Below are 110,587 nucleotides of genomic sequence, written 5' to 3'. Positions count from 1 at the left end.
GGCGCCAAGGAAGACGGCCTGCGCCCCGGCGACGTAGAAGTGCGCAGCGACGACGACCGCAAGAAGGTCGAGCTCTACCGCCTCTACGAAGAACAATGCCAGCGCGAGGGCGTGGTCGACTTCGGCGAGCTCATGCTGCGCAGCTACGAACTGCTGCGCGACAACGACCCGGTGCGCGAGCACTACCAGCGGCGCTTCCGCCACATCCTGATCGACGAGTTCCAGGACACCAACCGCCTGCAGTACGCGTGGATCAAGATGCTCACCGGCAACACCGTCGCGGGCCAGTTCACACCGAGCGAGAACAGCAGCGTGATCGCCGTGGGCGACGACGACCAGAGCATCTACGCCTTCCGCGGCGCGCGCGTGGGCAACATGACCGACTTCGTGCGCGAGTTCGACGTGCGCCACCAGATCAAGCTGGAGCAGAACTACCGCAGCTACAGCAACATCCTCGACTCGGCCAACGAGCTCATCAGTCACAACAAGAAGCGCCTGGGCAAGAACCTGCGCACCGACCAGGGTCCGGGCGAGCCGGTGCGCGTGTACGAGTCGCCCACCGACCTCGCCGAAGCCCAGTGGATGGTCGAGGAAATGCGCCAGCTCGCGCGCGACGGCTACGAGCGCAAGGAAATGGCCGTGCTCTACCGCAGCAACGCGCAGAGCCGGGTGATCGAAACGGCGCTCTTCAATGCCTCGGTGCCGTACCGCGTGTACGGCGGCCTGCGCTTCTTCGAGCGCGCCGAAATCAAGCACGCGCTGGCCTATCTGCGCCTGCTGGAGAACAAGGACGACGACACCAGCTTCCTGCGCGTCGTCAACTTCCCGCCGCGCGGCATCGGTGCGCGCACGCTCGAAACCCTGCAGGACGCGGCGCGCGCGGCCGGGCGTTCGCTGCACGATGCGGTGAGCGTCGTCGGCGGCAAGGCCGGCGCCAACCTCACGGGTTTCGTTGCCAAGATCGACGTGCTGCGCGAGCAGACCCAAGGCGTGAGCCTGCGCGAGATCATCGAGCTGGTGCTCGACCACAGCGGCCTCGTCGAGCACTACAAAGCCGACCGCGAAGGCGCCGACCGCCTCGAGAACTTGGACGAACTCGTGAACGCGGCCGAGAGCTTTGTTACGCAGGAAGGCTTCGGCCGCGACGCCGTTGCGCTGCCGGTCGACGAGTTGCGCCAGTCGCCTGCGAGCCAGGGTATCGACCCGAGCCGTCCGGTGCTCGACGAGCCGCTCGCGCCCGACGCCGAAACCGGCGAAACGCTGAGCCCGCTGGCCGCTTTCCTCACGCACGCCGCGCTCGAATCGGGCGACAACCAGGCGCAAGCCGGGCAGGACGCGGTGCAACTGATGACCGTGCATGCCGCCAAGGGCCTGGAGTTCGACTGCGTGTTCATCACCGGCATGGAAGAGGGCCTGTTTCCGCACGAGAACTCGATGAGCGATTTCGAGAGCCTCGAGGAAGAACGCCGCCTGATGTACGTGGCGATCACGCGTGCCCGCAAGCGCCTGTACCTGAGCCATTCGCAGACGCGCATGCTGCACGGCCAGACGCGCTACAACGTCAAGAGCCGCTTCTTCGACGAGTTGCCCGAAGGCGCGCTGAAGTGGCTCACGCCCAAGAACCAGGGCTTCACTCCATCGGCCTTCGGCTATGGCGGAGGCTACGCGAGCACGCGCGGCGGTGGAGGCGGCTACAGCGGTGGTGGCTATGGAGGCGGCGGCAGCAGCCGCGACAAGGACACCTTCGCCAGCCCACCCGTGCCGCCGCAGAAGACAGCGCCTTCACACGGCCTGCGCTCGGGCATGCAGGTGTTCCACAACAAGTTCGGCGAAGGCACGGTGACCGCGCTCGAAGGTACGGGCGACGACGCACGCGCACAGGTCAAGTTCGCGCGGCATGGCGTGAAGTGGCTGGCGTTGTCGGTGGCCAAGCTCACGCCGATCTGAGCTTTGCGGCGCCGCTTGCAGCGGCGGCGCTCAGTCCGGATTGAAAGTGTCGCGGAAGGTGAACCAGTTCGACGCCTGCGCCATGGCGGCGAGCGTCAGCACCGTGCCGACCATCAGGATGTTGCCGATGGCCATTGCGCCGGTGTCCGAGCCCAGAGAGCCCACGCCGATCACGATGGTGCCGACCAGCGCCGCCGCCAGCAGGCCAAGCACCAGCACGCCGCACCACGCGAGCCAGTACAGCGCATAGGCGCCGAAATTCCTGAACATCGCCACCAGGCTGAAGAAAATGCTCTTCACCGGCTCCACCCGGTGCCAGTGGACCAGCGCGGGGGCATGCCACATCGCCGCGACCAGCGGCAGCGCGAGGCACATCTGAAGCAGATTCGCCATCTGGAAGCGGCTGCTTTCCAGCACTTCCTTGGTCGGGGTTTCGCCTAGCAGGTAGCTGCGCATGAACTGGCCGCCATCGACCAGTGCCGTCAGGAACACGGTCAGGAAGCAATACACCGCCGAGATCACGCCAAGTACAGCCAGAGCGCGCCATTCCGTTCGCATGGCACGGGCCACCGACAGGAACATGAGCGCGCCGGTCGGCTTCTTCACGCCGCCCGCTTCCCCAGGAAGATCGGTGTTGGTCGCCGAGGCGTCGGCCACCGACGCCGCGACCATGAAGCCCAGCGTGGAGAACGGCAGCAGCACGAACGGAATGAATCTGCCGATCAGCGGCAGCTGCGAAATGCTCGTGATCAGCGCCATGAACATCAGGAACAGCGAGACAAAGGCCAGCGGCTGCCGCCAGAAGTTCTTGAGTCCGAGGCGGACCCATTCGACGCCGGTTCGCGCCGGCACGAGGTTGAGTTTCATGTGTAGAGGTCAGGCAGCCAGCAGCGGCTCGAGGGCCTGTGCCATGGCATGCGGGTGGGTGGCGCGGTCGCGCAGCACGCGTTCGAAGTGCGTGGGGTCATGGGGCTTGAGCATGCTCGCCTCGCGCGGCAGATGGAAGTCCCAGAGCCGGGAAATCCAGAAGCGCAGCGCCGCGGCTCGCAGCATCGCGGGCAGCAGGGCGCGCTCGGCGGCGTTCAGCGGTCGCACGGTTTCGTAGGCCGACAGCAGTGCGTCAGCGCGTTCGGCATCGTGCCGGCCGGTCGGTAGGTCGATGGCCCAGTCGTTCAGGCACACGGCCAGGTCGAACAGCCAGGTGTCGGTGCCGGCGAAGTAGAAGTCGAACACGCCGGTCAGGCGGGGCGCAGCGCCGGCCTCGCCACCGGTCGCGAACATCACGTTGTCGCGGAACATGTCGGCATGCACCGGGCCGCGCGGCAGGGCCGCATAGGCCGAAGACTCGGCGACGTGGTTCTGGTAGGCCAGTTCGGCACGAAGCAGGGCGGCTTGCGATTCCTCGATGTACGGCAGCACCACCGGCACCGTCTCGTTCCACCAGTGCAGGCCGCGCAGGTTCGGCTGGATGCGGGGGTAGTCGCGCCCCGCGAGGTGCATGCGTGCCAGCATCGCGCCCAGTTCGGCGCAATGTGCCGTGCCGGGGGCCAGTTCGCTGTGGCCCGAGAGCTTCTGCACCACCGCAGCAGGCTTGCCGGCCACGATGTGCAACAGGTCGCACGCGGCTTCGGCGGGCACGGGGGGCTGGTTCTTCCTGGGCTTCTCGGCGGCGGCGGGCTCGGCTGCCGCCACGGGCGCGGGAACAGGCAGGCCGGCAGCCGCCAGGTGCTTCATCAGACAAAGGTAGTACGGGAGCTGCTCGGCACTCAGGCGCTCGAACAGCGTCAACACGAACTCGCCGGACTCGGTGGTCGCGAAGTAGTTGGTGTTCTCGATGCCGCCCTCGATGCCGCGCAGTTCGCGCAGCGGGCCCAGGCCCAGGCGTTGGACGAGCGCGTCTGCCTCGCCGAAACTGACTTCGGTGAAAACTGCCATCGCGGTACTCAGCGCCGCGTTGCCGCTGCAAAAACTAGGACGAAAGAACGCACGGTCAGAACTTCATCACGTTCCAGACGCGGGGGCCGTTGGCGCCCGTTTCGGACGAACCCTGGCGTCCCGTGTACGCGTCGGCGGGCAGCACTTCGTAGCCCGGCACGTTGGCCTTGGGCGTGACGTTGATGCTCTGCGTGCGGCCGCCGTAGCGGACTTCGTCGACCGAGGCACCGCTGTCCTCGGTATGGATGTTCTCGACCTTCTGGTTGCGTCGGCCTTCGGCTTTGTCCTGCTCCTGATTTGGTAGCGATGCGGCGGGGGCCGCCGCGGGGGAGGCTGCGGGCTGCTGCGCCTGTACGGCGGCAAAGGGGGCTGCGAAAGCCAGCGCCAGCAGGATGCGGCGGGCGACCAGGAGTGTGGAGCTAGGCATGTCTTGATTGTAGGCTCGCCCCCGGTTCCGGGGCGTCGGTTGACACCTCGTGCCGTCGTGGCTTCGGACGCCGTCGCGGGCACGGCAAAATGGCCCGATGACCGACAAGAAAACGCTGCTGCTCGTCGATGGCTCGAGCTACCTCTACCGCGCCTTCCACGCGATGCCCGATCTGCGGGCCGTGCCCGGCGACCCCAAGAGCCCGGCGACCGGCGCGATCCGGGGAATGATCAACATGATGACCGCGCTGCGGCGCGAGGTGCGCGCCGACTACGCAGCCTGCATCTTCGACGCTCCCGGCAAGACCTTCCGCGACGACTGGTACCCCGAGTACAAGGCCAACCGCTCGCCGATGCCCGATGACCTGCGCAGCCAGATCGACCCCATCCACGAAGTGGTGAAGCTGCTCGGCTGGCCCGTGCTCAGCGTGCCCGACGTGGAAGCCGACGACGTCATCGGCACGCTCGCAAAAGTCGCCGCCGCTCAGGGCGTCGAGGTGATCGTGTCCAGCGGCGACAAGGACCTGAGCCAGCTGGTCGACGAGCACATCACCATCATCGACACGATGAACGGCAAGAAGCGCGACGTGGCGGGTGTGACGTCCGAGTTTGGCGTACCGCCGAACCTGATGATCGACTACCAGACGCTGGTCGGCGACACGGTCGACAACGTGCCAGGCGTCCCGAAGGTCGGCCCCAAGACTGCCGCCAAATGGCTGCTCGAATACGGCTCGCTCGACGCATTGATCGAACGCGCCGCCGAAGTGAAGGGCGCCGCGGGCGAGAACCTGCGCCAGGCCATCGACAAGCTGCCGTTGAGCAAACGCCTCGTCACCATTCGCACCGACTGCGACCTCGACGGCCACGTTACCGGCCTGCCGTCGCTCGAAGGCCTGCCCGTCGGCGCGCCGCAGACGGCCGAGCTGAAACCCTTCTACGAGAAGTTCGGCTTCAAGAGCCTGGTCAAGTCGCTCGAAGCGCAGGAAGTGCCGCCCGAGCTGATCGAAGAGAGCATCAAGAAGAAGGCTGCCTCCAAGGCCGACAGCGACCAGGGCGGCCTGTTCGACGAGCCCTCCGAGCTCGAAGCGCAGGAGGCCGCCGCGCCCGCGAGCAATCTCAAGTACGACACGATCACGAACTGGGCGCAGTTCGACGCCTGGCTCGCAAAGCTCGAAGCTGCCGACCTCGCGGCCATCGACACCGAGACCACCTCGCTCGACGAGATGGTCGCGCAGATCGTCGGCGTGAGCTTCAGCGTCACGCCCGGCGAAGCGGCCTACATCCCGCTTACGCACAACTACCCCGATGCGCCCGAGCAGTTGCCCATCGACGAGGTGCTGGCGAAGCTCAAGCCCTGGCTGGAGAACGGTGCCAAGAAAAAGCTCGGCCAGCACATCAAGTACGACCGCCACGTGTTCGCCAACCATGGCATCGAGGTGCAGGGCTACGCGCACGACACCATGCTGCAGAGCTACGTGCTCGAAGTGCACAAGCCACACGGTCTTTCCAGCCTGGCCGAGCGCCATCTGGGACGCAGCGGCATCTCGTACGAAGACCTGTGCGGCAAGGGCGCGCACCAGATCCCGTTCAGCCAGGTCGACATCGCCAAGGCGGCGGAGTATTCGTGCGAGGACAGCGACCAGACGCTCGACGTGCACAACACGCTGTGGCCGCGCCTCGAAGCCGACGAAAAACTGCGCTTCATCTACCAGCTCGAAATGGATTCGAGCGAGGCGCTCTACCGCGTCGAGCGCAACGGCGTGCTGATCGACGCCCCTACGCTTGCCACGCAGAGCCACGAACTCGGCAAGCGCATCATGGAACTGGAGCAGGAGGCCTACGACATCGCCGGCCAGCCCTTCAACCTCGGTTCGCCCAAGCAGATCGGCGAAATCTTCTTCACCAAGCTGGGCCTGCCCGTGGTCAAGAAGACGCCGAGCGGCGCACCCAGCACCGACGAAGAGGTGCTCGAAAAACTGGCCGAAGACTATCCGCTGCCGGCCAAGATCCTCGAACACCGCGGCCTGTCGAAGCTCAAGGGCACCTACACCGACAAGCTCGGCCAGCTCGCCAACCCGCGCACCGGCCGCGTGCACACGCACTATGCGCAGGCCGTGGCAGTCACGGGGCGCCTGAGCAGCAACGACCCCAACCTGCAGAACATCCCGATCCGAACGCCAGAAGGCCGCCGCGTACGCGAGGCCTTCGTGGCACCGGCGGGCAGCGTGATCGCCAGTGCCGACTACTCGCAGATCGAGCTGCGCATCATGGCCCACATCAGCGGCGACGAATCGCTGCTGCGCGCGTTCACCGAAGGCATCGACGTGCACCGCGCCACGGCCGCCGAGGTGTTCGGCTCCACGCCCGACCAGGTGTCGAGCGAGCAGCGCCGCTATGCCAAGGTCATCAACTTCGGCCTGATCTACGGCATGAGCAGCTTCGGCCTTGCGCGCAACCTCGGCATCGAGACCAAGGCCGCGGCCTCGTACATCGAGCGCTACTTCGCGCGCTACCCGGGCGTGAAGGCCTACATGGACGAGACCAAGGCGCTCGCCAAGGAGCAGGGCTACGTCGAGACCGTGTTCGGCCGCCGCCTCTACCTGCCCGAGATCAATTCGCCCAACGGCCCGCGACGCGGCGGCGCCGAGCGCGCGGCCATCAACGCGCCGATGCAGGGCACGGCCGCCGACCTGATCAAGCTCAGCATGGTCAAGGTACAGAACGTGCTTGACGAGGAGAAGCGCGGCACCCGGATGATCATGCAGGTGCACGACGAACTGGTGTTCGAAGTGCCCGAGGCCGAGATCGAATGGGTACGCACCGAAATCCCTCGTCTCATGGCCGGCGTGGCCGCGCTGAAGGTGCCGCTGCTGGCCGAGATCGGTGTCGGTCCCAATTGGGACAAGGCGCATTGATGAATAAAAAGACGAGACAACCAACCGAGAAGAACGCACGAACATGACTCAATTTCCGCACCGCAAACTTCTGCTCGCCGCTGTCTGCGCGGCCTGCTTCGGCACCGCCTTCGCCGCACCCGACGCGCAAGTCGCTTCGCTCGCCGCCAAGGAAAAGCCGGCTCTGCTCGACACGCTGAAGGAGCTGGTCTCCATCGAATCGGGCAGCCGCGACCTCGACGGACTCGAGAAAATCTCCGACCTCATCGCCGCGAAGTTCAAGGCGCTGGGCGGCCAGGTCGAGCTGATCGACCCGAGCGCCGAGGCCTACCGCATGGAAGACACGCCCGAGAAAATGGGCCGCGTGGTGCGCGCGACCTTCAAGGGCACGGGCAAGAAGAAGATCTTGCTGATCGCGCACATGGACACGGTCTACACCGTGGGCATGCTCAACAAGCAGCCGTTCCGCATCGACGGCGACAAAGCCTACGGCCTGGGCATCGCCGACGACAAGCAGGGCGTGGCCGTCATCACGCACATCGTGTCGATGCTGCAGGCAATGAAGTTCAAGGAATACGGCACGCTCACCGTGCTGATCAACGGCGACGAGGAAATCAGCTCGCCCGGCGCACGCGCGCTCATCACGCGCATGGGCAGCGAGCACGATGCGGTGCTGTCCTTCGAAGGCGCCTACGTCAAGGAAGACAAGCTCTCGCTCGCCACGGCGGGCATTGCCTCGGTCACGCTGCATGTCACGGGCAAGGCCTCGCATGCGGGCTCGGCGCCCGAGCTGGGCGTGAACGCGCTGTACGAGCTTTCGCACCAGATCCTGCAGATGCGCGACCTGTCCGACCCGGCCACCGGCCTGAAGATGAACTGGACCATCTCCAAGTCGGGCAGCAACCGCAACGTGATTCCGGCCAGCGCCACCGCGGGCGCCGACGTGCGCGTGCTGAAGGTCAGCGACTACGACCGCATCGAGCAGCAGGTGAACGAGCGCGTGAAGAAACAGCTGATTCCCGAGGCCAAGGTCGAGATGAATTTCGAGCGCCGCCGTCCGCCGCTCGAGGCCACCGACGCTTCGCGCGCCATGGCCCGCCATGCGCAGCAGATCTACAAGGACGAGCTCGGCCTGCCGCTGGGCGCCGACGACAAGGCCGCCGGCGGCGGTACCGACGCGGCCTTTGCCGCGCTGAAGACCAAGGCGCCCGTCATCGAGCGCTTCGGCCTGCAGGGCTTCGGCGCGCACTCGGCCGATGCCGAGTACGTGCTGGTCAACTCCATCGAACCGCGCCTGTACCTCGGCACCCGCATGGTCATGGACATCGCACGAGGCAAGACCGCTTCGGGCAACTGACCCGCCGTTCGCGATGCGCCTTCGCCACATCGAGGTCTTCAACGCGATCATGCTCACTGGAAGCGTGAGCGCGGCGGCGCGGCTCATCAACATCACGCAGCCAGCGGTGAGCCGCACGCTGCAGCATGCCGAGCTGCAGCTGGGCTTTCCGCTGTTCCAGCGCGCCAAGGGCCGGCTCACGCCGACCACAGAAGCGCTCACGCTGTATCCGCACATCGAGCGGCTGTTCGCGCAGCTCGACGAGGTGCAGCGGCTTGCTTCCAACCTGCGCACCGCGGGCGACACGGGCGAGCTGCGCATCCTCAGCGTGCTGGCGTTGAGCTACGACATCCTGCCGCGCGCGCTCAAGGCCTTTCGCGAAAAGCATCCGGGCTATGCGATCACCGTCGAGTCGCTGCACTCGCCACAGATCATGTCGGCGCTGCTGCTGCAGGAAGCCGACGTGGGCTTTGCCTTCAGCCCCGCGGTGCATCCCTCGCTCACGCAGGAGACGCTGGCCGACAGCCGCATGGTGTGCATCGCGCCCAAGGGCATGCTGCCGCGCGCGCTGGTGCGCAACGGTTCGGTGGCGCTGCACGATCTCGTCAACCGCCCGGTGATTGGCCTCGACAGCCGCGACCCCGTCGGCACCAGCCTGAGCCAGGCCTGCCGGCAGGCGGGCGTGGGCTTCCAGCAGGCGGTGGTCACGGTGCAGACCTATCACGCGGCACTGGCCATGGCGCACCACGGCATCGGCGTGGCGCTGGTCGACGGTTGCACGGCGCGATCGGCGGACCGCGCGAAGGTCGAGGTGCTGACGCTGGAGCCGCACATTCCGGTGCCGATTCGCGCGCTGCGTTTTGCGGCGCGGCCCGATTCGGTGGCGGTGCGCGGCATCACGCGCTGCATGCAGCAGGCGATCCAAGAGGCGCTCTAAGAGAAATACGCCTGCAGCGCCAGGTCGGTCGTGGCCCTGGCGTGCGCGACGACATCCGGGCCGAGGCCCGTGCCCTGGATTGAGAAGAAGTTCAGGTCCTTCAGCCCGATGGTGCCCAGGATGGTCGTCAGGTATGGCGTCAGGAAATCCGGCTGCCGTGCATGTTCCCCGGAAAATCTCCCGCCCGAAGCCACGGCGATGAAGACCGGGCGGTCGCGCAGCGTGCCCACCTTGCCCGCAGCGCCCACATTGAACGTACGGCGTGCTCGAACGACATGATCGATCCAGGCCTTCAGCGCAGAGGGCACGCTCAGGTTGTGCATGGGCGTTCCGATGACCACGACGTCCGAGTTCTCCAGTTCCCGGATCAATTCTTCGGATGTGGAAATCGAGCCTTCCTGATTTATTTCTGCCGTGGACGAATGCTGGGCGAGCGCGTAATTCGCGTCGATATGCCTCAGGGCGCCGCCGCCAATTTCTCGTTTGACCAATACGGCATCGGGCGACTTCTTCAGCAGAAGATCGACGATTTTTCGGGAAAGCTTGAAGCTCTCCGAGGCTTGCCCGCGGGAGCTGCAATTGACGTGCAGGATTTTCATGATTGATATGGCCGCAAGGGAGAAGCGTCAATCCTAGAATTTGCATGGCCTACACTCCAGAGCCAAGAATGGAGCTTGTGATTGATCCATGATCGCCGAGAAGACCAGCCCCGTATCGCCCCTGGACCCCGCAGCGGCCGAGCCCTACTACCGGCAGATCTACGAGCGGTTTCGCAATGCCATCTCCAGCGGATTGCTCAAGCCCGGCGACCGGATACCCGCCGCACGCGCACTGGCCAAGGAATTGGGCCTGGCAAGAGGAACGATCGAAGCCGCGTACTCCTTGCTGGTCGCCGAGGGATACATCCAGGCACGTGGCCAGGCCGGGACCATCGTGGCGCCGGGCCTCAAGCCGCAAACGCCAGTGGCAATTCCGGAGCCTCCGCTCGACAAGAGAATTTCTTCGATCGGTTTCCGGCCGGATTCGATTCTTCCGTTTCAAATGGGGCTGCCCGCCCTCGACGAATTCCCTCGAAAGATATGGGCCCGCCTGGGTGCGCGCTGCGTGCGTGCCATGCAGCCATCCGACATGGCGCATCCTTCCATCTACGGGTTGCCAAAGCTGCGTGCGGAAATTGCCGCGTATCTGCAGGTGTCGCGTGGCATCAACTGCGCTGCATCGCAGGTGTTCGTGACCTCGGGATACCGCCACACCATCGAGCTGATCGGCCTCGCCTTGCTGAAGGCGGGAGACCGCGTCTGGCTCGAAGACCCCGGCTACCCGCCCACGCGGGAGCTGCTCGCGCACATGCAAATCGCGGCTGTCCCGGTGCGTGTAGACCAGGAGGGCATGGTCGTTTCCGAGGGCATCAAGTCGGCGCCACGCGCGCGTGCAGCCGTGGTTACGCCGGCGCACCAGAGTCCGCTGGGCGTGTCGTTGTCCTTGCCCCGGCGCCAGGCGCTGCTCGACTGGGCCGGACGGCACAACGCGTGGATCGTCGAGGACGACTACGACGGCGAATACCGCTATGTCAGCCGCCCTTTGCCTGCGCTGAAGAGCCTGGACCGCGACGGACGCGTGCTCTATGCGGGCACCTTCAGCAAGGTGCTTTTCCCGAGCATCCGGCTGGCCTATCTCGTCGTGCCGGAGTCGCAGGTCGAGCGCTTCGAGCAGATCATCCAGACCTTCGCCGGGGGCAGCCCCGAACTGACGCAAGCCATCGTCACCGCCTTCATCACGGAGGGGCACTTCGCGCGACATATCCAGCGGATGCGCAGGCTCTATGCCGAGCGTCGCGAGGCGACCAGCGCGGGCTTGCAGAGCGTGCTCGGGCAGCACGTGCGAATCGACGCGCAACCCGGTGGCATGCATCTCATCTTGCGGTTGCAAGGCCGGCAATCGGATCGCGAGCTCGTGGCGCGCATGCGGGAAGAGGGCCTGTACGCGGAGGCATTGTCAGACTGGACGAAGGAGGGCGAGGGCGCTTCGGCCCTGCTCGTCAACTTCACGAACATCGATTCCCGGCGCACCGCCGAGAAGCTCGGAAAGCGCATCCTGAGCCTGATGTGATCTGGAAGATCATGGCCCAGTATCAAATGCCATTCATGGATCTTCTGGGCTAGACCAAGATTCGACACCATGGAGTCCTTTCCAACCAGCACGCACACAAGGACTCTTCATGAGCAATCGCATCGACTACGCAAAGATTTCGCCCGAGGTCTACAAGGCTTTCGGAGGGGTGTACATGGCCGTCCAGAAAAGCGGCCTGCCCAAGCAACTGGTCGATCTCGTCTACCTGCGGGTTTCGCAGATCAATGGCTGCGCCTATTGCATCGACATGCATTCGCGCGACCTGCTCAAGTCCGGCCTGGCGGTCGACAAGCTCGTGCTGGTTCCGGTGTGGCACGACGCGGGCGAAGTCTTCAGCCGCCGCGAACAGGTCGCGCTCGCCTGGGCAGAAACCGTGACGCGCGTCGCTGAAACCGGCATTCCCGATGCTGACTACGAAGCCGCTGCCGCCGAGTTCAGCGACAAGGAACTGGCCGACCTCACCTACGCGATCGGCCTGATGAACGCCTTCAACCGCTTCGGCATCACGTTCCGCTCGACGCCCGCTGCCACTGCCGCCGCTGCCAAGGCCTGAACGCCATGGCATGGGCATTGCTCGGCGTTGCCGGCGTTCTTGAAATCGTCTTCGCCTTTGCGATGAAGTCGTCCGAGGGTTTCACGCGGCTGGTGCCCGCGCTGTTCACGGTCGCTGCCGGCCTGTCGAGCGTGGTGCTTCTTTCGCTCTCGCTGCGGACATTGCCGATGGGGACGGGCTACGCGGTGTGGACCGGCATCGGCGCCGCGGGCACCGCGATCGTGGGCATGGTGGTGCTGGGCGATTCGGCCGCGCCGATGCGGCTGCTGTGCATTGCGCTCATCCTGGCCGGCGTGATCGGGCTCAAGCTGGTCACCACCAGCTGAGAAGGAAGCAGGTTGCGCTCAGGCCTGCAAGGCCTGCCCGATCTGCAGCGCCGAGCCGAAGGCCAGCGTGAAGCCCAGTGCGCCGTGGCCCGTGTTGAACAGCATGTTCGACGGCGCGCTCTCCAGACGGCCGATGATCGGCAATCCTTTCGGCGTGGCGGGCCGCATGCCTGTCCACGGGTGCAGTTCCTCGAGCCGGCTTGCATGCGGGAAGAGGGCACGCGTCGCCGTTGCCAGCGTCTCGATGCGCGTCGCAGGAATGCTTGCATCGTGCCCCACCAGCTCGGCCATGCCCGCCACGCGCAGGCGCGAGCCGATGCGCGCGAACACCACCTTGCGTGCGCTGTCGGTCACGTTCACGTGCGGCGCGGCGCCGGGCGACGGATCGACCTCCACGGTAATGCTGTAGCCCTTGAGCGGATACACCGGTAGATAGGCCCCCAGTGCTCGGCCCAGCTTGTGCGAGGCAGAGCCCAGCGCCATCACGAAAGCATCGGCTTCCACGTCGCCTTCGCTGGTGTGCACGGCCGCGATGCGGTTCTCGCTGCGCGCAAAGCCATGCACGTCGGCGCCGAGCATGAAGCGCACGCCGCGCGCGCTCAATGCCCGCATGAGCTCGGTGCACACCTTGAGGCAGTCGGCCGCGCACTCGCTCGGCGTGTGCACGGCGCCCGCCATCTGGCCGCGGTAGCTGGCAAGCGCGGGCTCGATGGCGATGCATTCGTCAGGCGTTACCAGGCGCTGCTCGCTACCCATGGCGCGCTGCAGTTCGAGCTGCGCGCGCGCACCTTCGAGCGAAGCCGAGCTGGCATACAGCACCAGCTTGCCGGTGGCCGAGAAATCGCAATCGGGTGCGATATCGGCGCGCATCGCCTCGAACTCTGTACGGCTCGATGCGGCCAGCGCCAGCAGCCCAGCCGTCGTGTCGCGCGAAGTCTGCGCGTTGCAGGCCGCGAGAAAGGCCATGCCCCAGCGCCATTGCAGCGGGTCGAGTTGCGGGCGCAGCTTGAGCGGCGATGTGGGCGACAGCAACAGCTTGGGCAACTGCTTCCAGATCGACGGGTCGGCCAGCGGCTGCACGTACGAGTAGCTGAGCTGCGCGCCATTGCCGCCGCTTGCGCCCGCGCCAGGGGCGGCGCGGTCGATCACGGTGACCTGATGGCCCTGGCGTTCGAGCTGCCAGGCGGTGGCCAGGCCCACGATGCCGGCACCGAGCACACACACATGCATGGAGGCAACTTTCCGGAGATTGAGAACTTGAGCCGTGACTGTAGGCGCGCACGGCTCCGGCCGGAAATGCCAAAAGAACCCCCGCCCATAACCTTTGGGCATGGGTCGGCTTTCAATTGGAATTGTTGTTTTGTTTCGCTGCTTCTTAAACTGGCCGCATGTTCAGTTCAACCGAATGAAGGCTCGCATGAAACTCCCCGTCCTCATGGCTTCCATGGCCGCAACGGTGCTCTTCAGCGCCACTGGCGCGCAGGCTGCCGACACGCTGGCCAAGATCGCCGAGTCCGGCAAGATCACGCTCTCTTATCGCGAGTCGTCGGTGCCCTTCAGCTATCTCGACGGCCCCAACAAGCCGATCGGGTTCTCGGTCGAACTCTCCAACGCCGTGGTCGAGGCGGTGAAGAAAAAACTGAACAAGCCCAACCTGCAGGTCGCGCTCATGCCCGTCACCTCGCAGAACCGTATTCCGCTGATCACCAACGGCACGGTTGACCTGGAGTGCGGCTCCACCACCAACAACACCGCGCGCGGCAAGGACGTGGCCTTTGCCATCAACCACTTCTACACCGGCACGCGCCTGCTGGTGAAGAAGTCTTCGAAGATCAGGAACTACGCCGACCTCGCGAAGAAGACCGTGGCCAGCACCACCGGCACCACCAATGCATTGGTAATGCGCAAGTACAACACCGAGAAGAATCTCGGCATGGACATCGTGCTCGGCAAGGACCACGCCGATTCGTTCCTGCTGGTCGAGAGCGACCGCGCCGTGGCCTTCGCCATGGACGACATCCTGCTGTTCGGCCTGATCGCCAACGCCAAGACGCCGGCCGACTTCGAGGTGGTGGGCGATTCCCTGCAGGTCGAGCCCTATGCCTGCATGCTGCCCAAGGACGACCCGGCCTTCAAGAAGCTGGTCGACGACACCTTCGCCGGCCTGATGAAGAGCGGCGAGTTCGAGAAGCTCTACAACAAGTGGTTCATGCAGCCGATCCCGCCGAAGAACGTGCCGCTGAACCTGCCGATGAGCCCGCAGCTGAAAGAGAACCTGAAAGCTCTCAGCGACAAGCCCGCGACCTGATCCAGGCGCGACGAGAAGATAAGAAAAGGACATGGCAGTGACGCAGGTGGTCGGCATTCTTGGAGGCATGGGCCCCGCGGCGGGCGCCGACTTCGTACGGCTCTTCGTGCTGGCCTGCGCGCAGCAGATGCGTGCGCGTGGCGAGCCGGTGCGCGACCAGTCCTTTCCCGAACACTGGCTCGCGCAGGTGCCGGTGCCCGACCGTACCGACGCACTGGCTTCGGCAGAACAGGGCGCACACCAGCCGCTGGAGCCGATGCTGCAGGCGCTGGGCCGGCTGGCCGCGCTCGGCAGCCGGGCCGTGGCCATCGCATGCAACACCGCGCATGCCTGGCATGCCAACCTGCAGGAGCGCTTTCCGCAGGTCGAGCTGCTGCACATGGCGCGCGAAACCGCGCAACAGCTGGCCGGGCAGGGCACGACCAGCGTCGCGCTGATGGCTACCGAGGGCACCTACCGCGTGCGCCTCTACGAACAGGCGCTGGCCGAAGCGGGCCTGGGCTGCCACGTGCCGACGCCGGCGGAGCGCCACACCATCACGCGCGGCATCTTCGACGGCGTGAAGGCCGGCAACATGCAGCTCGCCGAGCAATGCTTTTCCGATGTGGCACTGCGGCTGGCCGAGCGCCATGGCCCCGTCACCATCATCATGGGCTGTACCGAAGTGCCGCTGGGTCTGCAGGGTTCGGCCGCGGTGGCGGGCCTCGACCTCGTCGACCCCGCGCAGGTGCTGGCTGCGGCGCTGGCCCGGCGGGCCTACCAACCCCACTGAAACCAGGGGACATAGAGGCAGGAGTCGATTTCGCCTACATTGCGGCGTGCGTTTTTGATAGCGCAACGCCCCTTGTCCGACGATCCAACTGGAGCCCTTCCCATGCCCCTCGACGACAGCCGTTCCGACTTCGATTCGCTTCGCCCCGGCGAGAGCACCGAGCAGGGCGCCACGCGCCGCACTGCACTCAAGGCCGCCATCGGCGTGGGCTATGCCGCCGCCGTGCTGCCGGTGGCCGCGCAGACTGCCATCAGCACCTCGGCCGAAGGCCTGAAGGCCGGCCCGATCAAGTACACCGTCAACGGCTTCGATGTGCCCGCCTACGCTGCGGCACCCGCCGGCAAGACCGGCCTGCCGGTGATTCTGGTGATCCAGGAAATCTTCGGCGTGCACGAGTACATCGCCGACACCTGCCGCCGCTTCGCCCAGCTCGGCTACCTGGCCATCGCGCCGGAGCTGTATGCGCGCCAGGGTGACCCGCGCGGCTACACCGACATTCCCAAGCTGCAGGCCGACATCGTCAGCAAGGTGCCCGACGCACAGGTGCTGGGCGACCTCGACGGTGCGCTGGCATATGCCAAGGCCAACGGCGGCGACACCAGCAAGGCCGGCATCACCGGCTTCTGCTGGGGCGGGCGTATCGTGTGGCTGTATGCCGCCACCGGCAAGGTCAAGGCGGGCGTGGCGTGGTACGGCCGGCTGGTCGGGCAGCCCAGCGAACTGACGCCGAAGCACCCCATCGACATCGCCGCCAGCCTGCAGGCGCCGGTGCTTGGCCTGTACGGCGGAAAAGACCAGGGGATCCCCCTTGACACGGTTGATAAGATGAAAGCAGCTCTGGCCACTGGAACCCCGGCGGCCAAGGCGTCGAGCTTCGTCGTGTACCCCGAAGCAGGCCACGCATTCCATGCCGACTACCGCCCCAGCTATGTCAAGAGCGCGGCGGACGACGGCTGGCAACGTGCCACGGCCTGGTTCAAAGCCAATGGCGTCGCCTGAACGCGGCGCCCTGTAGCCACCCCCGCCGAAGGCCGTCGAATGACGGCCTTTTCTCTTTTTATGAACGGACAACGGCCTTGTTGAAACAGTTTCAGCGGCCGCTCCTCTTGCGCAAGCAGCTATGAATTTGATAGTCATCATCGCGGCGACCCTGGTTGCCGGTATCGGAAGCGTCTGGCTCGCGGCCCTCCTGCTGAAGGTGGGCGTGCGCAGCGGCTCGGGCGGCGTGAACCCGCAGCATCTGCTGAGCCTGGCAGCTGGCGCGCTGCTTGCCACGGCGTTCATGCATCTGCTGCCCGAGGCGTTCGAGAGCCGCATCGAGCCCGCGCTGCTGTTCGCGGTGCTGTTGTTCGGGCTGGTGTTCTTCTTCCTGCTCGACAAGGCCGAGTTGTGGCACCACGGGCACGAACATCACCATGGCGACGAGAAGAGCGTGCACGAGGGGCACGACCATGACCACGGGCACTCGCATGGCCACACGCACGACCACGGCCCCCGAACCGGCGGCTGGGCCGTGCTCACAGGCGACAGCGTGCATTGCTTCGGCGACGGCATCCTGATCGCCTCGGCCTTCACCGCCGACCTGCGCCTGGGCCTGGTTGCCGCCATCGCGGTGCTGGCGCACGAAATTCCGCACCACATCGGCGACCTCGTCGTGCTGCGCCAGAGCTCCGCCAACCAGCGCGCGGCGCTGGTGAAGGTGTCGCTCGCCGGCACCATGACCGCGCTGGGCGGCATCGCGGGCTGGTGGCTGGTCGACCAGTTGCACAGCTGGCTGCCGTACTTCCTGGTGCTGGCCGGCAGCAGTTTTGTCTACGTGGCGTTGGCCGACCTGATTCCGCAGCTGCAGAAGCGCCTGCCGGCACGCCAGACCGCCGCGCAGATCCTGTGGCTGGCCGCGGGCATCGTGCTGGTCACGCTAGTGAGCCGGCTGGCGCATGGCGAGCATGGGCACGACCACGGCCACGACGACCCGGGCCACGGGGAGCACGGCCACGTGCACAAGGACTGACGGTCGGTCAGCCGGTTAGCGAATCCCGCGGGAAACTTTCCGACACCGACGCTGCGCGCCGGATGAACCGGAACGGCCGAAACAGGCGCACCATAGGGGGTCTGTCAGAAATCAGCCGAGGAACCGATCATGAATACCATCGACGCCACCGCGCGATCCGCCTCGCCCGCCGAAGACGATGAGGACGACACGCCCGCCGATGACTTCGAGGAGCAGGACAGCGACGTGTCCGACGACCTGTCGGAGGAAACGGGCATCGATCTCACCGATGCGAGCGAACTCGATGCCGACAACGTGCCGGCCGACGAAGAGTTCGACCGCGTGATGAACGCTCCGGACTGAGCCTGCTCAAGCCATTCAGGCAGTCTCGCGCCGCGTGATCACCTGTCCGTTGCGCACCCCGCAGTGCGACCCATCGCGCCAGGTCACGGCGCCATTCACGATCACCGCATCGATGCCCTCTGCCGGCTGCATCGGCGTTTCGTAGTTCGCGGTGTCGCGCACCGTCGCGGCGTTGAAGATCACCACGTCGGCATGGTGGCCCGGCTTCAGCGTGCCGCGCTCGTGCAGGCCGAAGTTGCGCGCCGTGAGCCCCGTCATCTTCCACACCGCCGTCTCCAGAGGGAACAGGCCGATGTCGCGGCTGTAGTGGCCCAGCACGCGCGGAAAGGTGCCCCACAGGCGCGGATGCGGCTTCTCGCCCAGCGGAATGCCGTCCGAGCCGATCATGGTCTCGTCGAACGCGAGGATGCGCTGCACGTCGTCCTCGTCCATCATGAAATAGATCGCGCTGCCGGGCTGCAGCCGCCTGGCCGCCTCTTCGCCGGACACGCCCCATCCGGCTGCAATGTCTTTCAGGTCGCGGCCTGCGCATTCAGGGTGCGGCACGCTCGATGCGATGAGCACGCGGCCTTCCATCATTCCGCGGTCGGTGCGGATCATGGTGGAGCCGGCCGTGTAGGGGTAGCAGTCGAGCCCGATGCACTGGTGCTGCATCGCTTCCTTGATGAAAGGCAGCGTGACTTTCGTCTTGCCGAAGTTCTGCGTGTTCTGCACCTTGTGGTGCGACACCACGACCGGAATGTCGAGCGTGCGGCCGATGTGGAAGGTTTCTTCCAGCGACTCCATCACGCGGTCGCTCTCGTCGCGCATGTGGGTCACGTACAGCGCTTTGCGCGAGCTGAGCGGGCGGCCGACTTCGATGATCTCCTCGGTCGTCGCCTTCACGGCCGGCGGATAGAAAGTGCCGGTCGACAGGCCGATGGCGCCGGCCTGCATCGCCTCTTCGACCAGCGCTTGCATGGCCGCGATCTCGATGTCGTTCGCGGGCCGGTCGAGGTCGGCCATGACCACGGCGCGCAAGGTCGAATGGCCCACCATCGCCGCCACGTTCACCGATGAGGGCGTGGCGCGCAGCGCATCGAGGTACGCCGCGAAGGTGGTGAAGCGGCCTTCCGCCGGCGAGTCGAGCAGGCTCAGCGGCATCGGCAGGTCCATGTCGGCGCGCAGCGGTGCGGCGCTGATGCCGCAGTTGCCCGCCACCACCGTGGTCACGCCCTGCGACACCTTGAACGGCATCTGCGCCTGCGACAGCACGGCCTGGTCGTCGTGCGTGTGCGAGTCGATGAAGCCAGGCGCGACGATGCGGCCGGTGGCGTCGAGCGTCTGTTCGGCCGTGTGGCCCGCGAGCTTGCCGATGGCGGCGATGCGGCCGTTCACGATGCCGACGTCGGCATCGAAACGCGGCGCCTTGGTGCCGTCGATGACGGTGCCGCCGCGGATCAGCAGGTCGTAGTGGGGAGGTTTTTCGGACACGGAAAGATCCTTTCTTTCTTCTTCAGCGGAAATGGCAGGCAACCCAGTGGCTGCCGTTCGCGGACGACGGCCGCTCGGTCAGCTCGGGCGTCTTCTCCTTGCACACAGCCTGCGCCATCGGGCAACGCGTGTGGAAGCGGCAGCCCGAAGGCGGGTTGGCGGGGCTCGGCGGATCGCCCTGCAGCAGCATGCGGCGTGCGGGCGTGCGTGGATTGGGCACGGGCACGGCCGACAGAAGAATCTCGGTGTACGGATGCAGCGGCGAAGAGAACAGCGTGTCGCGGTCGGCAATCTCCACAATGTGCCCGAGGTACATCACTGCCACGCGATGGCTGATGTGGCGCACCACCGCAAGGTCGTGCGCCACGAAGAGATACGCGATACCGAACTCGGCCTGCAGGTCCATCAGCAGGTTGACCACCTGCGCCTGCACCGACACGTCGAGCGCCGACACCGGCTCGTCGCACACGATCAGCTTCGGGTTCAGCGCCAATGCACGCGCAATGCCCAGCCGTTGCCGCTGTCCGCCCGAGAACTCGTGCGGAAACTTCTTCGCCGCCTCGGGCCGCAGCCCGACGCGCGAGAACAGCCACTGCACGCGCTCGCGCCGTTCCGCTGCCATGCCCATGCCGAAGTTTCGCAGCGGCTCGGCCACGATGTCTCCGGCTGTGAGGCGCGGGTTCAGCGAGGCATACGGGTCCTGAAAAATAATCTGCAGCTGCCGCCGGCGCATGCGCATGTCTTCGGCGGACAGCGTCAGCAGCTCTTCGCCTTCGAGCTCCACCGAGCCCGAGGTCGGCTCGACCAGCCGCATGACCGACTTGGTCGTGGTCGTCTTGCCGCAGCCCGATTCGCCGACCAGCGACAGCGTTTCGCCGCGCGCAACAGAGAACGACACGCCATCGACCGCCTGGATCGAAGGCCTGGCCGGCCGCAGCCAGCGCTTGGGCGAGATGTAGTGCTTGCGCAGGTTGCGCACCTGCAGCAGTGGCGTTGCAGCGGTCGTCGTCATGCAGCCATCTCCTCGGTACCTGCCCAGTGTTCTTCGACTGCAAAGCACGCCACCACATGGTCGCCGCCTTGCTGCACGAGCTGCGGCATCTCGGCGCGGCAGCGTTCGCGCGCATGGCTGCAGCGCGCCGCAAAGGCGCAGCCGCGCCCCAGTTCGTGTGCGGCCGGCACCAGCCCCGGAATCTCGGTGAGCCGCGTGCTCGCAGTGTTCATCGCGGGCATCGAGGCCATCAGAGCACGCGTGTAGGGGTGCAGCGGGCGGTCGAACAGGTCGATCACGTCGGCCTCCTCGACCTTCTTGCCGGCATACATCACGACCACGCGATCGCAGCTTTCGGCCACCACGCCCAGGTCGTGCGTGATCATCACCACGCCCATGCCCAGCTCCTTCTGCAGGCGCCTGATGAGGTCGAGGATCTGCGCCTGGATCGTCACGTCGAGCGCCGTCGTCGGCTCGTCGGCGATCAGCACTTCGGGGTTGCAGGCCAGGGCCAGCGCGATCATCACGCGCTGGCGCATGCCGCCCGAGAGCTGGTGCGGGTACTCGTTCACGCGCCGCTCGGGCTCGGGGATCTGCACCACGCGCAGCATTTCGACCGCGCGCTTCATCGCATCGGCGCGGCTGGCCTTCTGGTGCAACTGCACCGTCTCTGCGATCTGCCGGCCCACGGTGAGCACCGGGTTCAGCGATGTCATCGGCTCCTGGAAGATCATCGAGATGCGGTTGCCGCGAATCTGCCGCATCTCGCGTTCGCTGAGCTGCATCAGGTCGGTGCCGCGCAGCCGCACCGCGCCCATGTGGCGTCCGGGCGGTGTAGGCACCAGCCGCAGGATCGACAGCGCCGTCACGCTCTTGCCGCAGCCCGATTCGCCGACCACGCCGAGCGTGCGGCCTGCGCGCACCGTGTACGAAACCCCGTCGACCGAGCGCACCACGCCCGCCAGCGTGTGGAAGTGCGTGCGCAGGTTGTCGACTTCGAGCAGAGGCTCGCCGGGGGCGAGGGCGGTGTGGGACATGGTGATCGTCATGACATGTCCTTCACAGCTGCCGTGCCAGGCGTGGGTCCAGCGCATCGCGCAGGCCGTCGCCCAGCAGGTTGATCGCCAGCACCGTCGCCGCCAGCAGCAGCCCCGGGTACAGGATGATGTGGAACGCCACCGTCACGAAGTTGCGCCCCTCGGCCATCATGTTGCCCCAGCTCGGCGTCTGCGAAGGCACGCCCACGCCGAGGAATGAGAGTGCGGCCTCGGTCAGCACGGCGGCCGCCGCCACGAAGGTGGCCTGCACCACCAACGGCGCCACGATGTTCGGCAGCACGTGGCGCACCAGGATCACCGGCAGCCGCGTGCCTACCGCGTGTGCTGCCTCCACGAACAACTGCTCGCGCAGCGTGAGCGCGAGCGATCGCACCAGCCGCACCACGCGCGGAATCTCGGGCACTGTGATGGCGATGATCACCGTCGCGAGGCTGGCGCGCGTCACCGCCATGAGCGCGATGGCCAGCAGGATGCCGGGAATGGCCATGAGCCCGTCCATCACTCGCATGATCGGCCCGTCCGCCCAGCGCACGAAGCCCGACACCAGTCCGAGCGCGATGCCGGAGAAGGTGGCCAGCACCGCGACCGCGGCGCCCACGATCATCGACACGCGCCCGCCCCACACGGCGCGGCTGAATACGTCGCGGCCCAGCGCATCGGTGCCGAACCAGTGCTCGCCGGAGGGCGGCTGCATGCGCGCGAGCGGGTCGATGTCCTGCGGATCGTGCGTGGCGATCCACGGCGCGGCAATGGAGAGAATGGCCACCGCAATCAGCAGCAGCGCACCGATGATCAGCGTCGGGTGCTTGCGCACCCAGCGCCAGCGCGGCGGCACGAAAGGGGCTTCGTCGTCGGCCGCGGCGTCGGGTGTCTGGATGGTGTTCAAGGGAAGGACCGTGGACATTGCGTGGGGTTCTTCTTCATCAGTACTGGATGCGCGGGTCGAACAGGCGGTAGCTCAGGTCGATCAGCAGGTTGATCAGCACATACACCCCCGCCGAGAGCAGCAGCACGCTCTGGATCACCGGGTAGTCGTGCCGCTGCACCGAATCGATCACGAGCCGGCCCACGCCCGGAATGGCGAACACCGTTTCGGTGACGACCACGCCGCCGATCAGCAGCGCGATGCCCGCGCCGACGGTGGTGGCGATGGGGATGGCCGCGTTGCGCAGCGCATGCCCCAGTACCGGCAGCACGCCCAGGCCCTTGGCGCGCGCGGTGCGGATGTAGTCCTCGTGCAGCACTTCGAGCACGGTGGCGCGCGTCATGCGCGTCACCAGAGCGATGTACACCAGCGCCAGGTTCACGCAGGGCAGCACCAGCGACCGCAGCCACTCGCCCGGGCCCTCGGCAAAGTGCACATAGCCCTGCACCGGAAACCACGGCAGCTGGACCGCGAAGCTGTAGACCAGCAGGTAGCCCACCAGGAACACCGGCACCGAGAAGGCCAGCACCGCGAACAGCATCACCAGCCGGTCGATCCAGCTGCCCGCGCGATGCGCTGCGAGCGTGCCCAGCGGCACCGACACCACCAGCGTGATGAGCATGGTCAGCGCGGCGATCGACACCGTCGGCTCCAGCCGCTGCCCCAGCAGCTGCGCCACCGGCATCTGCGTGAAGATCGAGGTGCCGAGGTCGCCGGTGAAGAGCTTGCCGATCCACAGCGCGAACTGCTGCCACAGCGGCAGGTTCAGGCCGAGCGCGGCGCGCAGCTTCTCGATGTCCTCGGTGGTTGCAAGGTCGCCCGCGATGAGCGCGGCCGGGTCGCCGGGCGACAGGTGGATCAGCAGGAACACCACCACGGCCACCACCGCCATGACGGGGAGCGTCGAGAGAAAGCGTCGAACGATGTAGCCCATGGCGATGCCTTGTGCTGGCGCTTCGTCTTACTTGTCGAGTACCCAGACCGTCGGCAGGCCGGCCCAGAGTTTGTCCAGCCCCTTGAGGCTGGCGCGCGCGGCGAACGCGGCCGAATACTGGCCCGCGTTGATGTACGGCACGGCCTCGTAGGCGCGGCGCTGGAAGGCGTCGAGCAGCTCCTTGCGCTTGGCCGGCACGGTCTCTTTCAGCCATGCGGTTCGCAGCTCGTCGAGCGGCTTGTCGCAGGGCCAGCCGGGCAGCGTGTTGCCGCATGCTGCGCCCAGGTAGGCGTTGGCGATTGGCGAGTTGGCGTCGAATTCGCCGGCCACGGTGACGTACATGTTCCAGCCGCCCGCGTCGGCCGCGTCGCGCTTGGCACGGCGCGCGCCGATGGAGGCCCAGTCCATGCTCTGCGCATCGACGTTCAGGCCGATGCTCTTCATGGTCTGCGCGGCCATCAGCGCCTCGGCGTTGAGGTAGGGCACGTCGCTGGGCACCATCAGCACCACCTTCTCGCCCTTGTAGCCGGAGGCTGCGAGCAGCTGCTTGGCCTTGGCCACGTCGGCCTTGCGGTAGGGGTCGGCGCCGGCGGCCGTGTCGTTGGGGCTGCCGCAGATGAAGTAGGTGGCGCAGTAGGCCATGCGCATGTCCAGCGGGAAGCCCATGGCCGCCACGAAGCGTTCCTGGCTCACCGCCTGCAGCAGTGCCTGGCGCACCTTCGGGTTGTCGAAGGGCGGATGCAGCTGGTTCATCACCAGGAAGCCCTGGTAGGTGCCGAAGGCGCCGATCTTCACGCTGGTGTCGGTGCGCAGCGGCGCGATGTAGTCGGGAGGCAGTTGTTCGATGAGGTCGACCTCGCCGCGCTTCAGGGCGGCCACCGCGCTGTTGGCGTCGGGCAGGTAGAGCCATTCGACGCGATCGAAACTGCTCTTCTTGCTGCCCGACAGGCCGCTCGGCGGTTCGCTGCGCGCCACATAGTTGGGGTTGCGCACGAACACCGTCTTGTTGCCCGGCACCCACTCGTCGCGCTTGAAGATGAAGGGGCCGGAGCCCAGCACCTCGGTCAGCGGCGCGGTGGCCGGCATCCTGGCCAGCCGCTCGGGCAGGATCACCGGCGGAAAGCCCGAGGGCTTGGCCAGTGCCTCGAGCACCATGCCGAAGGGCTCGTTGAGCGTGAGCGTGAAGCTGCGCGCATCGGTTGCCTTCCACTCGGCGCCGCTCGCCACCATCGCGCGGCCCAGGCTGTCGCGTGCGGCCCAGCGCTGCAGCGAGGCGATGGCGTCAGCCGAAGTCACGGCGCTGCCGTCGGAGAACTTGAGGCCCGGGCGCAGCGTGAAGCTCCACTGCTTGCCGTCTTTCGAGGTCGTGTACTTGTCGACCATCTGCGGCTGGGGCTTGCCGCTCGCATCCTGCGCGAACAGCGTGTCGTAGACCATGTAGCCGAAGTTGCGCGAGATGTACGCCGTGGTGAAGGTCGGGTCGAGGATCTTCAGGTCGGCGTGCGCCACCACCTTCAGCGTCTTGGGAGGCGGCGTCTGGGCGAACGCCGGGAGAGAAAGCACCAGGGCAGCGAGGGCGGCAAGCGTTCGTCGTTTCATCGTCGGTTCTCCGGTCGGGGGCGAAGGAAAGAAAAAGAGGAGGTCAGGCGGCGACGCCGATCGGCCACTTGGGCAGGCGGGCCTTGCGGTACGGCAGCGTGTTCAGGTCGAGCGTCACGGCGCCCGGTGCGCCCGCGTAGATGACGTGCTTCGCCACCTTGGAGTACGACGCATAGAAGTGCTGCGACGACTTCACGACGATGATCTTCTTCGCGGCGAGGTCGCAGCCCAGCTGGGTGAACAGGTCGGTGCCCATCGCCTGGTTGCGCAGCGTGATCAGCACGATCTCGATGCCGTTCGCCTCGATCAGCGCGCTGTCGCCCATCAGCGTGGGCGTGCCTGCCAGGCCCGTCATCACCAGGTCGTGCTTCAGCGCCTTCACGGTGCAGTCGAGGTCCAGCGGATCGCCAGAGAGCGGGCTGATCTTGCCGCCGATGCGCATCTGCAGCCTGGCGCCCACTCCTGCGTCGAATGCGATGCGCACCGCGATCGGGTCCCACAGCGGGCCCAGCGCCGCGTTGTTGATGCCGCGCTCGACCATGCGGCGCAGGATGAAGGTGGAGTCGCTTGCCGCGCCGCCGCCGGGGTTGTCCGCACCGTCGGACAGCACCACCGGGCCGCCATCGAAGGCCAGTGCTTCGTCGAGCGAGGCATCGATGCTCGGGTAGTTCACCGTGAGGCCGTCGCGCATGGCGATGACTTCGTCGGCGAGCTGGCGCGCAAGAGCGTCGGCCTGGGCCTGGTTGCCGTCTGTGTAGACCAGCACCTTGGTGCCCATCTCGGGCACGTCGCCCCAAGAGAAGCCATGCGTGAGCGAGACCGACAGCACGCCGTTCTTTCCCTCGAGCGACTGCATGCGCTCGACGAAGCCGCGCGCCGGCTGGCGCGAGGTATGGACCGTGACGATCATGTCGCAGTCGACCACCGCGGTCACCGGCTTGACCTTGCCCTCGACCATGGCGGCGCAGATGTCCACCAGCTCCAGCCCGCGCTCGAGCACGTCGGTGTGCGGGTACTCCTTGAACGAGATCATGAGGTCGGAGTTCTGGACCATCGCGGGCGTGAGGTGGTTGTGCGGGTCGAGCTCCGCGCCGATCACCACGCCGGGCCCGACGATCTGCCGCACGCGCACCAGCAGGTCGCCTTCGCAGTCGTCGTAGCCGTCGGCCACCATCGCGCCATGCAGGCCGAGCAGCACCATGTCGACCGGCAGCACCGCGCGCAGGTCGGCCAGCAATTCGTCGCGCAGCGTTTCGTAGGCGTGGCGCGTGGTGGTGCCACTGGGCTGTGCGCCGGCCACCATGCCTTCGAAGAGCGTCCAGCCCTTGTCGGCGCCGCGCATGCGTGCGGCCCACAGCGGGCCCGAGAACAGCGTCATCGCTTCGGGGTGCTTGCCGGCGGGGAAGTAGCCGCGGTCCTTGAAGGAGGCGAGGCCGGTCGGCATCGGGCCGAAGGTGTTGGTTTCGGTGGCGAGGGAGGCACTGAAGACGCGCATGGTGATGTCTCGTGGAGTGGGATGTTTTTCTGTGTGTGTCCGCGCTCAGGCTTTGGCCGTGCGCAGCCGCTGCGGGCCCAGCATCTCGGCCGTGAGCCCGAAGGAGGCGATGCGCTCCGGCAGCGGCAGTCCGCGTGCCAGCGCGGCGCAGGCCTCGCCCATGGCCGCCGAGGTCTGGATGCCGTAGCCGCCTTGCGCCGCCACCCAGAAGAAGCCGGGCACGGCGGGCTCGAAGCCGCCTACGAGGTCGCCGTCGGCCACGAAGGAGCGCAGGCCGGCCCAGGTGCGCGTGGGGCGGCGGATGGCGAGCGTGGTCGCTTCCTCGATGCGGTGCATGGCGATGGCGATGTCCATCTCCTCGGGCTGTACGTCCTGCGGCTCGACCGGGTCGGCATTGGCCGGCGAGCCGAGCAGCATGCCGGCGTCGGGCTTGATGTACCAGCCTTCGTCGGCGCCGAACACCATGGGCCAGTGCGCGACGCTCTGGCCTTCGGGCGGCGCGAAGATGAAGGCCGAGCGCCGGCGCGGCTCGATGCCCAGCGGCGGCACACCGGCCATGCGTGCGACGGTGTCGACCCATGCGCCCGCCGCGTTGAGCACCACGGGCGCCTCGTACACGGCGCCGCCGGCCTCCACGCGCCAGCGCTGGCCCACGCGTTCGATGGTCGTAACGCCGGCATCGCACACCAGCTTGCCGCCGGCGCGCCGCATGCCGCGCAGGTAGCCCTGGTGGATGGCATGCACGTCCATGTCGGACGCGTCGGGTTCGTACACCGCGCCCATCACCTGCTCGGGGCGCAGCGCCGGCACCATCTCGCGGGCCTGCTCGCCGCTCAGGCGCGAGGCGCCGGTGTCCATGGCGCGCAGCACCTCCCAGTGGGCTTCGAGCTCGGCCATGTGATCGGCACTCGCGACCATCATCGCGCCGCGCGGCGTGAGCAGCGGGTGCTCCGAGAAGCCTTCGGGCGGATGTTCGAGGAAGGCGCGGCTCGCCATGGTGAGGGCGCGCACCTGCGGCGTGCCGTAGCTTTCCATGAAGAGGGCGGCGGAGCGGCCGGTGGAGTGGTAGCCCGGCTGCGACTCGCGCTCGAGAAGGATCACGCTGGCATGCGGTGCGAGCCAATGGGCCACCGACGCCCCGGCGATGCCGCCGCCGATCACGAGGAAATCTGCCACGACGGGCGTTGGGGTGCTGGAAGTCATCGGCAAAAAGTGTAGGTAGAAATTTGCGGATACGCAAATTGATTTGGTGGCACCAAGGGGAAACCATGGTGCACCGCTTCGGTGAAATTTGCGTCAACGCAATTTGCGTATACGCAACTTCCGCGCCTGCGTCACGCGGGTTGGCATGGATGGCGCACCGCCCGGCTGGCAGAATCCACTTGCATCACAAGAGAAAGCCAAGCGTGAATCCACACACAGGGACCAGGACGGCAACGAAGCCGAAGGACGAGCCGCCCACGCTGGACCGCACCACTTTCGGTCATCGCCTGCGCAGCGCGCGCAAGCGTTTCGGCTGGACGCTGGCACAGCTGGCCGAGCGCTCGGGCGTGTCGATCACCACCATCTCGCGCGCCGAGCGCGGGCAGCTCGCGTTGGGTTATGAAAACTTCACCGCGCTGGGCCGTGCGCTCGAGATGGACATGAACGCGATGTTCGCGGGCGCCGGCGTCAAGCCCGCGCAGCTCGACGGGCCGGTGGTCACGCGCGCGGGCAAGGGCGTGGTGTACCGGGGGCTGTCGATTGCCTACGAGTTCCTCGGCACCACGGCGGCGGGCAAGCAGATGAGCCCCATCGTGGGCACGGTGCATGCGCGGCGCATCCACGGGCCGGAAGACTTCGTGCGGCACGCGGGCGAAGAGTTCGCCTATGTGCTGTCGGGCGAGATCGAGGTGCACTTCGACAACGGCGAAGTGCTGCACATGGCGCGCGGCGATTCGCTGTACTTCGACAGCCGCCTCGGCCATGCGTACATCAGCGTGAGCCGGCAACTCGCGCGGATCGTGGGCATGACCATCGGCGAGAGCCGGCACATGCAGTCCGCGCGCGAGGGAGAGGCGCGCAAGGCGCCGGTGCCGGCCAAGCCTGCGGCACGCAAGACCGTGAAGGCCAAGGCGCCAGCAAGCAGAAAGGGCGCCTAGCCCCTCAGGAGAAATACGCGGGGTAGTCCGTGCCGTCCAGGCCCGGCACTACCGCCTTCAGCGGGTCGTTGCCATTGCCCTGCAGCTGGTCCGCCGCATAGTCGGTAACGCAACCCGCCAGCAACTGCCGCGGGTCTTCGAGGATCACGCGCATGCGGGTGTTGAGCGCATGCCAGTCCTCCGGTCCGCCTATGGCGGGCATCTCGCTGACTTCGGTGGTGTCGGGCTGCAGCACCGGCCGGCCGCCGCGCCCGGGGGCGAAGCGCGGGTAGCCCTCGTACATCATCGGCCCCAGGTCGCTCATGGCCCGCGTGGCCCACCAGAGCTTGCGCATCGGCGCCTCGTGGGCAGACACGGCCGCCAGGTCGACGGGGTAGGTGAAGGTGGGCGCCGGTGCATGCGGTGCGATGTACACGCGCTCCAGCGGCAGCGCATGGTGCGACGAGGCGAGGATCATCGAGCACACGGCGTTGGTGCTCCAGGTAACGCCCGCGGTGGGGCGGCCCTGCCTGCCCACGATCAGCACCATTGCGTTCGCCCAGTCGATGCGGTGGCGCTCGAACCATGCGATCACGCGGTGCCCGGTGTCGAGGCCGACAAGGAAGAAGGTGGCGATCATCACCTTGTTCATCGGCACGCTCGCGCCGATGGCATCGCCCGTGGCTTCGAGGTAGTGCGTGCGCAGGTCGGCGGCAGTGAGGGTCTCGGGGTGGGCGAGGGCACGCGCGATGTAGCGCTCTGTGACTTCGCAGGCGTAGTGCACCATGTCCGCGATGGCCGTCTCGCGGCCCCGATAGGCGGGCACTGCGATGTCGTCGCGCCAGAGCGCCACGCTGTTGGCTTCGCGCGCGGCCACGGTGGCGGCGAGCAGGCGTTCGGTTTCGCTGCGCCACAGCGTGCCTTCGGGGTCGAGCTCGCGCAGTCGCACCAGCGAGGCCAGCGCGGGGCCGAGGTGCGACACCGCCGCCAGTTCCTTGAAGCCGCGCGTCGTGAGCCGGTAGCCCTCGACCTCGGGTGGCCTGCCCCTGCCGGGAAACAGGATGAAGTCGGCCGCCGTGGCAACGATCAGTGCCGCGTCGGGCGCGGCCTCGGCGGTGGCGTGCGTCATCTTCGCGCCGATGCTGTCGGCGCTCGCGGTGTAGGTCTCGAAGAGGCGCAGGAACTCGGGGCTCTGGAAATTCGGGTTTGCCGTCATGGTGGCTCCTGTCTATGCGCCGAGCCGGTACACCTTGCTCGGCGTGCGAAAGCGGATGTCGGCGCCGAGGCTGTTGGTCACCACCAGGTAGGCGTGGCCGCTGTCCTCGAAGGCGCAGGCATCGGTGGCGCCGGAGGTCGGAAACTCGCGCTGCGGCACCAGCTTGCCGTCGGCGAAGCGGTAGCCGACCGAGGTCAGCGAGGTAACGGGCGCCTCGCGGCTGCCGAGCAGGAAGTTGATCTGCACCAGCTCGCCGCCCTGCGCATCTTCGCGCCAGACGAACTCGCGCCCGCCGGGGCCGCTCAGCGTCTGGTGCGCGACGAAGCCGGTGCCGTTCCAGCGCAGAAGCACGGTGTCGTCGTGCAGGCAGGCGAAGGCCAGCCAGGCTTCGCCCTGTGCCTCGAAGAACTGGAAGGCGCGGCCGGTCTTGCCGTCGAGCAGCTGGAAGTCCTCGAAGCGCGTGCCGCTCCACAGCATGACGCGCGAGCGCGCCACGTGGTCGGCATAGGCCAGGAAGCGCTGCCCGCCGATCTCGAAGAACGCGAAGTTGTAGCCCCAGGTCGAGTCGATGACCTGGAACTCGGCGAAGCACTCGCCGTTCCATTCGTAGATGGCCGACTTCGACGGATTCCGGGCCTCGGTGCCTTCCATCGCCACGCCTTGTGCGAGCGCCAGAAAGTGGCGTTCGCCGATGGTGAAGTGCGTCCATTGCTTGGCCGCGAAAGTGGGCACGCGCTGGAACTCAGCGAATGCGCCGTCCTTCAGTTCGAAGATGACCGAGTCGACATTGAGCTCGTACGGACCGACGCCCGACTTCAGGCTGGCGGTGGCCAGGAAGGCGCGGCCGCCGATCTCGAAGAACTCCGCGTCTTCTCCACCTGGCACGGGCAGTCGCGTGTGCGGCACGAAGGTTTCGTCCTGCCAGCGGTACACCAGCGCATCGATATCGCTGTTGCCCACGGTGATCATCGCGGGCTGCCCCGGCACGTCGACTGCGAGCTGCGGCACGACGAGGTAGCGCGTGCCGCCGTGAATGAAGGTCTCCGCTGCGCGCGCGCCGGAGGTGTCGAGGTCCTGGATGTTTTTCATCGCGGTCGTTCTTTCGTTCGGCATGCGCACCTTACTGCGGAATCGGCGCAAAGCCGAACAGCCGCGCCGGGTTGTCCACCAGGATGCGCTGGCGCGCCGGTGCGTCGGGCGCCCACGGCGCGAGCAGGTTCAGCAGCTCGCCGGTGTCGCGCGCGCCGTCGGGAATGTGCGGCCAGTCGCTGCCCCAGATGGTGCGTTCGGGCAGGGCGTCGACGATGGCGTGCGCCAGCGGGCGCAGCTTCTCGAAGTTGCCGTCCTTGGCCACGCGGTAGGGGCCGGAGAGCTTCATCCAGCCGCTCCCGTCGGCCAGCACCCGCAGCAGGCGGTCGAAGTCCTGCCGCGTGAGGCCGTCGCTCTCGAGCATGTAGCCCATGTGGTCGATGACGAAGTCGGCATCGATGGCGCCCAGGTACGGAATGAGGTCGCGCACCACCCAGCCCGGCGTGTAGAACTGCAGGTGCCAGCCCAGAGCCTTCGTCATGCGCACGCTGCGCTGGATGTACTGCACCAGCTCGGCGGTCGGCAGGCCCGAGCGCAGGAACAGGTCGAGCCGCAGGGCGCGCACGCCGCGGCGGTGCATGTCGTGCAGCGTGTCTTCGGTGACGCTGTCGTCCACCATGGCCACGCCGCGCGCGCGCTCGCCGGCGATGTCCAGGGCGTCGAGCATGCAGCGGTTGTCCGTGCCGTAGAAGCTGGGCTGCACGATCACGTAGCGCGCCAGGCCCAGCGACTCGCACATAGCGTCGAGCTTGGTGAGCGGGCCGTCGGGCAGCGTGTAGTGCGGCTGGTCGACGTGCGGGTAGCGGTCTTCGCTTTCGAACACGTGCACGTGCGAGTCGCAGGCGCCGGCAGGCACGGTGAAGGCGGGGCGCGCCAGCGTTTCGGGCGCGCGCATGGGCGTGGAAGTGAGGATCTGGGAACTCATGATGTCGAAGGAAAAATGATGAAAGGAAAAAATCGATGAAGGCTCATTCGAGCGAGATACCGCCGGCGGCAATCAGCCGGCGGTTGCGCTCGAGTTCGGCGGCGACGGTGCGGCGCATCGTCTCGGCGTCGGGCGTGACCGGCGCGAAGCCCTGCGCTTCGAGTGCCTTGAGCGTCTCGGGCCGGGCCAGCACCTCGCGCAGCGCCGCAGTGGCACGCTGCCGCGCAGCCGCCGGCACGCCTGCCGGCAGCACGATGCCGACCCACGAGCGGTAGGTGTAGTTGCGCAGTGCGTCGATGCCGGTCTCCGCAAAGCTCGGCACCGCGGGCAGCGCAGCCCAGCGGGTCGATGCCGTGGCGGCGAGCGCCCGCGCGCGGCCGTTTGCCACGAAGGGCACGATGGGCGAGGTGACGTAAGCCATCATGTCGACCTCGCCTGCGATCAGCGCATTCATCGCCTGCGCCTCGCCCTTGTAGGGCACGTGCCGCGCCGTGATGCCGAGCGTGTGCAGCAACTCCTCGGTCTGCAGGTGCAGGCTGGTGCCGACGCCGAAGGAGGCATACGTCAGCGCACCGGGGTGCGCCTTCGCATAGGCCACGAGCCCCGGCATGTCGGTCACGGGCATGTCGGTCACGGGCAGGTCGGCGCGCACCGCCAGCACGCCGTCGTTGAAGGCGACGATGCCGAGCGGATCGAAGTCCTTGAGCGGGTCATAGCCCGCCGCCTTGTCGACCACCGGATTGACCGATGCGATGGAAGGCGAGACCGCAATCAGCGTGTGGCCGTCGCGTGCGGCCCGCAGAGCCGCCTGCACGCCGATCTTGCCGGCGGCCCCGCCCTTGTTCTCGACCACCACCGGTTCCCCCAGCACGGAAGACAGGCCCTGCGCCACGATGCGGGCGACGCGGTCGATGGGGCCACCCGGCGGCGTCGGCACGACGAGGGTCGTCGCTCCTTGTGCAACCTGGGCGAGCGCAGGGCCGGGCAAGGCCAGCGTTCCGAGCAGCAGCGCGAGCACGGCGCCTGTGCGGCGCAGGGCTGCTTCAGCGCACGACCGCATCGCCGTTCTCCACACCGACCGAACTCAACGCCTTCGCGACGCGCTCGTGCGCGGCGGCCAGCAGCATGTCGGTGTCGATGCCGGTCATGAGGAAAGGCGCTGCACCACGGTGTACCAGCTCGGCCGAGTAGGCCGCGTCAGCAATGCCGCCGATGGCGAGCGGCTTGCCCACGCGCAGGCAGGCGGCCAGCGCCGTCTCGTGCGCGGCGCGCACCAGCGGGTGCTTGAAGTCACCGGCCACGCCCAGCTCGGCGCTCAGGTCGTTGGTGCCGATGCCCACGATGTCGATGCCCGGCACCGCGGCGATGCGCTCGATGTTCTCGATGCCCAGCGGGCTTTCGATCAGCACCTTCAGCGCGGTGGCCCGGTTCATGGCGACGTTGAAATCCGCCGCGGCCATCTTGCGATAGCCCACGTGCGGCAGCGTGCCGATGGCCGAGCGATGGCCCAGCGGCGGAAAGCGGCAGGCGGCCACGAGGTCTTCGGCCTGTGCCACGGTCTCGATGCGCGGCGCGATGATGCCGCCCGCGCCGCCGTCGAGCAGCCGGCCGATCACGCCGTACTCGCGCTCCGGCACACGCACGAAGGGCATGAGGCCGATGTCCATTGCGGCGGCACAGATCTGCACGGCCGCGTCGATGGCGATGCTGCTGTGCTCCAGGTCCACCCAGATCGCGTGGTGGCCGCTGGCCTTGGCGATGCGTGCGATGTCGGGCGTGCGCGAAGCGCGGATGCCCAGTGCCGCCACCGGCAGGCGCTGGCGCAGGCGGCTCACGACGAGGTTGGTCGATGCGGCGTCGGCGGACGCCGTTGCGCTGTCTTGCACCATGCGGGTTCTTCCTTTGTCTCTGTGGTTGTAAAGGTGTGAAGGGATGCTAGAGAATGGGTGTCATATCCGGAAATACCGGATTCGGATTGCATTCGATACGCTGGAGATATCGTGGAACTTCGACACCTGCGCTACTTCGTTGCCGTGGCGGAAGAACTCAACTTCACCCGCGCCGCGGAACGCCTCTACATGGCACAGCCGCCCCTGAGCACGCAGATTCGCGGGCTCGAAGAAGAGCTGGGGGTGCAGCTTTTCGAGCGCGACAAGCGCCGCGTGTATCTCACGCAGGCCGGGCGGCACTTTCTCGACCGGGCGCGCACCATCCTTGCCTCGGTGCAGAGCGCGAAAGACGAAGTGCAGAGCGCCGCAGCGGGCGAGGTCGGCAAGCTCAACGTGGGCTTCACCGCTTCGTCGATGCTCACGACGGCGCTGCCATCGGGCATTCGCCAGTACCGCGCGAGCTTTCCGGCGGTCGAGCTGCAGTTGCGGGAAATGGCGTCGATGCATCAGCTCGACGCCATCAATGCCCGCGAGCTCGACCTCGGCGTGCTGCGCAAGCCCAACGTGAGCATTCCGGTGGGCGTGACCATCGAGGAGTGGTACTCGGCGCCGCTGGTCGCGGCGATGCCGCAGCAGCACGTGCTCACGCGCGGCAAGGGCATCCACATCCGCGAACTGAAGGACGTGCCGCTGATCGTCTATCCGCGCGACGCGGGCATCGGCCTGTACTGGAAGGTGCAGGAGCTGTGCGCCAAGGCGGGCTTCCGCCCGGCGGTGATGCACGAGACGCGGGAGGCCTCGACCATGGTCGGGCTGGTGGCGGCGGGCTTCGGCGTGGCCATCGTGCCGGCCGACACGCAGTGCATCCAGCTCGAAGGGGTGCTGTACAGCCGCATCCTCGACAAGGACGCGGTGTCGAGCCTGTATCTGGGCTACCGCGATGCAGACGCCAATCCGCACCTGGAGAGCCTGTTGCGGCTGTTGCGCGGCACGCAGGTCGCGTCGAGCCGCAAGCGCTGAGGACGATCTGTCAGCCGCGCGGCTTGCGGTACGCGATCCAGCCCAGGGCCGCCGCCGCGATGAAGGCCGGGATCGCGGCGAGCAAGAACAGCTGCCCCCACGGCAACTTCGCACCCACCAGAAGGCCGCCGACCAGCGGCCCCACGATGGAGCCGATGCGGCCGACGGACATCGACAGCCCCACCCCGGTCGCGCGCACGCTCGCCGGGTAGTAGTGCACGCATAGCGCGGGGATGTTCATCTGCCCGCCGATCACCAGCAGGCCGATGGCGAACACCAGGCAGAAGGAGGCGACCTCGCTGCCGACGATGTGAAAGCCGAAGAAAGGCACGAGCGCTGCACCCAGCGCCAGGCACAGCGCCACCGGTCCAAAGGGGCTGCGCCGTGCCACCACGAAGGACATGGCGAAAGCCCCGGCCACGCCGCCCACGTTGAGCATCACGCCGGCGAGCGCGGAGCGCTGCGGGCTCATGCCGTTCATGGCGAGCACGCTGGGCGTCCAGCTCAGCAGGAAGTAGCTGACCAGCAGGATCATGAAGGCAGCGGTGGCGATCAGCACCGTGCCCGGGCCGCGCCCATCTGCGACAAGTTCGGCCAAAGGACGCCGGGCATGAGCGGGGCCTGTGTCAGCCGCCGTCGCAGCCGTGCGCCCCGACTCGGATATTGCGAACACCAGCGGCAGCAGCGCCAGCGCCAGCGTGCCGCCGCCGATGAAGATGCCGCGCCAGCCCACCGACTGCATCAGCGCCGCCGTGATGGCGCCACCGGCCACGGCCCCGATGGGAAAGCCCAGGAACATGCGCGAGACCGTCGCGCTGCGTTGGTCCGGATGCGCATGCTCGGCCGCCAGCGCCGAGATGGTGGGAATCGCGCCGCCGAGGCCGATTCCCGAGAGAAAGCGCCACAGCATCAGCTGCTCCGGGCTGGCCGATGTCGCACTCAGCAGGATGAAGCCGCCTGCCACCAGGATCGAAGCAAGCAGCAGCCGGCGCCTGCCGAAGCGGTCGGCCGCCGCACCCACGGTGAGTGCGCCCACCACAGCGCCCGCGAAGCTCACGGCGAACACCTTGCCGAAGGCGCCGGGCGGCATGCCCCATTCCCTGGAGATGAGCGGTGCGACGAAGGACAGCATCAGCGTGTCGTAGCCGTCGATCAATGCGATCAGGAAGCAGACGACGATCGAGAAGCGGCTGGCGTAGGGGAGGGCGCGTGGCGGGCGGCTGGCCCCGGCGAGTGGAAGCGATGACATGTTTTTGTCTCCTGATGGATGCAGCTGCTCTTTGGCGCTGATGCGGCCGATGCTAGGAGCCGCCATGCATATCCACAAATACATTTTCCGGAATGCATTGCGGTAGCTTTTGCGTATGGAGCCCTGCGGCGGACCAGTCGGGCAAACCCTGTCGTTGCCGTGTCTCCGATTTGCTCGCCCGGCACGAGCGCGTGGCTATGCTGTGTGCCGTCATTCACTCCCGAGAAAAACACCATGACTTTGCGTTTGTCCTCCTTCCCGCTTCGCTCCATGGCCCTGGCCTGCGGCCTCGCGCTCGGCGCTGTCGCCGGCGCGCACGCCGCGCCCGATGCGAAGCTGCTCGCCGCCGCCGAGAAGGCGCAGCCCGCGGTGATCGACAACCTCAAGGAGATGGTGCTGATCGAATCGGGCAGCCTCAACGTCGACGGCCTGCTCAAGATGGCCGACGTGGTGGAAGGGCGCCTGAAGGCCGCCGGCTTCAAGACCGAGCGCCGCAAGGCCACGGCCGGCGCGGGCGCCGACCTCGTGATCGGCACCATCAAGGGCACGGGCAAGCGCAAGATCATGCTGCAGGGCCATATGGACACGGTGTATTCACCGGGCATCCTGAGCAGCCAGCCCTACAAGGTCGACGGCAACCGTATCTACGGCCCCGGCATAGCCGACGACAAGGGCGGCCTGGCCGTGATGATGGCCTCGCTCAAGATCCTGGCCGATGCCGGCTGGCGCGACTACGACACGCTCACCGTGGTGATGAACCCCGACGAGGAAGTGGGCTCGGTCGGTTCCGGCGAGCTGATCGCCACGATGGCCGACCAGCACGACACGGTGCTGTCGTTCGAGCCGACGGTGGCGAAGTCGGTGGTCAAGGGCGAGTCGCTGCTGCTGGGCGCGGCCGGCATCGCGCAGGCCACGATGGAAGTGAAAGGCCGCGCGGCACACGCCGGCGCCGCGCCCGAACTGGGCCGCAACGCGCTGTACGAGCTGTCGTACCAGATGCTGCAGACCAAGGATCTCGCCAAGGACATCCCCGGCGTTACGCTCAACTGGACCGTGGCGCGCGCCACCGGCCCGATCAACCAGATCACCGAGAAGGCGCAGGCGCTGGGCGACATCCGCATCACGCAGCCCGGCGCCGAGAAGAAGCTCAACGAGGCGCTGCAGGCGAAGATCGCGGCCGGCAAGCTGATTCCCGACACCGAGACCACGGTGAAGGTGGAAGTGGGCCGCCCGGCCTTCATCGCGGGCGACAAGGGCCGCGCGCTGGCCGAGAAGGCGCAGGCCATCTACAAGGAAATCGATCGCGACCTCGCGCTGACGCCGATGACCGGCGGCGGCACCGACGCGGGCTATGCGGGCCGTTCGGGCAAGGCGACGGTGGTCGAGAGCTTCGGTCTCGCGGGCTTCGGTTACCACGCGCGCGACGAGTACATCGAAGTCGACTCGATCGTGCCGCGCCTCTACCTCGTCACGCGGCTGCTGACCGAGATCGGCAAGAACTGATAGACGCCGCCTGGCGGCGCAGGCGCGCTACTGCTGTTGCTGTCCGGGCTCGCCGGGCCGTCCCGGTGGGCGCCGCGCCGCGACTGCAGCCGCGGCGGCCGCGCGCTGTTGCTGCTGCTGGGCCTGCTGTTGTTGGTGCTGCTGCTGTTGCTGCTGGCGCTGGATCTGCTGTTGTTGCTGCTGCGCCTGTTGCTGGGCACGGGCCTGCTGCTGCATCTGCTGCTGCTGACGTTGCTGCTGTTGCTGCTGCTGTTGCTGCATCGCCTGTTGCTGTTGAGCGCGCGCGGCTTGCTGCTGTGCCTGTTGTTGCGCCTGCTGCTGGCGGCGTAGCTGCTCCTGCTGGGCTTGCTGCTGCTGCCGGGCCTGGTTCTGGGCCTGCTGCTGTTGCGCTTGTTGGCGCTGGACCTGCTGTTGCTGTTGTTGGGCCTGCTGTTGCGCGCGGGCCTGTTGCTGCGCCTGCTGTTGCTGCTGCATCTGCTGGCGGCGCGACTGCTCTTGCTGGGCCTGTTGCTGGCGCTGTTGTTGCTGGCGTTGCTGTTCCTGTACCGCCTGCTGCTGTTGGCGCTGCTGTTGCTGCGCCTGCTGTTGGGCCAGCTGTTGTTGTTGCGCTGGTTGGGCTTGCTGGCGGCGCGCAGGGTCTTGCTGCTGCTGGAGCCGGGCCTGGCGTGCCTGCTGCTGTTGCTCGCGCGCTTGCTGTTGTTGCTGTTGTGCCTGCAACTGCTGGGTCTGCTGCTGCGAACGTTGCTGGGCTTGTTGCTGCGCCTGCTGCTGATGCATCAGGGCTTGCTGCTGGCGGACTTGTTGTTGCTGCTGTTGTTGTTGCGCAAGCACCGCCTGCTGCTGTTGCTGCTGCTGGCGTTGTTGTTGCTGTTGCTGTTGCTGTTGCTGCGCGAATAGTGCCTGCTGCTGTTGCGCAGGGCCCGGGCCGGCCGCGAAGTTGGGTGGCGGTGCCCCCGGCGGCAGCGCGCCGCGCGGTCCGCCATTGTTGTTGTAGACATTGCGCACGTTGTTGTTGACCACCGTGGTCGAGCGCGAGATGTAGGTACTGTTGTTGTAGACCACGGCCGGCCGGGCGAAGGCCGGTTGCACGGCGGGGCCACGATCGCGGTCACGCCCGCGCGGCGCGCCCCAGTTCATGTTCCATGAGTGCCAGCCCCAGTCGTGCCGCTCCAGCGCGGCGCCCACGATCACGCCGGCTCCGAACGCGAGCGCACCGGCAGCCGCCACCTGGCCGCCGCTGTAGCCTCGCGACACGACCTCGACCGGCGGTGCATAGGCATAGCCGGGATAGATCGGCTGCGGATCGCCGTAGATGACCTGCGGGTCATAGGCTGGCACGTACACCACGTCAGGCTGCACGGGCTCGATGGTGATGAACTGCGGTGGCGGCTCGATCACCGCGGGGCCTGCGTACATGGGTTGCATGTCCGGCGAGGGCGCGTAGTTCTGCGGCGGCGCGGCGCTGGCCACGCGCAGCTTGTCGTTGTTCTTGAGGCGGCCCGCCTTCGATGCGCGCTGGCGCATGACCTGGATCGCGTTCATCACATCGGCCGGGTCGTTGTAGTAGGCCTGCCCGAGCGCCTCGGTCCACGGGATGTTGCCGGCCATCTGGTCGATGACGGGGCGGAATGCGGTGAGCGACTTCACGCTCGGGTCCCAGGGCTGCTGGTTGGCTGCATCGGACAGCGGACCGGCCTTGAGGTTGCGGTTCTGCGCAAGCCATTCGTGCGCGGCGGTGATCTGCTCGGGGTAGGTGGCACCGGCCAGGATCTGGGCTACCAGCTTGTCGGGGTAGAGCGCGATGGGCGCGACCATCTGGTAGAGCTGCTCGGCGGCGGGCGGCGTGTAGGCAGCCTGCACCGGGGCTGCGGCAGGGGCCGGTGTCTGCGGCACCGAGGGCGCGGGCATGGTGGTTGCCGGGTCAGTGGCGGCGGCAGTGGGCGCGGCAGCCGGCGTACTGGGGGTCTTGTCGCAGCCTGCGAGGACGAGGGCGCCGATGCACAGCGAGATCGTCAGCAGTCGCAGAGCGAGGGGGAGATTTTTTGTCATCTGGAGTTCCATGAGGACGCCGGCGTCGTGCCCGGAACTCTTTCAACGGTGCGCGACAGCAGGCGATGACAAAGCCTGCGCCGTGGATGCAACGGTCTGTGTCGGTGGTGCGCCGTCAAACCTGTCGGCGCAGAACCACACGGCAGGGAGGCCGCTGCCTCCCGCGCCGCTGCGTTGCTGCTACTTGGCGCCGCCCGTGTACTTGGTGACGCTGGCGGCGCTCACGTGGTAGCCGCTCACGCCCATCATCGAGTCGTTGCGCAGGGTCTGCAGCTTGCCGGTGACCCACACGGTGTCCATGGCGCGGAACTTGGCGCCCTTCTGCGGCACCACGTGCAGGATCTGGTTGGCGGGCGGCGGCGGCGTGTGGATGCAGGCGCCGAAGTAGGGCACCAGCAGGAACTCGGTGACCTCGCCCTTGGCCTCTTCAAGCGGCACGATGAAGCCCGGAATCTTGACTTCGGTGCCGTTCATCGCGGGGTTGGTCGGCGCGTTGTTCGACACCTCCTGCATCTTCATGAGCAGCTCGTTGGCGCGCGGGTCGCCATCGTCGAGTGCGCTCAGGTCCATGCCCTTGAACTCCTTGGCCGGGTCCCAGTCCTTGGGCACCAGTTCTTCCCAGGTGATCTGGCGAGGCTGGCCCGGTGCGGCCTTGGCGGCGGCGGGTGCCGCGGCCTTGCCACCCAATGGGTTGTTGGCGGTGGTGTCCTTGGGCGCGGGCTCGGCGGCCCAGGCGGCGGCCGTGAGGCCGGCACCGGCGATCAGCATTGAAAGCCGGATGAAAGCTTTGCTCTTGGACGTCGTGTGTGCAATGGGCATGGTTCAAATCCTCGGTGAGAGGCCGTCGGCAAGGGAGAGTCGGTAGGCGCGGATGCCAGGCAAGAGGCTTGCCAGCCATCCAGCGACCAGCAGGCTTGCCATGAGCAACCATTCGTTCAGTGTAGGTTCTGAAAGGCTCAATGTCAGCCCGAACTGTGCCTGCAGCCATGGCGAGAGCAGGGCGATGCCGAGCACCGCCATCACCACGCCGAAGGCCACGCCCAGCACGGTGACCATCGCGCCTTCGAGCGCGAGCAGCGCCAGCACGTGGCGCAGGCCCGCGCCCACGGCGCGCAGCACGGCGAGTTCGCGGCGGCGTTCGTTGAGGCCGGCCATCACCACAGACACCAGCCCCGCAAGGCTTACCAGCGCGACCAGCGCCGACATCAGCAGCAGCGCGTTCTCGCCGATGCCGATCACGCTCCACAGTTCGTCGAGCGCCACGCCGGGCAGGATGGCCATCAGCGGCTCGCCGGTGTAGGTCGAGATCCAGCGCTGCACGCCGAACACGGCGGCGCGGTTCTTCAGGCCCACCAGCGCGGCTGTCACGTTCTTGGGCGTGAGGTCGAACTTGCGCACCTGCTCGGCCGGAATGTGCACGCCCGGCATCGGCGCGCCGCCCACCCATTCGAGGTGGATGGCTTCCATGGCCGCGAGGCCGATGTGCACCGTGCGGTCGACTGGCGTGCCGGTGCGCGCGAGCACGCCGACCACGGTGAAAGGCTTGTCCGCATGCTCGGCTACGTTGAGCTCGCCGCTGCCGTGCGCGAGCGTGATCTTCTGGCCCACGTGGTAGCCGAGCTTGTCGGCCACTTCGGCGCCAACTACAGCATCGAACAGTTCGCTGAAGGGCTTGCCCTCGCGCAGCTTCAGCGTCTGTTTGTCGCCGTAGCGGAAGTGCGTGAAGTAGTCGGTGGAAGTGGCCAGCACTGCGAAGCCGCGATGCGAATCGCCGAGCGACAGCGGCACCACCCAGTCGACGCCAGGGTGCTCTGACAGCGCCTGCACGCTTTTCCACGAGATGTTGTTGGTGGCCGCGCCGATGCGGAACACCGAGTACAGCAGCAGCTGCGTGGAGCCGGTGCGCGCGCCCACGATCAGGTCGGTGCCCGAGACGGAGGATGCGAAGTTCTCGCGCAGCTCGGTGCGGATGCGTTCGACACCCAGAAGAAGAAAGGTCGACAGCGCGATCGAGAACACCGTGAGTGCCAGCGTGAAGCGGCGGTTCCAGGCGCTGCGCCAGGCAATCGAGAAAAGTGCTTTCATGCGTCCACCGCCATTGCGCTGGTGGCGGCGCGATTGATCTCGGGCAGCAGCACGTGTCGCACAAAGCGCTGCGCGATGCGCTGGTCATGGCTCACGAACACGAGCGCGCTGTGGTTCTCGGCGCAGGCTGTCAGCAACACGTCGAGGAAGGCTTCGCGCCGGTCTTCGTCGAGTGCCGAAGTGGGCTCGTCGGCAATCACCACTTCGGGCTGGCCGATGAGCGCGCGCGCCGCGGCCACGCGCTGCTGCTGGCCGACCGACAACTGCAGCGCCTGGCGCTTCCACAGGTTGCGGTCGAGGCCCATCTGGTGAAGCAGGTGCTCGGCTTCGTCGCGCGAGCTGCCGTTGCGTGCGGCATTTGCTTCGCGCCGCTGCGAGAAGCGGCAGGGCAGCAGCACGTTGTCGATCACGCTCAGGTACGGCAGCAGGTTGAACTGCTGGAAGATGTAGCCCACGTGCGCCACGCGGCTGCGGTCGCGCGCTGCGCCCGAGAGCTTGGACCAGTCGTGTCCCAGCAGCGTGACGCGGCCTTCGTCTGCCACCAGCACGCCGGCCAGCAATGACAGCAGCGTGCTCTTGCCACAGCCGCTCGGGCCATGCAGGAACACCGATTCGCCTGCGGTGATACGAAAGGCCTCGATGTCGATACACGGCGTTTTCACGCCGGGCCATGCGAAGCGCAGCGCTTCGGCGGCGAGCACGACGCGCAAGGGCGACGACTCTGCCTCGGGATGGGTACTCACAGCGTTACTTGCCCCAGCTGAGCCGGGCGGGCTGGCTTGCCTGCGCGCCGGCCGGGCGCTTGAGCTGGCGCTTGAACTGGCCCTGCGCCGTGGCAATCTGCGAGTCGATCTGGCGCAGGCCCTTGAACACGCTGAACAGGTTCAGGTCAATGAACTTCGCGGCGGCCGCGTTGGTGCAGTTGAAGGAGAAGGTGGCGTCGAGGTCGGCATGGCCGACGGGCTCGCTCGGGTCGGGGTTGCCCAGGCCCAGTGCGCCGGAGCGCAGGTCGACCGGGCCGAGCTTGCAGTTGGCGGCCGGATCGACGATGAAGAGCTTGTCGGCCGCGCGCAGCTGCGCAACTGCTTCCTCGACGAGCTTCTTCTCGGCGTCTGTCTTGGGCGCGCGTTCGAAGCCGACGATGTTGTCGAGCGGCGACTCCATGTCGATCACCACCGTGGGGCCGTCGACGGCCACGTCGAGCTTGAGCTGGCCGTGCACGTGGGCGTGCTGCTGCTGGGCCTGTGCGGTGAGGAACGGGGCGGCCGCGAGGAGGGCGGCGGCGATGGCGAGGCCGGTGGTGCGGCCAAGGCTTCGGGAACGTCGATTCGTCGTCGTCAATGTCATGGTTCAGCGCCTTGCCGGGTCGGCAGCCCCGGCGTGTTGCTCCATTCGCTCCAGCTGCCGGCATAGAGCGCGGTCGTCCCGAATCCCGCGATCTGCATGGCGAGCAGATTCGGCACGGCGCTCACGCCGCTGCCGCACTGGTGGACGACTGTCGCCGCATCGCGTCCCGCGAGCAGCGCTTCGAACTCGGCACGCAATTGCGATGCCGGCTTGAATTTGCCGTCGGGGCCGAGGTTGTCGGCGAAAGGCCGGTTGAGGGCCCCGGGGATGTGACCGGCAATCGGGTCCAGAGGTTCCACCTCGCCGCGGTAACGTGCACCGGCGCGTGCGTCGATCAGGTTCTGGTCAGGCTGGCCGAGCCGGCGCACCACGGTGTCGGTAGTGACGAGCTTCGCAATCGGTTCGCCCATGACGAAGTTCGACTGGAAGCGCGCGGGCTCCTCGCTGCTCGTGACTTCGCCGCCCGCGGCCTGCCAGGCCTGCAGGCCGCCGTCGAGCACGGCCACTGCGTCGTGGCCCATCCACTTGAGCATCCACCACAGGCGGCCGCAGTAGTTGGCGCCGTTGCGGTCGTACACCACGGCCTGCATGCCGTTGGCGAAGCCGATGCTCGAGAGCCAGGCCGCGAACTTCTCGCGGCTGGGCAGCGGGTGGCGTCCACCCGAGGCGGGCAGGCCGTCTTCCTGCGCCACGACCACCTCGCCGTGCGCGCCGGGGGCGCCGTGCTTCGCGCTGAGGTCGGTGTCGAGGTTGGCGTACAGCGCGCCCGGAATGTGCGCGGCCGCGTATTGCTGCGCGCCGCTCTCGGGCTTCATGAGGTCGAAGGTGCAGTCGAACACCATGAGAGGCGTGTCCGTCGATTGCAGCTTGCGGAGTTGTTCGACGCTGATGAGGGTGGTGTACATGGTGTGTGTCCTTCTCTGGTCAGGTCAATGCAGAAAGAGTCAATGTTCCTCGGCCGGCGCCTTGGGCACCGCCCGTTGTCGCAACACGGTTGCAGCAATGCCGCTGGCGATGATAAGGGCCATGCCCGCCCAGCCGGTGGCATCGATGCGGTCGTTGAACAGCACCACGCTGTAGAACGCCGCGAACACGATGCCCGAATACTGCAGGTTGGCCACCACCAGTGTGCCGGCCTGGGTCTTGGCGGTGGCGTAGGCGCGGGTCATGCAGAGTTGTCCGAGGGCGGCCAGCAATCCGATGGGCAGCAGCCACAGCGCATGCTGCCAGGTCCACGCGCCACCGCCCGAAAACCCGGTAGCCGCCGTGGCGAAGGCTCCGGCTACGGCCGAGCCGACCGCGAAATAGAACACCGTGCGCAGCTCCGGTTCGCCGATGCGCGACAGCGCCATCACCTGCATGTAGGCAAACGCGGCCGTAAGACCCGACAGCAGGCCCAGCATGCCCGCGAAGCCCTCGCTGCCGTTGACGCTGGGCTTGAGCATCAGCACCACGCCCACGAAGCCGGCGAGCACGGTCAGCACCAGCGTGCCCTGCAGCGGCGGGCGCTCCACGCGGCCGTCGCGCCCGGGCACCGGCACCCAGGCCAGCAGCGAGCCGCCGACCAGGAAGGCTGCGACCCACACGCTGCTCATGTAGTTGAGGGTGACGGCCGTGGCCAGAGGCAGGTGGGCGATGGCATAGAACCAGGCGCCCAGCGACAGCACGCCGATGGTGCTGCGCCAGGCGTGCATGCCGGGGTATCGGGTGGCCAGCGAGACGCCGCGATTGCGGGCCAGCAGCCAGAGGAAGACGATGCCGATCAGGCCGCGGCCCAAGACCATCTCACCGCTGTTGAACCACTCGGAGGCGACTTTCACGACCACGCTCATCGTGGCGAACAAAAAGGCCCCCAGCACCATCCACAGCGCTTGCATCGTTTCGACTCTAAGGTAAGGAAAAAGAGTGCCCCGGCGAGTGCGGGGCGGGCCGGTCTCAGGCTGGTTTCTGCATCGCGGCCTTGTACCACTCGTGGAACTGCTGCATGCCGTCTTCCATCGGGCTCTGGTAGGGGCCGGTCTCGTTGTCGCCGCGCAGCATCAGCGCGCGGCGTCCGGCGTCCATGCGCTCGGCGATCTCGTCGTCTTCCACGCAGGTTTCCATGTAGGCGGCCTGCTGTGCTTCGACGAACTCGCGCTCGAACGCGACGATTTCCTCGGGGTAGAAGAACTCGACCATGTTGAGCGTCTTCGTCGGGCTCACGGGGTGCAGGGTCGACACCGTGAGCACGTGCGGATACCACTCGACCATCACGTGCGGGTAGTAGGTGAGCCAGATGGCGCCGTACTTCGGCGGCTTGCCGTCGCGGTACTTGAGCAGCTGCTCCTGCCACTTCTGGTAGACCGGGCTGCCGGCGCGGCCCAGGCGGTTGGCCACGCCTACCGTCTGCACCGAGTAGCGGGGCTTGAACTCCCAGCGCAGGTCGTCGCAGGTGACGAAGCTGCCCAGGCCCGGGTGGAACGGGCCGACGTGGTAGTCCTCGAGGTAGACCTCGATGAAGGTCTTCCAGTTGTAGTTGCACTCGTGCAGCTCGACGCGGTCGAGCGCGTAGCCGCTGAAATCCAGGTCGGCCTGCGGGCCGAGGCCGGCCATGTCGGCCGCCACGTCGGGGCCGGAGCCGTCTGCGTTCTTCTCGAAAAGAAGGCCGTTCCACTCGGTGAGCGGGTAGTTGTGCAGGTTCAGGCAAGGGTCCTGCTCGAAATGCGGGGCGCCGATCAGCGTGCCGGTGGTGCGCGAATCGCTCGCGGCGTAGGTCCAGCGGTGCAGCGGGCACACGATGTTGCCGCCGGCCTGGTTGTCGAGCTGGCCCCGGCCCTGGAGGATCAGGGCCTGGCGGTGGCGGCAGACGTTGGAAATCAGCTCTACGCCCTTGGGCGTATGGACCAGCGCCCGGCCCTGATGCTCCTGCGGCAGGGTGTGGAAGTCGCCCATTTCGGGCACGGCCAGGCGATGGCCGACATAGCGGGGCCCTCGCGCGAAAAGGTTTTGCATTTCGCGGGCATAGAGCGCCTCGTCGAAATACGCGGAAACTGGAAGTTGGCTCGCGGCCTGCTGCAGTTGAAGACTTAAATCAGACATGGAGGACCTGACCAAGCTCCCCACAGGGAGAAAAAGAGAAAAGAACGGAAGGCGCCGCCAGGAAGGGTCGGCGGCCCGAAGAATGTGTTGACGTCGTCAACGAGAGAAGTTCGCATTGTACGCGGGGGGCATTTTTGTGCCCCCGGCTTTTCACCCGGTCCGGCGGCGGTCGCCAGTTGTTTCGATCCCAGTCCTAAAATGCCCGATTTCACCCACGTTTCGCTTGCATGCCCAAGGTGCCCCCCCCTTCCTCGTCCAGCCCGGCGGCAACGCCCGATACGGGCCCGCTGCCTGCCAGTTACGAAGCCGGGCTCCAGGAACTGGAGCAACTGGTGGCGGAACTCGAATCGGGCCAGTTGCCCCTCGACCAGTTGCTAGTCAGCTACCAGCGCGGCGCGGCGCTGCTCGCCTTCTGTCGCGACAAGTTGCAGGCGGTCGAAGACCAGATCAAGGTGCTCGATTCGGGCAGCCTGAAGGTCTGGACGCCTGAATGAGCGCCGCCGCGCTGAATTCCAGCCATTGGGACGCCCGCACGCTAGCCGGCTGGAGCGACCCCCATCTGGCGAATGTCGAAGCGGCGCTGTCGCGCTGGGTCGGCGTCGACGCCCCCGTGCTGCTGGGTGACGCCATGCGCTATGCCGTGCTCGACGGCGGCAAGCGGCTGCGACCCCTGTTGGTGCTGGCCGCCAGCGAAGCCGTCGGCGGCAACCGGGCCGCCGCCCTGCGCGCGGCCTGCGCCACCGAACTGATTCACGCCTATTCGCTGGTGCACGACGACCTGCCGTGCATGGACAACGACGTGCTGCGCCGTGGCAAGCCCACCGTGCACGTGAAATTCGGCGAGGCCGACGCCTTGCTGGCCGGCGACGCGCTGCAGGCACTGGCCTTCGAATTGCTCACGCCCGATGGCGACGAGATTCCCGCCTCCACCCAGGCCCTGCTGTGCCGCCTGCTCGCGCGCGCCGCGGGCAGCCAGGGCATGGCCGGCGGCCAGGCCATCGACCTGGCCAGCGTCGGCATTGCGCTCGACGAAACGCAGCTGCGCGAAATGCATCGCCTGAAGACCGGCGCGCTGCTTCAGGGCAGCGTCGAGATGGGCGCCGCCTGCGGTTCGGTCACTCCCGCGGCACTGGCCGCGCTGCGCGACTACGGCGCCGCCATCGGCCTCGCGTTCCAGGTGGTCGACGACATCCTCGACGTCACGGCCGACTCGCAGACCCTGGGCAAGACCGCCGGCAAGGACGCCGCGGCCGACAAGCCCACCTACGTGTCTCTGCTCGGCCTCGACGGCGCGCGTGCCCAGGCCCGCCAGCTGCTGGCCGATGCGCTCGCCGCCTTGGAGAAGAGCGGCCTGGCCGACACCGCAGCCCTGCGCGCGCTGGCCCACATGGTGGTCGACCGCGACCGCTAGGATGAAACTTACCCCCAGTCTTCGCGCACTTCGTGTCGCTTCGCCAACCCCCTTTCAGGGGGCGACACCAGCAGCCCGGCAAAGCCGGTTCCGCGGTGTCTCCCGACTGAATCGCGGCAGTTTCATGCGTTGCGGGCCCCACGAAGCGTGATGGAACACTGAGAAAAGAAAATACCTCCCCATGGCTCCGCTGCTTCCCACACTTCACGACCCCTCGCCGATCCGCAAATACGACCGGGCGCAACTGCGCCAGCTGTCCGACGAGGTGCGCGCCAGCGTGCTCGACAACGTCTCGCGCACCGGCGGCCACCTGAGCTCCAACCTCGGCACGGTCGAACTCACGGTCGCGCTGCATCACGTGTTCAACACGCCGCACGACCGGCTGGTGTGGGACGTGGGCCACCAGACCTACCCGCACAAGATCCTCACGGGCCGGCGCGAGCGCATGCCCACGCTGCGGCAGATCGGCGGCATCTCGGGCTTTCCGCAGCGCAGCGAGAGCGAGTACGACACCTTCGGCACTGCCCACTCGTCGACCAGCATCTCGGCCGCGCTCGGCATGGCCATGGCTGCCAAGCAGAAGGGCGAAGACCGCCACACCGTGGCCATCATCGGCGACGGCGCGCTCACGGCGGGCATGGCCTTCGAGGCGCTGAACAATGCGGGCGTGTGCGACTGCAAGCTGCTCGTGATCCTGAACGACAACGACATGTCGATCAGCCCGCCGGTGGGTGCGCTCAACCGCTACCTCGCGCAACTGATGAGCGGCAATTTCTACGCTGCCGCCAAGAACGTCGGCAAGAGCATGCTGCGCAATGCGCCGCCGCTGTTCGAGCTGGCCAAGCGCCTGGAGCAGCATGCCAAGGGCATGGTCGTGCCGGCCACGCTGTTCGAGCAGTTCGGCTTCAACTACGTGGGCCCGATCGACGGCCACGACATCGACTCGCTGGTGCCCACGCTCGAGAACCTCAAGCACCTCGAAGGCCCGCAGTTCCTGCACGTGGTCACGAAGAAGGGGCAGGGCTACAAGCTGGCCGAGGCCGATCCGGTGGCCTATCACGGCCCCGGCAAGTTTGATCCGCAGGTGGGGCTGGTCAAGTCCGCTGCGGTGGCCAAGCAGACCTTCACGCAGGTATTCGGCCAGTGGCTGTGCGACACGGCCGCACACGACGGCCGCCTCGTGGGCATCACGCCCGCGATGCGCGAAGGCTCGGGCCTCGTCGAATTCGAGAAGCGCTTTCCCGACCGCTACTACGACGTCGGCATCGCCGAGCAGCACGCCGTGACCTTCGCGGCCGGCCTGGCATGCGAGGGGCTGAAGCCGGTGGTCGCGATCTACTCGACCTTCCTGCAGCGCGCGTACGACCAGCTGATCCACGACGTGGCGATCCAGAACCTGCCGGTGGTGTTCGCGCTCGACCGTGCGGGCCTCGTGGGCGCAGACGGCGCCACGCATGCGGGCGCGTACGACATTCCGTTCCTGCGCTGCATCCCGAACATGAGCGTGGCCTGCCCGGCCGACGAGCGCGAGTGCCGCCAACTGCTGTCGAGTGCCTACGAGCAGAACCACCCGGTGGCCGTGCGCTATCCGCGCGGTTCCGGCGCAGGCGTCACGCCGCACCTCACGCTCGAATCACTGCCCTTCGGCAAGGGCGAGATTCGCCGCGAAGGCAAGCGCATTGCCATCCTCGCGTTCGGCACGCTGCTGTACCCTGCGCTCACCGCCGCCGAGTCGCTCGACGCCACGGTGGTCAACATGCGCTGGGCCAAGCCGCTCGACGTCGAGCTGCTGCTGAAGGTCGCAGGCACGCACGATGCCATCGTCACGCTGGAAGAGGGCGCCATCATGGGCGGCGCGGGCAGTGCGGTGCTCGAAGCACTGCAAGCCGCCAACGTGCAGAAGCCGGTGCTGCAACTCGGCTTGCCCGATCGCTTCATCGAACACGGCGATCCGGCCAAGCTGCTGGCGTCGATCGGACTGGACGCCATCGGCATCGAGGCATCGATCCGCGAGCGCTTCGTTTCGAGCGCAGGGTAAACCCCTGCCGGCGGCTGTAAGCGCGTTTTTACAATCGTCCGGACTTAGACAAAAGTCCCCAACGCGGTCACAAGCCGCGTTTTGTTTTTCCAAGAACTCGGAGAGCTATCAATGGATCGTCGTTCCCTCATCAAAAACGCCGGCATCGCGGGCGTTCTGGCTGCCGGCATCGCACCCGCGGTTCACGCGCAGGCCACCGTTCGCTGGCGCCTGGCGTCGAGTTTTCCCAAGTCGCTGGACACCATCTTCGGCACCGCCGAGGTGTTCTCGAAGAGCGTCAGCGACATGACGGGCGGCAAGTTCCAGATTTCCGTTCATGCCGGCGGCGAGCTGATGCCCGCATTCGGCGTGGTCGACGGCGTGCAGAACGCCTCGGTCGAAATGGCCCACACGGCCCCGTACTACTTCTACGGCAAGGACCCGACCTTCTGCCTGGGCTGCGCAGTGCCCTTCGGCATGAACACCCGCCAGCAGAACGCCTGGATGTACGAAGGCAACGGCCTGAAGCTGATGCGTGCGTTCTACGCCAAGTACAACATCATCAACCTGCCGGGCGGCAACACGGGCGCTCAGATGGGCGGCTGGTTCCGCAAGGAAATCAAGTCGGTCGCCGACCTGAAGGGCCTGAAGTTCCGCACCAACCCGTTCGCGGGCAAGGTGCTCGAGCCTTTCGGCGTGATCCCGCAATCGATCCCCGGCGCAGACCTGTACCCGGCGCTCGAAAAGGGCACGCTGGACGGCCTCGAATGGGTCGGCCCGTACGACGACCAGAAGCTGGGCTTCAACAAGATCGCGCCGTTCTACTACTACCCCGGCTGGTGGGAAGGCGGCCCCGAGCTCGACTTCTACATCAACACCAAGGCATGGGAAGGCCTGTCGGCCGAGTACAAGGCCATCGTCGAGGCGGCTGCCGCACACGCCAACATCACGATGACGGCCAAGTACGACTCCAAGAACCCGATCGCGCTGAAGCAGCTCGTGGGTTCGGGCACCAAGCTGCGTCCGTTCTCGCAGGACGTGATGAATGCGGCCTTCAAGTCGGCCCAGCAGATCTACTCGGACCTGAACAACACCAACCCCGAGTGGAAGAAGATCTACGGCGACTGGTCGAAATTCCTGGCCGACCAGAACGCCTGGTTCCGCTACACGGAAGGCACGTTCGACCGTTTCATGCAGCAGCAGAAGCTGTAAGCAGGCGCCTCGCGCACTGCATGCAAAAAAGCCCCGCTGGAACCAGCGGGGCTTTTTTATTTCGTCGACCCGGTCTCGGGTTCGGGGGTATCCGGCTTCGGTGGAATGGAGCGCTTCGCCACCTGTTCGCCGAAGGCCACGAGCACGCTCGCATCGGCCGAGTGGAACCACGTCATGCCGCCGCAGCGCCGCCGCACCAGCAGCCGCGGCGCGATCACGCGTTCGAGCAGGCGGATGTGCACCAGCTTGAGCTGCGCCACTTCCTGCGCGCTCACGCGCTTGTTCCATAGCCAGGTCTGGATCAGTACGTCGCCTTCGAGCCGCGTGCGGCTGTAGACGATCCAGTAGCCGACCCACACCACACATAGCGCTGCGATGCCGAACACCACAAGGGCGCTCGTGGACCACGCGGTGCTGCGCAGCGAGGGCAGGCTCCAGATCGCGAAGGCGAAGAGATCGACCACCAGCACCACCGCCAGCGTGCGCAGCAGCGCAGGGAAGGCGGGGCTTTCGAGCGAGGGGGTGCTGCCGCCGTCGTCGCTCACGGCTTGGTGGCTTCGCCGGAAGCCGGCGGCGCCACCGGTGTTTCTTCCGGCGTCTTCTTCTCGTTGCCGAACGGGTCTTCCATGTTCACGCCATTGCTGTCGGGCGCGGGCGGCGGCTCTGCGTCGGCGGGCATGTCGAGGTTGACCTTGTCGATGTCGACGACCTTTTCCTTCTCGAGGAACACGGTGACCGTCTGCGGGAAGAAGATCACGATGGCCACCAGCAGCAGCTGCATCAGCACCCACGGCACGGCGCCGAGGTAGATGTCGCGCGACTCCACCTTCTTGGGTAGCGCCCCGTTCTTGAAGAGAGTGTCGGCAATGCCTCGCAAGTAGAACAGCGCGAAGCCGAAGGGCGGGTGCATGAACGAGGTCTGCATGTTCACGCACAGCAGCACGCCGAACCACACCATGTCGATGCCCAGCTTGTGGGCCACGGGGCCCAGCAGCGGCAGGATGATGAACGCGATCTCGAAGAAGTCGAGGAAGAACGCGAGGAAGAACACAAAGATGTTCACCGCGATCAGGAAGCCCACCTGGCCGCCCGGCAGGCCCGAGAGCATGTGCTCGATCCACTTGGCGCCGTCGACGCCCTGGAACACCAGCGAGAACACGCGCGAGCCGATGAGGATGAACACCACCATCGCAGTGAGGCGCATGGTGCCTTCCATCGCGTCCTTCATCAGCTGCCAGTTCAGGCGGCGATGGATCAGCGCGAGGATGAGCGAGCCCACCGCGCCCATCGCACCGGCTTCGGTCGGCGTGGCGATGGCCTTGTCCATGAAGGGCAGGCCGCCCATCGAGCCGAGCACTGCGAAGATCAGGATGGCCGATGGGATGATGCCGCGCAGGCACTTGCCCCACAGCGCCCAGCCGTTCAGCGTACGTGCGCTGGCCGGCAGGCCCGGCACGTAGTGCGGGCGCAGCCGCCCGACCATGAAGGTGTAGATCGCGAAGATGATGACCTGCAGGATCGACGGACCCCAGGCGCCCTTGTACATCTGGCCCACGTCGGTGCCGAGCTGGTCGGCCATGACGATCAGCACCAGCGAAGGCGGCACCAGCTGCGTGATGGTGCCCGACGCGGCGAGCACGCCGGTCGAATAGCGCATGTCGTAGCCGTAGCGCATCATGATTGGCAGCGAGATCATCGCCATTGCGATCACCTGGCCGGCCACCGTGCCGGTGATGGCGCCGAGGATGAAGCCCACGATGATCACCGAGTAGCCGAGGCCGCCGCGGATGGGACCGAAGAGCTGGCCCATCGAGTCGAGCATGTCCTCCGCCAATCCGCATTTCTCCAGTACGGCTCCCATCAACGTGAAGAACGGGATCGCGAGCAGCGTCTCGTTCGACAGGATGCCGAACACGTTCAGCGGCAGGTTGGCCATGAAGCCGGCCGGGAACCAGCCCATCTCGATGGCGAAGAAGCCGCAGATCAGGCCGAGGGCGGAGAGCGAGAACGCGACCGGGAAGCCGATCAGCATGATCACCACGAGCCCCGCGAACATGATCGGGGCGAAATTTTCCATGTGCATTTCTACTTATCCTGCGGTGCGGGAGAGGGCTAGACCAGAAGGGGCGCGAGGGATGCGAAAAGCGCCCGTCACTGCACCGGCTTCTCGTAGTGCGTGTCCATCTCGATCAGGCCGCGCAGGTAGGCAATGCGCTTGATGATTTCCGAAACGCCCTGCAGGAACATCGCGGCGAAGCCCACGGGCATCAGCAGCGCGGCGGGCCAGCGGATCAGGCCGCCGATGTTGCCGGACATCTCGCCCGTGACCCACATGTTCCAGAACATGGGCCAGGTGACGTAGGTGAAGAGGGCCATCACCGGCAGCAGGAAGAAGATCAGGCCGAACAGGTCGACGTACACCGGCCCGTAGCCCTTGAGCTTGCCGTAGATGATGTCCACGCGCACATGCTCGTTGAAGCGAAGCACCACGGGCGCGCCGAGCATCACGGTGGCGGCGAACAGGTACCACTGGATCTCGAGGAACGCGTTGTTGCTGAAGTCGAAGCCGTAGCGGACGAGGGCGTTGGCCGCCGAGATGAGCGAGGCCGCCAGGACGGCGTAGCCGGCGATCTTGCCGAGTTTTTCGCTGATCCAGTCCATGCCGGTCGCGAATTTGAGGAATGCAGACAAGGGGGTGTCTCCCGCGAAGCCCAAGGTGAAACGCCGGCCCCTGGTGGGAGCTGCGCAAAGCCCGAGATGTTACCCCGTTGAACCTTTGTATCTACTTGGCATGAGGGGCGGGGTTTACCCGGAATCCGGGTCTTGTCCGGGGCGTGGGAGGCGGCCCTGGTCGCCATAATCGTCCATGTCTTCGCGCCTTCCGCCTTCGACGCCTTCGGGCGCCATGGGCCTGCCCCATTCGATCGATTCGCCCGACATGTGCCGCGCGGGCCGCGAGTTGTTGTCCCTGGCGCTGATCGACGCGCGCAACCACACGCTGCATCTGCTGTCGCTCTATGAGGAGGCCCTGGGCGCCGAAGCGCTTGCCGTGCCGCCTGTGCCCGAGGAAGAGGGCGTGGTGCCGCCGGTCTGGCTGGCCGGCCACATCGGCTGGTTTGCCGAATGGTGGATCGGGCGCAACACCCAGCGCGCCTTCGGCGTCGACTGCCCGGTGCGGCCCACGCGTCTGGCGCCCATCGACCCCGGCGCCGACGACTGGTGGAACCCATCACAGAGCACACCGGGTCGCCGCTGGTCGCCCGACCTGCCCGACCTCGCCCAGACCAAGGCCTACCTGCTCGAAACGCTGGAGAGCACGCTCGAGCTGCTCGAGAACGCAGCCGAGACCGATGCCGGCCTGTACTTCTACCGCCTCGCGCTGTTCCACGAAGACCTGCGCGGCGAGCAGTTCGTGGTGATGGCGCAGACACTGGGGCTGCCCCTGGGCGTCGAGCAGGCGCCCATCGCCGTCACGCGCGAGCCGCTGCTGCTGCCTGCCACGCGATGGGAGCTGGGCATGCCCGAGGGCGGCTTCGCCTTCGCACAGGAGCGCAGCGCGCACCGGGTCGACGTGCCCGAGTTCGAGATCGACGCGCAGCCCGTCACCTGGAACCAGTACATCGAATTCGTTGACGACGGCGGCTACGACCGCGAGGAGCTGTGGCATGGCGAAGGCTGGCGCTGGCTCGGGGCGCAGATCGAGGGCCGGCGCGGGCCGCGCCATGTCGAGCAGATTGGCGCGGCGCGCAACGGCACGGGCGGTTCGGTGCTGCAGCAGCGCTTTGGCGTGACAGTGCGTGCGGCAGGCCACCACAGCGCCGTGCACCTGAGCTGGTGGGAGGCCGACGCCTGGGCGCGCTGGGCCGGGCGGCGCATCGCGACCGAAGTCGAATGGGAGATCGCTGCGCACACGGCCGGGCGGCGTGGCTTCCGGTGGGCCGACGTTCACGAGTGGACGGCGGGCACGCTGCAGCCGTGGCCGGGGTATCGGGCCGACCCGTGGAGCGCGGGGGGAGAGTTCGATCCTGCGGCTGCTTTCGGCCGGGCCCGCGTGCTGCGCGGGGCTTCGTTCGCGACGCGTGCGCGCCTGCGTTCTCCGCGCCGCCGTGGCTTTGCGCTGCCCGAGCGCGATGACGGATTCTTCGGCTTCAGAACCTGCGCGCTGTAGAGACAGTCAGCGCTCGCCGCCGGCTTCCGAAGACAGCGGCGGCGCCACTTCCTCCAGCGGCTTGCGCTCAGCATCAGCCGCATAGCGCAAGGCCAGCAGCCCCGCGACAATGACCAGCGCCGCGCCGATGCCGTAGCCCACCATCACCGCGCCCCGGCTGCCGGTTTCGATCAGCAGGCCGAACAGCAGCGGCGCAGCGAAGCCGCCCGCACCCATGCCGACTGCATAGAAGATCGCGATGGCCATGGCACGCATCTCGAGCGGAAACACCTCGCTCACAGTGAGGTACGCCGAGCTCGCCGCCGCCGACGCCAGGAAGAACACCGCCGACCAGCACAGCGCCTGACTGCGCGCATCGAGCCAGCCCATCATGAAAGCCCAGCCCGTGAGCGCGAGGCCGACGCCCGCGAGTACGTACGTCAGCGCGATCATCCGGCGCCGGCCCACGCTGTCGAACAGCGGGCCCAGCAGCAGCGGCCCGAGCACATTGCCCAGCGCGAACGGAAAGATGTAGAGCGCCACGCTGCCTTCAGGCACGCCGTAGAAGCGCGTGAGCACCAGCGCATAGGTGAAGAAGATCGCGTTGTAGAAGAAGGCCTGAGAGATCATCAGCGCCAGCGCGACCATGCTGCGCTGCGGGTAGCGCCTGAGCAGCACGCGCGCCACTTCGCGCATCGACGGGCTGTTGGCGCGCGCGGCCGTGTAGTTCACGACAGAGCCTTGCGGCGCGGGCAGCGGACCGTGCTGCGCCTCGATCTCCGCTTCGATCTGGTCGACGATGCGTTTGGCCTCGTCGGCGCGTCCGTGTGCAATGAGCCAGCGCGGGCTCTCGGGCACGTCGCGCCGCACCAGCAAGATAGCCACCGCCAGCACCGCGCCCAGCGCAAAGCCCGCGCGCCAGCCCCACACCGGGCCGATCACGCGAGCGTCGAGCAGCACCAGGCTGAGCGCCGCGCCCAGCGCCGCGCCAATCCAGAAGCTGCCGTTGATCGCGAGGTTGACGCGCCCGCGCACGCGCGCCGGGATCAGTTCGTCGATGGCCGAGTTGATGGCCGCGTACTCGCCGCCGATGCCAAGCCCCGTGACGAAGCGGCACAGCGCGAAGAAAGCAAAGTTGGGAGAAAACGCAGTGGCCAGCGTGCCGACCGTGTAGACCACCAGCGTGATGAGAAAGAGCTTCTTGCGCCCGAGCCGGTCGGTGAGCCGGCCGAAGAGCAGCGCGCCGAGCACCGCGCCCGCCACGTACACCGAGCCCGACAGCCCGATCTCGCCGGCCGTGAGCCCCAGCGTGTCGGGCCGCTCCAGCACTGCGCCGATGGAACCCACCAGCGTGACTTCGAGCCCGTCGAGCACCCAGGCCACGCCCAGCGCGATCACCACGCGCCAGTGCCAGCGCGACCACGGCAGGCGGTCCAGGCGGGCGGGGATGTCGCTGCTCAGTACCGTCATGCCGCCGATTATTGGGAGGCGGCCGGCGTGCCGCCTGTAGGACCCGGCCTCCGATCAGGCCGGGAGCCGGAGCAGGCTCAGGCCGTCTCGGCCAGCGCGTCCGCCAGTGCGTTGACCATGCGGTCGATCTCGGCCTTCTCCGCGATGAAGGGCGGGGCGAGCTGGATGGTGTCGCCGCCGTAGCGCACGTAGAAGCCCTTCTTCCAGCAGTTCATCGCGATCTCGTACGGGCGGCGTGCAGGCTCGCCCGGCAGCGCGGCGATCGTGATGCCGGCGGCGAGGCCGTAGTTGCGGATGTCGGCCACGTGCTTGCTGCCCTTCAGGCTGTGCACGGCGTTCTCGAAATGCGGCGCCAGCGCCTGCACGCGGCCGATCATGTCTTCCTTCTGCAGCACGTCGAGTGCGGCGATGCCGGCGGCGCAGGCCACGGGGTGTGCGCCATAGGTGTAGCCGTGCGGGAACTCGAGCATGTAGTCGGGGCCGCCCGCGGCCATGAAGGTGTCGTAGATCTCCTTGCTGGCGACTACTGCGCCCATCGGCTGCGCGCCGTTGGTCACCTGCTTGGCGATGTTCATGATGTCGGGCGTCACGCCGAAGGCTTCCGCGCCGGTGAGCGCGCCGCAGCGGCCGAAACCGGTGATCACTTCGTCGAAGATCAGCAGGATGTTGTTGGCCGTGCAGATGTCGCGCAGGCGCTTCAGGTAGCCCTTGGGCGGAATCACCACGCCGGCCGAACCCGCGAAGGGTTCGACGATGACGGCCGCGATGTTCGATGCGTCGTGCAGCGCGATCAGGTCGAGCAGGCGGTCGGCCAGCTCGGCGCCGTTCTCGGCCATGCCGCGCGTGAAGGCATTCGATGCGAGTTGCGTGTGCGGCAGATGATCGGCTTCGACGCCCTGGCCGAAGAGCTTGCGGTTGGCCGCGATGCCGCCGACCGAGATGCCGCCGTAGTTGACGCCGTGGTAGCCCTTCTCGCGGCCGATCAGGCGCGTCTTGCTTGCCTGGCCTTTGGTGCGCCAGTAGGCGCGCGCCATCTTCAGCGAGGTGTCTGCGGCCTCGGAGCCCGAGCCGGTGAAGAACACGTAGTCGAGGCCCGCGGGCGTCATTTCCTTGATCTTGTTGGCCAACTCGAAGGAGAGCGGGTGGCCGAACTGGAAGGCGGGCGAGTAGTCGAGCTTGGCGATCTGGCGGCTCACCGCCTCGGTGATTTCGGGGCGGCCGTGGCCCAGGCCCGAGCACCACAGGCCCGAGAGGCCGTCGAAGATCTTGCGCCCGTCGATGTCGGTGAAGTAGGCGCCCTTGGCCTCCACGATGATCCGCGGATCGGCCTTGAAGTTGCGGTTGCCGGTGTAGGGCATCCAGTGCGCGTCGAGCCAGGCGGCGTCGGTGCGCGCGGTGGGCGTCGGTTCGATGGCGGGCGTTGCGAGGGTCATGGCGCTTCCCGCACGGGGCGGGCTCCGGGGGTGATGGGATGTGCCGATTGTTGGCAGAGCCTTCAGTGTGGAGAATGGCGCAATATCAATGTTCACTTGACACTTCATGCAAGTAAAGGCCAAAGCCCGAAGCGGTACCCAAAACAGTGCCCGCAACCGCGCCGTATTGGGGCAGCTCAGCGACATGGACCTGCGCCTGCTCAAGGTGTTCAAGAGCGTGGTCGACTGCGGCGGCATGGCGGCCGCCGAGCTGGAGCTGAACATCGGCACCTCCACGGTGAGCCGCCACGTGAAAGACCTGGAGACGCGGCTCGGCCTCGTGCTGTGCCGGCGCGGGCGGGCGGGTTTTGCGCTCACCGCCGAGGGGCAGCGCGTATACGACGAGACGCTGCGCCTGCTGGCCTCGGTCGACGCCTTCCGCGGCAGCATCGACGACATCCACAACCGCATGGGCGGGCAGCTGGACGTGGCGCTGTTCGACAAGACGGCGACCAACCCGAAGGCGCGCATCGGCGAGGCCATCGCGCGTTTCACCGAGATCGCACCCGAGGTGACTCTGGCGCTGCACGTGGGCTCGATCAACGCCATCGAGCAGGGCGTGCTGGAGGGCAATTTCCAGATCGGCATCATCCCGGCGCATCGCAGCTCCAAGAGCCTTGTGTACGCCGACCTGTTCGACGAGACGATGCTGCTGTATTGCGGCGCGAAGCACCCGCTGTTCGGCGCCGATCACGCCAGGCTCACCTGGGCCAAGTTGCGCGAGCACCATTTCGCGGGGCTCGGCTACCACTCGCCGAACATGGAGCTGAGTCACCGCGCGAAACTGTCGCGCAAGGCCACCGGCTTCGACCAGGAGGCGATTGCAACGCTGATTCTTTCGGGGCGCTTCCTGGGCTTTCTGCCCGACCACTACGCGCAGGTGTTCGAGCAGCGCGGGCTGATGAAAGCGGTACTGCCGGCGCGCTTCAACTATGCGTGCCGCTTCGTCAGCCTGTTGCGGCGTTCGCCGAAGCCGTCACGTGCGGTGCTGGCGTTTCAGGAATGCCTGGAGAAGGCGCACCGGTAAAGCAGGTCAGCGCTGCCCGCTCGGCAGCAGCAGATGCTTGGCGCCGATATGCGCCTCCATCTCGTGCATGTGCTGCTCGGCATCGATCATGTGCTCGGACATCAGCCGGCGCACTTCTTCGGCGTCTTCCTTGCGGTAGGCGGCCAGCAGCTGCGTGTGATAGTCCACGTTGGCCTCGCCGAAGTGGTGGTGGTCCAGCGCCTTCTTGTAGACCACGAGGTCGCGCAGCAGGTCGTTGAGAAAACGGCACATGAAGGAGAGCACCGGATTGGGGCAGCTCTCGGCCAGCATCGTGTGAAAGCCGAGTTCGGCCTCGCGCTGCGTGCGCAGTTCGTCTTCGTTGGTCGGCTCGATCGTGCACAGCCGGACGTTTTCTTCCAGCTGCTCGAACTGCTCGGGTGTCAGTCGGCCCACCACGCTCACGGCCAGCTCGGGCTCCAGCGCCTTGCGCAACTGGTAGATGTGATGGCCGTCGAGATGGTGAAAGTGCAGGAAGTTGCGCAGCGGCTCCGATGCATGGTCCACCGACACCTGCTGCAGATACGCCCCGCCGCCGGGGCCGGTGCGGATGGAGACCAGGCCGCGCACTTCCAGCGCCTTCAAGGCCTCGCGCACCGTGCTCTTCGAATAGCCGAAAAGCTCGATCAGTTCTTTCTCGTTCGGCAGCCGGTCGCCGGGCTGCTTGCGCTCCGCCACGATCCAGCGCTTGACGTCTTCGACGATGACGTCCGAGAGCTTTTGCCGCTTCGGGCGGTTCTGCCCCACTCTCATTCACACGCTCCATGCCCATCGGGAGATGCGCGGGATGCGCAACAGCGGGCGATCTTAAACGGCGTCGTGCGACGGGGCGGTCTGGTTTTGGGCACAAGGATTGCTAGCGGGTTTTTACCAGCATATTAATCCGATTTATCCGCTTAAATTAGCCGGCGATCGCAGGCACCACCTTTCCCTTACTTCCCACCACGACCGGAGAACTCATGCAACGCAGACATCTTCTTCAGCTGGCCGCCCTGTCGGCTGCCCCCGCTTCGCTCCTGGGCGGCCGCGCCGCCTTTGCCCAGTCGGCGGACGCGATCCGCTTCGGCTGCCCGGTCCCGATGTCGGGTGCCTTCGCAGCCAATGGCAAGTTCGCCGACCTGGGCATGAAGCTGGCCATCGAGCAGTACGGCAGCGTGCTGAAGCGTCCGTTGGCCTACACGGTGCTCGATACCGAAGGCAAGCCGGCCACCGCGGTGCGCAAGGTGCAGGAAGCCTCGCAGCAGCAGGGCACGAAGTTCTTCGCGGGCGGCATCCTCTCGTCGGAAGCGCTGGCCATGGGCAAGGAGGCCGAAAAGGCCGGCGGCCTGTTCATCACCACCGCCGGCGCCGATGAAATCACCGGCAAGGACTGCAACCCCGCCACCTTCCGCTGGTCGGTGCCCACCTTCGGCGCCATCGAGCAGACGGTGCGCCCGCTGATCGCCTCGATGCCGAAGGCCAAGCGCTGGTACACGATCACGCCGCAGTACGTGTTCGGCGACGGCCTGCTGAGCGCGGCCAAGAACATCTTCCAGGAGAAGGGCATCGAGCACGTGGGCAACAGCTACCACTCGCTCAACGAGAAGGAATTCAGCGGCTACCTCACCAACGCCATGGCCGCCAAGCCCGACGTGCTGCTGCTGCTGAACTTCGGTGCGCAGTCTTCGGCCGCGCTGCGCCAGGCGGTGAGCTTCGGCATGCACAAGAACATGACGATCCTCATGGCCTGGGCCTCGGGGCTTGAGCAGTTCGACGAGCTGGGCGCCGACCTGTGCGACGGCGTCTACTTCGGCGCGCAGTACTGGCACACGGCCGACACCACGCTCAACAAGGACCTGGTGAAGCGCACCGCCGACAAGCTCAAGATCGTGCCCAACTACAGCCTCGCGGGCTCGTACGTGTGCACCAAGATCCTGATCGATGGCATCGTGAAGGCCGGCACCGTGGACCAGAAGGCGGTGATTGCCGCGCTCGAAGGCATGAAGTTCGACGGCCTCACCGGCACCGAGGAAATCCGCAAGGCCGACCACCAGGTCATCAAGGACTACTACCTGCTCAAGGGCAAGGCGAAGTCGAAGATGAAGGACGCTGCCGACTACGTCGATGTGGTGAGTTCGGGCAAGTCCTTCCTGCCCGTCGACAAGACCGGCTGCAAGCTGGCCTGAGCACGCAAGGACACCGACGCGCCCATGTCCGTCTACCTGCTCCAGACCATCAACGGAATCGGCATCGGCATGCTGTATTTCCTGCTGGCCGTTGGCTTGTCCATCGTGTTCGGCCTGCTGCGCTTCGTGAACTTCGCGCACGGGGCTTTCTATCTGCTGGGTGCCTACCTGTGCTACCAGGCCATGCAGTGGGGCCTGAACTTCTGGGTCGCGCTGCTCGTGGTGCCGCTCGCCGTCGGCGCGCTGGGCTGGCTGGCCGAGAAGTTGCTGCTGCGCCGCGTGTATGCCAAGGCGCACGAATTCCACATCCTCGTGACGGTGGGCCTCGCGCTCGCGGTGCAGGAGATCGTGATCGTGTTCTGGGGCCCGCTGGGCAACAGCGTGGCCACGCCCGACCTGCTGCAGGGCGTGGTCATGTGGGGCGCCTTCGTCTATCCCAAGTACCGGCTGTTCGTGATCGGCTTCACCGCCGTGCTCGCGGTGCTGCTGTGGTGGGTGCTCGAAGGCACGCGCCTGGGCAGCGCGGTGCGCGCGGGCAGCGAATCGACCGAGATGGTGTCGCTGCTTGGCATCAACGTGTTCCGCGTGTTCAGCCTGGTGTTTGCGCTTGGCGCGGCCACTGCTGCGCTGGCCGGGGTGCTGGCCGCGCCGATTCGGGGTGCGGAGCCTTTCATGGGCGTCGAGGCACTGAGCGTGGCCTTCGTGGTGGTGGTGATCGGCGGGCTCGGCAGCTTCGGTGGCGCGCTCGTGGGCGGGCTGGTGATCGGCATCGTTCAAAGCCTCATGAGCACCATCTGGCCGCCGGGGGCGAGTCTGATGATCTACATCGCGATGGCAGCCGTGCTGCTGCTGCGCCCGCATGGCCTGCTCGGCCGCAAAGGATGAACGACGTCATGCCGAGAAAAATCACATTCCTCCTGGCGCTGATCGCCGCGCTGGGCCTGCCGCTGGTGCTGAGCTCGGGCTCGCTCGCGAGCGAAGTGCTCATCTACGCGCTGGCAGCGCTGGGCTGCAACCTGCTGCTGGGCTACACGGGGCTGCTGTCCTTCGGGCAGGGCATCTTCTTCGGGCTGGGCAGCTACACCATCGCGATTCTGCTCACGCGCCTGCACCTGCCCATGCCGCTCGCATTGCTCGCGGCCATGGCCATGGGTGCGATCGGCGCGGCGGTGGTCGGCTGGGTTGCCATCCGCCAGCGCGGCACCTACTTCGTGATGCTCACGCTGGCCTTCGCGCAGATGTTCTATTTCATCGCCTACACCGCGACCGACCTCACGGGCGGCGACAACGGCCTGCTCGACGTGCCGCGCCCCGGCTTCATGGACACGCCTTGGAAGTACTACGCCTTCGTCGCGGTGATCTTCCTGATCGCCTTCGGCCTGCTGCTGCGCGTGACCGATTCGATCTTCGGCCGCACGCTGCTCGCCATCCGCGACAACGAGGATCGGGCCGCCGCCGTGGGCTACGACCTCAAGCGCTTCAAGCTGCTGGCCTTCATGATCTCGGGTGCCGTCACCGGTCTGGCGGGCGGGCTGCACGCCATGATGACCGGCATCGCGCCGCTGTCGAACGCCGAGTACCACACGAGCGAAATGATCCTGGTCATCACCGTGATCGGCGGCACCGGCAACCTGTTTGCCTCGGTGTTGGGCTCGGCCTTCTATGTGCTGCTGGCCGACTGGCTCTCCACGCTGTGGCCGCGCTGGCTGCTGCTGCTTGGGCTGCTGCTGATCGGCGTGAGCATCGGCATGCAGCGCGGGCTCTGGGGGCTGGGCGAGGGCATCTGGAAACGCATCTTCCGGCGGACGCCCCCGGCTCCAAACGCCTCCGCTGCGCAAGGAGAAAAGGCATGAGCGACGTTCTCATCGAAGCCATTGGCGTCACCAAGCACTACGGCAAGTTCGCCGCGCTCGGCGGGGTCGACCTGAAGATCAGGCGCAACACCGTGCATTCGGTGATCGGCCCCAACGGCGCGGGCAAGACCACGCTGTTCCACATGCTCACGGGCACCGGCACGACCACTGGCGGCCGCATCCTGTTCGACGGCCACGACGTCACGCGCGAGCCCGACCACCGGCGCGTGCAGCGCGGCATGGCGCGCTCGTTCCAGGTCACGGCGCTGTTCCTCAGCCTGTCGGTGCGCGAGAACCTCCGCGTGGCGGCGCAGGGCGTTTCGCCGCGCCAGGCCATGAACTGCTGGCGCGCGCCGGTCGGCGAACTGGCCTGCACGCAGACGGTGGACGAGGTGCTGCAGCGCGTCGGGCTCGAACGGCTGGCGAACACGCCGGCCAGCGAGCTTTCGCATGGCCAGCAGCGCCGCCTCGAAGTGGGCATGGCGCTGGCCGCCAGGCCGAAGGCCATCTTCCTCGACGAGCCGACCTCGGGCATGGGCATCGACGACCTCGACGACATGAAGCAGCTCATTCGCAGCCTGCGCGACCGGCACACCGTGGTGCTGATCGAGCACAACATGAACATCGTGATGGACATTTCCGACACCGTGACCGTGATGCAGCTGGGCCGCGTGCTCGCCGAGGGACTGCCGGGCGACATCCGTGCCGATGCGCGCGTGCGCACGGCCTATCTGGGCAACATGATCACCGGAGGCAAGGCATGAGCGGCCAGAACATCCTCGAAGTCGAAAAACTCCATGCGCATTACGGCAAGAGCCACGTGCTGCAGGGAATCTCGATGCGCGTGGGCGAGGCCGAGCTCGTCACGCTGCTGGGCCGCAACGGCGCGGGCAAGTCGACCACGCTCAAGAGCATTGCTGGTGCGGTCACCCCCACGAGCGGGCGCGTGCGCTTCCAGGGCGCCGACATCGCGGGCATGCCGCCGCACCGCATCGCCACGCGCGGCGTGTGCCTGGTGCCGGAGCACCGAGGCGTCTTCAAGCTGCTGACGGTAGAAGAAAACCTGCTGCTCGGCCTGCGGCGCGAATCGCCCTGGCAGCTGGCCGACATCTACCGCATCTTTCCGCGCCTGAAGGAGCGGCGGCGCAACGGCGGCGGGCAGCTCTCGGGTGGCGAGCAGCAGATGCTGGCCATTGGCCGCGCGCTCATGAACCACCCGCGCCTGCTGATCCTCGACGAGCCGGTCGAGGGCCTGGCGCCGGTGATCGTCGAGGAGATCGTCGCGCAGCTGAAGACCATCAAGGCGGCCGGCGTGGCCATCCTGCTGGTCGAGCAGAACCTCGAAGTCTGCGTGCAGCTGGCTGATCGCCACTACATCGTGGAGCAGGGCGTGATCGTGCACGAGGCCGGCAACGCAGCTTTCATGGCCGACCATGAAGTGAAAGACCGCTATCTGGGCGTGGGCCTTGCTTGAGGCTTCCCGCAACACTCATCCTTATCGCAAAGCCATGAACTCACACACTGAACTCCGCATCGACGGCCAGCGGCTCTGGAACTCGCTGATGGAACTGGCGCAACTCGGCGCCACCGAGAAAGGCGGCGTCTGTCGCATCGCGCTGACCGACCTCGACCGCCAGGGCCGCGACCTGTTCGTGCACTGGGTGCGCGAGGCGGGCTGCGAAGTCCGCGTGGACGCCATCGGCAACATCTTCGCGCGCCGCGCCGGCCGCAACAACGCGCTGCCGCCCGTTACCACCGGCAGCCACATCGACACGCAACCCACCGGTGGCAAGTTCGATGGCAACTACGGCGTGCTCGCGGGGCTGGAGGTGATCCGAAGCCTGAACGACGCGAAGATCGAAACCGAGGCGCCGCTCGAAGTGGCGGTGTGGACCAACGAGGAAGGCTCGCGCTTCGTGCCCGTGATGATGGGCTCCGGCGTGTTCGCCGGTGCGTTCACGCTCGAGCATGCACTGGCGCAGTGCGACAACGACGGCGTCAGCGTGTCCGACGCGCTTGCCTCCATTGGCTACGCGGGCAGCACGCCCGCGTCGGCAACAACATCGCCGGTGGGCGCGTACTTCGAGGCGCACATCGAGCAGGGCCCGGTGCTCGAAGCCAACGAACGCGTGATCGGCGTGGTCGAAGGCGCTCTCGGCCAGCGCTGGTACGATGTGGTGGTGCAGGGCATGGAAGCCCATGCCGGCCCCACGCCGATGGAACTGCGCAAGGACGCGCTGCTGGCCACCTCCGAACTCGTGATCGAGGTCAACCGCATTGCGCTCGCCCACGCGCCGCATGGGCGCGGCACGGTCGGCTGGATCGACAACTACCCGAACTCGCGCAACGTGATCCCGGGCCGCGTGAAGCTCAGCGTCGACCTGCGCGCGGCCGACGACGTGGTGCTGTCGGCCATGGACGCCGAACTGAAAGAAGCCGTGCAGCGCATTGCCATGAAGGGCAAGGTCGAGATGTCGGTGGAGCAGGTCGTGTACTTCCAGCCGCAGCCCTTTACGCCGAAGCTGGTGTCCGCAGTGCGCGAAGCCGCGCAGGCGCAGGGCATGACCTGGATGAACGTGATCAGCGGCGCGGGCCACGACGCGGTGTACCTCGCACGCGTGTGCCCCACGGCCATGATCTTCGTGCCTTGTCTCGACGGCATCAGCCACAACGAGATTGAGGACGCACAGCCCGACCATCTCGAAGCCGGCTGCAACGTGCTGCTGCAAGCCATGCTGCAAAGCGCGGGAGTCGTGTCGTGAAGGCGTGGAGCCGCGCCCTGATGGCGCTTGCCCTCGCATGGTCCGTGGTGCCGGCAGGCGCTGCCGAACCCATCCTGGTGGGCCAGTCCGCGGTACTGACGGGGCCGCTGGCACCCAACAGCCTCGCGTTCATGGAAGGCCAGACGCTGTTGTTCGACCAGCTGAACAAGGCCGGTGGCATCGGCGGGCGGCCCGTCAAGATGATCACGTACGACGATGTCTATGCGGCCGACAAGGCCGCGGCCAACGCCGAGAAGCTGCTGGGCACCGACCGCGTGGTCTGCCTCTTCGGCACCATGGGCACGGGCATCGGCGCGGCCATGGCGCCCGTGGCGGCGAAGTACGACAGCTTCATCTTCGGGGGGCTGACCGGTGCTGCGGTGCTGCGCGGGCCGAAGGTGCCGATCTATCACGTGCGCGAGTCGTATGCCGACGAAGTGCGGCGCGTGATGACCCACCTGGCGACGGTGGGCCTGACGCGCATCGCCATCGTCTCCAGCGACGACGCCTACGGCAAGGGCATCGAGAAGGACGCGATAGACGCGCTCCAGAAGAACGGGCTGTCCCAGGTGCTGGCGCTGCGCTTCGACCCGCAGGAAAAGGAACCGACGCGCGCCGCGCAGCAGATCATTGCCAGCGGCGCGCAGGCCGTGTACGTCATTGCGGCCGGCATGCCGGCGATCAACATGATCCGGGCGCTGGTCGCCGCGCCGATTCATCCGCAGATCTATACGAACTCGGTGGCCAGTTCTTTCCTGCTCTACAAGGAGCTCGGCGAGAAGAGTCGCGGCATCGTGCTGTCGCAGGTGATGCCGCCGTTCTGGAAGACCCGCTTCCCGATCGTCGACGAGTACCAGCGCGCGCGCAAGAGCGCGGGCAGCGAGGGCGAGGGCTCCTACCTGGGCCTGGAGGGCTACATCACGGCCAAGGCGTTTGCGGAAGCACTGCAGCGTGTCAAGGGGCCGATCACCACCGAATCGCTCAGGCGAACCATCGAGACCTCGCCGCCCATGAACCTGGGTGGCTACATGCTGACGTTCAAGGCCGACAACCGCAACGGTTCGAATTTCGGCGACATCACGATGCTGGCAAGCGGCGGGAAGTTTGCTCAATGAAAGTCTTGATAGCGCGCCTCAACCACGAGACCAACACCTTCTCGCCCGTGCCCACGCCGCTCGCGGCCTTCGGGCCCGACGGGCCGACCTTCGGCGAGCAGGCTTACCGCGACAACAAGAGCATGCGCACGGCGATGTCGGCCTTCATCGACCTGGCCGAAGCGGCCGGCGCCGAACTCGTCACGCCGGTGTCGGCTTCGGCCAACCCAAGCGGGCCGGTCGACGCGCAGGCCTACACGCTGCTGACGCAATGCATCGTCGATGCGGCTGCGGGCTGCGATGCCATCCTGCTCGACCTGCACGGCGCGATGGTGGCGCAGAACAGCGCCGACGGCGAAGGCGACCTGCTGGTGCGCCTGCGCGCGGCGGCACCGGGCGTGCCAATTGGCGTGGCGCTCGACCTACATGCCAACGTCACGCCCGAGATGGTGGAAAACGCGGACGTGATCGTCGGCTTCAAGACCTATCCGCACATCGACATGTACGAGACCGGCGAGCACGCCGGCCGCCTGCTGCTCGACCTGCTGGCCGGGCGCAGCAAGCCGGCGATGCGCTGGCACCGGCTGCCGCTGATGGCGCACACGCTGCGCAGCGCGTCGTTCACCGGCGCGATGCAGCGCGCCATCGAGGCGGCGCGCGAGGCCGAGAAGTCGGAGTCGCTCGCGGTGTCGATCCTGGCGGGTTTTTCGCTGTCGGACATCGAGTCGCCGTGCATGAGCGTGATCGTCGTCGATGCGCAGTCGCCCGAGCGCGCGCAGGCCACGGCCGACCGCATCGCCGCGCAGATGTGGAGCGAGCGCGAGGCCTTCATCTACCGCAGCGAACCGCTGGCGCAGTCGATCGGGCGCGCGAAGCTGATTGCCGAGGGCGCGACGCGCCCGGTGCTGCTGCTCGACCATGGCGACAACTGCATGTCCGGCGGCAGCTGCGACACCATGGACGTGCTGCAGGAGGCGCTGGCGCAGGGGCTGCACGGCATCGGCGTCGGGCCGCTGTGCGACCCCGAAGCGGTGGCGCAACTGGTCGCGGCGGGCGAGGGCGCGCAGGTGACGGTGGCGCTCGGCAACAAGGTCTCGCTCGAAGGCATCGGCCTCTCGAAGACGCCGGTGCGCCTGACGGGCACCGTGCGAACCATCAGCGAAGGCGAGTACGTCATTACCGGTCCCACGTACACCGGCCAGCGCAGCAGCATGGGGCGCACGGTGCTGTTCGACATCGGCACGGCGCGCATCGTGGTGACCGAGCGCACGCAGGAGCCTTGGGACATCGGCGTCTTCGAATGCGCGGGGCTCGATCCGCGCAAGGAGCGCTTTCTGCTGCTCAAGTCGCGCATGTATTGCCGGCCGGTGTTCGAGCCGCTGTCGGCCGCGCTGGTGGAGTGCGACAGCCCGGGCGTTACGAGCTCGGACTACAGCCTGTTCCCGTTCAGCAAGGTGCGCCGGCCGGTGTTTCCGCTGGATGCGAACGCCTCGATGGACGCTGCAGCATGACCTGAGACGTCATCGACGCGAATCGCGTGCGACGCGACCATTCCTTCACCCCGCGATGTTGCGGGTCGAAACCCTCGAAAGGAATCGTCATCATGAACACCGCCGCACACGATGCCACCGCGATCGCCCAACGCTACATCGCCGTCTGGAACGAAACCGACGCCGCGCGCCGCGCCGCGCTGATCGAAGCCGGGTGGACCGCCAACGCCCGCTACGTGGACCCGATGGCGCAGGCCAGCGGGCACGAGCAGATCAGTGCGCTGGTCGGCGTGGTGCACCAGCGCTACCCGGGCTTTCGCTTCAACCTGCTGGGCAAGGCCGATGCGCATGGCGATCACCTGCGTTTCTCGTGGACGCTGGGGCCGAGCGGAGCGGAAGACCTGATCCAGGGCACCGACTTCGTGCGGCTCGATGCAGGCAAGCTCAGTTCGGTGACGGGCTTTCTGGACAAGGTGCCGGTCGGCGCCTGAGCCTGAACGAAAGCTGAACGCCGGCGCTCAATCCGGCGCGCCGGCCGGCCGTCCACGCCACAGCTTGCGGTAGACGGTCGCCCGGCTGATGCCCAGGGCCCGCGCCGCTTCCGCCACATTGCCGCGCGCATCGGCCACTGCCTTGCGGATCAGCGCGGTTTCCACATCGCGCAGCCGCGGGCGGGTGTCGGGAGCAGGCGCGCCCGCCGTGCCGCTGGTGCTGCTGCGCTGGGGTCGCACCTGCACTCGAAGGCCCGACCAGAGCGGCACTTCGAGCACCGCGTCGGCGCGTCGGGCCGCGTCGAACATCATGTGCAGCGGCAGCGCGAACAGGTCGTTGAAGTGCAATGCATGCTCGCTGCGCGGCAGCGGCTGGTGCAGCATCTGCCGGGCCGCCGCGTTGGCGCCCGTGACGCTGCCGGTGGCGTCGATGCACAGCAGACCCTCGGTGGCCTCGCTGTTCGTGCTGCCGGGCCACGCCAGGTGCAGCAGCAGTTCGCAGGGCTCGCGCATCACCAGCATGTTCTCGATGCTGCGCGCCGACAGGGTGGCCAGGTGGCGCAGCTCGGGTCGTTCGACCACCTGCACGCCGGTCAGGTCGAGCATGCCGATGCAGTCGCCACGGGGGCCGAAGAGCGGGGCGCCGGCGCAGCTGTAGACGCCGGTGTCGTCGAAGAAATGCTCGCCACGGTGCAGCCACACCGATTCCTGCTCGGCCAGCGCGGTGCCGATGGCGCTGGTGCCGATGGCGCGCTCAGACAGGTCGACGCCGACGCGTCCGATGTCGCGTGCATACCGGCTGGCGGCGTCGGCGCCGTCAGGCAGGTTGCCCACGTCGATGACGATGCCGTCGGCATCGGTCAGTACGGCGAAATAACGGGTGTCGGCAATGGCGCGCGACAGTCGCTCTATCACCGGGCGGGCCGCCGAGACCAGCGCCCGGTTGCGCTCGGCGACGTCGCGGCTGGCCGAGCGGCTCACCGGGTCGAAGCTGACTCGCTGCTGGGGCCGGCGACCGGCCTCGATGCAGCGCTGCCAGGAACGGGTGATCCACGAATCGACGCAGGCGGCGCCGCGCGCCCGGGCGGCCGACTCGCCCTCGATCACTTCGCGGCGGGCTTGGGCAATGGCCAGGGAACGCTCAGGCGATGGCGAAACGATAGAGACGGGCATCGTGGTTTTTCGCGCGTGTGGGGCGGCTTTTCCTGGCTCGCCGGACGGCAAGCTGTTTCATTTTGAGAATTTCGCGCGGTCTGTGCAAGTGTCAAGGGTTTTGCCTAGGATAGTGCGAAAGGTCGGCATCCAAGATGCTTTTGCTGAAACAGCCATCACCTTTAACGGAGACAGCCAAATGCAGGTCGCTTTCAAGGTCAACGGCCGTCAGGTCACGGTCGACGCTCCTCCCAACACCTTCCTCGTCTACGCCATCCGGGAGCACCTCCATCTCACCGGTACCCACGTTGGCTGCGACACCGCCCAGTGCGGTGCCTGCACCGTCCACGTGAATGGCCGGGCCGTCAAATCTTGCAATGTGCTGGTAGCCCAGGCAGCCGGCGCGGACATCACCACCATCGAGGGCATTGCCGAGGCTGACGGCACCATGCACCCCATGCAGGCGGCCTTCAAGGAATGCCACGGCCTGCAGTGCGGTTTCTGCACCCCCGGCATGGTCATGAGCGCCATCGACCTGTGCACCCACCACCCCAAGTCGAGCGAGTCGGAAATCCGCGAACTGCTCGACGGCAACCTGTGCCGCTGCACGGGCTACCAGAACATCGTGAAGGCAGTGAAGATGGGCGGCGAGGCAATGGCCTCGGGCACTCCCGTCAAGACAACCGTAACGGCATGAAGGGAGCGACATCATGGGTGCTTCCGACTTCTCGAACCTGCCGCACATCGGCGAGGCGCTACGGCGCAAGGAAGACTACCGCTTCCTGACCGGCGCCGGCAACTACACCGACGACATCACGCTGGCCAACCAGAGCCATGCGGTCTTCGTGCGCTCGCCGCACGCCCACGCCGCCATCAAGTCGATCGACATTGCCGAGGCACTGAAGATGCCCGGTGTGATCGGTATCTTCAGCGGCAAGGACATCGAAGGAAAGATGGGCGGCCTGCCTTGCGGCTGGCTCATCAACAACCCCGACGGCACCCCCATGAAGGAGCCGATGCACCCGATCCTCGCGATCAAGAAGGTGCGCTACGTGGGCGACCATGTCGCGATGGTCGTGGCCGAGACGGTCGAGCAGGCCAAGAACGCGGCCGAGGCGGTGGTGGTCGACTACGACGTGCTGCCCGCACTCGTGAGCGTGGCCGATGCGGCGAAGAAGGCCGGCGGCGCGGTGCTGCACGACGAGGCGCCCGACAACCAGTGCTACAAGTGGGCGCTGGGCGACAAGGCGGCGGTCGATGCGGTGTTCGCCAATGCCGCGCACGTCACCAAGCTCGACCTGGTCAACAACCGGCTGATTCCCAACCCCATCGAGCCACGCGTGGCCATCGGCAGCTACAGCCGGGGCACCGACGACTACACGCTCTACGTGTCCAACCAGAACCCGCACGTCGAGCGCCTGCTGATGACGGCCTTCGTGCTGGGCCTGCCAGAGCACAAGGTGCGGGTGATAGCGCCCGACGTGGGCGGCGGCTTCGGCTCCAAGATCTTCCTGTATGCAGAAGACGTGTGCCTGACCTGGGCCGCCAAGCAGCTCAACCGCAACATCAAGTGGACGGCGGAACGCTCGGAGTGCTTCCTGTCTGACGCGCATGGCCGCGACCATGTGAGCCACGCCGAAATGGCGATGGACAAAGACGGCAAGTTCCTCGCGCTGCGAGTGCATACAGACGCCAACCTCGGCGCCTACCTGTCGACCTTCTCGACCGCGGTGCCCACCATCCTCTACGCCACGCTGCTGGCGGGCCAGTACACCACGCCGCAGATCTACGTGGAGGTCGACGCCTGGTTCACCAACACCGCGCCGGTCGATGCCTACCGCGGAGCGGGGCGGCCCGAGGCTACCTACCTGCTGGAGCGGCTGGTGTCGCGCTGCGCCTGGGAAATGAAGCTGGGGCAGGACGAGATCCGCAAGCGCAACTTCATCAGCACCTTCCCGTACCAGACGCCGGTGGCGTTGCAGTACGACACGGGCGACTTCCACGCCTGCATGGACAAGGCCCGCGTGCTGGCCGAGGTCGATGGCTTCGCGGCGCGCAAGTCGGCCACCGAGGCCAAGGGCAAGCTGCGCGGCATCGGCTACTCGAGCTATATCGAGGCCTGCGGCATTGCGCCGTCGAACATTGCCGGGGCGCTTGGCGCGCGGGCGGGCCTGTTCGAATGCGGCGAGATCCGCGTGCACCCGACCGGCAGCGTGACCGTGTTCACCGGCTCGCACAGCCACGGGCAGGGCCACGAAACCACCTTCGCACAGGTCGTCGCGGCGCGGCTGGGCATTCCGGTCGAGAACGTCGACGTGGTGCATGGCGACACCGGCCGCGTGCCCTTCGGCATGGGCACCTACGGTTCGCGCTCCATCTCGGTGGGCGGCGCGGCCATCATGAAGGCGCTCGACAAGATCGAGACCAAGGCCAAGAAAATCGCCGCGCACCTGATGGAGGCGAGCGACGCCGACATCGAGTTCGCCAACGGCGAGTTCACGGTCAAGGGCACCGACAAGAAGATCCCCTTCGGCCAGGTGGCGCTCACGGCCTACGTGCCGCACAACTACCCGCTCGACAAGCTGGAGCCGGGCCTGAACGAAACCGCCTTCTACGACCCGACCAACTTCACCTTCCCGGGCGGCACCTACATCTGCGAGGTCGAAGTCGACAAGCAGACCGGTGAAGTCAAGGTCGACCGCTTCACTGCAGTGGACGACTTCGGCACCATCATCAACCCGATGATCGTCGAGGGCCAGGTGCACGGCGGGCTGGTGCAGGGCATCGGCCAGGCGCTGCTCGAAAACTGCGTCTACGACAACGAGACAGGCCAGCTGCTCACCGGCAGCTTCATGGACTACGCCATGCCACGAGCAGGCGACTTTCCGCAATTCAAGCTCGACACCGTGTGCACCCCGTGCACACACAACCCGCTCGGCACCAAGGGCTGCGGCGAGGCGGGGGCCATCGGCTCGCCGCCGGCCGTGATCAATGCGGTGCTCGACGCGCTGGCGCCATTGGGCGTCAAGGATTTCGATATGCCTGCCTCTCCCAGCCGCGTCTGGGAAGCGATGCAGGCCGTGGCCCAACACTAAAACAAAGAAGGAATCACACCATGTATGCCTTCACACTCGAACGGCCCGCCACCGTGGCCGATGCGGCCAAACTCGTTGCCGCCGGCGCCAAGCCGCTGGCGGGCGGGCAGACCCTGCTGGCTTCGATGAAGCTGCGGCTCTCGGCGCCCGAACAGCTGGTGGACCTCAGCGGCATCAAGGAGCTCACCGGCATCACGAAAAACGGCAACGCCATCACCATCGGCGCCATGTCGCGCCATCTCGACGTGGCGAACAACGCCGACGTGAAGGCCGCCTACCCGGCGCTGGCCGACCTGGCTTCGCGCATCGGCGACCGGCAGGTGCGCGCGATGGGCACCATTGGCGGCTCGGTGGCCAACAACGACCCGGCGGCGTGCTACCCCAGCGCGGTGCTCGCCTCGGGCGCGACCGTGGTCACGTCGAAGCGCGAGATTGCCGCCGACGATTTCTTCCTGGGCCTGTTCACCACGGCGCTGGAAGAAGACGAGCTGATCACCGCGATCCGCTTTCCCATTCCGAAGCGCGCCGTCTACGAAAAGCTGCGCCAGAAGGCGTCGAACTTTCCGCTGGTCGGCGTGTTCCTTGCGCAATACGACAGCGGCGTGCGCGTGGCGATCACCGGCGCGGGCAACGGCGTGTTCCGCCATGCCGGGCTGGAAGACGCGCTCAACAAGAGCTTCACCGCAGCCGCCGCTGCAGCGGTGAAGATCGATGCGAGCGATCTCAACAGCGACCTGCATGCGTCGGCTGCGTACCGCGCGAACCTGATCAGCGTGCTGACCCAACGCGCCGTCACCAAGGCCCTGGGCTGAAGAGGCCGGGGCTGCCGATTGCCCACCGGAAGGCGCGAGACTCTCGCGTCTTCCGCTACGCTTCGCCATGATCTTTCCGACCATCGATTCCCTCTCCGAAGCTTTGGTGCAGGCCGGCTACTTCGCCGACCGGCGGCTGGCGACGGCTGTGTTTCTTGCGCTCAAGCTGCAGCGCCCGCTGCTGCTCGAAGGCGAGCCCGGCGTCGGCAAGACCGAGCTGGCGAAAGCACTGTCGACCGCTCTTAACCGCGAGCTGCTGCGCCTGCAGTGCTATGACGGCCTGGAGCAGCGCGAAGCCCTCTACGAATGGAACTACGCAGCGCAGCTGCTGCACATGCGCGCGGCCGAGGCCACGGGTGCGGCGCGCGACGTGGAAGCCGAGGTCTACCAGCCGCATTACCTGATCCGCCGCCCGCTGCTGCAGGCGCTGCAGACGCCGCTGCCCGGCGCCGTGCTGCTCATTGACGAGGTGGACCGCGCCGACGAGCCCTTCGAGGCCTTCCTGCTCGAATACCTGGGCGAGTACCAGGTGAGCATTCCCGAGTTGGGCACGGTACGCGCCGTGGTGCCGCCCGTCACCATCCTCACGAGCAACCGCACGCGCGAACTCAACGATGCGGTCAAGCGCCGCTGCCTTTATCACTGGCTCGACTATCCCGAGCGAGAGCGCGAACTGGCCATCGTGCGCGCACAGGTGCCGCAGGCCGGCGAGAAGCTGTCGGCGCAGGTGTCGGCATTCGTCGCGCGGCTGCGCGAGGCGCCTTTCGTCAACGCCTTCCAGCGCGCACCCGGCATCGCCGAGAGCGTCGAATGGGCGAGGGCACTGATTGCGCTCGACACCGTCGAACTCGACCCCGAGGTGGTGGTCGACACCGCCGGCATCCTGTTCAAGCAGCGCGACGACGTGGCCGCGCTGACGCGGGAGCTGGCGTCGGACCTGCTCAAGCCCGAGGCATGACGACCACCGGTATCCAGCAACTCGGCGACGTTCGCAGCGGCAAGCTCGCCGGCAACATCACTGCCTTCGGCCGTGCGCTGCGCCGCGCCGGAGTGCGCACCGACGCCATGCGCATCGCGCTGGCTGCCGAAGCGGCCACGCTGGTGGGGGTGGAAGACAGGCTCGACCTGAGCGCCGCGATGGAAGCCGTGATGGTGAGCCGCGAGCAGGACCGCATGGTGTTCCGCGAACTCTTCGACGCCTGGTTCCGCGATCCGGAGCTGGCCAACAAGCTGCTCGCACAGATGCTGCCGAGCGCCGAAGGCAAGGCGGAGCCATCGAAGCGCCGGCCGCGCGTGCGCGAGGCGCTCACCGCACCGCGCAACCCTGCCAAGCCAGCCGAGCTGGCCAAGCCCGACCGCGAGATCGAGTTCGACGCTGCCATGACGTCGAGCGACCGCCAGCGCCTGCAGCATGCGGACTTCAACGCGCTCGGCGCTTCTGAGTACCGCCTGGTCGAGCGGCTTGCGCGCGACATCAGGCTGCCGATTCCCGAGCTGCCGTCGCGTCGCCTGCGCGTGGCTGGCGACGCGGGCCGGCAGCATGCGCGCATGCATTGGCCGGGCGTGCTGCACGAGGCGGCGCGCACGGGTGGCGAGATCCTGCGGCTGCCCAAACTGGCCCGGCGCCAGCAGCCCTTGCCGCTGCTGGTGCTGGTCGATGTGTCGGGCTCGATGGAGCGCTATGCGCGGCTGCTGCTGGCTTTCCTGCACGCCGCCACTCGCCGCGCGGGCCGGCGCGACGTGTTCGCCTTCGGCACCCGCCTGACCGATCTGACCCCCGCCTTCCGGCTCGCCGACACCGACGCCATGCTCGGCGCAGCCAGCCTCGCCATCGACGACTTCGCGGGCGGCACCCGGCTCGGCAGCTCTTTGACCGAATTGCGCCGAGCCCACACCCGCCGCCTGACCGGCCGCCGCACCCTGGTGCTGGTGATCAGCGATGGCTTGGACACCGGCGAGCCGTCGCTGCTGGAGCAGGAGCTGCTGTGGCTCAAGCGCCATTCGCGCCGCCTGCTGTGGCTCAACCCCTTGCTGCGCTTCGAGGGCTACGCCCCTCTGGCGCGTGGGGCCAGTGTTCTGCACCGGCAAGCAGACGCGATGCTGGCAGTTCACAATCTCAGCGCACTCGAACAGCTCGCAGCGAGCCTGGCCGCCCTGATGCGGTCCGGCCGCTAGCGTTGCCCGGGAAGGAAGACAAAGGAAACCCACCATGGAAATGCTCGGAAACCGCCGCCTCGGCATCACCCAACAACAGGCCTGGGAAGCGCTCAACGACCCCGAGACACTGAAGAAGTGCATTCCCGGTTGCGACAAGTTCGAGCTCACGGGCGACAACCAGTACAGCGTCGCGCTCGCCGTCAAGATCGGCCCGGTGTCGGCCAAGTTCAACGGCAAGGTGATGCTGTCGGACATCGTGGCGCCCGATGGCTACAAGCTGAGCTTCGAAGGGCAGGGCGGCGTGGCAGGGTTCGCCAAGGGCTCGTCGAGTGTCTCGCTCAAGCCGGTGACGGCCGAAGCTGCACCGGCCGAGGCTGCCGTCGCGCATGAAGCCGAGGCCGCATCGCCTCCTCCCGTCCCCGGCTGCGAACTCGACTACACCGTGCAGGCCCAGGTTGGCGGCAAGATCGCCCAGCTCGGCCAGCGTCTGATCGACGGCGCCGCCAAGTCGACTGCCGACGATTTCTTCAAGCGCTTCGAGGCCGAGATGCAGAGCCGCTACGGCCCGCCGCCCGCGCCCGTCGTGGAAGCCACCGCCGACGCGCCTGCAGAGAAGGCCGGCATGATGTCCGGCCTCATGAAGAAGATCGGTCTCGGCAAGAAGGACGACAACAGCGACAACAAGGACGCGCCCGCACCGGGCGATGCCAGCAGCTAGGAGCCGGCCGCGCCATGGAAAATCTCGACGTCATGGTGCTGCGCACGCTGCGTGATTGGCGGCGTGCCGGCAAGCGCGCGCTGCTGACGACAGTCGTGCGCACCTGGGGCTCGTCGCCCCGGCCCGTGGGTTCGATCATGGCCCTGGCCGAAGACGGCGCGGTGGTCGGCTCGGTCTCGGGCGGCTGCATCGAGGACGACCTGATCGCGCGCTACAGCCACGCGCATGGCAAGGGCGAAGACGTTCCGCTGGGTGCGCCACCCGCGCTCGTGAAGTACGGCATTACTGCCGACGAGGCGCATCGTTTCGGACTGCCCTGCGGCGGCACGTTGGAGCTGCTGCTCGAATACGCGCCCGATGCCAGCTCGCTCGACCTGCTGGTCGCGCAGCTGGAACAAGGCAAGCTCATGCAGCGCACGGTGACGCTCGCCACCGGCGCGGTGCGGCTCGCTGAGGCGAAAGCCCCCGACGAGCTCACCGTGAACGATACGGAGCTCACCAACACCTTCGGCCCCGAGTACCGCATGCTGCTGATCGGCGCCGGCCAGCTGGCCGAGTACCTCGCGACGATGGCCAAGTTCAGCGGCTTTGCCGTGACGCTGTGCGACCCGCGCGCCGAGTACCGCACCGCGTGGTCGCTGCCCGGCGTGCACATCACGACCGAGATGCCCGACGACGCGGTGCTGGCCTTCAAGCCCGACCGCCGCAGCTGCGTGGTTGCGCTCACGCACGATCCCAAGCTCGACGACCTCGCGCTGCTTGAAGCACTGCAGAGCGAAGCCTTCTACGTCGGCGCCATCGGCTCGCGCCGCAATGCCGACGCGCGGCGCGACCGCATGATCGAGCACTTCGACCAGACCGAAGAATCGCTCGCGCGTCTGCGCGGGCCCATCGGCATCTACATCGGCAGCAAGACGCCGCCGGAGATCGCGGTCAGCGTGATGGCCGAGATACTGGCTGTGAAGAATGCGGTGACGTTGCCGCGTGAGGTCGAGGTGGCGCGGGCCAAGGAGATGCAGCAGCTGCTGCCCGGCTGATTTGCTTTTTTCGGGGTGCGTGCGAATGGCACAGGGTGCTCCCTTCCGCCAGTGAATCAGCCCGACTTTGCCTCGGGCGGCACGTCGCCCCCCTTCTGCCGCTCACGGAACAGCGCCGCGCGCATCAAAAAGATAGTGGTGATCGGCGCAGTGAGCGCAATGAACAGCACGATCAGCACGGCATGCAGGAACAGGCTGAAGCCCTGCACCGAAAAATAGACGATAGTGGCGACCGTCATGCACCACACGCCGACCGTCGCGCCCAGTGTGGGCGCATGGATGCGGCGGAAGAAGGTGGGCAGCCGAACCAGGCCGAAAGAACCTATGGCCGCGAAGGCCGCGCCCAGTACCGCGAACACTGCGGTGATGATCTCGGCCCACAGCGGCAGCGGGCCCACGATGAAGTCCGTCATTCGATCACCTCCCCGCGCAGCAGGAACTTTGCCATGGCCGTGGAGCCGACGAAGCCGAACAGCGCGATCAGCAGCGCCGCCTCGAAGTAGACGTTGCTCGCGTAGATGATGCCGAGCACCAGCATCATCAGCATGCCGTTGATGTAGAGGCAGTCGAGCGCCATCACGCGGTCTTGTGCGCTCGGGCCGATCAGCAACCGCGAGAGCGCGCACAGCATGGCCACGGCCAGCAGGAAGAGCGCGAACTTCAGGGCCCAGAAGAGGATGGGTGTCATGACTCGAAGATCTCCATCAGGGGGCGCTCGTAGCGCTGCTTGATCAGTGCGACGAAGGCGGCCTCGTCGTCCACGTCGAACACATGGATCAGCAGCGTGCTGCGGTCGAACGACACTTCGCCCCAGGCGGTGCCGGGCGTGAGGCACATCACCATGGCCAGCACCGCGAGCCCGTTGGGGTCGCGCATGTCGAGCGGAATCTGCACGAACTTCGAGGCGATCCGCGAGGTGCGCCGCGTGAGCAGCAACCGGGCCACGTCGTACGCCGACTTCAGCATGTCGAAGGTCACGACGAAGGACAGCCGCAGCGCGACGCCGGGCCGACGCATGCGTACCGCCGCCGGGCGCAGGCCCTCGGTGAGCAGCGGTACCGCGATGGCGAGGATCAGGGCCGCCAGCAGCGTGGCGGCGTCGAGCGACTGGTTGAGCAGCAGCCAGACAATGAACAGCGCGAACGACAGCGACGGAGAAGGAATCAGGCGCTTCATGGGGCCGTGCCTTCCTTTGCTTCTTCCTTTTTCACCGGATTCGGAATCTGCCGCGCGCCCAGCACCGCGTTGCGATAGGGCGTGGGTGTCTTCAGTCCTTCAGCGGTGGCCCTGGCGTGCTGCATGACAGGCCCGGCCCACACAGTCAGCGCCACGCTGGCCGCGAGCAGTCCGGCCACCGGCAGCACTTCGAGCGCGGGCAGCGAGGGCATGGTGGGGTGGAGCTGCGTCCAGAAGTGGCGGATGCCGGTGCGGCTCAATGCAATCAGCGAGAGAAAGCCCGAGGCGATCAGCAGCGCAAGAAAGATCCAGCCGGCGGTGCCGATCGCCTTGGCGCCGAGCATGCCCGAGAGCATCGCGAACTTGCCGATGAAGCCCGACAGCGGCGGCAGGCCCGCGAGCAGCAGCGTGCAGCCCATGAAGCTCAGGCCCAGGAAGGCCACGCCGGCGGGAATCGCGCGGCCGTAGAGTGCCTGCGCCTCGTCGTCGAGGTTCACGTCGTTGAGTGCGCGCAGGTCTTCGGCGAGAAAGGGCGCGTTGCCGGCCGCCTCGTGCGGCGCCACGCTCATGCCCGCGTTGCGCCAGCGCTCGATCATGTCGGTCAGCAGGAAGAAGGCGCTGACCGCGAGCGTGGAACTCAGCAGGTAGTACAGCGCGCCGGCCCACACGGCCGGCTGGCCGAGCCCGACCGCCGCGAGCAGGGTGCCCGCAGACACCAGCACGCTGAAGCCCGCGAGGTTCGATAACCGCTGCGTGCCGACGATGCCGAGCGCACCGACGAAGAGCGTGGCAAGGCCCACGCCAACCAGCGCCGCCTGTCCGAAGGCGGCCGAGTCGCCGGTGTCGGGCGCGAACAGCACGGTCCACAGCCGCAGGATCGTGTAGACGCCGAGCTTGGTCAGCAGCGCAAACACCGCGCCAACGGGCGACACCGATGCGCTGTAGGCCGGCACCAGCCAGAAGTTGAGCGGCCACGCGCCGGCCTTGGCGAAGAAGGCGGTCGCGAGGATGGCGGCTGCCGCATGCACCAGGCCGCGGTCGCCCGGCGCGAGTTCGGCAATGCGCACGCCGAGATCGGCCATGTTGAGCGTGCCGGTCACGCCGTACAGGATGGCCGCGCCGATCAGGAACAGCGACGACGCAGCGAGGTTGATCGCGATGTAGTGCAGCCCCGCCTGCACGCGCAGCCGGCCCGAGCCGTGCAGCAGCAGGCCGTAGGAGGCCGCGAGCATCACCTCGAAGAAGACGAACAGGTTGAACAGGTCGCCCGTGAGGAAGGCTCCGTTCAGGCCCATGAGCTGCAGTTGCAGCAGCGGATGGAAATGCACGCCCGCGCGGTCCCAGCGCGAGGTGGAATAGATCGACGCGGCAAAGGCGATCACCCCCGTGAGCGCGACCATCATGGTCGAGAGCCGGTCGGCCACCAGCACGATGCCGAAGGGTGCACGCCAGTTGCCCGGCAGGTAGACGCCGATGGAGCCGGGGCCGCCGCCGGTGTCGGCAGCGTTCACCCAACGCAGCAGCGCGAGCGCGGCAAGCAGGCCGACGAGGCCCGAGACCACGCTCAGGGCCGACTTGGTGCGCCGCCGGTTCTCGCCCAGCAGCAGCATGAGCGCGGCCGTGAGCATGGGCACGAGGATCGGCACCGCCACCAGGTGCGGCATGCTGAACTCGAGCAGTTCGTCGAGCAGGTGGAAGATCTCTTTCACTCTGCCTCCTGCCGTTCTTCACCGTCCACGTGGTCGGTGCCGGTGAGGCCGCGCGAGGCGAGCATCACAACGAGGAACAGCGCCGTCATCGCAAAGCCGATCACGATGGCAGTCAGCACGAGGGCTTGAGGCATCGGGTCGGCCGTATTGGCCAGCGTGGAGGTGAGGCCTTTGATGAGCACCGGCTCGCTGTCGACCTTGAGCCGGCCCATGCTGAAGATGAAGAGGTTGACCGCGTAAGAGATCAGCGTCAGGCCCATGATGACCTGGAAGGTGCGAGGGCGCAGCAGCATGTATACGCCCGAGCCGGTGAGCACGCCGATGGCGAGTGCGAGCACGATTTCCATCAGCTGGCTCCCCCGGCGGCGACGGCAGCTGCGGCGGCTTCGGCTTCTTTTTCGGCCTGCTCGTCGGCCCAGCGGTGGCTTCGTATCGACTGGTGGGCCAGCGCGGTGAGGATCAGCATGGTGGCGCCGAGCACCAGCGCGAACACGCCGATGTCGAAGAAGAGGGCGCTGGGCACGTGCACCTCGCCCAGCAGCGGCAGATGCAGGTGCGCGGTGTGCGTGGTCAGGAAGGGATAGCCGAAGAACACCGCGCCGCCGCCGGTGGCCAGCGCCAGCAGCAGGCCGATGGCGATCCAGCGGCGCGGGTAGATGCGCAGATGCTCTTCCACCCATTCGGTGCCCGAGACGATGAACTGCAACACCAGCGCGACCGACATCACCAGCCCCGCGACGAAGCCGCCGCCCGGCGCGTTGTGGCCGCGCATGAAGAAGTAGACCGACACCAGCGCCGCCAGCGGCAGCACCAGCCGCACCAGCACGGCCGGCACCATCAGGTAGCCCACGGCGGTGTCCTTGGCGCGGCGCGGGTTCAGCAGGTCGCTGCTGCCGTCGTCGACTTGTAGCCGCTGCTGGACCGGAAGGGCCATCGATTCGATCGCGGGGCGGAAGCGCCGCAGCAGCGCATACACCGTGAGCGCGACCACGCCGAGCACGGTGATCTCGCCGAAGGTGTCGAAGCCGCGGAAGTCGACCAGCATCACGTTGACCACATTGGTGCCGCCGCCCTCGGTGAGCGCGTGTTCGAGGAAAAAGGGCGAGATGCTCTGCGGGAAGTTGCGCGTCATCATTGCCCACGCCAGCGCCGCCATGCCGCCGCCGGCGATGGTGGCCGCCAGCAGGTCGCGCCCGCGCCGGCCCCACGGTCGCAGCCGCGCGCGGGCGGGTTGAATGACGTCCTTGCTGCGCATCGGCAGCCAGCGCAGGCCCAGCAGGATCAGCACCGTGGTCACGGCCTCGACCACCAGTTGGGTCAACGCGAGGTCGGGTGCCGAGAACCAGATGTAGGTCACGCAAGAGACCAGCCCCGCGCCCGAGGCCAGCATCAGCGCCGCCAGCCGGTGGAATTTGGCCTGCCATGCGGCGGCCAGCGCGCAGGTGCCGCCGATGATCCAGGTCATGGCGAACATCGGCGAGAAGGGCAGTAGTTCGCGCATGCCGGGTGCTGCGGGCGTGGCCCACAGGGAAGCCGCGGCGCCCGCCACGGCCGCGACTACCAGCAGCAGCAACTGCCACTGCAGCCGGCGCGTGCCGAACAGGCGACGGCTACGCCGGCCCGCTTCGCTCAGCAGCGCGAGCAGGTGCTCGAAGATGACCTGGCCATCGAAGCGATGCAGCAGCGGCGTGTGCTCGAGGCCGCCGCGTGCGCGACGACGGCGCTGCAGCAGGTACAGCGCGGCGCCGCCCGCCAGCGCGACGAAGCTCATCATCAACGGCAGGTTGAAGCCATGCCACACCGCCAGGCTGTACTCGGGCAGCGTGCCGCCGACGACCGGCGTGGCGGCCGCCGCCAGCATCGGGCCGACCGACCACGCTGGCACCACACCCACCACCAGGCACAGAAGCACCAGCAGTTCGACCGGCACGCGCATCCAGTGCGGCGGCTCGTGCGGGTGCTTGGGCACCTCGTCGCCGCAGGGCGGGCCGAAGAACACGTCGAACACGAAGCGCGCCGAATACGCCACGCTGAAGATGCCCGCGATGGTGGCGACGACCGGCAGGCTGAAGTCGACCCACGGCGTCGACTGGATGAACACCGTCTCGGCGAAGAACATTTCCTTCGAGAGAAAGCCGTTGAGCAACGGCACGCCGGCCATCGAGGCGCTGGCGATGATGGCCAGCGTGCCCGTGATGGGCATGAGCCGCATCAGGCCGCTGAGCTTGCGGATGTCGCGCGTGCCGGTCTCGTGGTCGATGATGCCGGCCGCCATGAAGAGCGACGCCTTGAAGGTCGCGTGGTTCATCACATGGAACACCGCCGCCACGGCCGCGAGCGGGCTGTTCAGGCCCAGCAGCAGCGTGATGAGCCCGAGGTGCGAGATGGTCGAGTAGGCCAGCAGCGCCTTCAGGTCGCGCTGGAACATGGCGATGAAGCCGCCGAGCAGCAGCGTGACGGCGCCCGCGCCGCCCACCATCCAGAACCACTGCTCGGTGCCCGAGAGCACGGGCCACAGCCGCGCCATCAGGAACACGCCGAGCTTCACCATCGTGGCCGAGTGCAGGTAGGCCGACACCGGCGTGGGCGCGGCCATGGCGCGCGGCAGCCAGAAGTGGAACGGGAACTGCGCGCTCTTGGTGAAGGCGCCGAGCAGCACCAGCACCAGTGCGACCGGGTACAGCGCGTGCGCTCGGATGAGGTCGCCCGAGGCCAGCACCACGTCGAGCTCGTAGCTGCCGACGATGCGGCCGAGCACCAGCACGCCGGCCAGCAGGCACAGCCCGCCAGCGCCGGTGACGGTGAGCGCCATGCGCGCACCGCGCCGCGCGTCGCGGCGGTGGTGCCAGTAGCCGATGAGCAGGAAGGAGAAGAGGCTGGTGAGCTCCCAGAACAGCACCATCTGAATGAGGTTGCCCGAGAGCACCACGCCCATCATCGCGCCCATGAACGCGAGGAAGAACGAGAAGAAGCGCGGCACCGGATCGGAGGCCGACATGTAGTAGCGCGCATAGAGCACCACCAGCGCGCCGATGCCCAGCACCAGCATGCAGAACAGCCATGCGAAGCCATCCAGGCGGAACACGAGGTTCAGGCCGAGGGCCGGCAGCCATTCGATTTCTTGCCGCAGCACGTTGCCGTGCGCGATCTGCGGGAAGAACCATGCGACCTGGATGGCGCAGCCCAGCGCGACCAGCCCCGCCAGCGTCGACTCCCTGTTGCGTGCGTTGGAAGGCATCAACGCGGCCAGCACGCTGGCAATGAAGGGGAGGGCGATGAGAAAGACCAGGGGCATTGCGGGCAATTCTATCGACCGACCCTATGGAAGGCCCTATCTATAACCGCAAGACATAAGGCAGTTTTTCGCTCGATTCAGGAGGAGAAAGCCTGCACCGTGCGCAACCCGAGCCAGGTCATGCACAGCGAACCGCCAAGGTGCAACGCGATCGTGCCCATCGCGAGGCCGAGCCTGCCGCCCATGAGCATGCCGACCACTTCCGCGGAGAAGCTGGAGAAGGTGGTGAGCGTGCCCAGGAAGCCGGTGATGACCATGAGCCGCCACGCGGGGTTGATGTCCGGCAGGCCGCTGAACACACCGATGGCCACGCCGATCAGGTAGCCGCCGATGAGGTTCACCGCCAGCGTGCCCCAGGGCAGGATGCCGCCGGGGTTGAGCCACAGGGCAAAGCCCCAGCGCATGAGGGCGCCGACACACGCGGCGAGGCAGATGACGAGGACGTTCAGCAGCATGCCGGCGATTATCCGCAAGCTGCCGGACGGCCTTGCTCTTTCTACTTCTCCTTGCCCATCACCACATCGGGCAGGATCGTCACGATGCTCGGGAACAGCGTGATCAGCACGATGCACAGCACCAGGCAGAAGAAGAACGGAATGGCAGCCTTGGCGATCACGTTGCTGTCTTTCCCGGTCATGTTCTGCAGCACGAAGAGGTTGAAGCCCACCGGCGGCGTGACCTCGGCGATCTCGACCAGCAGCACGATGAAGATGCCGAACCAGATCAGGTCGAAGCCCGCCTTCTGGATCATCGGCAGCACCACCGCGCTGGTCAGCACGATCATCGAGATGCCGTCGAGCGCCGTGCCCAGCACCAGGTACACGACGACCAGCGCGCCGATCAGTGCATAGGGCGACAGGTGCATGCTGTCGACCCACTCGGCCAGCTCGCGCGGAATGCCGGTGAAGGCCATGGTCTTGGTGAGGAAGGCGGCACCAGCCAGGATGAACATGATCATGCAGCTGGTGCGGGTGGCGCCCATGATGCCGTCCTTGAAGTTCTTCCAGGTCAGGCTGCGGCCCCAGGCCGCGATGGCCAGCGAGCCCAGCACGCCGAAGGCCGCGCACTCGGTGGCCGTGGCCCAGCCCGCCACCAGCACCCAGACGATGAAGACGATCAGCAGCGCGCAGGGAATCAGGTTGCCCGAGAGCCGGATCTTCTCCATGAAAGTGGTCGGCGGATCGGCCGGCGGCACCTGGTCGGGATTGCGCAGGCTCCACCAGCCGATGTAGCCCGAGAACAGCAGCATCAGCAGAAAGCCCGGAAGAAAGCCTGCCAGGAAGATGCGGATGATCGACGCGTCGGCGGCCACGGCGTACACCACCATCGTGATCGACGGCGGGATCAGGATGCCCAGCGTGCCCGCGGTGGCGAGCGAGCCGATGGCCAGCTTCTCGTTGTAGCCGCGGCGCTTGAGCTCGGGCAGCGCCACCTTGGCGATGGTCGCGCAGGTGGCCGCCGACGAGCCCGAGACCGATCCGAACACGCCGCAGCCGAGGATGGTGGTGTGCATCAACCGGCCGGGCACGCGGTTGAGCCAGGGGCGCAGGCCCTCGAACATCTCCTCGCTCAGCTTGGTTCTGAAGAGGATCTCGCCCATCCAGATGAACAGCGGCAGCGCCGCGAGCTCCCAGCTGGCGTTACTTTCCCAGAAGGCCGAGAACAGGTTCTTGCCCGGCAGCGTGTTGGTGAAGAAGGCCTGGCCGACCCAGCCGACGATGGCCAGAGTCATCGCGATCCAGACGCCGCCCGCGAGCAGAAGCAGCATGATGGCGAGCAGCAGCGCGCCCATGAGCAGGGTTTCAAGCATGGGCGTCAGACGTCGGAGGAGAAATCGCCGGCAGCATGCCGCTCTTCGATGGCGCGCTGGTAGCTGGGCTTCTCGCCGCGCACCACGCCCACCAGCTCGTCGACCATGGCAATCAGCAGCAGCCAGCAGCCGATGACGAAGGTCGATTGCGGAATCCAGATCGGAATGACGACGAGGCCGGTCGCCATCTCGGCGAATTCGTAGCTCTCGTAGGTGAAGCTGGTGGCCCAGTAGGTCAGGTAGGCCACGGACACCGACGCGATCAGCAGGCATGTCACGTCGAGGATGCGCCGCACTTTCGGCGGCACGGCTTCGAGCAGCAGCGTCACGCGCACGAAATCGCCGTGACGGAATGCATGCGCCATCGCGAAGAACGCGGCGGCGGCGCACAGCCAGGCCACCACGTCGTTGAGCCCGCTCACGTGCCAGTTCATCTGCCGGCCCACGCCGGCCAGGATCATCAGCACGAAGATCAGGAACACGCAGAACGCGCCGAGCGCGCCTGCACCGTCGTACAGGCGGTCGAGGAAGCGGCGCACGGCTTACTTCTTTTTATAAGCGTCGACGATGGCGGCGCCATCGGCCCCGGCTGCCTTGAGCCAGTCGGTCTGCATGATGCCGCCGACCTGACGCATGTCGGCGTCGAGCTTGGGCGAGGGCTTGTGCACCTTCATGCCGCGCTCGGCGAGCAGGCGCTTGTATTCGTCGTTCTTCTCCTGCGCGACCTTCCAGCCGCGCACCTCGGCATCGGCTGCGGCCTTGGTGACGGCGGCCTTGGTGGTGGCGTCGAGCGCGTCGAAGGCCTTGGCGTTCACGAGGATCGCGTTCTTCGGAATCCAGGCCTGCGTGTCGTAGAAGTTCTTGATGTGCTCGTAGGTCTTGGTGTCGTAGCCGGTGGAGCCCGAGCTCATGTAGCTCTCGATCACGCCCGTGGCCATGGCCGCGCTGAGTTCGGCCTGCTGGATCTGCACGGGCTGCGCGCCGATGAGTTCGGCGATCTTGGCGGTGGCCGGGCTGTAGGCGCGCCACTTGATGCCGCGCAGGTCGGCCACCGAGCCGATTTCCTTCTTTGTGTAGATGCCCTGCGGCGCCCACGGCACCATGAACAGCACCTTGATGCCCTGGGCCGCGAGCAACTTGTCCATGGCGGGCTTCGATGCGTCGTAGAGCTTCCTTGCCTCGGGGTAGGTGGTGGCGAGGAAGGGCACGCCGTCGAGCGCGTAGATCGGGTTCTCGTTCGCGTAGTTGGCCAGCAGGATCTCGCCGGCTTGCGCCTGGCCGCTCTGCACGGCGCGCTTGATCTCGGGTGCCTTGAACAGCGAGGCGTTGGCATGCACCGTGATCTTCACCTTGCCGCCCGTGGCGGCGTCGACGTCCTTCGCGAACTGCGTGATGTTTTCCGTGTGGTAGTTGGTGGCGGGGTAGGCCGTGGGGAGGTCCCACTTGGTCTGCGCGAAGGCTGCGGCGCCGAGGGTGAGGCCCGCGAGGGCAATGCCGAACTTGTGATTCATGTACGCGCTCCGGAATGGATTGAAAGCAAAACGAAAGGAAGCTTACGTGCAAATTCCGGACCACTTCCTGAGGCATTTCCCTGCCATGGCGCGCATGAAAAAGCCGCCCGAAGGCGGCTTTGCATATTTCTACCGGAGCGGAATCAGGGCTTGGCGGCCTTGGGAGCTTTCGCTTCCTTCGATGCGGATGGCGCCGCGCCACCGAAGCTCTTGCCATTGACCGTCAGGCCCTCGGCCGACAGCTTGGCCGCCTTCTTCTCCTTCACGCCCTTGACGCGCTGCATGAGGTCGGGCCAGTCCTTGAACTCGCCTTCCTTGCGTGCTTCGAGAATGCGCTTGGACATCGACGGGCCAACGCCCTTGACGCCATCGAGGTCGGCCTCGGTGCCTTTGTTGACGTCGACGGCGGCGAACGAAACGGCCGCGAACAGCAAGGCCGTGGTGGCCAGGATCTTCTTGAACATGATGAAAAACTCCCTCTTTTTTGTTGATGAGTGACAGCCGACAGAAGCGTCGGCCCAGGCTCAACGAGGAGGGAAAGAAGGGCGTTGACGCGTAAAAGCCGTGCCGGCTTCTACGTGACCATTGTTCAGAAATGTGATCAGAGCTCTTCGACGCGGCGCGGCGGATAGCTGTCCCAGGCCTGGCAGCCAGGGCAGTGCCAGAAGTACTGGTGCGCCTCGAAACCGCAGGCTGCGCAGCGGTAGCGCATGAGCGGCCGGGTGGCCTGGTCGAGCGCGCGCTGCACCTGCGGATGAAACTGCTGGTGCTCGAAGTGTTCGCCCGCGAGCCAGCGCGAGGCCGCGACCAGCGAGGGCTGCTGTGCAAGATGCGCGATGTAGCCGTCGCGCGGCGTGGGGTTGGGTTCTTCTGCGGTGGCGGTCGGTGTGCCGCCGAGCGCCATCAGCGCCTCGAGCACGTCGATCGACGGCGACTCCACATAGCGGCGTTGCAGCAGCGCGAGCGCTTCGCCTTCGCGGTGCGCGGCCACGGCAGCCTGCTGCAGCGCGGCTGCGTAGAGCGGCAGCGCCAGCGGTGCGGTCTCGCTAAGGGCCACGAGCGTGTCGAAGGCCGCGGCCGCCTCGCCGTTGCGCAACTGCAGGTTGGCTGTGTCGATGGCGGGGCGCGGTGCCTGCGGCGCGAGTTCGACGGCCTGCGCGAGCAGCTTTGCGGCGCCGGGCAGGTCGCCCGCCGCAACGCGTTCGGTCGCCTGCTCGCAGAGGTGATGCGCGCGGCGCGTGCTGTAGCTGGCCTGGTCTGATTCGTCGAGCTTCTGCGCCACGTCGGCGGCCTGTGCCCATTCGCGCGAGCGCTCGTAGATGGCCAGCAGCGACAGCCGCGCCTCGTTCTCGTAGCGCGTGCCTTCGAGCTTCTGCAGCGCGGCTTCGGCGCGATCGAGCAGGCCGGCGCGCAGGAAGTCTTGCGCCAGTGCGTGCTGTGCGCGTTCGCGGTCGCTGCGGCTCAGGTCGCCGCGGCCCAGCAGGTGCTCGTGCACGCGCACTGCGCGCTGGTACTCGCCGCGACGGCGGAAGAGATTGCCGAGTGCGAAATGAAGCTCTTGCGTGTCGGGGTCGTTCTGAACGGCTTCGATGAAGGCGTCGATGGCCTGGTCCTGCTGCTCGTTGAGCAGGAAGTTGAGGCCGCGAAAGTAGGCCTTTGGGGCCTGGCGGTTCTCGAGCTTGAGTTGCCGGATGTCGAAGCGCGATGCGAGCCAGCCCAGCACGAAGGCGACGGGCAAGCTGATCAGCAGCCAGCTGGGATCAAAGTCCATGTTGACGTACGGCGGGGAGGTCGGTGGCGGAGATGGTCGGAGCCGCTGCGGGCGCGGTTGTGGCGGTCGATGGCGCGGAAGCCTGGGTTTCGGCAGCGGCAGGCACTTGCGCCGCGGCGGTGCGGTGCTTCCACCAGCCCGGCAGCATGCCCAGTGCACCCACCACGAGCCCGCCGGCAAAGGCCGCGAGCACGACGAGCACCAGCGGCGCACGCCAGTAGGTGCCGAAGAAGAAATAGACGGTCGCGTCGTGCTGGTTGTTCAGCGCGAAAGCGAAGAGCGTAAAAAAAATGGCTGCCTTGAGCAGCCACAGGAGGTATTTCATAGCCGTTCCCGTTGCCGGGAGCATTCTACGTTTGCATCCACGTGCGTCAGGCCTTGCGGCCCTTGGCTTCCTTGCCGCCGGCGTCGAGCTCCGCGGTGCGTGCATCGACGGCTTCGCGCAGCGCCTTGCCGGGCTTGAAGTGCGGCACCCGCTTCTCGGGAATCTGCACGCTCTCGCCCGAACGCGGGTTGCGGCCGATGCGCGGCGGACGACGGTTGACCGAGAAGCTGCCGAAGCCACGGATCTCGATGCGGTGTCCGCGCACCAGCGCGTCGCTCATGGCATCGAGGATGGTCTTGACGGCGTATTCGGCATCGCGGTGCGTGAGCTGTGCAAAGCGCGCTGCGAGTTCTTCGACGAGGTCTGAGCGGGTCATAGGCCGAACATAAACGAAAAACGTGGACGAAAAAAAAGACAGAGCGGCCCCAGGGCCTGCTCTGTCTTCCGACTCAGCTTACTTGCTGTCGTTGTTGTCGAGCTTGGCGCGCAGCAGGGCGCCCAGGCTGGTCGTGCCCGCGTTTTCGCGTGCCGACTGCTGGCTCAGGCTGGCCATGGCGCCTTGTTCGTCGACCATGTCCTTCTGCTTGATCGACAGCTGGATGTTGCGGGTCTTGCGATCCACATTCACGACGATGGCGGTGACTTCGTCGCCTTCCTTCAGCACGTTGCGGGCATCTTCGACGCGGTCGCGCGAGATTTCCGAAGCACGGAGGTAGCCGATGATGTCTTCGCCGAGGTCGATTTCAGCGCCGCGGGCGTCCACGGTCTTGACCTTGCCGGTCACGATCTGGCCCTTGTCGTTCACGGTGGTGAACGTGGTGAACGGGTCGCTGTCGAGCTGCTTGATACCGAGGCTGATGCGCTCACGGTCGACGTCCACAGCCAGCACGATCGCTTCGACTTCCTGGCCCTTCTTGTAGTTGCGAACGGCGGTTTCGCCGGCTTCGTTCCACGAGAGGTCCGAGAGGTGAACCAGGCCGTCGATGCCGGCAGCCAGACCCACGAACACGCCGAAGTCGGTGATCGACTTGATCGGGCCCTTGACGCGGTCGCCGCGCTTGGTGTTTTGCGCGAACTCTTGCCACGGGTTGGCCTTGCACTGCTTCATGCCCAGGCTGATACGGCGCTTGTCTTCGTCGATTTCCAGGACCATGACTTCGACTTCGTCGCCCAGCGAGACGATCTTGTTCGGAGCGATGTTCTTGTTGGTCCAGTCCATTTCGGAGACGTGCACCAGGCCTTCGATGCCGGGTTCGAGTTCGACGAACGCGCCGTAGTCGGCAATGTTGGTGACCTTGCCGAACAGGCGGGTCGATTGCGGGTAGCGGCGCGAAACGCCCATCCACGGGTCGTCACCCATTTGCTTGAGACCCAGCGAGACACGGTTCTTTTCGGTGTCGAACTTGAGAATCTTGGCGGTGATTTCCTGGCCGGCCTGAACGACTTCGCTCGGGTGGCGAACACGGCGCCATGCCATGTCGGTGATGTGCAGCAGGCCGTCGATGCCGCCGAGGTCCACGAACGCACCGTATTCGGTGATGTTCTTGACCACGCCGCGCACGACTGCGCCTTCCTTCAGCGTTTCCATCAGCTTGGCGCGTTCTTCGCCCATGCTGGCTTCGACCACGGCACGGCGCGACAGCACGACGTTGTTGCGCTTGCGGTCGAGCTTGATGACCTTGAATTCGAGGGTCTTGTTCTCGTACGGGGTCAGGTCCTTGATCGGACGCGTGTCGATCAGCGAGCCCGGCAGGAACGCGCGGATGCCGTTGACCAGGACCGTGAGGCCGCCCTTGACCTTGCCGCTGGTGGTGCCGGTGACGAAGTCGCCCGATTCCAGTGCCTTCTCGAGGGCGAGCCACGAAGCCAGACGCTTGGCGGTGTCGCGCGAGAGGATGGTGTCGCCGTAGCCGTTTTCAACGCTGCCGATGGCAACGGAAACGAAATCGCCGGCCTGAACTTCGAGTTCGCCCTTGTCGTTCTTGAACTCTTCGATCGGCACATACGCTTCGGACTTCAGACCGGCGTTGACGACGACGTGGTTGTGTTCGACACGCACGACTTCGGCCGTGATGACCTCGCCGGTGCGCATTTCGGAACGCTTCAGGGACTCTTCGAATAGGTCGGCAAAAGATTCAGACATTTATGGTTCCTTCCGTCAGGCAGGGTTGGCAGGCGCTCTTGCGAAATTGCGTGCGGCTGCTGTGGGTCTGTAGACGGCGGTTTTGTGGGCTTTTTGGATATAAACCCGGGTTGGTTGAACAACCAGCAGGCCGGTGCGCTGTCGCGCGGAAGGAGCCTGCTGGAGCGGTATGCGCCTTATGAATATTTCGGGATATTCCGTCGGGCGCCAGCTTTTCAAGCGGGCTTGAAAGGCTGTACTTGTTGCCACCAGTCCAAGACCTGATCGATCGATTGCTCAATGGACAGCTGGGAGTTGTCGAGGTGGCGAGCGTCCTGCGCCGGCTTCAGAGGGGCGACACTGCGGGAGGAGTCCCGGGCATCACGTGCTTCCAAGTCGGAGCGAAGACTGTCGAGTGTAGTCGAAATACCCTTTGAAATCAACTGCTTATGCCGCCGCTCGGCGCGCTGGGCGGCGCTGGCCGTGAGGAAGACCTTGAGCGTCGCGTCGGGGAAGATCACGGTGCCCATGTCGCGCCCGTCGGCCACCAGGCCGGGCAGCTGGCGAAAGCGCTGCTGCAGGGCCAGCAGCGCCTCGCGCACGGCTGGCAGCGTGGAGACGCGGGAGGCGTCCATGCCGGCGGCTTCGGTGCGGATGTCGTCGCTGACGTCTTCGCCGGCCAGCAGCACCTTTCCTTCGGTGAACTGCAGGGGCAGGGCGGCCGCGAGTGCAGCGATCTGCGTTTCGTGCTGGGCGTCAGCGCTCAGGCCTGCACGGCGCATGGCCAGGCCGGTCACGCGGTAGAGGGAGCCCGAATCGAGGTAGTGGTAGCCGAGCAGGCGCGCTACTTCGGCCGCGAGCGTGCCCTTGCCGGAAGCGGTCGGGCCGTCGATGCAGATCACCGGCACCTCGGCGGCCTCTGCCACCGAGAACAGGGTCTCGAAGTAATCGGGAAAGGTCTTGGCGACGCAGTGCGGATCGAGAATGCGCACCGGCACCCCCGCCGGGTTGAATGCCGCGAGCGAGAAGCACATGGCCACGCGGTGGTCGTCGTAGGTGTGGATGCTCGCCGGGCACCAGCCGGCCTGCGCCAGCGGGTGCACGCGGATGAAGTCGGGGCCGGCCTCGACGGCGGCGCCGAGCTTCTTCAGCTCGTTGGCCATGGCGTCGATGCGGTCGGTTTCCTTCACGCGCCAGCTCGCGATGTTGCGCAGCGTGCTCGGACCGTCGGCGTACAGCGCCATCACAGCCAGCGTCATCGCGGCGTCGGGAATGTGGTTGGCGTCGAGGTCGATGGCCTTGAGCGGCCAGGCGCCGCGGCGCACTTCGAGCCAGTTCGGACCGCTGTCGACCTGCGCGCCCATCTGGCGGGCGGCGTCGATGAAGCGGATGTCGCCCTGGATCGAATCGGCGCCCACGCCTTCGATTCGGATGCCGTCCTTGCCGGAAACACCCGTCGCTATAGCGCCCAATGCTATGAAATAGCTAGCAGATGATGCATCGGCCTCGACGTGGATATCGCCGGGCGAGCTGTAGCTGCTGCCCGCCGGAATGGTGAAGCGCTCCCAGCCGTCGCGCCGCACCTGGATGCCGAAGCGCGCGAGCAGGTTCAGCGTGATCTCGATGTACGGCTTGGAGATCAGCTCGCCGACCACTTCGATCACGATGTCGCCGGCCGCCGCGAGCGGCAACGCCAGCAGCAGGGCGGTGAGGAACTGGCTCGACACGTCGCCGCGCACGCGGATCGGCGCGTCGAGCGCCAAATCACCGTGGGGCACCGGATGGATGCGCAGCGGTGGATAGCCGGGATTGCCGAGGTAGTCGATGCGGCAGCCGAGCTGGGTCAGCGCGTCGACGAGATCGCCGATGGGGCGCTCGTGCATGCGCGGAACGCCGCTCAGCTCGAACTCGCCGCCCAGCAGCGACAGCGCCGCGGTGAGCGGGCGCATCGCGGTGCCGGCGTTGCCGAGGAACAGCGGCAGCAGCGTTTCGCTGGGCTTCAGCTGGCCGCCGAGGCCGGTGATGCGCAGTGTGTTTCCGTCCGGGTCGATGCCGCAGCCGAGCGCGCGCAGGGCGTCGAGCATCACGCGCGTGTCGTCCGAATCGAGCAGGTCGTGGATGGTGGTGGTGCCGCTCGCGAGCGCGGCGAGCAGCAGCACGCGGTTGGAGATGCTCTTGGAGCCCGGCAGCCGGACCGTACCGGCCGCGCCCGCGAGGGGCGGGAGATCGAGGAAGGTCGTCGAGAACATCTCAGTTGTCCTGCTGCTGCGACGAGGTGTCGGTGGCCGGTTTCCAGGCCGCGCGGGCCTTGCTGGCGGCGGCAATGGATTGCTCCAGCGCCTGCAGGTCGCCCGCAGCCATCAGCGCTTCGAGATCGTCCAGCGCCTTGCGGAAGGCCTGCGACTGTTGCAGCACCTGTTCGCGGTTGGCCAGCAGCACGTCGCGCCACATGACCGGGTCGCTCGCGGCGATGCGCGAGAAATCGCGAAAGCCCGGTCCCCCGAGGCTCAGGAAGCGGTCGCCCTGCGGCTGGCTGGCGATGGCGTTGGTGTACGCGAAGGCCAGCAGGTGCGGCAGGTGGCTCACGGCGGCAAAAGCGGCGTCGTGCTCTTCGTGCGTCATGGTGACGACGTGCGCGCCGATGCCGCTCCACACCTGCGAGGCCCGCTGCACGTTCGAGCGCAGCGTGGTCTTCACGGGCGTCAGCACGACCTGCCGGCCGGTGAACAGCGAAGCCTCTGCGTGCTCGATACCCGAGAGCTCCTTGCCGGCGATCGGGTGTGCCGGCACGAAGTTCGCGAACTGGCGCTGCAGGCCGTTGCGCGCGGCTTCGATCACGTCGCCCTTGGTCGAGCCGACGTCCATCACCAGCGTCTCGTTCGAGATGCCGTGGCGGATGGCCTTGAATGTGGCTTCCGATGCGGCCACCGGCACCGCCAGCAGCACGATGTCGGAGCCCGACACCGCCAGCAGCGCCGAAGGCGCTACCACGTCGATCACGCCAAGCTGGCGAGCCCGCTCGGTGGTGGAGGGCGACTTGCTGTAGCCGACCACGCGTTTCACCAGCTTCGCGCGCTTGAGTGCGAGCGCGAAAGAGCCGCCCATCAGGCCGCAGCCGATCAGTCCCAGTTGTTCGAACATGTTGTGGGGCTGCCTGCCGCTCAGGCCTTGACGGGGTAGGCGCCCAGCACCTTGTAGAACGCGCAGAGACCGCGCAGCTCGGCCAGCGCCGCGGCCACGTTCGGCTGCGAGGGATGGCCGTCGAGGTCGATGTAGAAGTAGTACTCCCACTGGCCGGTGCGAGCGGGGCGCGACTCGAAGCGGGTCATCGATACGTTGTTGGCCTTCAGCGGCACCAGCAGGTCGTGCACCGCGCCGGGCCGGTTTGGCACCGAGACGATCAGGCTCGTGCAGTCGCGGCCCGAGGCTGGCGGCATGGCCAGCGTCTGCGGCAGGCAGATCACCGAGAAGCGGGTGCGGTTGTACGAGTCGTCCTGGATGGCGTGCGCCACGATGTGCAGGCCGAAGCGGGTGGCGGCGCGTTCGCCGGCCAATGCGGCCCAGGCCGGGTTGGTGGCCGCGAGGCGTGCGCCTTCGGCATTGCTCGATACGGCACGGCGCTCGGCGTTCGGCAAGTGCTTGGACAGCCAAGTCTGGCACTGTGCCAGCGCCTGCGGATGGGCCAGCACGGCCTCCACGCCTTCGAGCGAATTGCTGCTGCGCAGGAGGTGATGACGTACCAGCAGGCTGACTTCGCCGACGACATGGGTGGGCGAGTGCAGGAACAGGTCGAGCGAGCGAGTGACTACGCCTTCGGTCGAGTTCTCGACGCCGACCACGCCGTACTGGGCGCTGCCAGCGGCGGTGGCGTGGAACACCTCGTCGAAGCTGGCGCAATAGATCAGGTCGGCGGCGCCGCCGAAGTATTCGATGGCGGCTTGCTCGCAGAAGGTGCCTTCGGGGCCAAGCACGGCCACGCGTTGCGGCGATTCGAGCGCCAGGCAGGCCGACATGATCTCGCGCCAGATGGCCGCCACGTGGAGGTCCTTGAGCGGACCGCCATTGCTCTTCTGCATCTTGTCGATGACCTGCGCCACGCGGTCGGGGCGGAAGAACGGGGTGCCCTCGCGCTTCTTGACCTCGCCGACCAGCTCGGCCACATGGGCCCGCTCGTTGAGCAGGCTGAGCAGTCGCTGGTCGAGCGAGTCGATCTGCACGCGCAGATCGGCCAGGCTTTCGGAGTTGTCGGAGGGAGAAGAGGGCGGTGTGGGTGCGGAGGCGGTCATCGGTGCGAGCAGCTGGGCATGCGCCTAGGCATGCGATCGCTCGAATTCTCGCATGTAGGCCACAAGTGCCTGCACCCCTGCCAGCGGCATGGCGTTGTAAATGCTCGCGCGCATGCCGCCGACCGACTTATGGCCCTTGAGCTGCAGCAGCCCGGCTTCGCGCGCGCCGACCAGGAAAGCCTCGTTGCGGCCTTCGTCGGCCAGGAAGAACGGCACGTTCATGCGCGAGCGGCAGCCCGGGTCGATGCGGTTGGCGTAGAAGTCGGAGCTGTCGATGAAGTCGTACAGCAGCTTCGCCTTCGCGATGTTGCGCTGCTCCATGGCGGCCACGCCGGTGTGCGCGCCTTCGGTCTGCTGCAACAGCCATTGGAACGTGAGCCCCGCCATGTAGATGCCCCAGGTCGGCGGGGTGTTGTACATGGAGTGGTTGTCGGCCACGGTCTTGTAGTTGAACGCGCTCGGGCAGATCTCGAGCGCGTGGCCCAGCAGGTCGTCGCGCACGACCACGATGGTCAGGCCGGCAGGGCCGAGGTTCTTTTGCGCGCCGCCGAAGGCGAGGCCCACGCGGCTCCAGTCGACGCTGCGCGAGGCGACGTGCGAGGAGAAATCGATGACCAGCGAGGCGTTGCTGCCGAGCGCGGCCAGATCGGGCAACTGCTGGAACTCGATGCCGTTGATGGTCTCGTTCGAGCACACGTGCACGTACGAGGCATCCTTGGAGAGCTGCCAGGTCGCAGGGTCGGGCAGCTTCGTGTGCTGGTCGTCGGCATTGCTCGCGACAACGCGCGCTGTGCAGTAGCGCTGCGCTTCCTTGTGCGACTTGATGCTCCAGCTGCCGGTGATGACGAAGTCGGCGGTTTTGCCGCGCGACAGGTTCAACGGCACGATGGCGTTCTCGCCCAGTCCGCCGCCCTGCATGAACAGGACCTGGAAGTTCGAGGGAATGGCCAGCAGCGTGCGGATGTCGGCTTCGGCCTGGGTGCAGATCGCACCGAATTCCTTGCCGCGATGGCTCATTTCCATCACGCTCATGCCGCTGCCCTGCCAGTCGAGCATTTCGGCGGCGGCGCGTTGAAGCACCGCCTCCGGCATGGCAGCCGGACCGGCCGAGAAGTTGTAGGGGCGCTTGCCGGCCGGCGTCTGCTGCTGGGTCACGTTGCTTTTACTTCTTGGCTGGGGCCTTGGCAGGTGCCTTGGCGGGAGCGGAGCTTTGGGCGGCGCCATCGGTCGGTGCGCCGAGTGCCTTGGCGACTGCGGTGTCGAGCGCGCGCATCTTGGGTTCGACCGTGGTGCGCGTGTCGGCCACGAGCTTTTCCGTCAGTGCGGTCTGCATCTTCGGGTTCAGGTCCTGGTACTTCTTGCTCAGGGGCGAGTTGATCCAGGCCAGCAGCTGCTTGAGTTCGTCTTCGTTGAAGTTCTGCTCCATCAGCGGGGTGAGGGCGCCCGGGGCCAGTTGAACGGCCTTGTCGCGAACGATGGGGTAGGTTTCGTCGAAGTATTTCTTCAGCTCGGCGTCGGCAGCCTTGGCGGCAGCTTCGCGCTTGGCTTCAGGCACTTGCGTCTGCAGGTATTGCGAACCCGCTTGCGCGATCGGAGCGCTCGATTGCTCGACCAGGCCGCGTGCCAGCGATTCGATGCCGGGGCGCTGGATGTCGATGAACTGCTTGATGAGCGTGGCCTTGTCCTGGGCCATGGCGGCCATCGAACTGCTTGCCAGGGCGACCGTCAGAAGTGCGAGTTTGATTTTTTTCACTGAGGATTCTCCGTTGAAGATGAGGAAGTATCGTCCGCGTCAGGCTCGCTTTCGCCGTTCGCGTCGTTTTCGACGATACGTTGTAGCCCGCTGAGTTTGGCGCCTTCGTCGAGTCCGATCAGCGTAACGCCTTGCGTTGCGCGACCAAGTTCACGAATTTCGGCAACCCGGGTGCGCACCAGCACGCCCTTGTCGGTGATGAGCATGATCTCATCATCCGCATGCACGAGAGTGGCAGCAACGACCTTGCCGTTGCGCTCACTCTGTTGAATGGCGATCATGCCTTTGGTTCCCCGGCCGTGGCGGGTGTATTCCGTAATGCTTGTTCGCTTTCCGTAACCATTTTCCGTGGCCGTGAGCACGCTTTGCTGCTCATCTTCGGCAACCAGCATGGCAATCACGCCCTGTCCGGGGTCGAGCGACATGCCGCGCACGCCGCGGGCATTGCGGCCAAGCGGGCGGACGTCTTCCTCGTCGAAGCGCACGGCCTTGCCGCCGTCGCTGAAGAGCATGACGTCGTGCTTGCCGTCGGTCAGTGCCGCGCCGATCAGGTAGTCGCCCTCATCGAGGTTCACGGCAATGATGCCGCCCTTGCGCGGGTTGTTGAACTCGTCGAGCGCCGTCTTCTTGACCGTGCCCATAGAGGTCGCCATGAACACGTACTGGTCGGCCGGGAAGTTGCGCTTTTCACCCGTCAGCGCGAGCGCGACGTTGATCTTTTCGCCTTCCTGCAGCGGGAACATGTTGACGATGGGGCGCCCGCGCGAGCCACGCGAACCCGCCGGCACTTCCCACACCTTGAGCCAGTACAGCCGGCCGCGGTTGGAGAAGCACAGGATGTAGTCGTGCGTGTTGGCGATGAAGAGCTGGTCGATCCAGTCGTCGTCCTTGGTGGCGGTGGCCTGCTTGCCGCGGCCGCCGCGTTTCTGCGCGCGGTATTCGCCCAGCGGCTGGCTCTTGATGTAGCCGCTGTGCGAGAGCGTCACCACCATGTCGGTCGGCGTGATCAGGTCTTCGGTCGAGAGGTCGTAGGCGCTGTGCTCCACCAGGCTGCGGCGCGCGCCGACCTTCGACTGGCCGAACTCCTGCTTGATGGTGCCGAGCTCGTCGCCAATGATGGTGGAGACGCGCTCGGGCTTGGCCAGGATGTCGAGCAGATCGTCGATCTCGGCCATCACGTCCTTGTACTCGGCCACGATCTTGTCCTGCTCGAGGCCGGTCAGGCGCTGCAGGCGCATCTGCAGGATTTCCTGGGCTTGCGTTTCCGACAGGCGATAGAGGCCGTCGCCGCCCATGCCGAAATTGCGCTCGAGGCCTTCGGGGCGGTAGTCGTCGGCGTTGATCACACCGCCGTCGGCGCGCGTGCGCGTGAGCATTTCGCGCACCAGTTTGCTGTCCCAGCTGCGGGTCATCAGCTCGGCCTTGGCGACGGGCGGTGTCGGCGATTCGCGGATGATGCGGATGAACTCGTCGATGTTGGCCAGCGCCACCGCGAGGCCTTCGAGCACATGGCCGCGTTCGCGGGCCTTGCGCAGCGTGAAGACGGTGCGGCGCGTGACCACTTCGCGGCGGTGCTGCAGGAAGACCTGGATCAGATCCTTCAGGTTGCACAGCTTGGGCTGGCCATCGACCAGCGCCACCATGTTGATGCCGAAGGTGTCCTGCAGCTGCGTCTGCTTGTAGAGGTTGTTGAGCACCACCTCGGGCACTTCGCCGCGCTTGAGCTCGATCACCAGGCGCATGCCCGACTTGTCGGACTCGTCCTGGATGTGGCTGATGCCTTCGATCTTCTTCTCGTGCACCAGCTCGGCCATGCGCTCCTGCAGCGTCTTCTTGTTGACCTGGTAGGGGAGCTCGTCGACGATGATCGCCTGGCGCTGGCCGCGGTCGATGTCCTCGAAGTGGCACTTGGCGCGCATCACGACCTTGCCGCGGCCGGTGCGGTAGCCGTCCTTCACGCCGTTGATGCCATAGATGATGCCGGCGGTGGGAAAGTCGGGCGCGGGCACGATTTCCATCAACTCGTCGATGCTGGCTTCGGGGTTGCGCAGCAGGTGCAGGCAGGCGTCGACAACCTCATTCAGGTTGTGCGGCGGAATATTGGTGGCCATGCCGACCGCAATACCGCCGGAGCCATTGACCAGCAAATTCGGCAGCTGGCTCGGCAGCACTTTCGGCTCTTTTTCGGAGCCGTCGTAATTGTCCTGAAAGTCGACAGTTTCCTTGTCGATATCGGCCAGCATTTCGTGCGCAATTTTGGCCAGCCGGATTTCCGTATACCGCATTGCGGCCGCGTTGTCTCCATCGACCGACCCGAAGTTGCCCTGGCCGTCGACCAGCATATGGCGCATCGAGAAGTCCTGGGCCAGGCGCACGATGGTGTCGTAGACCGACTGGTCTCCGTGCGGGTGGTACTTACCGATCACGTCGCCAACGATACGGGCCGACTTCTTGTATGGCCGGTTCCAGTCGTTGTTGAGCTCGTGCATCGCGTACAGCACGCGGCGGTGCACAGGCTTGAGACCGTCGCGGGCATCGGGAAGCGCTCGGCCCACGATCACGCTCATGGCGTAGTCGAGATAGCTGCTGCGCATTTCCTCTTCGAGACTGATGGGCAGGGTTTCTTTTGCGAAGGAGGTCATGAGCGAGGGGCTGGCGGCAGGAAGGCGAAATTTTACGCTGTGAGGGGTGTCGCACCGCCGCAACACAAGGTGCCTATTCCGCCTCCGTCCTACGCTTCGGGGCCGTCCAGCGGCCTGTTTGCCAAAGACCCTATGGCACAATCGCCTCAACGTTTTGGGTGGTGGTCACTTAAAGCGTCCTTGATTCGCAGCGCGGCTGCGGCTTTTTCCCCAAGAGGAGAACCATGAAGAAACTGAATAAAGTGGCGATGATGTTTGCAGTCGCTGCGCTCGCCACTGCCGCCGGCGCGCAGACCCGTGTCACCGCTGCGGACGGCGGTCCTACGATCGACAACTGGCAAAACGGCACCGGCGAACTGGTCTGGAAGAACGGCACGAATGAACTGTGCTGGCGCGATGCCAACTGGACGCCGGCTACGGCTGCCGCTGGTTGCGACGGTGCTCTGGTTCCTGCTGCTCCGGCTGCTGCTGCTCCGGCTGCTGCTGCCCCGGCTGCCCCGGCTGCCCCGCAAGTCGCTGCCAACAAGGTGACCTTCGCTGCCGACGCATTCTTCGACTTCGACAAGTCGGTTCTGAAGCCTGAAGGTCGCGCCAAGCTGACCGATCTGGTCGAGAAGATCCGTGGCGTCAACCTCGAAGTCATCATCGCTGTGGGCCACACCGACTCGATCGGTACGGACGCCTACAACCAGCGTCTGTCGGTGCGTCGCGCCGAAGCCGTCAAGGCCTTCCTGGTCTCGAAGGGCATCGAACGCAACCGCGTCTACACCGAAGGCAAGGGCGAGAAGCAGCCTGTGGCTGACAACCGCACCAAGGAAGGCCGCGCCAAGAACCGTCGCGTGGAAATCGAAGTGGTCGGCACCCGCGCCAACTAATCAATCGATTCCATCGATCATGAAAACCCCGCCTCGGCGGGGTTTTTTTATGGCTGTCGAATTCGTGATTGATCTTTGGCAAAGCCCGCGCGGTGTTTATCGGACATTGCTCGTTTCATAATCGCTGTATGACAGAAAACGTGAATGCGGATCCGGCCGAACTGGCCAAGTTTTCAGAGCTCGCGCATCGATGGTGGGATTTGGAAAGCGAATTCCGCCCGCTGCATGAAATCAATCCATTGCGCTTGGAATGGATTGACGGTATTGCACCTATTTCGCAGCGCCGCGTGCTCGATATCGGCTGCGGCGGCGGCATCCTGGCCGATTCGATGGCGCGCAAGGGGGCCGACGTGCTGGGTATCGACCTCGCGGGCAAGGCGCTCAAGGTTGCGCAACTGCATGCGCTCGAGGCCGGCACCCGCGGCGTGAAGTACCGTGAGATCAGCGCAGAGGCGCTGGCTGCCGAGCAGCCGGGCAGCTTCGACGTCGTCACCTGCATGGAGATGCTCGAGCATGTGCCGCAGCCGGCCTCGGTGATCCAGGCCTGCGCTACGCTGGTCAAGCCGGGTGGCTGGGTGTTCTTCTCGACGATCAACCGCAGCTTGAAGTCCTTCATGCTGGCGATCGTGGGCGCCGAGTATGTCCTCGGCATGCTGCCGCGTGGGACTCATGAATATGCAAAGCTGATCCGGCCCAGCGAGTTGGCTGGATACTGCCGCGCAGCGGGTCTGGACCTGCGGCACACCCGCGGCATGGAGCACAACCCCCTGACCCGGCGCTATTGGCTCAGCGGCGACACCAGCGTCAACTATATGTTCGCCACGCAGAAGCCGGCCGAACTGAAGTCGGAATCGCAAGGATGATGGGCATCGAGACGAAAGCCGTGCTGTTCGACCTCGACGGCACGCTGATCGACAGCGCGCCCGATCTGGGCGCCGCAGCCGACAAGATGCGCACTGAGCGCGGCCTCGATTCGTACCCGCTGGAGCGTTACCGTCCCATGGCTGGTGCGGGCGCGCGCGGCATGCTCGGCGTGGCGTTCGGCATCACGCCGGAATCGCCGGAGTTTCCTGAGCTGCGCGAAGAGTTCTTCGTGACCTACGAGCGCCGCATGCTGCTCAACACGCAGGTGTTCGATGGCGTCCAAGTGCTCATCGAGGCGCTGCGCGAGCGCGGCCTCTTGTGGGGTGTCGTCACCAACAAGTCGATGCGCTTCACCGATCCGCTGACGCGCGCCATTCCGCTTTTCGCGAGTGCGGGCGCGGTTGTGAGCGGCGACACCACGCCGTTTGCCAAGCCGCATCCCGAGCCCTTGCATGAAGCTGCGCGCCGGCTTGGCGTGGCATCGCGGGCATGCATCTACGTCGGCGACGACGAGCGCGACATCATCGCGGGCCGCGCTGCAGGCATGCGCACGGTCGCAGCCACCTACGGCTACATGGGGACACAAGCCGATTCGGAGCTCTGGCAGGCCGATGCTTCAATCTCTTCGCCCCTTGAGCTCTTGAAGTTACTCAATAGCGCCTAAAATGAGTCGCTTGGGGCTGCACTGGTTTCGACGTGGGTTCGGAGTCGCAGCGGGGCATGTCGAGCTGAATGCGCTCGTAAAACAGATTCAAACAAACTAACTGCAAACGACGAACGTTTCGCACTCGCTGCTTAATTGCCAGTGAGCCTTGCAACAGTTGGCCGATGGGCTGGGCAAGGGGGTCTGGAGCAATCCTGACCTCCCGGCTGCAAGGATAATTACATGGGCTGGCTCCGATCCGGGTACCTTGGGTCGGGGCGAGAAAATAGGGTGCTGGCGTCCGGTTTAGCGTGTGACTGCGCGACTCCGGAAGCGAGACTTAAATCAGATCACTAAACATGTAGAACTGCGCGATGAAGGCTTGCGGACGGGGGTTCAAATCCCCCCAGCTCCACCAAATTTCTAGAGCCAAGTCCAATTAAATCAAGGACTTACGAAAAGGCTCTCCGTCTCGGACCGTCACTCACCGTCTCGGGATTCACACACTTCTCACACGCGATTCGCACCTGAATCGCTCGCGTCGCCGACCTCCGGCAGACCAGGCAGATGCTCCCGGCCGTACTTTACCTGCGGTCGGTCGAAGCCCAGAGTGGCGCCTTGCTCGACCCACCGGCCGTAGTTCCTGATCACCATCTCCGTCGTCTTGTGGCCGAGCAGCTTGGCGATGTACGCCGGGTTCTCGCCCTGGCTCAGCAGTTGGCTCGCGAACGTGTGCCGCATCTGGTAGGGATTGCGATAGCTGGCCATGGCCTTCTTGCAGGTGCGCTGCCACAGCCGCAGCAGCGACTGGTCCGTCCATTCCTTGTCGTTGCGCGGGTTCATGAAGACCCGGCCACCGACTTTCTCAGTGCGTTGCCGTTGATCCTCAAGCGCCTGGCGGGCGGCAAGAAGCAGCGGGATGGTGCGCACGCCGGCACGCGTCTTCGTGCCTTTTTCCTCGCCCTCGACGACAGCCCTGTGGACGCGCACAGTCCCGGCTTGTAGATCGATGTCGGCCCAGGTCAGCGCGATCAACTCGCTCGTTCTGACACCGATGTACTCAACGATCAGTTGAGGGCCGTGCACCTCGTTTGTTGCCACCATGACTTCGAGAGCTGTCCCGGCCATGGAGGCGATGCGTTCGAAGATCAGCCGAGCTTGCGCTGGCGTGTGCCCGCACAACGGATCGATGCTCGCGGGAAGTTGTGGCGCCTTCTCCTGCAATACATCGCTCGCTTCAGTGAGCCACGCTAGCAAGGGTTTCGCTTGCGCAATGCAGGTGTTGCGCTCCTCGCTCGATGTGTCGCCTCGCACGTTGCGCGACGCGATGACCAATGCTGCGATGTCGTAGCCCAGTCGCTCGGCATCTTCCGGCTCGGGCACGTTGTCGCAGGCCGCACTGGCGAGGTCTGCCGCAACGTTGAGTAGCCGGTCGGAGTTTCCAGAGTAAGCGTGCGGCTCGTCGGTGTGAGCGGCCTGGCGTAGCAAGTTCGCCAGCGTTGAGAAGGCTGCGCCAATTGCGGATGGGCTGACTTCCTCGCTCGCAACGACCTCCAGGCTGGGTGCAGCCGGGCGGATGGGGGAGGGCGATTGCTCGCTGGTTGCGCCGACTTGTGGGCGCGTGCTAACCTCGTTCATGTGAAGTCCTGTCCTTGACGGGGTGGGTTTTCATCGAAGCCGAAACGGGTCCAAGCGTTTCGGCTTCACCTTTTCTGGTGCAGTTGAATTTGATGCTTCGGCTGCGCTTTGCGGGAGAGTGACGCGCGTCACGTCCTTCCCAGCGCTTCATGCGGCCTCCTTCTCGTTGAGCAACTCGGCGAGCTTGGAAAGGCCGCGCGGTGTGATTCGGCACTGCTCGACCATCTTCTCGCTGCCATCGCTGCGGGACACCGTGTTCACCTTGTGCTCGAGCAGGCCCGACTGGATACGGCTCTGGTAGCCCAGCCAGCCGGTGCCGCCCGCGCGGCGGTAGATCCACTCGTGCTCGCTCAGCCAGAGGAATAGCTTCTTCGGCTGAATCTGCAAGTGCTTCGCCGCGGACTGGATGCACATCGAGCCATCGGCCAAGGCGATGCGAGTGAGGGCCTCGACCTTGGGCGTCATGGTCTCGACCTGTTCAACCAGGACCTTGTTCTGGTCAGCGAGATCGGCAGCGAGGCGCAGGGCATCCGGCATGGTCTGCGGGATGTAGAAGCGCCCGCCGGCAGTCACCGTTTCCAACTCGCTCATGCGGTCGAAGACCTTGGCTTGGAGCTCGTAGCTGTAGCTCATGGCCATCAAGCACGCTTCGCGCTTGGGGAAGCGATATATGCTGCGAGAGACCATGCCGCCGGTGCCATTCGCGTATTGGGCAGCTCCCAAAAATTTGGGAGTTGCCTCGCCGAGCACCTTTGGCACCTTGGCCATGAAGTGGTCGTGGCGCAACTCGACCTCACCGTCGCCACGCTGGCTGTTGATGAATTCGACCAGTTCGAGGCTGGTCATGGTGATGGCGCTGCTGGCGCCGATGGGCACGATGTTGCTCACTGCTGTCCTTTCAGAGCGGGTGGGGAGGAATGGGCGCGCTTGCCCTTGAAGGTTGAGCGCAGGCGGTTAACGATCTCGCCGTTCAGGCTGCGGTCGTTCTGTGTGGCTGCTGCCTGTAGATCCCCCTTCAAGTCGTCTGGCAACCGGACGGGTGTCGGTGCGGCTTGGGTCTTTGCTGTCATGGTGAGATAGATTCTGAAAGACTCTTCAGATAGAGTCAACTAGATTCTTTTGAAAAGGATCAAAAAGAATCGATGATTGGGGGATGGAACCGAAGCAACAACCGCCGTACCCGCTGCGCATGCCACAAGACCTGCGGGCCGAACTTGAAAAAATGGCGGCGGAATCGAAACGAAGCCTTAATGCGGAGATCGTTGCCCACCTTGAGGTTTCAGTAATGCGCAGCCTCAACCCGTCGCGGCACTCGGAGAGCCTGTCTCGGCTTGCATCGCTTTCCAGGCGACTTTTCGAGATGGAGGCGCAATTGATGACGATCGAGGAAATCCGGACCGTGCGGAAAGAGCGGTTTGCTACGGCCAAGAAAAACAACCAAGGCGCGGAGGACATCAGTTCCTTGGCGGCGGAGGTCGCCCAAGCAGATCGAGTGATCCGTGGATTGAAAGTTGAGATGGAAGCGTACCTCGCTCGATACAAGAAGCTCGAAGCAGAGATCGCACAAGAAAACAAGGCGCCGTAAGCGCTCGTGCAGGCTTGGGTCAAATCGCCCGTCGGCAATGTCAGGGTGAAACGCTTCACCAAGGTTTGCCTGAGGTACAGAGCGCTCCGATTGCCGCAGTCGATTGATGTCTTGGGTTGCATGTCGCCATGCTGGCGGCAAGCGGCTCGGCCGCAAATCCCTAGTGGGGGTATAGGCCCAGAAGCTGGGTGTAGGCGAGGGTCATCACCCCAGTAGGTGTTGACATCGGACGATTGACTGAGGCCGCACTGCATCTCATGAGAAGACATGGATGCATGGTGATTTAGGTAGGCATCCTTCGAAATGCCTGAACGCTTGATGAGTTGTGTGGCATCAAGCGTCGCGTTGCGACGTATCAGCTGATCCGTCCCATTTCTCACCTGGAAAGAGTTCGGACAGATACCGTCTAACGGTTCCTGGAGAGAGACCGACCGCTTCAGCGATAGGGTATGCAGCAGCCTCTCTCGCAAGGTGTCGATAGCTCGAGGCGACTCTGCGGACCTTCTCGCGCGACGCAGATCCGATCAAGCGCCTCCCTTCAGCCGCACGGCGCACGTTCTCAACGCCGCTTTCCTTCAAAGCGTTGTTGGTGTTAAAGCCCGTGAGCATTCCGAGCAGAAATCCCATCCATCGGTTCGCATCTGCAGAGGATCGTATGCACTCCTCCTTATTTCCTTTGCGAAGGAATTCGAGAGCATCAATGCAAGAGGCGAGAGTCACCAATACACACAGCATGCAGATGAATCCAGCTTTAGCTTTGCTATTGGGCGGTAGCCCAGGCGGCAGATACTGAGCGATTTCCGGAGAGAGGTCTGAAGCATCGATTTCCTTCCCCTGTGCGACATCACTCATCATGATCGCGAATCGTGCTGCACTCGCATTGCTGTCGCGGCCAATCGCTTGTGCGCAAGTACCGAGATCGGAGCCGTGGACGCCAAAAACAGGAGGGGAAAATTGCTCCAAGCCTTGCATTACCTGCGCAATATCATTCTCAATTGCCTTGGCGAAGGCTACATCACCATCATTGCTCATCGCACCCCTTGCAAAGTGTCGGCTCAGTCCGCATACGCGCAGGGCCCGAGTTCCGCCGGCGCATTGCCTATCAATCACACCCGTGATATTGCCATCAGTAACAGGGAAGAGCGATGCAGATAATGTTGAGGTGACCAGCAGCCGAAAAGCTTGCAGAGCTTGCGGAGCTTTTGCTTCAGCGAGGTGCGTTCCGACGAGTTCTCCCTATGCTCTGGGTGAGATACACGTAGTTTCAAATGCAATGTTGGATGCTCTGTGATAGAAAAATCCAATCGCCCAGCAGCCCCTTGGTAGTTATAATTTTTGCCGTGGATCGCTTGTCAAGCCGAGCAAATCTACAGTCATGAAAGGACATCACGAATGACTTCTGCAGCTACGGTTGCCAGCTACGTCATCCGCTTCTTTCAGGATGCCGGAGACCCCGTTAGCAACCTGAAACTTCAAAAATTGCTTTATTACATTCAGGGTTGGCATTTAGCCTTGAGAAAGCAACCCCTGTTTCCGGATCGATTTGAGGCGTGGGTCCATGGCCCTGTCGTGCCCAGCGTGTATGGGTCGTACAAGCAGTACCGGTGGCAACCAATCATTGAACTTACGACGGCACCCTACCTTGATCCTGATGCCAAGTTCATCGTTGATGAGGTGCTTCGCGTTTATGGTGGCGATACCGGCTACTCTCTAGAGCAGCGAACGCACATGGAGCCGCCTTGGCAATGGGCTCGTGGTGGGCTTGCGCCAGACCAAGAGTCCCGCGCTCTCATCTCACCAGAGAGCATGCAGCAGTTCTTCGAGTCTCAGATACCACGCTGATGGCTATCGGGAAGGCGCCGCTTGAGATCAGCGGCACTCAAATACACAAGCAGAAGAATCTTCCGGACGATCTAATTCGTTTTTCGTTTCGACATTTCAGCTTTTCGGACAAATACTGTGCTCCGGAAGCCAAAGGTCTCGCGGCGTACTTTCCCGCCCTAATGGAGAGGTTGCGCGACGTTTCTGGCTTCAAGGTTTCCGAGTTCCGTACGACCAAGAGCAAAGCATTGCGAGCTCACACTCATGACTGGCCGGGAACGAGTGAACCAAATGGATATACGCACCTTAACGAACAGTTGAGGGATTGCGAGGCTTGGCAATTTCAACTCTCTGCCAATGAACATGGGCGTATTCACGGAATACTCGTGGATTCGGTGTTCTATGTGATCTGGGTCGATCCCAATCACGCCCTCTATCCTAAAAAGAAGTAGGGTGCTCCCATATATTTCTCGATGAAGGCTTGTGTCAAGCTTTGGTGATTACTGCGCAAAGAGTCCTGCTCTTCCAGTGATTGCTTCGGGCTATTCAGTCGTCGAAGAGAAAATCGCCCGAAGTCTGTAACGGTCTGCTCGATGACTTGTCGGATGCGGAAAATCACGACCGAAAAGCCCGTGTTCAAGCTCCCCTGCTGCCATCTGCCTCGCAGTAGTGCAGAGGACTCAAAATCCCCCACCGAAAGGTGTGCCGGTTCGATTCCTGCCTCAGGCTGGTTGCCAAGAATCAAATTTGTCTGACATGGCCAGGGCCGAGGCAGCCCTACATTCCTGACGCCACGGCGTTCAACCGTGGCGCCTTGCTGTAACCCTCAGCCCGGCCGTGTGCCGGGCTCTTTTTTGTGATGAGGCGGTGGCGATCAGCTCGCTATCTCGGCCTCTTGAAAACTTCGTGGACGGCGTCTAAATTGAGCGCTGTTGAGGTTTTGGTCAACCGAAAAGGAGGCTTGAAATGACCATGAACTTGTTGCGGCAGATAGCGACTTCTCGCTTGCCCATCTCGTTCTATCGGACTGAAGACATCGATCAGGTCCGAATCCTTCGGGCTGCAGGACTGGTGGTTGCGCTGGTCCCAGCGCCATCTGAACCGCTCACCCTGTCAGGGGGCAGCTCAGCCGCACAGGTACTCTCGGTTACCCAGAAGGGGCGAGAAGTGCTCGCGGAGTTCAACTATCCGGAAGCCCGAGCACCGCTATGGCGCAAGCGGATGCCGCGGTTCATCACCAGACACCGGGATTCCTCGAAATCATCGGCAGAGCAGTCCGCGTCGGCTCGAATGCAGTAGCGGAAAAACAAGAGCCCGTTCAGCGCGGGCTCTGTCGGCTTGCGTTTGAAGATCAGCGAAGGTCGCAAGCTAGTCGTCGGCGAAGATCTCACCAAATCCCTGGAAGACCCAGCCATCATCGCAGCGCGCATAGACGGCCGTGAACTCGTTGTTGACGCCGCGCGACCAGAAGTGGAGGCCGAGTCGTCCGCGATACAGGATGATTTGCGCCAGATCGGCGTCGATCTCCCCGAGTGCATCGACCATCTCATCGACCTGCGGTAGCACGGCCTCCAGCGTTGGCACGACCTGGCGTTCAAGCTCTTCTTGATCGATGGCATACACCTGGACCGTGACCTCGTTGGCCGTTCCACGGAACAGGTCGGAGTTGAACTCCACGCGCCCCTCGGAATCAGGCTGGTCATCCGCCTGGTCGAAGCCTTGATGTCGAAGTTCGGCGAGGTAATCCATCAGTGCTCGCAGAGTTCATCCAGGAAGTAGGCAGCCAGCACGTCCCCGTAGACCTCCTTCGACCGCGAAGGCACGGCGGCGACGTAGTCGATAAATCCTTTGATTATCGAGTCCAGGTCTCTGTCGCCCAAGCAGGTGGATGGATAGACCAGCGAGCGCAGGACTTCGACTACCTCCTCTTTGTTTGTCGCGCCATTCTTGGGGCGCATCTTGACCGTGGAGTGCACCAATCCTCGTTGAACGCCAGCCCGCCAGCCGGCTATGAAGGCTGCAATACGAGTCGCGCAATCAGCATGTCGGTCCGAGCCGCCGGTGCCCTTGAGCATCAGCGAGCAGCTTTCTGCCATCTGCCCTGCTTGAAGGATGTTGGGGATTTGTGCCGATGCAATGCAGCTCGATGCTGCCAAGGCTGCTACGACAACGATGCGGGCTATGACGCTTCGCCGTCCTGCCGCTCGCTTCTGTGCTTTCGAAATCTGTAGGCTCATTCCTCTGGCTCCTCGTGTCGTAGGGAGTGAGCATATCGAAAGAGGCGAGTCGGGCGCGCAAGAGACGCGACCGAAGGAGCCGTGTTCAAACTTCCCGAGGGGCCTTGGCCGAGGTGCCAGTCCGATGCTGGTCCTAGGACCAAAAAAAGCCCGCTCGAAGCGGGCTCTGTATTGGCTAAAGATTGGCGTTGCGCTTGGATAGCAGCGATGCCTTGCAGGCGTCAAAATTGCTGAACTCGTATACGAGCCTGATTGCGTAGTTCGCTGAGGTAAACGCGTGGGCTTCCAGCCTAACGACTGACAACCCATCAACTGGGGCTCTGTCGAGTTTCCAAACAGCTGCTAGCGTTCGCTCCTTTTTTGCCAGGGCCATGGTCCAGTCCCTGGGCTCGTTCCATATGCTGCCGTTATCAAGAAAGTCGAGCTTCTCAGGTGCGCCGTACTTGGAGGCCAGAGCTGCTTGCCACTCGGTGAATTCGGTACGAACTTGCTCTCCGAAAGAATTGGTGGGGCGAGTTGGCCCCACTGCATTGATTCGGCAGAGGCCTGTGGTGGGTCCGAAGACAAGTCGATAGTCGTGGATGTCGGGGTGCCCGTTGGGCAGACGCTCAGTCTTGTAGACGCCGGCTGTCTCCATCGGCTTCAGCTTTGCTAGTTTGCTGACTGCCTCAAGCGTGTCGCCCTCGTTCAAGCCAAACGGGCCTGCCGATGCCGCCGCGCTTGCTCCAGCAATGATTGCTCCGACCAACCATCCTCTTCGATCCATCTCTTCTTCTCCTCTATTGGTAGCGCTCAGGCATAGCGGAGGTGGGCAAGCGCTTGCCTAAGAACATCATCACGACAGAAAAGCCCGTGTTCAAGCTTTTCGTAAGCGTCGTCTCAGCACCCTCTTTTTTTGCTGAGGGCTGATGTGCAGGATCGGTGGTCCATGCACGCCGCGATGGTGTGCATGAAGAACCGCT

At 65.9% G+C, this 110,587-nt stretch carries 106 protein-coding genes and 1 other RNA gene (1 of these 107 cut by a window edge); 44 read left to right on the top strand and 63 right to left on the bottom strand.

Going from position 1 to position 110,587, the window contains the following annotated elements; translation table 11 throughout:
• Nucleotides 1-1,947: the 3' portion of a UvrD-helicase domain-containing protein gene (locus tag BLW48_RS00525; protein WP_371127531.1), read on the top strand. Its footprint begins 474 nt before the window's first position; 1,947 of the gene's 2,421 nt are visible here — the last part of the coding sequence; its start codon lies beyond the left edge, outside the window; it ends in the stop codon at nt 1,945-1,947.
• Nucleotides 1,948-1,977: 30 nt separating this feature from the next.
• Here BLW48_RS00525 and BLW48_RS00520 read toward each other — a convergent pair whose 3' ends face one another.
• The 3 genes from BLW48_RS00520 to BLW48_RS00510 are packed head-to-tail and all read right to left on the bottom strand — an operon-like array spanning nt 1,978 to nt 4,309.
• A complete protein-coding gene (locus BLW48_RS00520) occupies nt 1,978-2,814 on the bottom strand; it encodes a BPSS1780 family membrane protein (RefSeq protein WP_093172013.1) in 837 nt (278 codons plus the stop codon).
• Between the two features lie 9 nt (nt 2,815-2,823).
• Nucleotides 2,824-3,882 carry a homoserine kinase gene (locus BLW48_RS00515; protein ID WP_093049872.1) on the bottom strand — a complete coding sequence of 353 codons (1,059 nt, stop codon included), beginning with the start codon at nt 3,880-3,882 and terminating at the stop codon, nt 2,824-2,826.
• A gap of 55 nt (nt 3,883-3,937) precedes the next feature.
• Nucleotides 3,938-4,309, bottom strand: coding sequence for a hypothetical protein (locus tag BLW48_RS00510; protein ID WP_093172011.1), 372 nt, complete (start codon nt 4,307-4,309; stop codon nt 3,938-3,940).
• A gap of 97 nt (nt 4,310-4,406) precedes the next feature.
• Here BLW48_RS00510 and polA point away from each other — a divergent pair, with 97 nt between their 5' ends.
• From polA to BLW48_RS00495, 3 genes are read left to right on the top strand one after another with little or no spacing between them, the layout of a single operon-like run.
• Complete coding sequence (polA, locus tag BLW48_RS00505; protein ID WP_093172009.1) at nt 4,407-7,223, top strand: DNA polymerase I; 2,817 nt, start codon at nt 4,407-4,409, stop codon at nt 7,221-7,223.
• Nucleotides 7,224-7,266: 43 nt separating this feature from the next.
• Nucleotides 7,267-8,559: a M20/M25/M40 family metallo-hydrolase gene (locus BLW48_RS00500; RefSeq protein ID WP_093075423.1), complete on the top strand. Its 1,293-nt coding sequence runs from the start codon at nt 7,267-7,269 to the stop codon at nt 8,557-8,559.
• A gap of 13 nt (nt 8,560-8,572) precedes the next feature.
• Nucleotides 8,573-9,475 carry a LysR family transcriptional regulator gene (locus tag BLW48_RS00495; protein ID WP_093049884.1) on the top strand — a complete coding sequence of 301 codons (903 nt, stop codon included), beginning with the start codon at nt 8,573-8,575 and terminating at the stop codon, nt 9,473-9,475.
• Here BLW48_RS00495 and BLW48_RS00490 read toward each other — a convergent pair.
• Nucleotides 9,472-10,074 (bottom strand): FMN-dependent NADH-azoreductase, encoded by a 603-nt coding sequence (locus tag BLW48_RS00490; RefSeq protein ID WP_093172007.1) that lies wholly within the window; start codon nt 10,072-10,074, stop codon nt 9,472-9,474. The two genes, BLW48_RS00495 and BLW48_RS00490, sit on opposite strands and share 4 nt — an antisense overlap.
• An 88-nt stretch (nt 10,075-10,162) precedes the next feature.
• Here BLW48_RS00490 and BLW48_RS00485 point away from each other — a divergent pair, with 88 nt between their 5' ends.
• From BLW48_RS00485 to BLW48_RS00475, 3 genes are all read left to right on the top strand, one after another.
• Complete coding sequence (locus BLW48_RS00485) at nt 10,163-11,584, top strand: MocR-like pyridoxine biosynthesis transcription factor PdxR (RefSeq protein ID WP_093172005.1); 1,422 nt, start codon at nt 10,163-10,165, stop codon at nt 11,582-11,584.
• Between the two features lie 109 nt (nt 11,585-11,693).
• The gene (locus tag BLW48_RS00480; RefSeq protein WP_093172003.1) at nt 11,694-12,158 is read left to right on the top strand and encodes a carboxymuconolactone decarboxylase family protein; all 465 of its coding nucleotides are present in this window, start codon (nt 11,694-11,696) and stop codon (nt 12,156-12,158) included.
• 5 nt (nt 12,159-12,163) lie between these two features.
• The gene (locus tag BLW48_RS00475) at nt 12,164-12,484 is read left to right on the top strand and encodes a DMT family transporter (protein ID WP_093075413.1); all 321 of its coding nucleotides are present in this window, start codon (nt 12,164-12,166) and stop codon (nt 12,482-12,484) included.
• 18 nt (nt 12,485-12,502) lie between these two features.
• On the opposite strand, the gene BLW48_RS00470 is transcribed toward BLW48_RS00475, so the two are convergent.
• Nucleotides 12,503-13,714, bottom strand: coding sequence for a D-amino acid dehydrogenase (locus BLW48_RS00470; RefSeq protein ID WP_093172001.1), 1,212 nt, complete (start codon nt 13,712-13,714; stop codon nt 12,503-12,505).
• A gap of 187 nt (nt 13,715-13,901) precedes the next feature.
• On the opposite strand from BLW48_RS00470, the gene BLW48_RS00465 reads away from it, so the two are divergent.
• The 5 genes from BLW48_RS00465 (at nt 13,902) to BLW48_RS00445 (ending at nt 17,917) form a co-directional block, all read left to right on the top strand.
• Nucleotides 13,902-14,792, top strand: a complete 891-nt coding sequence (locus BLW48_RS00465) for a transporter substrate-binding domain-containing protein (protein WP_093050403.1) — start codon at nt 13,902-13,904, stop codon at nt 14,790-14,792.
• Between the two features lie 31 nt (nt 14,793-14,823).
• Entirely contained in the window at nt 14,824-15,564 is a 741-nt protein-coding gene (locus BLW48_RS00460; RefSeq protein ID WP_093049902.1) for an aspartate/glutamate racemase family protein, read from the top strand.
• A 102-nt stretch (nt 15,565-15,666) separates the two neighbouring features.
• On the top strand, nt 15,667-16,563 hold the full coding sequence (locus tag BLW48_RS00455) for a dienelactone hydrolase family protein (RefSeq protein WP_093171999.1): 897 nt from the start codon (nt 15,667-15,669) through the stop codon (nt 16,561-16,563).
• A gap of 121 nt (nt 16,564-16,684) precedes the next feature.
• Complete coding sequence (locus BLW48_RS00450; RefSeq protein ID WP_093171997.1) at nt 16,685-17,575, top strand: ZIP family metal transporter; 891 nt, start codon at nt 16,685-16,687, stop codon at nt 17,573-17,575.
• 129 nt (nt 17,576-17,704) lie between these two features.
• On the top strand, nt 17,705-17,917 hold the full coding sequence (locus tag BLW48_RS00445; protein WP_093049911.1) for a hypothetical protein: 213 nt from the start codon (nt 17,705-17,707) through the stop codon (nt 17,915-17,917).
• 15 nt (nt 17,918-17,932) lie between these two features.
• Here BLW48_RS00445 and BLW48_RS00440 read toward each other — a convergent pair whose 3' ends face one another.
• From BLW48_RS00440 to BLW48_RS00405, 8 genes are read right to left on the bottom strand one after another with little or no spacing between them, the layout of a single operon-like run.
• Nucleotides 17,933-19,390 (bottom strand): N-acyl-D-amino-acid deacylase family protein, encoded by a 1,458-nt coding sequence (locus BLW48_RS00440; protein ID WP_093171995.1) that lies wholly within the window; start codon nt 19,388-19,390, stop codon nt 17,933-17,935.
• 22 nt (nt 19,391-19,412) lie between these two features.
• Entirely contained in the window at nt 19,413-20,402 is a 990-nt protein-coding gene (locus BLW48_RS00435; RefSeq protein WP_093171993.1) for an ABC transporter ATP-binding protein, read from the bottom strand.
• Complete coding sequence (locus BLW48_RS00430) at nt 20,399-21,430, bottom strand: ABC transporter ATP-binding protein (RefSeq protein ID WP_093171991.1); 1,032 nt, start codon at nt 21,428-21,430, stop codon at nt 20,399-20,401. Before BLW48_RS00430 ends, BLW48_RS00435 begins: the two co-directional genes overlap by 4 nt.
• Before the next feature lie 10 nt (nt 21,431-21,440).
• On the bottom strand, nt 21,441-22,343 hold the full coding sequence (locus BLW48_RS00425) for an ABC transporter permease (protein ID WP_093171989.1): 903 nt from the start codon (nt 22,341-22,343) through the stop codon (nt 21,441-21,443).
• Nucleotides 22,344-22,362: 19 nt separating this feature from the next.
• The gene (locus BLW48_RS00420; RefSeq protein ID WP_093171987.1) at nt 22,363-23,298 is read right to left on the bottom strand and encodes an ABC transporter permease; all 936 of its coding nucleotides are present in this window, start codon (nt 23,296-23,298) and stop codon (nt 22,363-22,365) included.
• A 27-nt stretch (nt 23,299-23,325) separates the two neighbouring features.
• Complete coding sequence (locus BLW48_RS00415) at nt 23,326-24,897, bottom strand: ABC transporter substrate-binding protein (protein WP_093171985.1); 1,572 nt, start codon at nt 24,895-24,897, stop codon at nt 23,326-23,328.
• Between the two features lie 43 nt (nt 24,898-24,940).
• Nucleotides 24,941-26,392 carry a M81 family metallopeptidase gene (locus BLW48_RS00410; RefSeq protein ID WP_093171983.1) on the bottom strand — a complete coding sequence of 484 codons (1,452 nt, stop codon included), beginning with the start codon at nt 26,390-26,392 and terminating at the stop codon, nt 24,941-24,943.
• 45 nt (nt 26,393-26,437) lie between these two features.
• Nucleotides 26,438-27,595, bottom strand: a complete 1,158-nt coding sequence (locus BLW48_RS00405; protein WP_093171981.1) for an NAD(P)/FAD-dependent oxidoreductase — start codon at nt 27,593-27,595, stop codon at nt 26,438-26,440.
• A 203-nt stretch (nt 27,596-27,798) separates the two neighbouring features.
• Between BLW48_RS00405 and BLW48_RS00400 the strand changes: the two genes are divergently transcribed.
• Complete coding sequence (locus tag BLW48_RS00400) at nt 27,799-28,533, top strand: helix-turn-helix domain-containing protein (RefSeq protein ID WP_093075381.1); 735 nt, start codon at nt 27,799-27,801, stop codon at nt 28,531-28,533.
• 4 nt (nt 28,534-28,537) lie between these two features.
• Here the strand turns inward: BLW48_RS00400 and BLW48_RS00395 are convergent, their stop codons facing one another.
• The 5 genes from BLW48_RS00395 to BLW48_RS00375 are packed head-to-tail and all read right to left on the bottom strand — an operon-like array spanning nt 28,538 to nt 33,631.
• Entirely contained in the window at nt 28,538-29,728 is a 1,191-nt protein-coding gene (locus tag BLW48_RS00395) for a DUF5624 domain-containing protein (protein WP_093171979.1), read from the bottom strand.
• 12 nt (nt 29,729-29,740) lie between these two features.
• Complete coding sequence (locus BLW48_RS00390; protein WP_177142247.1) at nt 29,741-30,817, bottom strand: hypothetical protein; 1,077 nt, start codon at nt 30,815-30,817, stop codon at nt 29,741-29,743.
• Between the two features lie 31 nt (nt 30,818-30,848).
• Complete coding sequence (locus BLW48_RS00385) at nt 30,849-31,742, bottom strand: amidohydrolase family protein (protein WP_093171975.1); 894 nt, start codon at nt 31,740-31,742, stop codon at nt 30,849-30,851.
• A gap of 43 nt (nt 31,743-31,785) precedes the next feature.
• Nucleotides 31,786-32,802, bottom strand: a complete 1,017-nt coding sequence (locus BLW48_RS00380; RefSeq protein WP_093171973.1) for a Bug family tripartite tricarboxylate transporter substrate binding protein — start codon at nt 32,800-32,802, stop codon at nt 31,786-31,788.
• Nucleotides 32,786-33,631: an HpcH/HpaI aldolase family protein gene (locus tag BLW48_RS00375; protein ID WP_093171971.1), complete on the bottom strand. Its 846-nt coding sequence runs from the start codon at nt 33,629-33,631 to the stop codon at nt 32,786-32,788. The genes BLW48_RS00380 and BLW48_RS00375 overlap by 17 nt, the downstream gene beginning before the upstream one ends.
• Nucleotides 33,632-33,742: 111 nt before the next feature.
• Here BLW48_RS00375 and BLW48_RS00370 point away from each other — a divergent pair, with 111 nt between their 5' ends.
• Nucleotides 33,743-34,651: a LysR substrate-binding domain-containing protein gene (locus tag BLW48_RS00370; protein ID WP_218137485.1), complete on the top strand. Its 909-nt coding sequence runs from the start codon at nt 33,743-33,745 to the stop codon at nt 34,649-34,651.
• Nucleotides 34,652-34,661: 10 nt separating this feature from the next.
• Here BLW48_RS00370 and BLW48_RS00365 read toward each other — a convergent pair whose 3' ends face one another.
• A complete protein-coding gene (locus tag BLW48_RS00365; RefSeq protein ID WP_177142246.1) occupies nt 34,662-35,900 on the bottom strand; it encodes an MFS transporter in 1,239 nt (412 codons plus the stop codon).
• Between the two features lie 234 nt (nt 35,901-36,134).
• Between BLW48_RS00365 and BLW48_RS00360 the strand changes: the two genes are divergently transcribed.
• The gene (locus BLW48_RS00360) at nt 36,135-37,403 is read left to right on the top strand and encodes a M20/M25/M40 family metallo-hydrolase (RefSeq protein ID WP_177142245.1); all 1,269 of its coding nucleotides are present in this window, start codon (nt 36,135-36,137) and stop codon (nt 37,401-37,403) included.
• Nucleotides 37,404-37,430: 27 nt separating this feature from the next.
• Here BLW48_RS00360 and BLW48_RS00355 read toward each other — a convergent pair whose 3' ends face one another.
• The 8 genes from BLW48_RS00355 to BLW48_RS00320 all read right to left on the bottom strand — a co-directional run bounded on the left by BLW48_RS00355 (nt 37,431) and on the right by BLW48_RS00320 (nt 45,962).
• On the bottom strand, nt 37,431-39,452 hold the full coding sequence (locus BLW48_RS00355) for a DUF3300 domain-containing protein (protein WP_093173198.1): 2,022 nt from the start codon (nt 39,450-39,452) through the stop codon (nt 37,431-37,433).
• 180 nt (nt 39,453-39,632) lie between these two features.
• Nucleotides 39,633-40,271: a DUF3299 domain-containing protein gene (locus BLW48_RS00350; RefSeq protein WP_093171965.1), complete on the bottom strand. Its 639-nt coding sequence runs from the start codon at nt 40,269-40,271 to the stop codon at nt 39,633-39,635.
• Nucleotides 40,272-40,274: 3 nt separating this feature from the next.
• Complete coding sequence (locus BLW48_RS00345) at nt 40,275-41,537, bottom strand: ABC transporter permease (RefSeq protein WP_093049958.1); 1,263 nt, start codon at nt 41,535-41,537, stop codon at nt 40,275-40,277.
• The gene (locus tag BLW48_RS00340) at nt 41,534-42,280 is read right to left on the bottom strand and encodes an ABC transporter ATP-binding protein (protein WP_093075356.1); all 747 of its coding nucleotides are present in this window, start codon (nt 42,278-42,280) and stop codon (nt 41,534-41,536) included. The genes BLW48_RS00345 and BLW48_RS00340 overlap by 4 nt, the downstream gene beginning before the upstream one ends.
• Nucleotides 42,281-42,284: 4 nt before the next feature.
• Nucleotides 42,285-42,884, bottom strand: a complete 600-nt coding sequence (locus BLW48_RS00335) for a DUF2796 domain-containing protein (protein WP_093049964.1) — start codon at nt 42,882-42,884, stop codon at nt 42,285-42,287.
• Nucleotides 42,881-43,789 carry a sulfurtransferase gene (locus tag BLW48_RS00330; RefSeq protein WP_093049967.1) on the bottom strand — a complete coding sequence of 303 codons (909 nt, stop codon included), beginning with the start codon at nt 43,787-43,789 and terminating at the stop codon, nt 42,881-42,883. The genes BLW48_RS00335 and BLW48_RS00330 overlap by 4 nt, the downstream gene beginning before the upstream one ends.
• A 39-nt stretch (nt 43,790-43,828) precedes the next feature.
• On the bottom strand, nt 43,829-44,761 hold the full coding sequence (locus BLW48_RS00325) for a DMT family transporter (protein ID WP_256216693.1): 933 nt from the start codon (nt 44,759-44,761) through the stop codon (nt 43,829-43,831).
• Nucleotides 44,762-44,819: 58 nt separating this feature from the next.
• Nucleotides 44,820-45,962, bottom strand: coding sequence for an aromatic ring-hydroxylating oxygenase subunit alpha (locus BLW48_RS00320; RefSeq protein WP_093075350.1), 1,143 nt, complete (start codon nt 45,960-45,962; stop codon nt 44,820-44,822).
• A 227-nt stretch (nt 45,963-46,189) separates the two neighbouring features.
• On the opposite strand from BLW48_RS00320, the gene xseB reads away from it, so the two are divergent.
• The 4 genes from xseB to BLW48_RS00300 all read left to right on the top strand — a co-directional run bounded on the left by xseB (nt 46,190) and on the right by BLW48_RS00300 (nt 50,602).
• Nucleotides 46,190-46,456, top strand: coding sequence for an exodeoxyribonuclease VII small subunit (gene xseB / locus BLW48_RS00315; RefSeq protein WP_007829283.1), 267 nt, complete (start codon nt 46,190-46,192; stop codon nt 46,454-46,456).
• Nucleotides 46,453-47,373 (top strand): polyprenyl synthetase family protein, encoded by a 921-nt coding sequence (locus BLW48_RS00310; protein ID WP_093049973.1) that lies wholly within the window; start codon nt 46,453-46,455, stop codon nt 47,371-47,373. The genes xseB and BLW48_RS00310 overlap by 4 nt, the downstream gene beginning before the upstream one ends.
• 181 nt (nt 47,374-47,554) lie before the next feature.
• Entirely contained in the window at nt 47,555-49,411 is a 1,857-nt protein-coding gene (gene dxs / locus BLW48_RS00305) for a 1-deoxy-D-xylulose-5-phosphate synthase (protein ID WP_093049976.1), read from the top strand.
• A 111-nt stretch (nt 49,412-49,522) separates the two neighbouring features.
• Nucleotides 49,523-50,602, top strand: coding sequence for a TRAP transporter substrate-binding protein (locus tag BLW48_RS00300; RefSeq protein WP_093049979.1), 1,080 nt, complete (start codon nt 49,523-49,525; stop codon nt 50,600-50,602).
• 56 nt (nt 50,603-50,658) lie between these two features.
• On the opposite strand, the gene BLW48_RS00295 is transcribed toward BLW48_RS00300, so the two are convergent.
• The 3 genes from BLW48_RS00295 to BLW48_RS00285 form a co-directional block, all read right to left on the bottom strand.
• The gene (locus BLW48_RS00295) at nt 50,659-51,147 is read right to left on the bottom strand and encodes a hypothetical protein (protein WP_093171963.1); all 489 of its coding nucleotides are present in this window, start codon (nt 51,145-51,147) and stop codon (nt 50,659-50,661) included.
• The gene (locus BLW48_RS00290) at nt 51,144-52,685 is read right to left on the bottom strand and encodes a TRAP transporter large permease (protein WP_093171961.1); all 1,542 of its coding nucleotides are present in this window, start codon (nt 52,683-52,685) and stop codon (nt 51,144-51,146) included. Before BLW48_RS00290 ends, BLW48_RS00295 begins: the two co-directional genes overlap by 4 nt.
• Before the next feature lie 68 nt (nt 52,686-52,753).
• Entirely contained in the window at nt 52,754-53,293 is a 540-nt protein-coding gene (locus BLW48_RS00285) for a TRAP transporter small permease subunit (RefSeq protein ID WP_093075336.1), read from the bottom strand.
• Nucleotides 53,294-53,468: 175 nt separating this feature from the next.
• Here BLW48_RS00285 and BLW48_RS00280 point away from each other — a divergent pair, with 175 nt between their 5' ends.
• Nucleotides 53,469-54,770 carry an SUMF1/EgtB/PvdO family nonheme iron enzyme gene (locus BLW48_RS00280; protein ID WP_256328824.1) on the top strand — a complete coding sequence of 434 codons (1,302 nt, stop codon included), beginning with the start codon at nt 53,469-53,471 and terminating at the stop codon, nt 54,768-54,770.
• Between the two features lie 6 nt (nt 54,771-54,776).
• Here the strand turns inward: BLW48_RS00280 and BLW48_RS00275 are convergent, their stop codons facing one another.
• A complete protein-coding gene (locus BLW48_RS00275; RefSeq protein WP_093171959.1) occupies nt 54,777-56,219 on the bottom strand; it encodes an MFS transporter in 1,443 nt (480 codons plus the stop codon).
• A 77-nt stretch (nt 56,220-56,296) separates the two neighbouring features.
• A complete protein-coding gene (locus BLW48_RS00270; RefSeq protein WP_093075329.1) occupies nt 56,297-57,652 on the bottom strand; it encodes an omega-aminotransferase AptA in 1,356 nt (451 codons plus the stop codon).
• 106 nt (nt 57,653-57,758) lie between these two features.
• Here BLW48_RS00270 and BLW48_RS00265 point away from each other — a divergent pair, with 106 nt between their 5' ends.
• Nucleotides 57,759-58,718 (top strand): LysR family transcriptional regulator, encoded by a 960-nt coding sequence (locus BLW48_RS00265; RefSeq protein WP_093050000.1) that lies wholly within the window; start codon nt 57,759-57,761, stop codon nt 58,716-58,718.
• 6 nt (nt 58,719-58,724) lie between these two features.
• Here BLW48_RS00265 and BLW48_RS00260 read toward each other — a convergent pair whose 3' ends face one another.
• Nucleotides 58,725-59,489: a FadR/GntR family transcriptional regulator gene (locus BLW48_RS00260; RefSeq protein ID WP_093075324.1), complete on the bottom strand. Its 765-nt coding sequence runs from the start codon at nt 59,487-59,489 to the stop codon at nt 58,725-58,727.
• Nucleotides 59,490-59,695: 206 nt separating this feature from the next.
• Between BLW48_RS00260 and BLW48_RS00255 the strand changes: the two genes are divergently transcribed.
• From BLW48_RS00255 to BLW48_RS00215, 9 genes are all read left to right on the top strand, one after another.
• Nucleotides 59,696-60,901, top strand: a complete 1,206-nt coding sequence (locus BLW48_RS00255; protein ID WP_093171957.1) for an ABC transporter substrate-binding protein — start codon at nt 59,696-59,698, stop codon at nt 60,899-60,901.
• Nucleotides 60,902-60,925: 24 nt separating this feature from the next.
• Nucleotides 60,926-61,786 (top strand): branched-chain amino acid ABC transporter permease, encoded by an 861-nt coding sequence (locus BLW48_RS00250; protein WP_093050009.1) that lies wholly within the window; start codon nt 60,926-60,928, stop codon nt 61,784-61,786.
• Nucleotides 61,787-61,794: 8 nt separating this feature from the next.
• Nucleotides 61,795-62,754 carry a branched-chain amino acid ABC transporter permease gene (locus tag BLW48_RS00245; RefSeq protein ID WP_093173196.1) on the top strand — a complete coding sequence of 320 codons (960 nt, stop codon included), beginning with the start codon at nt 61,795-61,797 and terminating at the stop codon, nt 62,752-62,754.
• Entirely contained in the window at nt 62,751-63,518 is a 768-nt protein-coding gene (locus BLW48_RS00240; RefSeq protein ID WP_093050013.1) for an ABC transporter ATP-binding protein, read from the top strand. The genes BLW48_RS00245 and BLW48_RS00240 overlap by 4 nt, the downstream gene beginning before the upstream one ends.
• Nucleotides 63,515-64,228: an ABC transporter ATP-binding protein gene (locus BLW48_RS00235; protein ID WP_093050016.1), complete on the top strand. Its 714-nt coding sequence runs from the start codon at nt 63,515-63,517 to the stop codon at nt 64,226-64,228. The genes BLW48_RS00240 and BLW48_RS00235 overlap by 4 nt, the downstream gene beginning before the upstream one ends.
• Nucleotides 64,229-64,262: 34 nt before the next feature.
• Complete coding sequence (locus BLW48_RS00230; RefSeq protein ID WP_093171955.1) at nt 64,263-65,516, top strand: Zn-dependent hydrolase; 1,254 nt, start codon at nt 64,263-64,265, stop codon at nt 65,514-65,516.
• Nucleotides 65,513-66,631, top strand: a complete 1,119-nt coding sequence (locus BLW48_RS00225; protein ID WP_093050022.1) for an ABC transporter substrate-binding protein — start codon at nt 65,513-65,515, stop codon at nt 66,629-66,631. Before BLW48_RS00230 ends, BLW48_RS00225 begins: the two co-directional genes overlap by 4 nt.
• A complete protein-coding gene (locus BLW48_RS00220; RefSeq protein ID WP_093171951.1) occupies nt 66,628-68,121 on the top strand; it encodes a M81 family metallopeptidase in 1,494 nt (497 codons plus the stop codon). Before BLW48_RS00225 ends, BLW48_RS00220 begins: the two co-directional genes overlap by 4 nt.
• Before the next feature lie 92 nt (nt 68,122-68,213).
• Nucleotides 68,214-68,591: a nuclear transport factor 2 family protein gene (locus tag BLW48_RS00215; protein ID WP_093075307.1), complete on the top strand. Its 378-nt coding sequence runs from the start codon at nt 68,214-68,216 to the stop codon at nt 68,589-68,591.
• Nucleotides 68,592-68,618: 27 nt separating this feature from the next.
• On the opposite strand, the gene BLW48_RS00210 is transcribed toward BLW48_RS00215, so the two are convergent.
• Nucleotides 68,619-69,764, bottom strand: coding sequence for a helix-turn-helix domain-containing protein (locus BLW48_RS00210; protein WP_093050031.1), 1,146 nt, complete (start codon nt 69,762-69,764; stop codon nt 68,619-68,621).
• Nucleotides 69,765-69,942: 178 nt separating this feature from the next.
• On the opposite strand from BLW48_RS00210, the gene BLW48_RS00205 reads away from it, so the two are divergent.
• The 7 genes from BLW48_RS00205 to BLW48_RS00175 all read left to right on the top strand — a co-directional run bounded on the left by BLW48_RS00205 (nt 69,943) and on the right by BLW48_RS00175 (nt 77,562).
• Nucleotides 69,943-70,440, top strand: a complete 498-nt coding sequence (locus tag BLW48_RS00205) for a (2Fe-2S)-binding protein (RefSeq protein ID WP_093050034.1) — start codon at nt 69,943-69,945, stop codon at nt 70,438-70,440.
• 13 nt (nt 70,441-70,453) lie between these two features.
• Nucleotides 70,454-72,838: a xanthine dehydrogenase family protein molybdopterin-binding subunit gene (locus tag BLW48_RS00200; RefSeq protein WP_093050036.1), complete on the top strand. Its 2,385-nt coding sequence runs from the start codon at nt 70,454-70,456 to the stop codon at nt 72,836-72,838.
• 20 nt (nt 72,839-72,858) lie between these two features.
• A complete protein-coding gene (locus tag BLW48_RS00195) occupies nt 72,859-73,650 on the top strand; it encodes an FAD binding domain-containing protein (RefSeq protein WP_093050039.1) in 792 nt (263 codons plus the stop codon).
• Between the two features lie 67 nt (nt 73,651-73,717).
• Nucleotides 73,718-74,608, top strand: coding sequence for an AAA family ATPase (locus BLW48_RS00190; RefSeq protein WP_093050042.1), 891 nt, complete (start codon nt 73,718-73,720; stop codon nt 74,606-74,608).
• Nucleotides 74,605-75,825, top strand: a complete 1,221-nt coding sequence (locus BLW48_RS00185; RefSeq protein WP_093075302.1) for a vWA domain-containing protein — start codon at nt 74,605-74,607, stop codon at nt 75,823-75,825. The genes BLW48_RS00190 and BLW48_RS00185 overlap by 4 nt, the downstream gene beginning before the upstream one ends.
• A 34-nt stretch (nt 75,826-75,859) precedes the next feature.
• Nucleotides 75,860-76,525 (top strand): SRPBCC family protein, encoded by a 666-nt coding sequence (locus BLW48_RS00180; protein ID WP_093171949.1) that lies wholly within the window; start codon nt 75,860-75,862, stop codon nt 76,523-76,525.
• Between the two features lie 14 nt (nt 76,526-76,539).
• Complete coding sequence (locus BLW48_RS00175) at nt 76,540-77,562, top strand: XdhC family protein (RefSeq protein WP_093171947.1); 1,023 nt, start codon at nt 76,540-76,542, stop codon at nt 77,560-77,562.
• Nucleotides 77,563-77,618: 56 nt separating this feature from the next.
• Here BLW48_RS00175 and mnhG read toward each other — a convergent pair whose 3' ends face one another.
• The 21 genes from mnhG to gyrA all read right to left on the bottom strand — a co-directional run bounded on the left by mnhG (nt 77,619) and on the right by gyrA (nt 99,962).
• The gene (gene mnhG / locus BLW48_RS00170; RefSeq protein WP_093050066.1) at nt 77,619-77,975 is read right to left on the bottom strand and encodes a monovalent cation/H(+) antiporter subunit G; all 357 of its coding nucleotides are present in this window, start codon (nt 77,973-77,975) and stop codon (nt 77,619-77,621) included.
• A complete protein-coding gene (locus BLW48_RS00165; RefSeq protein WP_093050069.1) occupies nt 77,972-78,250 on the bottom strand; it encodes a K+/H+ antiporter subunit F in 279 nt (92 codons plus the stop codon). Before BLW48_RS00165 ends, mnhG begins: the two co-directional genes overlap by 4 nt.
• Nucleotides 78,247-78,738, bottom strand: coding sequence for a Na+/H+ antiporter subunit E (locus BLW48_RS00160; protein WP_093075295.1), 492 nt, complete (start codon nt 78,736-78,738; stop codon nt 78,247-78,249). Before BLW48_RS00160 ends, BLW48_RS00165 begins: the two co-directional genes overlap by 4 nt.
• Nucleotides 78,735-80,402, bottom strand: a complete 1,668-nt coding sequence (locus tag BLW48_RS00155; protein WP_093173194.1) for a monovalent cation/H+ antiporter subunit D — start codon at nt 80,400-80,402, stop codon at nt 78,735-78,737. The genes BLW48_RS00160 and BLW48_RS00155 overlap by 4 nt, the downstream gene beginning before the upstream one ends.
• A gap of 41 nt (nt 80,403-80,443) precedes the next feature.
• Entirely contained in the window at nt 80,444-80,794 is a 351-nt protein-coding gene (locus BLW48_RS00150; protein ID WP_093050075.1) for a Na+/H+ antiporter subunit C, read from the bottom strand.
• A complete protein-coding gene (locus tag BLW48_RS00145) occupies nt 80,794-83,742 on the bottom strand; it encodes a monovalent cation/H+ antiporter subunit A (protein WP_093171945.1) in 2,949 nt (982 codons plus the stop codon). Before BLW48_RS00145 ends, BLW48_RS00150 begins: the two co-directional genes overlap by 1 nt.
• Nucleotides 83,743-83,819: 77 nt before the next feature.
• Nucleotides 83,820-84,197, bottom strand: a complete 378-nt coding sequence (gene crcB / locus BLW48_RS00140) for a fluoride efflux transporter CrcB (RefSeq protein ID WP_093075291.1) — start codon at nt 84,195-84,197, stop codon at nt 83,820-83,822.
• A gap of 41 nt (nt 84,198-84,238) precedes the next feature.
• Nucleotides 84,239-85,552: a TRAP transporter large permease gene (locus tag BLW48_RS00135; RefSeq protein ID WP_093050084.1), complete on the bottom strand. Its 1,314-nt coding sequence runs from the start codon at nt 85,550-85,552 to the stop codon at nt 84,239-84,241.
• Between the two features lie 5 nt (nt 85,553-85,557).
• Nucleotides 85,558-86,091: a TRAP transporter small permease gene (locus tag BLW48_RS00130; protein WP_093075288.1), complete on the bottom strand. Its 534-nt coding sequence runs from the start codon at nt 86,089-86,091 to the stop codon at nt 85,558-85,560.
• Between the two features lie 3 nt (nt 86,092-86,094).
• Nucleotides 86,095-87,063, bottom strand: coding sequence for a TRAP transporter substrate-binding protein (locus tag BLW48_RS00125; RefSeq protein ID WP_093050090.1), 969 nt, complete (start codon nt 87,061-87,063; stop codon nt 86,095-86,097).
• 143 nt (nt 87,064-87,206) lie between these two features.
• Nucleotides 87,207-87,527, bottom strand: coding sequence for a ComEA family DNA-binding protein (locus BLW48_RS00120; RefSeq protein WP_093171943.1), 321 nt, complete (start codon nt 87,525-87,527; stop codon nt 87,207-87,209).
• 137 nt (nt 87,528-87,664) lie between these two features.
• The gene (gene lapB, locus BLW48_RS00115) at nt 87,665-88,834 is read right to left on the bottom strand and encodes a lipopolysaccharide assembly protein LapB (protein WP_093050096.1); all 1,170 of its coding nucleotides are present in this window, start codon (nt 88,832-88,834) and stop codon (nt 87,665-87,667) included.
• Nucleotides 88,824-89,159, bottom strand: coding sequence for a LapA family protein (locus BLW48_RS00110; protein WP_093050099.1), 336 nt, complete (start codon nt 89,157-89,159; stop codon nt 88,824-88,826). The genes lapB and BLW48_RS00110 overlap by 11 nt, the downstream gene beginning before the upstream one ends.
• Nucleotides 89,160-89,205: 46 nt before the next feature.
• The gene (locus BLW48_RS00105) at nt 89,206-89,535 is read right to left on the bottom strand and encodes an integration host factor subunit beta (protein WP_093050102.1); all 330 of its coding nucleotides are present in this window, start codon (nt 89,533-89,535) and stop codon (nt 89,206-89,208) included.
• 78 nt (nt 89,536-89,613) lie between these two features.
• On the bottom strand, nt 89,614-91,302 hold the full coding sequence (rpsA, locus tag BLW48_RS00100; RefSeq protein ID WP_007829366.1) for a 30S ribosomal protein S1: 1,689 nt from the start codon (nt 91,300-91,302) through the stop codon (nt 89,614-89,616).
• A 215-nt stretch (nt 91,303-91,517) separates the two neighbouring features.
• Nucleotides 91,518-93,530, bottom strand: a complete 2,013-nt coding sequence (locus tag BLW48_RS00095; protein ID WP_093171941.1) for a bifunctional 3-phosphoshikimate 1-carboxyvinyltransferase/cytidylate kinase — start codon at nt 93,528-93,530, stop codon at nt 91,518-91,520.
• 1 nt (nt 93,531) lies between these two features.
• Nucleotides 93,532-94,422, bottom strand: a complete 891-nt coding sequence (locus BLW48_RS00090) for a prephenate dehydrogenase (protein ID WP_093050107.1) — start codon at nt 94,420-94,422, stop codon at nt 93,532-93,534.
• Nucleotides 94,423-94,442: 20 nt separating this feature from the next.
• Entirely contained in the window at nt 94,443-95,567 is a 1,125-nt protein-coding gene (pheA, locus tag BLW48_RS00085; protein WP_093050110.1) for a prephenate dehydratase, read from the bottom strand.
• Between the two features lie 24 nt (nt 95,568-95,591).
• Complete coding sequence (serC, locus tag BLW48_RS00080; RefSeq protein WP_256330701.1) at nt 95,592-96,659, bottom strand: 3-phosphoserine/phosphohydroxythreonine transaminase; 1,068 nt, start codon at nt 96,657-96,659, stop codon at nt 95,592-95,594.
• A 70-nt stretch (nt 96,660-96,729) separates the two neighbouring features.
• Nucleotides 96,730-97,320, bottom strand: a complete 591-nt coding sequence (locus BLW48_RS00075; protein WP_093171938.1) for a DUF2059 domain-containing protein — start codon at nt 97,318-97,320, stop codon at nt 96,730-96,732.
• The gene (gyrA, locus tag BLW48_RS00070) at nt 97,317-99,962 is read right to left on the bottom strand and encodes a DNA gyrase subunit A (RefSeq protein ID WP_093050119.1); all 2,646 of its coding nucleotides are present in this window, start codon (nt 99,960-99,962) and stop codon (nt 97,317-97,319) included. The genes BLW48_RS00075 and gyrA overlap by 4 nt, the downstream gene beginning before the upstream one ends.
• 224 nt (nt 99,963-100,186) lie before the next feature.
• Here gyrA and ompA point away from each other — a divergent pair, with 224 nt between their 5' ends.
• From ompA to ssrA, 4 genes are all read left to right on the top strand, one after another.
• Nucleotides 100,187-100,837, top strand: coding sequence for an outer membrane protein OmpA (gene ompA, locus BLW48_RS00065; RefSeq protein WP_093050122.1), 651 nt, complete (start codon nt 100,187-100,189; stop codon nt 100,835-100,837).
• Nucleotides 100,838-100,965: 128 nt separating this feature from the next.
• A complete protein-coding gene (ubiG, locus tag BLW48_RS00060; protein WP_093050125.1) occupies nt 100,966-101,700 on the top strand; it encodes a bifunctional 2-polyprenyl-6-hydroxyphenol methylase/3-demethylubiquinol 3-O-methyltransferase UbiG in 735 nt (244 codons plus the stop codon).
• A complete protein-coding gene (locus BLW48_RS00055; protein WP_177142243.1) occupies nt 101,697-102,365 on the top strand; it encodes an HAD family hydrolase in 669 nt (222 codons plus the stop codon). The genes ubiG and BLW48_RS00055 overlap by 4 nt, the downstream gene beginning before the upstream one ends.
• Nucleotides 102,366-102,377: 12 nt before the next feature.
• Nucleotides 102,378-102,762: a transfer-messenger RNA gene (gene ssrA, locus BLW48_RS00050) on the top strand.
• Between the two features lie 92 nt (nt 102,763-102,854).
• Here the strand turns inward: ssrA and BLW48_RS00045 are convergent.
• The 3 genes from BLW48_RS00045 to BLW48_RS00035 all read right to left on the bottom strand — a co-directional run bounded on the left by BLW48_RS00045 (nt 102,855) and on the right by BLW48_RS00035 (nt 105,052).
• On the bottom strand, nt 102,855-103,982 hold the full coding sequence (locus BLW48_RS00045) for a site-specific integrase (protein ID WP_093171934.1): 1,128 nt from the start codon (nt 103,980-103,982) through the stop codon (nt 102,855-102,857).
• A gap of 147 nt (nt 103,983-104,129) precedes the next feature.
• Nucleotides 104,130-104,828, bottom strand: coding sequence for a phage antirepressor KilAC domain-containing protein (locus BLW48_RS00040; protein WP_143047708.1), 699 nt, complete (start codon nt 104,826-104,828; stop codon nt 104,130-104,132).
• 38 nt (nt 104,829-104,866) lie between these two features.
• Complete coding sequence (locus BLW48_RS00035) at nt 104,867-105,052, bottom strand: Arc family DNA-binding protein (RefSeq protein WP_143047707.1); 186 nt, start codon at nt 105,050-105,052, stop codon at nt 104,867-104,869.
• 83 nt (nt 105,053-105,135) lie between these two features.
• On the opposite strand from BLW48_RS00035, the gene BLW48_RS00030 reads away from it, so the two are divergent.
• Nucleotides 105,136-105,567: an Arc family DNA-binding protein gene (locus BLW48_RS00030; RefSeq protein ID WP_093171928.1), complete on the top strand. Its 432-nt coding sequence runs from the start codon at nt 105,136-105,138 to the stop codon at nt 105,565-105,567.
• 333 nt (nt 105,568-105,900) lie between these two features.
• On the opposite strand, the gene BLW48_RS34875 is transcribed toward BLW48_RS00030, so the two are convergent.
• Nucleotides 105,901-106,599 carry a winged helix-turn-helix domain-containing protein gene (locus tag BLW48_RS34875; RefSeq protein ID WP_143047706.1) on the bottom strand — a complete coding sequence of 233 codons (699 nt, stop codon included), beginning with the start codon at nt 106,597-106,599 and terminating at the stop codon, nt 105,901-105,903.
• A 360-nt stretch (nt 106,600-106,959) separates the two neighbouring features.
• Between BLW48_RS34875 and BLW48_RS00025 the strand changes: the two genes are divergently transcribed.
• Nucleotides 106,960-107,409: a Panacea domain-containing protein gene (locus BLW48_RS00025; protein ID WP_093171926.1), complete on the top strand. Its 450-nt coding sequence runs from the start codon at nt 106,960-106,962 to the stop codon at nt 107,407-107,409.
• Entirely contained in the window at nt 107,409-107,840 is a 432-nt protein-coding gene (locus BLW48_RS34870; RefSeq protein ID WP_143047705.1) for a hypothetical protein, read from the top strand. The genes BLW48_RS00025 and BLW48_RS34870 overlap by 1 nt, the downstream gene beginning before the upstream one ends.
• A gap of 916 nt (nt 107,841-108,756) precedes the next feature.
• Here the strand turns inward: BLW48_RS34870 and BLW48_RS00015 are convergent.
• From BLW48_RS00015 to BLW48_RS35590, 4 genes are all read right to left on the bottom strand, one after another.
• Complete coding sequence (locus BLW48_RS00015; RefSeq protein ID WP_093171922.1) at nt 108,757-109,137, bottom strand: hypothetical protein; 381 nt, start codon at nt 109,135-109,137, stop codon at nt 108,757-108,759.
• Nucleotides 109,137-109,625: a hypothetical protein gene (locus tag BLW48_RS00010; RefSeq protein WP_143047704.1), complete on the bottom strand. Its 489-nt coding sequence runs from the start codon at nt 109,623-109,625 to the stop codon at nt 109,137-109,139. Before BLW48_RS00010 ends, BLW48_RS00015 begins: the two co-directional genes overlap by 1 nt.
• 175 nt (nt 109,626-109,800) lie before the next feature.
• Entirely contained in the window at nt 109,801-110,391 is a 591-nt protein-coding gene (locus BLW48_RS00005) for a hypothetical protein (protein ID WP_143047703.1), read from the bottom strand.
• A 13-nt stretch (nt 110,392-110,404) separates the two neighbouring features.
• A partial coding sequence (locus BLW48_RS35590; protein WP_218137484.1) for a hypothetical protein occupies nt 110,405-110,587 on the bottom strand: 183 nt, incomplete at its 5' end.

Source organism: Variovorax sp. YR266 (assembly GCF_900107295.1).
Classification (GTDB): domain Bacteria; phylum Pseudomonadota; class Gammaproteobacteria; order Burkholderiales; family Burkholderiaceae_C; genus Variovorax.
Note: the sequence above shows the minus strand (reverse complement) of the source record. Positions and strands in the feature narration are given on the sequence as shown.

What these genes read in the sequence shown, in the direction of transcription:
- BLW48_RS00520 (WP_093172013.1), bottom strand. Translation starts at nt 2,814, where the DNA reads ATGAAACTCAACCTCGTGCCGGCGCGAACCGGCGTCGAATGGGTCCGC.
- BLW48_RS00515 (WP_093049872.1), bottom strand. Translation starts at nt 3,882, where the DNA reads ATGGCAGTTTTCACCGAAGTCAGTTTCGGCGAGGCAGACGCGCTCGTC.
- BLW48_RS00510 (WP_093172011.1), bottom strand. Translation starts at nt 4,309, where the DNA reads ATGCCTAGCTCCACACTCCTGGTCGCCCGCCGCATCCTGCTGGCGCTG.
- polA (WP_093172009.1), top strand. Translation starts at nt 4,407, where the DNA reads ATGACCGACAAGAAAACGCTGCTGCTCGTCGATGGCTCGAGCTACCTC.
- BLW48_RS00500 (WP_093075423.1), top strand. Translation starts at nt 7,267, where the DNA reads ATGACTCAATTTCCGCACCGCAAACTTCTGCTCGCCGCTGTCTGCGCG.
- BLW48_RS00495 (WP_093049884.1), top strand. Translation starts at nt 8,573, where the DNA reads ATGCGCCTTCGCCACATCGAGGTCTTCAACGCGATCATGCTCACTGGA.
- BLW48_RS00490 (WP_093172007.1), bottom strand. Translation starts at nt 10,074, where the DNA reads ATGAAAATCCTGCACGTCAATTGCAGCTCCCGCGGGCAAGCCTCGGAG.
- BLW48_RS00485 (WP_093172005.1), top strand. Translation starts at nt 10,163, where the DNA reads ATGATCGCCGAGAAGACCAGCCCCGTATCGCCCCTGGACCCCGCAGCG.
- BLW48_RS00480 (WP_093172003.1), top strand. Translation starts at nt 11,694, where the DNA reads ATGAGCAATCGCATCGACTACGCAAAGATTTCGCCCGAGGTCTACAAG.
- BLW48_RS00475 (WP_093075413.1), top strand. Translation starts at nt 12,164, where the DNA reads ATGGCATGGGCATTGCTCGGCGTTGCCGGCGTTCTTGAAATCGTCTTC.
- BLW48_RS00470 (WP_093172001.1), bottom strand. Translation starts at nt 13,714, where the DNA reads ATGCATGTGTGTGTGCTCGGTGCCGGCATCGTGGGCCTGGCCACCGCC.
- BLW48_RS00465 (WP_093050403.1), top strand. Translation starts at nt 13,902, where the DNA reads ATGAAACTCCCCGTCCTCATGGCTTCCATGGCCGCAACGGTGCTCTTC.
- BLW48_RS00460 (WP_093049902.1), top strand. Translation starts at nt 14,824, where the DNA reads ATGGCAGTGACGCAGGTGGTCGGCATTCTTGGAGGCATGGGCCCCGCG.
- BLW48_RS00455 (WP_093171999.1), top strand. Translation starts at nt 15,667, where the DNA reads ATGCCCCTCGACGACAGCCGTTCCGACTTCGATTCGCTTCGCCCCGGC.
- BLW48_RS00450 (WP_093171997.1), top strand. Translation starts at nt 16,685, where the DNA reads ATGAATTTGATAGTCATCATCGCGGCGACCCTGGTTGCCGGTATCGGA.
- BLW48_RS00445 (WP_093049911.1), top strand. Translation starts at nt 17,705, where the DNA reads ATGAATACCATCGACGCCACCGCGCGATCCGCCTCGCCCGCCGAAGAC.
- BLW48_RS00435 (WP_093171993.1), bottom strand. Translation starts at nt 20,402, where the DNA reads ATGACGACGACCGCTGCAACGCCACTGCTGCAGGTGCGCAACCTGCGC.
- BLW48_RS00430 (WP_093171991.1), bottom strand. Translation starts at nt 21,430, where the DNA reads ATGACGATCACCATGTCCCACACCGCCCTCGCCCCCGGCGAGCCTCTG.
- BLW48_RS00425 (WP_093171989.1), bottom strand. Translation starts at nt 22,343, where the DNA reads ATGTCCACGGTCCTTCCCTTGAACACCATCCAGACACCCGACGCCGCG.
- BLW48_RS00420 (WP_093171987.1), bottom strand. Translation starts at nt 23,298, where the DNA reads ATGGGCTACATCGTTCGACGCTTTCTCTCGACGCTCCCCGTCATGGCG.
- BLW48_RS00415 (WP_093171985.1), bottom strand. Translation starts at nt 24,897, where the DNA reads ATGAAACGACGAACGCTTGCCGCCCTCGCTGCCCTGGTGCTTTCTCTC.
- BLW48_RS00410 (WP_093171983.1), bottom strand. Translation starts at nt 26,392, where the DNA reads ATGCGCGTCTTCAGTGCCTCCCTCGCCACCGAAACCAACACCTTCGGC.
- BLW48_RS00405 (WP_093171981.1), bottom strand. Translation starts at nt 27,595, where the DNA reads ATGACTTCCAGCACCCCAACGCCCGTCGTGGCAGATTTCCTCGTGATC.
- BLW48_RS00395 (WP_093171979.1), bottom strand. Translation starts at nt 29,728, where the DNA reads ATGACGGCAAACCCGAATTTCCAGAGCCCCGAGTTCCTGCGCCTCTTC.
- BLW48_RS00390 (WP_177142247.1), bottom strand. Translation starts at nt 30,817, where the DNA reads ATGAAAAACATCCAGGACCTCGACACCTCCGGCGCGCGCGCAGCGGAG.
- BLW48_RS00385 (WP_093171975.1), bottom strand. Translation starts at nt 31,742, where the DNA reads ATGAGTTCCCAGATCCTCACTTCCACGCCCATGCGCGCGCCCGAAACG.
- BLW48_RS00380 (WP_093171973.1), bottom strand. Translation starts at nt 32,802, where the DNA reads ATGCGGTCGTGCGCTGAAGCAGCCCTGCGCCGCACAGGCGCCGTGCTC.
- BLW48_RS00375 (WP_093171971.1), bottom strand. Translation starts at nt 33,631, where the DNA reads ATGGTGCAAGACAGCGCAACGGCGTCCGCCGACGCCGCATCGACCAAC.
- BLW48_RS00365 (WP_177142246.1), bottom strand. Translation starts at nt 35,900, where the DNA reads ATGTCATCGCTTCCACTCGCCGGGGCCAGCCGCCCGCCACGCGCCCTC.
- BLW48_RS00360 (WP_177142245.1), top strand. Translation starts at nt 36,135, where the DNA reads ATGACTTTGCGTTTGTCCTCCTTCCCGCTTCGCTCCATGGCCCTGGCC.
- BLW48_RS00355 (WP_093173198.1), bottom strand. Translation starts at nt 39,452, where the DNA reads ATGACAAAAAATCTCCCCCTCGCTCTGCGACTGCTGACGATCTCGCTG.
- BLW48_RS00350 (WP_093171965.1), bottom strand. Translation starts at nt 40,271, where the DNA reads ATGCCCATTGCACACACGACGTCCAAGAGCAAAGCTTTCATCCGGCTT.
- BLW48_RS00345 (WP_093049958.1), bottom strand. Translation starts at nt 41,537, where the DNA reads ATGAAAGCACTTTTCTCGATTGCCTGGCGCAGCGCCTGGAACCGCCGC.
- BLW48_RS00335 (WP_093049964.1), bottom strand. Translation starts at nt 42,884, where the DNA reads ATGACATTGACGACGACGAATCGACGTTCCCGAAGCCTTGGCCGCACC.
- BLW48_RS00330 (WP_093049967.1), bottom strand. Translation starts at nt 43,789, where the DNA reads ATGTACACCACCCTCATCAGCGTCGAACAACTCCGCAAGCTGCAATCG.
- BLW48_RS00325 (WP_256216693.1), bottom strand. Translation starts at nt 44,761, where the DNA reads ATGCAAGCGCTGTGGATGGTGCTGGGGGCCTTTTTGTTCGCCACGATG.
- BLW48_RS00320 (WP_093075350.1), bottom strand. Translation starts at nt 45,962, where the DNA reads ATGTCTGATTTAAGTCTTCAACTGCAGCAGGCCGCGAGCCAACTTCCA.
- xseB (WP_007829283.1), top strand. Translation starts at nt 46,190, where the DNA reads ATGCCCAAGGTGCCCCCCCCTTCCTCGTCCAGCCCGGCGGCAACGCCC.
- BLW48_RS00310 (WP_093049973.1), top strand. Translation starts at nt 46,453, where the DNA reads ATGAGCGCCGCCGCGCTGAATTCCAGCCATTGGGACGCCCGCACGCTA.
- dxs (WP_093049976.1), top strand. Translation starts at nt 47,555, where the DNA reads ATGGCTCCGCTGCTTCCCACACTTCACGACCCCTCGCCGATCCGCAAA.
- BLW48_RS00300 (WP_093049979.1), top strand. Translation starts at nt 49,523, where the DNA reads ATGGATCGTCGTTCCCTCATCAAAAACGCCGGCATCGCGGGCGTTCTG.
- BLW48_RS00290 (WP_093171961.1), bottom strand. Translation starts at nt 52,685, where the DNA reads ATGCACATGGAAAATTTCGCCCCGATCATGTTCGCGGGGCTCGTGGTG.
- BLW48_RS00280 (WP_256328824.1), top strand. Translation starts at nt 53,469, where the DNA reads ATGTCTTCGCGCCTTCCGCCTTCGACGCCTTCGGGCGCCATGGGCCTG.
- BLW48_RS00275 (WP_093171959.1), bottom strand. Translation starts at nt 56,219, where the DNA reads ATGACGGTACTGAGCAGCGACATCCCCGCCCGCCTGGACCGCCTGCCG.
- BLW48_RS00270 (WP_093075329.1), bottom strand. Translation starts at nt 57,652, where the DNA reads ATGACCCTCGCAACGCCCGCCATCGAACCGACGCCCACCGCGCGCACC.
- BLW48_RS00265 (WP_093050000.1), top strand. Translation starts at nt 57,759, where the DNA reads ATGCAAGTAAAGGCCAAAGCCCGAAGCGGTACCCAAAACAGTGCCCGC.
- BLW48_RS00260 (WP_093075324.1), bottom strand. Translation starts at nt 59,489, where the DNA reads ATGAGAGTGGGGCAGAACCGCCCGAAGCGGCAAAAGCTCTCGGACGTC.
- BLW48_RS00255 (WP_093171957.1), top strand. Translation starts at nt 59,696, where the DNA reads ATGCAACGCAGACATCTTCTTCAGCTGGCCGCCCTGTCGGCTGCCCCC.
- BLW48_RS00250 (WP_093050009.1), top strand. Translation starts at nt 60,926, where the DNA reads ATGTCCGTCTACCTGCTCCAGACCATCAACGGAATCGGCATCGGCATG.
- BLW48_RS00245 (WP_093173196.1), top strand. Translation starts at nt 61,795, where the DNA reads ATGCCGAGAAAAATCACATTCCTCCTGGCGCTGATCGCCGCGCTGGGC.
- BLW48_RS00240 (WP_093050013.1), top strand. Translation starts at nt 62,751, where the DNA reads ATGAGCGACGTTCTCATCGAAGCCATTGGCGTCACCAAGCACTACGGC.
- BLW48_RS00235 (WP_093050016.1), top strand. Translation starts at nt 63,515, where the DNA reads ATGAGCGGCCAGAACATCCTCGAAGTCGAAAAACTCCATGCGCATTAC.
- BLW48_RS00230 (WP_093171955.1), top strand. Translation starts at nt 64,263, where the DNA reads ATGAACTCACACACTGAACTCCGCATCGACGGCCAGCGGCTCTGGAAC.
- BLW48_RS00220 (WP_093171951.1), top strand. Translation starts at nt 66,628, where the DNA reads ATGAAAGTCTTGATAGCGCGCCTCAACCACGAGACCAACACCTTCTCG.
- BLW48_RS00215 (WP_093075307.1), top strand. Translation starts at nt 68,214, where the DNA reads ATGAACACCGCCGCACACGATGCCACCGCGATCGCCCAACGCTACATC.
- BLW48_RS00210 (WP_093050031.1), bottom strand. Translation starts at nt 69,764, where the DNA reads ATGCCCGTCTCTATCGTTTCGCCATCGCCTGAGCGTTCCCTGGCCATT.
- BLW48_RS00205 (WP_093050034.1), top strand. Translation starts at nt 69,943, where the DNA reads ATGCAGGTCGCTTTCAAGGTCAACGGCCGTCAGGTCACGGTCGACGCT.
- BLW48_RS00200 (WP_093050036.1), top strand. Translation starts at nt 70,454, where the DNA reads ATGGGTGCTTCCGACTTCTCGAACCTGCCGCACATCGGCGAGGCGCTA.
- BLW48_RS00195 (WP_093050039.1), top strand. Translation starts at nt 72,859, where the DNA reads ATGTATGCCTTCACACTCGAACGGCCCGCCACCGTGGCCGATGCGGCC.
- BLW48_RS00190 (WP_093050042.1), top strand. Translation starts at nt 73,718, where the DNA reads ATGATCTTTCCGACCATCGATTCCCTCTCCGAAGCTTTGGTGCAGGCC.
- BLW48_RS00185 (WP_093075302.1), top strand. Translation starts at nt 74,605, where the DNA reads ATGACGACCACCGGTATCCAGCAACTCGGCGACGTTCGCAGCGGCAAG.
- BLW48_RS00180 (WP_093171949.1), top strand. Translation starts at nt 75,860, where the DNA reads ATGGAAATGCTCGGAAACCGCCGCCTCGGCATCACCCAACAACAGGCC.
- BLW48_RS00175 (WP_093171947.1), top strand. Translation starts at nt 76,540, where the DNA reads ATGGAAAATCTCGACGTCATGGTGCTGCGCACGCTGCGTGATTGGCGG.
- mnhG (WP_093050066.1), bottom strand. Translation starts at nt 77,975, where the DNA reads ATGACGGACTTCATCGTGGGCCCGCTGCCGCTGTGGGCCGAGATCATC.
- BLW48_RS00165 (WP_093050069.1), bottom strand. Translation starts at nt 78,250, where the DNA reads ATGACACCCATCCTCTTCTGGGCCCTGAAGTTCGCGCTCTTCCTGCTG.
- BLW48_RS00160 (WP_093075295.1), bottom strand. Translation starts at nt 78,738, where the DNA reads ATGAAGCGCCTGATTCCTTCTCCGTCGCTGTCGTTCGCGCTGTTCATT.
- BLW48_RS00155 (WP_093173194.1), bottom strand. Translation starts at nt 80,402, where the DNA reads ATGCCGCACCTGGTGGCGGTGCCGATCCTCGTGCCCATGCTCACGGCC.
- BLW48_RS00150 (WP_093050075.1), bottom strand. Translation starts at nt 80,794, where the DNA reads ATGGAAATCGTGCTCGCACTCGCCATCGGCGTGCTCACCGGCTCGGGC.
- BLW48_RS00145 (WP_093171945.1), bottom strand. Translation starts at nt 83,742, where the DNA reads ATGCCCCTGGTCTTTCTCATCGCCCTCCCCTTCATTGCCAGCGTGCTG.
- crcB (WP_093075291.1), bottom strand. Translation starts at nt 84,197, where the DNA reads ATGCTGCTGAACGTCCTCGTCATCTGCCTCGCCGCGTGTGTCGGCGCC.
- BLW48_RS00135 (WP_093050084.1), bottom strand. Translation starts at nt 85,552, where the DNA reads ATGCTTGAAACCCTGCTCATGGGCGCGCTGCTGCTCGCCATCATGCTG.
- BLW48_RS00125 (WP_093050090.1), bottom strand. Translation starts at nt 87,063, where the DNA reads ATGAATCACAAGTTCGGCATTGCCCTCGCGGGCCTCACCCTCGGCGCC.
- BLW48_RS00120 (WP_093171943.1), bottom strand. Translation starts at nt 87,527, where the DNA reads ATGTTCAAGAAGATCCTGGCCACCACGGCCTTGCTGTTCGCGGCCGTT.
- lapB (WP_093050096.1), bottom strand. Translation starts at nt 88,834, where the DNA reads ATGGACTTTGATCCCAGCTGGCTGCTGATCAGCTTGCCCGTCGCCTTC.
- BLW48_RS00110 (WP_093050099.1), bottom strand. Translation starts at nt 89,159, where the DNA reads ATGAAATACCTCCTGTGGCTGCTCAAGGCAGCCATTTTTTTTACGCTC.
- BLW48_RS00105 (WP_093050102.1), bottom strand. Translation starts at nt 89,535, where the DNA reads ATGACCCGCTCAGACCTCGTCGAAGAACTCGCAGCGCGCTTTGCACAG.
- rpsA (WP_007829366.1), bottom strand. Translation starts at nt 91,302, where the DNA reads ATGTCTGAATCTTTTGCCGACCTATTCGAAGAGTCCCTGAAGCGTTCC.
- BLW48_RS00095 (WP_093171941.1), bottom strand. Translation starts at nt 93,530, where the DNA reads ATGTTCTCGACGACCTTCCTCGATCTCCCGCCCCTCGCGGGCGCGGCC.
- BLW48_RS00090 (WP_093050107.1), bottom strand. Translation starts at nt 94,422, where the DNA reads ATGTTCGAACAACTGGGACTGATCGGCTGCGGCCTGATGGGCGGCTCT.
- pheA (WP_093050110.1), bottom strand. Translation starts at nt 95,567, where the DNA reads ATGACCGCCTCCGCACCCACACCGCCCTCTTCTCCCTCCGACAACTCC.
- serC (WP_256330701.1), bottom strand. Translation starts at nt 96,659, where the DNA reads ATGCCGGAGGCGGTGCTTCAACGCGCCGCCGCCGAAATGCTCGACTGG.
- gyrA (WP_093050119.1), bottom strand. Translation starts at nt 99,962, where the DNA reads ATGACCTCCTTCGCAAAAGAAACCCTGCCCATCAGTCTCGAAGAGGAA.
- ompA (WP_093050122.1), top strand. Translation starts at nt 100,187, where the DNA reads ATGAAGAAACTGAATAAAGTGGCGATGATGTTTGCAGTCGCTGCGCTC.
- ubiG (WP_093050125.1), top strand. Translation starts at nt 100,966, where the DNA reads ATGACAGAAAACGTGAATGCGGATCCGGCCGAACTGGCCAAGTTTTCA.
- BLW48_RS00055 (WP_177142243.1), top strand. Translation starts at nt 101,697, where the DNA reads ATGATGGGCATCGAGACGAAAGCCGTGCTGTTCGACCTCGACGGCACG.
- BLW48_RS00045 (WP_093171934.1), bottom strand. Translation starts at nt 103,982, where the DNA reads ATGAACGAGGTTAGCACGCGCCCACAAGTCGGCGCAACCAGCGAGCAA.
- BLW48_RS00040 (WP_143047708.1), bottom strand. Translation starts at nt 104,828, where the DNA reads ATGACCAGCCTCGAACTGGTCGAATTCATCAACAGCCAGCGTGGCGAC.
- BLW48_RS00035 (WP_143047707.1), bottom strand. Translation starts at nt 105,052, where the DNA reads ATGACAGCAAAGACCCAAGCCGCACCGACACCCGTCCGGTTGCCAGAC.
- BLW48_RS00030 (WP_093171928.1), top strand. Translation starts at nt 105,136, where the DNA reads ATGGAACCGAAGCAACAACCGCCGTACCCGCTGCGCATGCCACAAGAC.
- BLW48_RS34875 (WP_143047706.1), bottom strand. Translation starts at nt 106,599, where the DNA reads ATGAGCAATGATGGTGATGTAGCCTTCGCCAAGGCAATTGAGAATGAT.
- BLW48_RS00025 (WP_093171926.1), top strand. Translation starts at nt 106,960, where the DNA reads ATGACTTCTGCAGCTACGGTTGCCAGCTACGTCATCCGCTTCTTTCAG.
- BLW48_RS34870 (WP_143047705.1), top strand. Translation starts at nt 107,409, where the DNA reads ATGGCTATCGGGAAGGCGCCGCTTGAGATCAGCGGCACTCAAATACAC.
- BLW48_RS00015 (WP_093171922.1), bottom strand. Translation starts at nt 109,137, where the DNA reads ATGGATTACCTCGCCGAACTTCGACATCAAGGCTTCGACCAGGCGGAT.
- BLW48_RS00010 (WP_143047704.1), bottom strand. Translation starts at nt 109,625, where the DNA reads ATGAGCCTACAGATTTCGAAAGCACAGAAGCGAGCGGCAGGACGGCGA.
- BLW48_RS00005 (WP_143047703.1), bottom strand. Translation starts at nt 110,391, where the DNA reads ATGGATCGAAGAGGATGGTTGGTCGGAGCAATCATTGCTGGAGCAAGC.